This is a genomic window from Thermosynechococcus sp. QS41 (assembly GCF_031583515.1).
Taxonomy (GTDB): domain Bacteria; phylum Cyanobacteriota; class Cyanobacteriia; order Thermosynechococcales; family Thermosynechococcaceae; genus Thermosynechococcus.
In genome coordinates, this window is the sequence record NZ_CP134181.1 from 1,765,151 (window position 1) to 1,877,677 (window position 112,527).

Annotated in this window: 116 protein-coding genes, 3 tRNA genes, 4 pseudogenes and 1 CRISPR repeat array (2 of these 124 only partly in view); of the genes and pseudogenes, 67 read left to right on the forward strand and 56 right to left on the reverse strand. The window is 54.0% G+C overall.

The features are described from left to right. The 3 genes from ruvB to RHJ80_RS08690 all read right to left on the reverse strand — a co-directional run. Positions 1-460 carry the start of a Holliday junction branch migration DNA helicase RuvB gene (ruvB, locus tag RHJ80_RS08680; RefSeq protein ID WP_310744462.1) on the reverse strand. Its footprint begins 629 nt before the window's first position, so the window shows 460 of its 1,089 coding nt (coding positions 1-460); it begins with the start codon at positions 458-460; its stop codon lies beyond the left edge, outside the window. 21 nt (positions 461-481) lie between these two features. Further along, positions 482-1,477 (reverse strand): ketol-acid reductoisomerase, encoded by a 996-nt coding sequence (gene ilvC, locus RHJ80_RS08685; RefSeq protein WP_149818542.1) that lies wholly within the window; start codon positions 1,475-1,477, stop codon positions 482-484. A gap of 102 nt (positions 1,478-1,579) precedes the next feature. Further along, positions 1,580-1,864, reverse strand: coding sequence for an RNA-binding protein (locus RHJ80_RS08690; protein WP_181494467.1), 285 nt, complete (start codon positions 1,862-1,864; stop codon positions 1,580-1,582). Between the two features lie 234 nt (positions 1,865-2,098). On the opposite strand from RHJ80_RS08690, the gene mnmA reads away from it, so the two are divergent. From mnmA to RHJ80_RS08730, 8 genes are all read left to right on the forward strand, one after another. Further along, positions 2,099-3,208, forward strand: a complete 1,110-nt coding sequence (gene mnmA / locus RHJ80_RS08695; protein ID WP_310800794.1) for a tRNA 2-thiouridine(34) synthase MnmA — start codon at positions 2,099-2,101, stop codon at positions 3,206-3,208. A gap of 14 nt (positions 3,209-3,222) precedes the next feature. Then, positions 3,223-3,453 carry a DNA-directed RNA polymerase subunit omega gene (locus RHJ80_RS08700; protein ID WP_206199840.1) on the forward strand — a complete coding sequence of 77 codons (231 nt, stop codon included), beginning with the start codon at positions 3,223-3,225 and terminating at the stop codon, positions 3,451-3,453. A gap of 5 nt (positions 3,454-3,458) precedes the next feature. Further along, the gene (locus RHJ80_RS08705; RefSeq protein ID WP_302676150.1) at positions 3,459-4,139 is read left to right on the forward strand and encodes a hypothetical protein; all 681 of its coding nucleotides are present in this window, start codon (positions 3,459-3,461) and stop codon (positions 4,137-4,139) included. A gap of 25 nt (positions 4,140-4,164) precedes the next feature. Continuing rightward, positions 4,165-6,756 carry a TIGR03960 family B12-binding radical SAM protein gene (locus RHJ80_RS08710; protein WP_310800795.1) on the forward strand — a complete coding sequence of 864 codons (2,592 nt, stop codon included), beginning with the start codon at positions 4,165-4,167 and terminating at the stop codon, positions 6,754-6,756. Then, entirely contained in the window at positions 6,753-7,448 is a 696-nt protein-coding gene (locus RHJ80_RS08715; RefSeq protein WP_310800796.1) for an N-acetylmannosamine-6-phosphate 2-epimerase, read from the forward strand. The genes RHJ80_RS08710 and RHJ80_RS08715 overlap by 4 nt, the downstream gene beginning before the upstream one ends. A gap of 119 nt (positions 7,449-7,567) precedes the next feature. Next, on the forward strand, positions 7,568-8,203 hold the full coding sequence (locus tag RHJ80_RS08720; RefSeq protein ID WP_310800797.1) for a peroxiredoxin: 636 nt from the start codon (positions 7,568-7,570) through the stop codon (positions 8,201-8,203). Positions 8,204-8,397: 194 nt separating this feature from the next. Beyond that, complete coding sequence (locus RHJ80_RS08725) at positions 8,398-9,024, forward strand: DUF3153 domain-containing protein (protein ID WP_310800798.1); 627 nt, start codon at positions 8,398-8,400, stop codon at positions 9,022-9,024. Between the two features lie 6 nt (positions 9,025-9,030). After that, entirely contained in the window at positions 9,031-10,065 is a 1,035-nt protein-coding gene (locus RHJ80_RS08730) for an AI-2E family transporter (protein ID WP_310800799.1), read from the forward strand. Here the strand turns inward: RHJ80_RS08730 and RHJ80_RS08735 are convergent. The 8 genes and pseudogenes from RHJ80_RS08735 to RHJ80_RS08765 form a co-directional block, all read right to left on the reverse strand. Next, positions 10,062-10,682, reverse strand: a complete 621-nt coding sequence (locus tag RHJ80_RS08735) for an EcsC family protein (protein ID WP_310800800.1) — start codon at positions 10,680-10,682, stop codon at positions 10,062-10,064. The genes RHJ80_RS08730 and RHJ80_RS08735 overlap by 4 nt on opposite strands. A gap of 298 nt (positions 10,683-10,980) precedes the next feature. Beyond that, a pseudogene (locus tag RHJ80_RS13205) lies at positions 10,981-11,145 on the reverse strand (DNA methyltransferase); the annotation flags it as partial. A gap of 212 nt (positions 11,146-11,357) precedes the next feature. Continuing rightward, positions 11,358-12,233: a DNA adenine methylase gene (locus RHJ80_RS08740; protein WP_310800801.1), complete on the reverse strand. Its 876-nt coding sequence runs from the start codon at positions 12,231-12,233 to the stop codon at positions 11,358-11,360. Positions 12,234-12,246: 13 nt separating this feature from the next. After that, positions 12,247-12,536 (reverse strand): annotated as a pseudogene (locus RHJ80_RS08745) (N-6 DNA methylase); the annotation flags it as partial. A gap of 47 nt (positions 12,537-12,583) precedes the next feature. Beyond that, positions 12,584-13,891: an aminopeptidase P N-terminal domain-containing protein gene (locus tag RHJ80_RS08750; protein WP_310800803.1), complete on the reverse strand. Its 1,308-nt coding sequence runs from the start codon at positions 13,889-13,891 to the stop codon at positions 12,584-12,586. 424 nt (positions 13,892-14,315) lie between these two features. Beyond that, the gene (gene cobD / locus RHJ80_RS08755) at positions 14,316-15,380 is read right to left on the reverse strand and encodes a threonine-phosphate decarboxylase CobD (protein ID WP_310800804.1); all 1,065 of its coding nucleotides are present in this window, start codon (positions 15,378-15,380) and stop codon (positions 14,316-14,318) included. 5 nt (positions 15,381-15,385) lie between these two features. Then, positions 15,386-15,712, reverse strand: a complete 327-nt coding sequence (locus RHJ80_RS08760; protein ID WP_310800805.1) for an HU family DNA-binding protein — start codon at positions 15,710-15,712, stop codon at positions 15,386-15,388. Positions 15,713-16,121: 409 nt separating this feature from the next. Beyond that, on the reverse strand, positions 16,122-17,324 hold the full coding sequence (locus RHJ80_RS08765; RefSeq protein WP_310743688.1) for a phosphoglycerate kinase: 1,203 nt from the start codon (positions 17,322-17,324) through the stop codon (positions 16,122-16,124). Positions 17,325-17,478: 154 nt separating this feature from the next. Here RHJ80_RS08765 and RHJ80_RS08770 point away from each other — a divergent pair, with 154 nt between their 5' ends. Both RHJ80_RS08770 and RHJ80_RS08775 read left to right on the forward strand, forming a co-directional pair. After that, positions 17,479-17,868, forward strand: coding sequence for a universal stress protein (locus tag RHJ80_RS08770; RefSeq protein ID WP_206199852.1), 390 nt, complete (start codon positions 17,479-17,481; stop codon positions 17,866-17,868). A gap of 107 nt (positions 17,869-17,975) precedes the next feature. After that, complete coding sequence (locus RHJ80_RS08775) at positions 17,976-20,534, forward strand: DUF3536 domain-containing protein (RefSeq protein ID WP_310800806.1); 2,559 nt, start codon at positions 17,976-17,978, stop codon at positions 20,532-20,534. Here the strand turns inward: RHJ80_RS08775 and RHJ80_RS08780 are convergent. After that, complete coding sequence (locus tag RHJ80_RS08780; protein WP_310800807.1) at positions 20,531-21,121, reverse strand: Uma2 family endonuclease; 591 nt, start codon at positions 21,119-21,121, stop codon at positions 20,531-20,533. The two genes, RHJ80_RS08775 and RHJ80_RS08780, sit on opposite strands and share 4 nt — an antisense overlap. A 141-nt stretch (positions 21,122-21,262) precedes the next feature. Here RHJ80_RS08780 and RHJ80_RS08785 point away from each other — a divergent pair, with 141 nt between their 5' ends. Continuing rightward, positions 21,263-21,997, forward strand: coding sequence for a DUF2993 domain-containing protein (locus tag RHJ80_RS08785; protein WP_310800808.1), 735 nt, complete (start codon positions 21,263-21,265; stop codon positions 21,995-21,997). Here RHJ80_RS08785 and RHJ80_RS08790 read toward each other — a convergent pair. Continuing rightward, positions 21,947-22,639 carry a phosphoribosylanthranilate isomerase gene (locus RHJ80_RS08790; protein WP_310800809.1) on the reverse strand — a complete coding sequence of 231 codons (693 nt, stop codon included), beginning with the start codon at positions 22,637-22,639 and terminating at the stop codon, positions 21,947-21,949. The genes RHJ80_RS08785 and RHJ80_RS08790 overlap by 51 nt on opposite strands. Positions 22,640-22,734: 95 nt before the next feature. Between RHJ80_RS08790 and psaK the strand changes: the two genes are divergently transcribed. Further along, complete coding sequence (psaK, locus tag RHJ80_RS08795; RefSeq protein WP_225901542.1) at positions 22,735-22,986, forward strand: photosystem I reaction center subunit PsaK; 252 nt, start codon at positions 22,735-22,737, stop codon at positions 22,984-22,986. Here the strand turns inward: psaK and RHJ80_RS08800 are convergent. Together RHJ80_RS08800 and pyk are read right to left on the reverse strand one after the other, a co-directional pair. Next, positions 22,963-23,916, reverse strand: a complete 954-nt coding sequence (locus tag RHJ80_RS08800) for a serine hydrolase (RefSeq protein WP_310743692.1) — start codon at positions 23,914-23,916, stop codon at positions 22,963-22,965. The genes psaK and RHJ80_RS08800 overlap by 24 nt on opposite strands. 14 nt (positions 23,917-23,930) lie before the next feature. Further along, the gene (gene pyk, locus RHJ80_RS08805) at positions 23,931-25,715 is read right to left on the reverse strand and encodes a pyruvate kinase (protein WP_302676097.1); all 1,785 of its coding nucleotides are present in this window, start codon (positions 25,713-25,715) and stop codon (positions 23,931-23,933) included. A gap of 208 nt (positions 25,716-25,923) precedes the next feature. Between pyk and RHJ80_RS08810 the strand changes: the two genes are divergently transcribed. The 5 genes from RHJ80_RS08810 to RHJ80_RS08830 all read left to right on the forward strand — a co-directional run bounded on the left by RHJ80_RS08810 (position 25,924) and on the right by RHJ80_RS08830 (position 29,020). Further along, positions 25,924-27,009, forward strand: a complete 1,086-nt coding sequence (locus RHJ80_RS08810; RefSeq protein ID WP_206199859.1) for a GTP-binding protein — start codon at positions 25,924-25,926, stop codon at positions 27,007-27,009. A 9-nt stretch (positions 27,010-27,018) separates the two neighbouring features. After that, positions 27,019-27,174, forward strand: a complete 156-nt coding sequence (locus tag RHJ80_RS08815) for a DUF2256 domain-containing protein (protein ID WP_310800810.1) — start codon at positions 27,019-27,021, stop codon at positions 27,172-27,174. A 36-nt stretch (positions 27,175-27,210) separates the two neighbouring features. Further along, entirely contained in the window at positions 27,211-27,588 is a 378-nt protein-coding gene (locus RHJ80_RS08820) for a SaoD/DsrE family protein (RefSeq protein ID WP_149818687.1), read from the forward strand. A gap of 16 nt (positions 27,589-27,604) precedes the next feature. Next, the gene (locus RHJ80_RS08825; RefSeq protein ID WP_206199861.1) at positions 27,605-27,823 is read left to right on the forward strand and encodes a GDCCVxC domain-containing (seleno)protein; all 219 of its coding nucleotides are present in this window, start codon (positions 27,605-27,607) and stop codon (positions 27,821-27,823) included. 69 nt (positions 27,824-27,892) lie between these two features. Next, positions 27,893-29,020 (forward strand): geranylgeranyl reductase family protein, encoded by a 1,128-nt coding sequence (locus tag RHJ80_RS08830; protein ID WP_315863376.1) that lies wholly within the window; start codon positions 27,893-27,895, stop codon positions 29,018-29,020. Here the strand turns inward: RHJ80_RS08830 and RHJ80_RS08835 are convergent. Further along, complete coding sequence (locus RHJ80_RS08835; protein WP_310800812.1) at positions 29,017-30,981, reverse strand: adenylate/guanylate cyclase domain-containing protein; 1,965 nt, start codon at positions 30,979-30,981, stop codon at positions 29,017-29,019. The two genes, RHJ80_RS08830 and RHJ80_RS08835, sit on opposite strands and share 4 nt — an antisense overlap. Positions 30,982-31,022: 41 nt before the next feature. On the opposite strand from RHJ80_RS08835, the gene RHJ80_RS08840 reads away from it, so the two are divergent. The 3 genes from RHJ80_RS08840 (at position 31,023) to RHJ80_RS08850 (ending at position 32,370) form a co-directional block, all read left to right on the forward strand. Further along, on the forward strand, positions 31,023-31,535 hold the full coding sequence (locus RHJ80_RS08840; protein WP_206199863.1) for a hypothetical protein: 513 nt from the start codon (positions 31,023-31,025) through the stop codon (positions 31,533-31,535). Between the two features lie 71 nt (positions 31,536-31,606). Then, a tRNA-Tyr gene (locus RHJ80_RS08845) sits at positions 31,607-31,688 on the forward strand. A 193-nt stretch (positions 31,689-31,881) separates the two neighbouring features. Further along, positions 31,882-32,370 carry a hypothetical protein gene (locus RHJ80_RS08850; RefSeq protein WP_310800813.1) on the forward strand — a complete coding sequence of 163 codons (489 nt, stop codon included), beginning with the start codon at positions 31,882-31,884 and terminating at the stop codon, positions 32,368-32,370. A gap of 28 nt (positions 32,371-32,398) precedes the next feature. Here the strand turns inward: RHJ80_RS08850 and RHJ80_RS08855 are convergent, their stop codons facing one another. Continuing rightward, the gene (locus RHJ80_RS08855) at positions 32,399-34,867 is read right to left on the reverse strand and encodes a cyclic nucleotide-binding domain-containing protein (RefSeq protein WP_310800814.1); all 2,469 of its coding nucleotides are present in this window, start codon (positions 34,865-34,867) and stop codon (positions 32,399-32,401) included. Positions 34,868-35,004: 137 nt separating this feature from the next. Between RHJ80_RS08855 and typA the strand changes: the two genes are divergently transcribed. Both typA and RHJ80_RS08865 read left to right on the forward strand, forming a co-directional pair. Beyond that, positions 35,005-36,795 carry a translational GTPase TypA gene (typA, locus tag RHJ80_RS08860; protein ID WP_302676090.1) on the forward strand — a complete coding sequence of 597 codons (1,791 nt, stop codon included), beginning with the start codon at positions 35,005-35,007 and terminating at the stop codon, positions 36,793-36,795. Further along, positions 36,795-37,076 (forward strand): DUF3593 domain-containing protein, encoded by a 282-nt coding sequence (locus RHJ80_RS08865; RefSeq protein ID WP_149818699.1) that lies wholly within the window; start codon positions 36,795-36,797, stop codon positions 37,074-37,076. Before typA ends, RHJ80_RS08865 begins: the two co-directional genes overlap by 1 nt. 4 nt (positions 37,077-37,080) lie before the next feature. Here RHJ80_RS08865 and RHJ80_RS08870 read toward each other — a convergent pair whose 3' ends face one another. Then, positions 37,081-38,727 (reverse strand): AarF/ABC1/UbiB kinase family protein, encoded by a 1,647-nt coding sequence (locus RHJ80_RS08870; RefSeq protein ID WP_310800815.1) that lies wholly within the window; start codon positions 38,725-38,727, stop codon positions 37,081-37,083. A 128-nt stretch (positions 38,728-38,855) separates the two neighbouring features. Here RHJ80_RS08870 and trxA point away from each other — a divergent pair, with 128 nt between their 5' ends. Together trxA and RHJ80_RS08880 are read left to right on the forward strand one after the other, a co-directional pair. Next, on the forward strand, positions 38,856-39,170 hold the full coding sequence (trxA, locus tag RHJ80_RS08875) for a thioredoxin (protein WP_310438191.1): 315 nt from the start codon (positions 38,856-38,858) through the stop codon (positions 39,168-39,170). A 126-nt stretch (positions 39,171-39,296) separates the two neighbouring features. Next, entirely contained in the window at positions 39,297-40,454 is a 1,158-nt protein-coding gene (locus RHJ80_RS08880; RefSeq protein ID WP_310742774.1) for a DUF445 family protein, read from the forward strand. On the opposite strand, the gene RHJ80_RS08885 is transcribed toward RHJ80_RS08880, so the two are convergent. Beyond that, positions 40,451-41,041, reverse strand: coding sequence for a DUF3318 domain-containing protein (locus RHJ80_RS08885; RefSeq protein WP_310800816.1), 591 nt, complete (start codon positions 41,039-41,041; stop codon positions 40,451-40,453). The genes RHJ80_RS08880 and RHJ80_RS08885 overlap by 4 nt on opposite strands. Positions 41,042-41,161: 120 nt before the next feature. On the opposite strand from RHJ80_RS08885, the gene RHJ80_RS08890 reads away from it, so the two are divergent. Then, positions 41,162-42,433: an FAD-dependent hydroxylase gene (locus RHJ80_RS08890; protein ID WP_310800817.1), complete on the forward strand. Its 1,272-nt coding sequence runs from the start codon at positions 41,162-41,164 to the stop codon at positions 42,431-42,433. A gap of 80 nt (positions 42,434-42,513) precedes the next feature. Continuing rightward, positions 42,514-43,833: a class I SAM-dependent methyltransferase gene (locus RHJ80_RS08895; RefSeq protein WP_310800818.1), complete on the forward strand. Its 1,320-nt coding sequence runs from the start codon at positions 42,514-42,516 to the stop codon at positions 43,831-43,833. On the opposite strand, the gene RHJ80_RS08900 is transcribed toward RHJ80_RS08895, so the two are convergent. The 4 genes from RHJ80_RS08900 to dapF are packed head-to-tail and all read right to left on the reverse strand — an operon-like array spanning position 43,825 to position 47,429. After that, entirely contained in the window at positions 43,825-44,937 is a 1,113-nt protein-coding gene (locus tag RHJ80_RS08900; RefSeq protein WP_310800819.1) for a DUF819 family protein, read from the reverse strand. The genes RHJ80_RS08895 and RHJ80_RS08900 overlap by 9 nt on opposite strands. After that, the gene (locus RHJ80_RS08905; RefSeq protein ID WP_206199872.1) at positions 44,930-45,649 is read right to left on the reverse strand and encodes a peptidase; all 720 of its coding nucleotides are present in this window, start codon (positions 45,647-45,649) and stop codon (positions 44,930-44,932) included. Before RHJ80_RS08905 ends, RHJ80_RS08900 begins: the two co-directional genes overlap by 8 nt. Positions 45,650-45,658: 9 nt before the next feature. After that, positions 45,659-46,561 carry a VWA domain-containing protein gene (locus RHJ80_RS08910; RefSeq protein ID WP_310800820.1) on the reverse strand — a complete coding sequence of 301 codons (903 nt, stop codon included), beginning with the start codon at positions 46,559-46,561 and terminating at the stop codon, positions 45,659-45,661. Positions 46,562-46,568: 7 nt separating this feature from the next. Beyond that, positions 46,569-47,429, reverse strand: a complete 861-nt coding sequence (gene dapF, locus RHJ80_RS08915; RefSeq protein WP_310800821.1) for a diaminopimelate epimerase — start codon at positions 47,427-47,429, stop codon at positions 46,569-46,571. 30 nt (positions 47,430-47,459) lie between these two features. Here dapF and RHJ80_RS08920 point away from each other — a divergent pair, with 30 nt between their 5' ends. After that, entirely contained in the window at positions 47,460-47,678 is a 219-nt protein-coding gene (locus RHJ80_RS08920) for an Hfq-related RNA-binding protein (RefSeq protein ID WP_310800822.1), read from the forward strand. Here RHJ80_RS08920 and larC read toward each other — a convergent pair. After that, positions 47,670-48,869, reverse strand: a complete 1,200-nt coding sequence (gene larC / locus RHJ80_RS08925; protein WP_310742928.1) for a nickel pincer cofactor biosynthesis protein LarC — start codon at positions 48,867-48,869, stop codon at positions 47,670-47,672. The genes RHJ80_RS08920 and larC overlap by 9 nt on opposite strands. Before the next feature lie 72 nt (positions 48,870-48,941). Then, on the reverse strand, positions 48,942-49,322 hold the full coding sequence (locus RHJ80_RS08930) for an MGMT family protein (protein ID WP_149818723.1): 381 nt from the start codon (positions 49,320-49,322) through the stop codon (positions 48,942-48,944). A gap of 332 nt (positions 49,323-49,654) precedes the next feature. Between RHJ80_RS08930 and RHJ80_RS08935 the strand changes: the two genes are divergently transcribed. The 9 genes from RHJ80_RS08935 to RHJ80_RS08975 all read left to right on the forward strand — a co-directional run bounded on the left by RHJ80_RS08935 (position 49,655) and on the right by RHJ80_RS08975 (position 56,970). Continuing rightward, positions 49,655-50,392: a V4R domain-containing protein gene (locus tag RHJ80_RS08935; protein WP_310800823.1), complete on the forward strand. Its 738-nt coding sequence runs from the start codon at positions 49,655-49,657 to the stop codon at positions 50,390-50,392. Further along, complete coding sequence (locus RHJ80_RS08940) at positions 50,373-50,948, forward strand: hypothetical protein (protein ID WP_310742930.1); 576 nt, start codon at positions 50,373-50,375, stop codon at positions 50,946-50,948. The genes RHJ80_RS08935 and RHJ80_RS08940 overlap by 20 nt, the downstream gene beginning before the upstream one ends. A 9-nt stretch (positions 50,949-50,957) precedes the next feature. Next, positions 50,958-51,443 (forward strand): phycobilisome protein, encoded by a 486-nt coding sequence (locus RHJ80_RS08945; RefSeq protein ID WP_310742931.1) that lies wholly within the window; start codon positions 50,958-50,960, stop codon positions 51,441-51,443. Between the two features lie 56 nt (positions 51,444-51,499). Next, positions 51,500-52,171 (forward strand): V4R domain-containing protein, encoded by a 672-nt coding sequence (locus RHJ80_RS08950; protein WP_286626872.1) that lies wholly within the window; start codon positions 51,500-51,502, stop codon positions 52,169-52,171. A 50-nt stretch (positions 52,172-52,221) separates the two neighbouring features. After that, complete coding sequence (locus RHJ80_RS08955) at positions 52,222-52,704, forward strand: 2Fe-2S iron-sulfur cluster-binding protein (protein ID WP_206199881.1); 483 nt, start codon at positions 52,222-52,224, stop codon at positions 52,702-52,704. Positions 52,705-52,742: 38 nt separating this feature from the next. Then, positions 52,743-53,543: a tetratricopeptide repeat protein gene (locus RHJ80_RS08960; protein ID WP_310800824.1), complete on the forward strand. Its 801-nt coding sequence runs from the start codon at positions 52,743-52,745 to the stop codon at positions 53,541-53,543. Between the two features lie 94 nt (positions 53,544-53,637). After that, the gene (locus RHJ80_RS08965; RefSeq protein WP_310800825.1) at positions 53,638-55,425 is read left to right on the forward strand and encodes a serine/threonine-protein kinase; all 1,788 of its coding nucleotides are present in this window, start codon (positions 53,638-53,640) and stop codon (positions 55,423-55,425) included. A 43-nt stretch (positions 55,426-55,468) separates the two neighbouring features. Then, positions 55,469-56,437 (forward strand): metal-binding protein, encoded by a 969-nt coding sequence (locus tag RHJ80_RS08970; RefSeq protein WP_310800826.1) that lies wholly within the window; start codon positions 55,469-55,471, stop codon positions 56,435-56,437. Further along, positions 56,434-56,970 carry a hypothetical protein gene (locus tag RHJ80_RS08975; protein ID WP_302678106.1) on the forward strand — a complete coding sequence of 179 codons (537 nt, stop codon included), beginning with the start codon at positions 56,434-56,436 and terminating at the stop codon, positions 56,968-56,970. Before RHJ80_RS08970 ends, RHJ80_RS08975 begins: the two co-directional genes overlap by 4 nt. A 40-nt stretch (positions 56,971-57,010) precedes the next feature. Here the strand turns inward: RHJ80_RS08975 and cobT are convergent, their stop codons facing one another. The 4 genes from cobT to RHJ80_RS08995 form a co-directional block, all read right to left on the reverse strand. Beyond that, the gene (cobT, locus tag RHJ80_RS08980) at positions 57,011-58,099 is read right to left on the reverse strand and encodes a nicotinate mononucleotide-dependent phosphoribosyltransferase CobT (RefSeq protein WP_310800827.1); all 1,089 of its coding nucleotides are present in this window, start codon (positions 58,097-58,099) and stop codon (positions 57,011-57,013) included. Further along, positions 58,096-58,866 (reverse strand): peptidoglycan editing factor PgeF, encoded by a 771-nt coding sequence (pgeF, locus tag RHJ80_RS08985; RefSeq protein WP_310800828.1) that lies wholly within the window; start codon positions 58,864-58,866, stop codon positions 58,096-58,098. The genes cobT and pgeF overlap by 4 nt, the downstream gene beginning before the upstream one ends. Positions 58,867-58,910: 44 nt before the next feature. Then, positions 58,911-59,204 (reverse strand): nucleotidyltransferase family protein, encoded by a 294-nt coding sequence (locus RHJ80_RS08990; RefSeq protein WP_206199887.1) that lies wholly within the window; start codon positions 59,202-59,204, stop codon positions 58,911-58,913. An 85-nt stretch (positions 59,205-59,289) separates the two neighbouring features. After that, positions 59,290-60,003, reverse strand: a complete 714-nt coding sequence (locus RHJ80_RS08995; protein ID WP_310800829.1) for a phycocyanobilin:ferredoxin oxidoreductase — start codon at positions 60,001-60,003, stop codon at positions 59,290-59,292. An 87-nt stretch (positions 60,004-60,090) separates the two neighbouring features. Here RHJ80_RS08995 and shc point away from each other — a divergent pair, with 87 nt between their 5' ends. Continuing rightward, complete coding sequence (shc, locus tag RHJ80_RS09000) at positions 60,091-62,019, forward strand: squalene--hopene cyclase (RefSeq protein ID WP_310800830.1); 1,929 nt, start codon at positions 60,091-60,093, stop codon at positions 62,017-62,019. A gap of 6 nt (positions 62,020-62,025) precedes the next feature. Here the strand turns inward: shc and RHJ80_RS09005 are convergent, their stop codons facing one another. Both RHJ80_RS09005 and RHJ80_RS09010 read right to left on the reverse strand, forming a co-directional pair. Further along, positions 62,026-62,865 (reverse strand): M48 family metallopeptidase, encoded by an 840-nt coding sequence (locus RHJ80_RS09005; protein ID WP_310800831.1) that lies wholly within the window; start codon positions 62,863-62,865, stop codon positions 62,026-62,028. 88 nt (positions 62,866-62,953) lie between these two features. Further along, complete coding sequence (locus RHJ80_RS09010) at positions 62,954-63,943, reverse strand: cysteine synthase A (protein WP_206199891.1); 990 nt, start codon at positions 63,941-63,943, stop codon at positions 62,954-62,956. Positions 63,944-64,080: 137 nt separating this feature from the next. Between RHJ80_RS09010 and RHJ80_RS09015 the strand changes: the two genes are divergently transcribed. After that, positions 64,081-64,167 (forward strand) — tRNA-Ser (locus RHJ80_RS09015). Between the two features lie 113 nt (positions 64,168-64,280). On the opposite strand, the gene RHJ80_RS09020 is transcribed toward RHJ80_RS09015, so the two are convergent. Next, positions 64,281-65,075, reverse strand: coding sequence for a site-specific DNA-methyltransferase (locus RHJ80_RS09020; RefSeq protein ID WP_206199892.1), 795 nt, complete (start codon positions 65,073-65,075; stop codon positions 64,281-64,283). A 15-nt stretch (positions 65,076-65,090) separates the two neighbouring features. Next, positions 65,091-65,633: a bifunctional pyr operon transcriptional regulator/uracil phosphoribosyltransferase PyrR gene (gene pyrR, locus RHJ80_RS09025; RefSeq protein ID WP_302676066.1), complete on the reverse strand. Its 543-nt coding sequence runs from the start codon at positions 65,631-65,633 to the stop codon at positions 65,091-65,093. Positions 65,634-65,993: 360 nt separating this feature from the next. Here pyrR and uvrB point away from each other — a divergent pair, with 360 nt between their 5' ends. The 3 genes from uvrB to ispF all read left to right on the forward strand — a co-directional run bounded on the left by uvrB (position 65,994) and on the right by ispF (position 69,234). Then, positions 65,994-68,003, forward strand: coding sequence for an excinuclease ABC subunit UvrB (gene uvrB / locus RHJ80_RS09030; RefSeq protein WP_206199894.1), 2,010 nt, complete (start codon positions 65,994-65,996; stop codon positions 68,001-68,003). Between the two features lie 158 nt (positions 68,004-68,161). Next, entirely contained in the window at positions 68,162-68,671 is a 510-nt protein-coding gene (gene apcB, locus RHJ80_RS09035) for an allophycocyanin subunit beta (RefSeq protein ID WP_149818761.1), read from the forward strand. Between the two features lie 80 nt (positions 68,672-68,751). After that, positions 68,752-69,234: a 2-C-methyl-D-erythritol 2,4-cyclodiphosphate synthase gene (gene ispF, locus RHJ80_RS09040; RefSeq protein ID WP_302678113.1), complete on the forward strand. Its 483-nt coding sequence runs from the start codon at positions 68,752-68,754 to the stop codon at positions 69,232-69,234. A 9-nt stretch (positions 69,235-69,243) separates the two neighbouring features. Here ispF and RHJ80_RS09045 read toward each other — a convergent pair whose 3' ends face one another. Then, positions 69,244-69,990, reverse strand: coding sequence for a pentapeptide repeat-containing protein (locus tag RHJ80_RS09045; RefSeq protein WP_310800832.1), 747 nt, complete (start codon positions 69,988-69,990; stop codon positions 69,244-69,246). 95 nt (positions 69,991-70,085) lie between these two features. Here RHJ80_RS09045 and RHJ80_RS09050 point away from each other — a divergent pair, with 95 nt between their 5' ends. Together RHJ80_RS09050 and RHJ80_RS09055 are read left to right on the forward strand one after the other, a co-directional pair. Beyond that, positions 70,086-71,042: a LysR family transcriptional regulator gene (locus RHJ80_RS09050; protein ID WP_190278237.1), complete on the forward strand. Its 957-nt coding sequence runs from the start codon at positions 70,086-70,088 to the stop codon at positions 71,040-71,042. A 1-nt stretch (position 71,043) separates the two neighbouring features. Then, positions 71,044-71,688 carry a dienelactone hydrolase family protein gene (locus tag RHJ80_RS09055; RefSeq protein WP_310800833.1) on the forward strand — a complete coding sequence of 215 codons (645 nt, stop codon included), beginning with the start codon at positions 71,044-71,046 and terminating at the stop codon, positions 71,686-71,688. On the opposite strand, the gene RHJ80_RS09060 is transcribed toward RHJ80_RS09055, so the two are convergent. Both RHJ80_RS09060 and wecB read right to left on the reverse strand, forming a co-directional pair. Continuing rightward, positions 71,675-72,325, reverse strand: coding sequence for a diacylglycerol/polyprenol kinase family protein (locus tag RHJ80_RS09060; RefSeq protein WP_190278238.1), 651 nt, complete (start codon positions 72,323-72,325; stop codon positions 71,675-71,677). The two genes, RHJ80_RS09055 and RHJ80_RS09060, sit on opposite strands and share 14 nt — an antisense overlap. Positions 72,326-72,351: 26 nt before the next feature. After that, entirely contained in the window at positions 72,352-73,476 is a 1,125-nt protein-coding gene (wecB, locus tag RHJ80_RS09065; RefSeq protein ID WP_310800834.1) for a non-hydrolyzing UDP-N-acetylglucosamine 2-epimerase, read from the reverse strand. Positions 73,477-73,737: 261 nt separating this feature from the next. Here wecB and RHJ80_RS09070 point away from each other — a divergent pair, with 261 nt between their 5' ends. The 4 genes and pseudogenes from RHJ80_RS09070 to cas5c all read left to right on the forward strand — a co-directional run. Beyond that, entirely contained in the window at positions 73,738-74,253 is a 516-nt protein-coding gene (locus tag RHJ80_RS09070; RefSeq protein ID WP_206201676.1) for a bifunctional nuclease family protein, read from the forward strand. A 1-nt stretch (position 74,254) separates the two neighbouring features. Beyond that, on the forward strand, positions 74,255-75,376 hold the full coding sequence (locus tag RHJ80_RS09075; RefSeq protein WP_310742936.1) for an aldo/keto reductase: 1,122 nt from the start codon (positions 74,255-74,257) through the stop codon (positions 75,374-75,376). A 314-nt stretch (positions 75,377-75,690) separates the two neighbouring features. Beyond that, a complete protein-coding gene (gene cas3 / locus RHJ80_RS09080; protein WP_310800835.1) occupies positions 75,691-77,838 on the forward strand; it encodes a CRISPR-associated helicase Cas3' in 2,148 nt (715 codons plus the stop codon). An 89-nt stretch (positions 77,839-77,927) separates the two neighbouring features. Further along, positions 77,928-78,521 (forward strand): annotated as a pseudogene (gene cas5c / locus RHJ80_RS13125) (type I-C CRISPR-associated protein Cas5c); the annotation flags it as partial. Between the two features lie 64 nt (positions 78,522-78,585). Continuing rightward, positions 78,586-78,768: a CRISPR direct-repeat array (repeat unit 38 nt; unit sequence AGTTGCGATCGCCCTTCGGGGCGATCGAGGATTGAAAC). On the opposite strand, the pseudogene RHJ80_RS13130 reads toward cas5c, so the two are convergent. The 7 genes and pseudogenes from RHJ80_RS13130 to rsmH all read right to left on the reverse strand — a co-directional run. Beyond that, a pseudogene (locus RHJ80_RS13130) lies at positions 78,769-78,966 on the reverse strand (hypothetical protein); the annotation flags it as partial. Then, positions 78,954-79,256, reverse strand: coding sequence for a hypothetical protein (locus tag RHJ80_RS09085; protein ID WP_310800836.1), 303 nt, complete (start codon positions 79,254-79,256; stop codon positions 78,954-78,956). The gene RHJ80_RS09085 and the pseudogene RHJ80_RS13130, both read right to left, overlap by 13 nt. A 176-nt stretch (positions 79,257-79,432) precedes the next feature. Continuing rightward, positions 79,433-79,505: transfer RNA gene (locus tag RHJ80_RS09090), tRNA-Ala, on the reverse strand. Positions 79,506-79,515: 10 nt separating this feature from the next. After that, on the reverse strand, positions 79,516-80,067 hold the full coding sequence (gene psbP, locus RHJ80_RS09095; RefSeq protein WP_310453708.1) for a photosystem II reaction center PsbP: 552 nt from the start codon (positions 80,065-80,067) through the stop codon (positions 79,516-79,518). A gap of 24 nt (positions 80,068-80,091) precedes the next feature. Then, positions 80,092-81,858 carry a penicillin-binding protein 2 gene (locus RHJ80_RS09100; protein ID WP_302678125.1) on the reverse strand — a complete coding sequence of 589 codons (1,767 nt, stop codon included), beginning with the start codon at positions 81,856-81,858 and terminating at the stop codon, positions 80,092-80,094. 9 nt (positions 81,859-81,867) lie between these two features. Next, a complete protein-coding gene (locus RHJ80_RS09105; protein ID WP_310800837.1) occupies positions 81,868-82,308 on the reverse strand; it encodes a hypothetical protein in 441 nt (146 codons plus the stop codon). An 88-nt stretch (positions 82,309-82,396) separates the two neighbouring features. After that, the gene (rsmH, locus tag RHJ80_RS09110) at positions 82,397-83,269 is read right to left on the reverse strand and encodes a 16S rRNA (cytosine(1402)-N(4))-methyltransferase RsmH (protein WP_310800838.1); all 873 of its coding nucleotides are present in this window, start codon (positions 83,267-83,269) and stop codon (positions 82,397-82,399) included. A gap of 59 nt (positions 83,270-83,328) precedes the next feature. Here rsmH and RHJ80_RS09115 point away from each other — a divergent pair, with 59 nt between their 5' ends. From RHJ80_RS09115 to RHJ80_RS09135, 5 genes are read left to right on the forward strand one after another with little or no spacing between them, the layout of a single operon-like run. Then, entirely contained in the window at positions 83,329-83,874 is a 546-nt protein-coding gene (locus tag RHJ80_RS09115; RefSeq protein WP_149818787.1) for an Npun_F5560 family protein, read from the forward strand. Positions 83,875-83,892: 18 nt separating this feature from the next. Beyond that, entirely contained in the window at positions 83,893-84,204 is a 312-nt protein-coding gene (locus RHJ80_RS09120) for a nucleotidyltransferase domain-containing protein (protein ID WP_310438169.1), read from the forward strand. Continuing rightward, a complete protein-coding gene (locus tag RHJ80_RS09125; RefSeq protein ID WP_315862888.1) occupies positions 84,180-84,581 on the forward strand; it encodes an HI0074 family nucleotidyltransferase substrate-binding subunit in 402 nt (133 codons plus the stop codon). Before RHJ80_RS09120 ends, RHJ80_RS09125 begins: the two co-directional genes overlap by 25 nt. After that, the gene (locus tag RHJ80_RS09130) at positions 84,578-85,210 is read left to right on the forward strand and encodes a hypothetical protein (RefSeq protein ID WP_206199907.1); all 633 of its coding nucleotides are present in this window, start codon (positions 84,578-84,580) and stop codon (positions 85,208-85,210) included. The genes RHJ80_RS09125 and RHJ80_RS09130 overlap by 4 nt, the downstream gene beginning before the upstream one ends. Positions 85,211-85,237: 27 nt before the next feature. Beyond that, entirely contained in the window at positions 85,238-86,596 is a 1,359-nt protein-coding gene (locus tag RHJ80_RS09135; protein WP_302678130.1) for an OB-fold nucleic acid binding domain-containing protein, read from the forward strand. Here RHJ80_RS09135 and RHJ80_RS09140 read toward each other — a convergent pair. After that, positions 86,593-87,843 carry a SufS family cysteine desulfurase gene (locus RHJ80_RS09140; protein WP_310743550.1) on the reverse strand — a complete coding sequence of 417 codons (1,251 nt, stop codon included), beginning with the start codon at positions 87,841-87,843 and terminating at the stop codon, positions 86,593-86,595. The genes RHJ80_RS09135 and RHJ80_RS09140 overlap by 4 nt on opposite strands. 317 nt (positions 87,844-88,160) lie before the next feature. Here RHJ80_RS09140 and RHJ80_RS09145 point away from each other — a divergent pair, with 317 nt between their 5' ends. Further along, complete coding sequence (locus RHJ80_RS09145; RefSeq protein ID WP_310800839.1) at positions 88,161-89,399, forward strand: DUF4912 domain-containing protein; 1,239 nt, start codon at positions 88,161-88,163, stop codon at positions 89,397-89,399. Between the two features lie 57 nt (positions 89,400-89,456). On the opposite strand, the gene RHJ80_RS09150 is transcribed toward RHJ80_RS09145, so the two are convergent. Both RHJ80_RS09150 and RHJ80_RS09155 read right to left on the reverse strand, forming a co-directional pair. Next, positions 89,457-90,332 (reverse strand): alpha/beta fold hydrolase, encoded by an 876-nt coding sequence (locus RHJ80_RS09150; protein ID WP_206199911.1) that lies wholly within the window; start codon positions 90,330-90,332, stop codon positions 89,457-89,459. 84 nt (positions 90,333-90,416) lie between these two features. Continuing rightward, a complete protein-coding gene (locus RHJ80_RS09155) occupies positions 90,417-90,737 on the reverse strand; it encodes a DUF1815 family protein (RefSeq protein WP_149818796.1) in 321 nt (106 codons plus the stop codon). A 371-nt stretch (positions 90,738-91,108) separates the two neighbouring features. On the opposite strand from RHJ80_RS09155, the gene RHJ80_RS09160 reads away from it, so the two are divergent. Continuing rightward, complete coding sequence (locus RHJ80_RS09160; protein ID WP_206199912.1) at positions 91,109-91,552, forward strand: NUDIX hydrolase; 444 nt, start codon at positions 91,109-91,111, stop codon at positions 91,550-91,552. Here the strand turns inward: RHJ80_RS09160 and RHJ80_RS09165 are convergent. The 5 genes from RHJ80_RS09165 to RHJ80_RS09185 all read right to left on the reverse strand — a co-directional run bounded on the left by RHJ80_RS09165 (position 91,549) and on the right by RHJ80_RS09185 (position 94,453). Continuing rightward, positions 91,549-92,265: a metal ABC transporter ATP-binding protein gene (locus RHJ80_RS09165; RefSeq protein ID WP_206199913.1), complete on the reverse strand. Its 717-nt coding sequence runs from the start codon at positions 92,263-92,265 to the stop codon at positions 91,549-91,551. The genes RHJ80_RS09160 and RHJ80_RS09165 overlap by 4 nt on opposite strands. After that, positions 92,262-93,335 carry a metal ABC transporter substrate-binding protein gene (locus RHJ80_RS09170; protein WP_310800840.1) on the reverse strand — a complete coding sequence of 358 codons (1,074 nt, stop codon included), beginning with the start codon at positions 93,333-93,335 and terminating at the stop codon, positions 92,262-92,264. The genes RHJ80_RS09165 and RHJ80_RS09170 overlap by 4 nt, the downstream gene beginning before the upstream one ends. Before the next feature lie 122 nt (positions 93,336-93,457). After that, positions 93,458-93,673: a 30S ribosomal protein S18 gene (rpsR, locus tag RHJ80_RS09175; RefSeq protein WP_011057896.1), complete on the reverse strand. Its 216-nt coding sequence runs from the start codon at positions 93,671-93,673 to the stop codon at positions 93,458-93,460. A gap of 13 nt (positions 93,674-93,686) precedes the next feature. Next, positions 93,687-93,881, reverse strand: coding sequence for a 50S ribosomal protein L33 (gene rpmG / locus RHJ80_RS09180; protein ID WP_149818803.1), 195 nt, complete (start codon positions 93,879-93,881; stop codon positions 93,687-93,689). A gap of 35 nt (positions 93,882-93,916) precedes the next feature. Beyond that, on the reverse strand, positions 93,917-94,453 hold the full coding sequence (locus RHJ80_RS09185; RefSeq protein WP_302676047.1) for an RDD family protein: 537 nt from the start codon (positions 94,451-94,453) through the stop codon (positions 93,917-93,919). Between the two features lie 90 nt (positions 94,454-94,543). Between RHJ80_RS09185 and RHJ80_RS09190 the strand changes: the two genes are divergently transcribed. Genes RHJ80_RS09190 through RHJ80_RS09200 form a run of 3 tightly spaced genes read left to right on the forward strand, consistent with a single transcriptional unit; the run spans position 94,544 to position 99,457 of the window. Continuing rightward, a complete protein-coding gene (locus RHJ80_RS09190) occupies positions 94,544-96,304 on the forward strand; it encodes an NFACT RNA binding domain-containing protein (RefSeq protein WP_310800841.1) in 1,761 nt (586 codons plus the stop codon). 39 nt (positions 96,305-96,343) lie between these two features. Further along, complete coding sequence (gene psbQ / locus RHJ80_RS09195) at positions 96,344-96,802, forward strand: photosystem II protein PsbQ (protein ID WP_302678133.1); 459 nt, start codon at positions 96,344-96,346, stop codon at positions 96,800-96,802. A 36-nt stretch (positions 96,803-96,838) separates the two neighbouring features. After that, a complete protein-coding gene (locus RHJ80_RS09200; protein ID WP_310800842.1) occupies positions 96,839-99,457 on the forward strand; it encodes a DNA polymerase III subunit alpha in 2,619 nt (872 codons plus the stop codon). Here the strand turns inward: RHJ80_RS09200 and tmk are convergent. After that, positions 99,383-100,096 (reverse strand): dTMP kinase, encoded by a 714-nt coding sequence (tmk, locus tag RHJ80_RS09205; protein ID WP_310800843.1) that lies wholly within the window; start codon positions 100,094-100,096, stop codon positions 99,383-99,385. The genes RHJ80_RS09200 and tmk overlap by 75 nt on opposite strands. A gap of 192 nt (positions 100,097-100,288) precedes the next feature. Here tmk and RHJ80_RS09210 point away from each other — a divergent pair, with 192 nt between their 5' ends. The 6 genes from RHJ80_RS09210 (at position 100,289) to RHJ80_RS09235 (ending at position 106,187) form a co-directional block, all read left to right on the forward strand. Beyond that, entirely contained in the window at positions 100,289-100,642 is a 354-nt protein-coding gene (locus tag RHJ80_RS09210) for a hypothetical protein (protein ID WP_149818813.1), read from the forward strand. A gap of 23 nt (positions 100,643-100,665) precedes the next feature. After that, on the forward strand, positions 100,666-101,763 hold the full coding sequence (locus RHJ80_RS09215; RefSeq protein WP_310742940.1) for an FAD-dependent oxidoreductase: 1,098 nt from the start codon (positions 100,666-100,668) through the stop codon (positions 101,761-101,763). A gap of 25 nt (positions 101,764-101,788) precedes the next feature. Further along, positions 101,789-101,899, forward strand: coding sequence for a photosystem II reaction center protein PsbM (gene psbM, locus RHJ80_RS09220; protein WP_149818817.1), 111 nt, complete (start codon positions 101,789-101,791; stop codon positions 101,897-101,899). Positions 101,900-101,968: 69 nt separating this feature from the next. Beyond that, positions 101,969-103,099, forward strand: coding sequence for an iron-containing alcohol dehydrogenase family protein (locus tag RHJ80_RS09225; protein ID WP_399384601.1), 1,131 nt, complete (start codon positions 101,969-101,971; stop codon positions 103,097-103,099). Further along, positions 103,100-104,296: an aspartate aminotransferase gene (locus RHJ80_RS09230; protein WP_302678136.1), complete on the forward strand. Its 1,197-nt coding sequence runs from the start codon at positions 103,100-103,102 to the stop codon at positions 104,294-104,296. Between the two features lie 16 nt (positions 104,297-104,312). Continuing rightward, the gene (locus tag RHJ80_RS09235; protein ID WP_310800845.1) at positions 104,313-106,187 is read left to right on the forward strand and encodes a KUP/HAK/KT family potassium transporter; all 1,875 of its coding nucleotides are present in this window, start codon (positions 104,313-104,315) and stop codon (positions 106,185-106,187) included. 13 nt (positions 106,188-106,200) lie between these two features. Here the strand turns inward: RHJ80_RS09235 and RHJ80_RS09240 are convergent, their stop codons facing one another. Then, on the reverse strand, positions 106,201-107,472 hold the full coding sequence (locus RHJ80_RS09240) for a sugar ABC transporter substrate-binding protein (RefSeq protein WP_310800846.1): 1,272 nt from the start codon (positions 107,470-107,472) through the stop codon (positions 106,201-106,203). A gap of 12 nt (positions 107,473-107,484) precedes the next feature. After that, the gene (mscL, locus tag RHJ80_RS09245) at positions 107,485-107,901 is read right to left on the reverse strand and encodes a large conductance mechanosensitive channel protein MscL (RefSeq protein ID WP_255521450.1); all 417 of its coding nucleotides are present in this window, start codon (positions 107,899-107,901) and stop codon (positions 107,485-107,487) included. Positions 107,902-108,124: 223 nt separating this feature from the next. Between mscL and RHJ80_RS09250 the strand changes: the two genes are divergently transcribed. The 4 genes from RHJ80_RS09250 to RHJ80_RS09265 all read left to right on the forward strand — a co-directional run bounded on the left by RHJ80_RS09250 (position 108,125) and on the right by RHJ80_RS09265 (position 111,423). Next, positions 108,125-109,117, forward strand: a complete 993-nt coding sequence (locus RHJ80_RS09250) for a 30S ribosomal protein S1 (protein WP_149818829.1) — start codon at positions 108,125-108,127, stop codon at positions 109,115-109,117. Between the two features lies 1 nt (position 109,118). Beyond that, positions 109,119-110,144 carry a 4-hydroxythreonine-4-phosphate dehydrogenase PdxA gene (gene pdxA / locus RHJ80_RS09255; protein WP_310800847.1) on the forward strand — a complete coding sequence of 342 codons (1,026 nt, stop codon included), beginning with the start codon at positions 109,119-109,121 and terminating at the stop codon, positions 110,142-110,144. 85 nt (positions 110,145-110,229) lie between these two features. After that, positions 110,230-110,553, forward strand: a complete 324-nt coding sequence (locus tag RHJ80_RS09260; RefSeq protein ID WP_206199926.1) for a DUF1825 family protein — start codon at positions 110,230-110,232, stop codon at positions 110,551-110,553. 12 nt (positions 110,554-110,565) lie between these two features. After that, positions 110,566-111,423, forward strand: coding sequence for an aminotransferase class IV (locus tag RHJ80_RS09265; protein ID WP_310800848.1), 858 nt, complete (start codon positions 110,566-110,568; stop codon positions 111,421-111,423). A gap of 11 nt (positions 111,424-111,434) precedes the next feature. On the opposite strand, the gene RHJ80_RS09270 is transcribed toward RHJ80_RS09265, so the two are convergent. Then, the gene (locus tag RHJ80_RS09270) at positions 111,435-112,061 is read right to left on the reverse strand and encodes a hypothetical protein (RefSeq protein ID WP_310800849.1); all 627 of its coding nucleotides are present in this window, start codon (positions 112,059-112,061) and stop codon (positions 111,435-111,437) included. 34 nt (positions 112,062-112,095) lie between these two features. Then, positions 112,096-112,527, reverse strand: partial view of an exopolysaccharide biosynthesis protein gene (locus RHJ80_RS09275; RefSeq protein WP_310800850.1) — the 3' portion only. 219 nt of this gene lie beyond the right edge of the window; only the last 432 of its 651 coding nucleotides appear in the window; its start codon lies beyond the right edge, outside the window; it ends in the stop codon at positions 112,096-112,098.

Sequence of the window (112,527 nt, forward strand, 5' to 3'; positions counted from 1 at the left end):
CCACGGTGAGATCAAGGTAAAAATCCTCCATGGCGGGATAGAGGAGTTCCTCGGTCATGCGGGAGAGGCGGTGAATCTCATCAATAAAGAGAATATCCCCCGCTTGCAGGTTCACCAAGAGACCCACAATGTCGCGGGGGCGTTCCAAAGCTGGGGCACTGGTCACTTTGCAGTTGACCCCCATTTCTGCCGCTAAGATTAAGGCAATGGTGGTTTTCCCTAAGCCCGGCGGGCCATAGAGCAGCAGGTGATCAAGGGGTTCTTGGCGTGCCTTGGCTGCCTCGATCGCAATGTGCAGCACATCCTTGAGTTCCTGCTGGCCAATGTAGTCCTGCAAAAAGCGGGGACGTAGGGACTCTTCAGCCGGCGAGTGCTGTTCCTCTGGGGTGGGTTGATTGGAAAGCAGTAAAGGGGGGCGCGATCGCTCCGGCGGTGAATTTTGCGACGAAATAATCGCCATTGGTGCCCCCTAGGGCAAAGCTTAAGCCCGTTTTAACCAACTAAACATGGAACGCAGTTCTTGACCCACCTGTTCAATGGGGTGTTCTGCCTCCCGTCGCCGCATGGCTGTAAAGCCCGGTTTACCCGCCATATTTTCCAGCACAAACTCACGGGCAAATTGACCCGTTTGAATTTCGTGGAGAATTTTGCGCATTTCCGCGCGGGTCTCCTCGGTAATAATCCGTGGACCACGGGTGAGGTCGCCATATTCTGCGGTGTTGGAGATGCTATCCCGCATTTTGGCAAGCCCCCCTTCCACAATCAAATCCACAATCAGCTTCACTTCATGGAGACACTCAAAGTAGGCCAGCTCTGGCTGATAACCGGCCTGCACCAACGTTTCAAAGCCAGCCTTAATCAGGGCGCTGAGGCCACCACAGAGCACCACTTGCTCACCAAACAGATCGGTTTCTGTTTCTTCGCGGAAGGTGGTTTCCAGAATGCCGGCACGGGTGCCTCCAATTCCTTTGGCATAGGCCATGGCTAGATCACGGGCTTGACCACTGGCATTTTGATAGACCGCAAACAGGCAGGGTACCCCTTCCCCTTGGGCATAGGTGCGGCGCACGAGGTGACCGGGGCCTTTGGGCGCCACCATCACCACATCCACATTGTCGGGGGGCACAATCTGGCCAAAGTGAATGTTAAAGCCGTGGGCAAAGGAAAGGACATTCCCCGCTTGCAGGTGGGGGGCAATCTCCTGCTCATAAACAACCCGCTGAACTTCATCGGGCAGAAGAATCATAATCCAGTCGGCCAGTTTCGCAGCTTCCGCCACGGAGTGCACCGCTAGGCCATCGGCACGGGCGCGCTCTGCAGAACGACTGCCGGCATAGAGACCCACCACAACATTGAGACCGCTATCCCGCAGGTTGAGGGCATGGGCGTGGCCTTGGGAGCCATAGCCAATGATGGCGATCGTTTTGTCCTTGAGGAGTTCTAATTGGGCATCTGCGTCGTAATACATGCGCGCCATAGTGATGATGTTCCTTTCCAATTGCATTCAGCAGGTCGTTATTATTTCTCTACCACATTGGCAGAGCCGATATAGCACCTCCTAGAGGGCTAGTTGCGGGAGTTAGCGATTACGGGAATAACGATTGTTCCCACCGCCCATGGCTTCACGGGGGCGTGCCTTGTTGACCTTGAGTTGCCGTCCCATCCACTCGGCACCGTCGAGATCAGCGATCGCCGCATCTTCTTCAGCATCCGTGGACATTTCCACAAAACCAAAGCCCCGCTTACGGCCTGTTTCCCGATCCACCGGTAAATAGACTTGTTTGACGGAACCGTACTCGGCAAAAACGGCCTCTAGGTCTTCTTGGGTGGCCGTGTAGGAAAGGTTGCCGACATAAATAGACATAATCTGATCTGCTCCAAAGCAAAAATTGAACCATGTGTTGACGCTGACTTCGGAGAGACGACTGTCACGTAACCAACCTTCCCTAAAACCGAACTCAAGAATCGCTCTACTTAAAAAACTCAAGCGGCGATTACTCGCCAACCTTGTCTCCTGATTATAGCCGATTGCGATGGCCTGCGCTGCAAAAGTAGGGATGCTACCCTAAAAGAGGTAGATTTTTTGTGAATCTTAACAATGTCCGATTTACCGGCGGTTGTTGTGGGCCTTTCCGGCGGTGTTGATAGTTCCGTGGCCATTGCTAGCCTCAAAGCTCAAGGGTACCCCGTTGTTGGTCTGACGCTGTGGCTGATGAAGGGTAAGGGGCAGTGCTGCTCTGAGGGGCTAGTGGATGCGGCGCGTCTTTGTGAGGAGCTGGGAGTCCCTCACCATATTGTGGATAGCCGCGAAATTTTCGAGAAATATATTGTGAACTATCTGGTCAGTGGCTACGCCAGTGGGGTGACACCGCTGCCCTGTTCCCAATGCAACCGTTTGGTGAAGTTTGGGCCGATGCTCGCCTATAGCCGTGAGCAACTGGGGATTGACTACATTGCTACCGGGCATTATGCCCAAGTGAAATACAATCCCACGAGCGATCGCTATGAACTGTGGCGGGCGGTGGATCGTCATAAGGATCAAAGCTACTTTCTCTATGACTTGCCCCAAGAGATTCTGGCTCATGTGCTGTTTCCTCTTGGTCAGCAAACCAAGGCGCAGACCCGTGCCCTCGCGGCGCAGTATGGCCTGCACACCGCCAGTAAACCGGAGAGCCAAGATCTCTGCCTGATTGAAGCCCATGGCTCCATGCGCCAATTCTTGGATCAGTATCTGCCCAGACAGCAAGGGGAAATTGTCGATGTCCATGGCCGGGTGCTGGGGTACCATCAGGGGATTCACCACTATACGATTGGCCAGCGCAAAGGCTTGGGAATTGCGGCACCTGAACCGCTTTATGTGGTGGCCTTGGATCGGGAACACAATCGCGTCATTGTCGGCGATCGCGCCACCGCCGGCCGTCGTGAGTGTACAGTGGCCCGGGTGAACTGGGTCTCGATTCCCCCCCCCACAGAACCGATCACAGCCACGGTACAAATTCGCTATCGTACTCCTCCAGTGCCGGTGACTATCATTCCCGCCGCCAACGCTGAGCAGGTACAATTGGAGTTTGCTGAACCGCAATTTGGGGTAACGCCGGGGCAAGCGGCGGTTTGGTATGCGGGCGATCGCCTGCTGGGGGGCGGCATTATCCAGCCCTTTGTGACACCGACACCACAACCCCTACAAGCAATGGCCACCCACGTTTAAGGAAAAGACTGACCATGCAAAAGCGCCTTCATTACTCATCCTTGGAAATTAACCGCCGAGCGGAAGAATTAATCAAGCACTCCGCCAATCGCTATCGGATTACGGTGCAAATTGCCAACCGGGCGAAACAGCGGCGGGGGCTAGAGGCCAGTGAAGATCTCGATGATCTGCCCCTGAAGCCGGTGACCCGTGCCATTATCGAAATGTCCGATGAAATTGCTCAACCGGAGTTACTGGCAGATTAGGCGCCATGGGAAGACGACGCGGCTGGACGTTTTTGGGCTGGGTGACGTGGGGGTGCTTGCTGGCACTTCTGTGGCTGCCCCTGAGCAGTACTTGGAGTGTGGGGCGATCGCAACCTGACCCCAACCTACCCGATGCCCCTGCCCAAATTCTCATTAACCCGCGGCTGGTGGCAGAAACCCTCTATCCGAAGTTGCCCGGTTTGCCGAAGGAAAACCACTATATCCGTCAAGACAACCGTCAGCCGGCACCAGAAAGTACCCTCCTTGAGCGATTCATTGTCTATCACACCACTGTCAAAGGGCGATCGCCCCTCTACCGTTTTGACTGGAAAATTTCCCTTGCTGACTATTTGGGGCTGAATGACTTCCTGCGCAGAGAAACCTATCCGGGACGTTCTTACCTGACAGTCAACCCCATGGAAGGGGATATGGCTGCCATTCGCCAACTCAATCGCCAACAACGGGATGCCTTGGTGAGCACACTGGCCACCTTCTACGCCCAGCAAGCGGGGTTACCCACGACTACACCCCAGCGTCCCCAACCCCAAACAACACTGCCAGAACCGACATGGAGACCCCCCACCGTTCTGCCCCCCGTTCCCCAACCCGGCAGTGCTGGACTTTTGGCGCCCCCCGAACCCCCCCGCCCGCTGCCCACTGGGGAATCCCGTTTTTTACTGCCCTAGATGTTTGCAATTGGGTTCATGAGTCATGGCTGTGCCGATTACTGAGTTGCTCACCCCAGAGATTCTCAAACCTGCTCGCTATTTGGGCAATGAGCGAGGGGCAGTTCATAAGCCGTGGCAGGCCGCAACGGTGCGCTGGGTGCTCAGCTATCCGGAAATCTATGAGGTGGGTGCCTCAAACTTAGGACACATTATTCTCTACAACATTCTCAATGCCGTCCCCGATCAACTGTGCGATCGCGCCTACTTACCCGCAGCGGATTTAGCCGCCAAATTGCGAGTGACCCAAACTCCCCTTTTTGCTGTGGAATCGCGCCGCGCCCTGCGGGAGTTTGACCTCATTGGCTTTAGCCTCAGTTATGAGTTGGGTGCCACGAACATTCTGGAAATGCTCGACTTGGCTGGCTTACCCCTGACTTGGCGAGAACGCCAACAGGCACCCCTAGAAGAGATTCCCCTTATCTTTGCCGGTGGACAGACAGCGACATCAAACCCTGAACCCTACGCTGACTTCTTTGACTTTTTTGCCCTTGGGGATGGCGAGGAACTCTTGCCCGAAATTGGCCTCGTGGTGGCAGAAGGCAAACGAGCCGCCTTGAGTCGGCAGGACTTGCTATTGGATTTGGCACAGGTGCCGGGGGTCTATGTGCCGCAATTTTACGATCGCCAAGGGGATGGCGCCGTCAAACCCAATCGTCCCGATGTGCCCGAGCGCATTTTGCGGCGAGTAGCTACCCCGATGCCCCACTATGCCATTGGCTTGGTGCCCTATGTAGAAACCGTTCACGATCGCCTGACGGTGGAAATTCGCCGGGGCTGTACGCGCGGCTGTCGCTTTTGCCAACCGGGGATGCTCACCCGCCCTGCCCGCGATGTTGCCCCCGATGAGGTGATTGCTGCCATTGAAACGGGGATGCGCGCCACGGGTTACAACGAGTTTTCGCTACTGTCGTTGAGTTGCTCCGACTACTTGGCTTTGCCCGCCGTGGGTGTGGAAATTAAAAATCGCCTGCAAAACGAGAACATCTCCCTCTCACTCCCCAGCCAGCGGGTGGATCGCTTTGATGAAAACATTGCCCACATTGTCGGTGGCACGCGCCAAGGGGGACTGACCTTTGCCCCGGAAGCGGGAACGCAGCGGCTACGGGACATTATCAACAAGGGGCTGACCAATGCGGAATTGCTGCGGGGGGTCAAAACTGCCTACGAACAGGGCTGGGATAAGGTCAAGCTCTACTTTATGATTGGCCTGCCGGGAGAAACCGATGCTGATGTGTTGGGCATTGCTGAAACGATCCGCTGGCTGAAGCGAGAATGCTGGATCAAAGGACGCAAGCCCCTGAGCTTTAACCTGACCATCTCTAACTTTACCCCCAAGCCCCATACGCCCTTTCAGTGGCACGCGGTCTCCACCAGTGAGTTTCTGCGCAAACAGGAGCTACTGAAGGCGGAATTCCGCACGATCAAGGGGCTAAAGGCCAACTTTACCGATGTGCGCATCTCAGCAATGGAAGACTTTGTCGGTCGGGGCGATCGCCAACTGGGGCCAGTGATCCGCCGCGCGTGGGAATTGGGGGCACGGGAAGATTCTTGGTGGGAAAGTCTCGATCGCGCCTATGCCGCTTGGACGCAAGCCATTCAAGAAGCGGGTCTGGACTGGAAATACCGTCAACTGGAAGCGGGTGAGTGGAATGTCTTTAGTAGTGGCAGCCACAACCTCGATGCGCCCCTGCCTTGGGATCACATTGATACGGGCATTAGTAAAACATGGCTGAAGGAAGACTTGCAGCGTGCCCTAGAAGCGGTGGTCGTTCCCGATTGTTCCTTTGAGGGCTGCTCCCATTGTGGCGTCTGTGGCATTGACTTTGGCCATAACGTGGTCGTGCCGCCCCCCCCGATTCCGCCTATTCAAGGTCAGCCCCAAGCCCCCCAAGAACGGGTGCAACGTCTGCGCCTCACCTTTGGGAAAACTGGGGAAATGACGCTTCTCAGCCATTTAGATCTACTGCGCCTCTTTGAGCGAGCAGTACGCCGTGCCCATCTACCCATTGCCTTTACGGGGGGATTTCATCCTTCACCCCGCATCTCCACCGCCAGCGCCTTGCCCCTTGGGGTGACCAGTTATGGCGAAATTGTTGATCTGGAATTTTATCGCGAGGTGGAGCCGTCAACGGTGCTGGAGCAATTGCGGCAACAACTGCCGGCGGAGGTGCCCCTTTACACCTGTGCAGTGGTGCCCTTAAGTGAACCGGCAGCAAGTCAAGCCCTGCGGGCAGCTACTTATGAACTGCTCATCCGTACCCCTGAACCTGTGGAGCGGGACACTTGGCAACAGTGGTTAGAGGATTTGCAAGCCACCCCTGAAATTCTCTATGAGCTAACCACCAAGTCAGGGAAAACCCAAGTGGTGAATTTGCGCGATCGCCTGCTGCAGATCCGCCTCAAGGAGCACCAAGACCACTGGCCTGCCGTCAGCCTCATCTACACGGGAGTCTGTCGCAATGATGGCACGTTCCTGCGGCCAGAGCATTGTCTGTACCTCCTAGAAAAAGTGAGTGGTCTGTCCTTGGAACTGGGGGCGATCGCCCGTCAGAAATTACACCTCGAAACGCCATGAACCTAGCAACGCAAATTCGCGGCGGTCTGATTGTCTCCTGTCAAGCCCCGGCAGATTCCCCTTTGGCGGCGCCAGAAATCATTGCCGCTATGGCAGGGGCAGCGGTTTTGCGGGGGGCAGTGGCCGTGCGCATCAATACCCCGGCCCATATTCAGGCAGTGCGCCAAGCGGTAAAGGTGCCCATTATTGGTCTCTGGAAGCAAGTTTTGCCCGAGTACCCTGTGTATATTACGCCTCGCTTTGCCGATGCGGTGGCCGTTGCGACAGCAGGTGCTGATGTGATTGCCCTCGATGCCACAGCGCGATCGCGCCCTGAACCCCTACAGGACTTGATTCAGCGAATTCACGATGAACTGGGCAAGCCCGTCATGGCCGACATTGACTCCCTTGCAAGTGCTGAAGCGGCGGTTGCTGCCGGTGCTGATTGGGTGGGCACGACCCTCTTGGGTTACACCGAAACCACGGCGCATACCCCACCCCCCAGTTGGGCGCTCCTGAGTCAGCTGGTTGAGCACCTCAACGTGCCTATTCTCTGTGAAGGGGGGATTGCCAGTCCAACAATGGCTGTAAAAGCTTTGACTTTGGGGGCTTGGGCAGTGGTCGTGGGCACGGATATTACAGGTATTGACCTCAAGGTGCAGCAGTATGTCCAGACCCTAAAGGCAACGACGATTGAAAATTCTCAACCCTAAATCCTATCCAATTCTATCGGTTTGTATATTTTCCTCTATATTCCGACCGATAAACGAGAGTTTGTGGCAAGATAGAATCCATAGCTAAAGATACATCGTTAGCCTAGGAGCCACCATCTATGAGCCTAAAACTTGGGGATGTCGTACCCAACTTTACCCAAGCCTCTTCCATGGGGGAAATCAACTTCTATGAGTGGGCAGGGGATAGCTGGGTTGTATTGTTTTCCCACCCAGCGGATTACACCCCCGTTTGTACGACAGAACTGGGCGAAGTGGCGCGGTTACGCTCAGAATTTGAGAAGCGCAATGTCAAAACCTTGGCCTTGAGTGTGGATAGTGTGGAGTCCCACCTCGGCTGGATCAAAGACATTGAAGAAGTCAACAACGTCAAGGTGGATTACCCAATTTTGGCAGATGAAGACCGGAAAGTCTCTACCCTCTATGACATGATCCACCCCAACTCCCTAAATAACCTGACGGTGCGCACGGTTTTTATCATTGACCCCCAAAAACGCCTGCGCTTGACCTTGACCTATCCCGCGAGCACGGGGCGTAACTTTGCTGAGATTCTGCGGGTGATTGATTCGCTGCAACTGACGGACAACTACAGTGTGGCCACCCCCGTCAACTGGCAAGAGGGTCAAGAGTGCGTGATTGTGCCTTCCCTCAGCGATGAAGAGGCGAAGCAGAAGTTTCCCAAGGGCTTCAATGCTGTTAAGCCCTATCTGCGGTTGACACCTCAACCCAACAAATAGCCTAGATTAGCCTAGACAAGTCATGGCGACACCCTGAGCTGTTCGGGGTGTTTTTTTGTGCCTTGGCAGCATCCCAAGATAGGATAATCTTGCACAGCAAAACCAAGGAAAGGAATAGAGGCGGAATGCAGCGCTGGATACTTTGGCTCTTGATACCCCTTGTAGTCTGTTTGAGTGGATGCGTCCAAGCAGATATGGTCATCCAGCATCAGGGACAAACTGGGGGGAGCCTCACCTACACGCTGACGCTGCCCCAACCCGATCTCCCTTTTACCGAACAGGTGATTCAGCAGGCGCGCCGCTTGGGGGGAACGGTCAAGGAACGGGATAAAACGCATCTTCAGGTGACGATTCCCTTTGACACCAGCCAGCAATTGGCCACTGTCCTCAACCGCATCGGTGGTGTGCCCTATCTTCCCCAAGTCACTGCTGAGGCGGATATTTTTGACCAGAACTGGTTGCTCTTTGTGCGGGAGCGCTTTCGCTATGACATTGATCTGCGCCCCTTGGGGATTGAGTCCCGTGATCAAGCTGTTCTTGTGGCACCGCAGTCGCTCCTGAAGTTTCAACTTGCCCTAGAAACCCCTTGGGGGGCACGCCCGATTGAGCGTCCAGCCACTACTGCTGATACCGTGGTCAATCCTCATGTTCAGCGGGGGGGCGATCGCCTGACTTGGACATTGATGCCCGGTTATCTGAATCACCTAGAGGCAGCCTATTGGTATCCAAGTCCCTTGGGTTGGGGCACACTGGCGATCGTGGGCTTGCTGGTGCTGGGCAATTGGTTACGCACTCGCCTGCCTAGGAGTCATTCAACCTAGAGTCCCATGAGATGGTCTGGCCCGCCGCAGAGTTGGCAACGGTATCTTGCCTATTTAATAGCGGGACCTCTAATTGTCCTCAATCTCTGGGTGGCGGAGCAAGTTTACCTCTATTTTGAATATCCGATTAATCTCCTTGTGATTGCCGCCATCTTGGCTTTTTTGCTCAATCAAGTGGTGATTCGCCTCTGTGCTCGTGGTTTGCGGCGGCGGAATGCGATCGCCTTGGTGTTACTGATTACCCTTTTGGTGGTCAGTGTCTTGATGCTGTTGCTGCTCCCCCTTGCTATTCAACAGGCGGAAGAACTCCTAAATCAACTGCCAGAGTTGGCGGATACGAGCAATCAAAATTTGCGCCATCTAGATCAAGTGCTGCGCCGCTACCACTTTCCAGTGGGGGTGAATGACTTGATGGAAGAGCTGACGATCCAGCTCAAAGGGATTGCCGCCATGTTACCGGGTGTGGCGATTACAACCCTAACTAAATTTGTTGATGTGCTCCTCGTGCTGATCCTAACGGTGTATATGCTCTTTTATGGCAGTGAGATTTGGCGCGGACTCATGAAACTGGTACCCAAGTCTTGGCGGCAGATGGTGGATTACTCGCTGCGGCTGAATATTCGCAGTTTTTTCTCGGCACAGCTTTTTTTGGGGCTGTTTATGTTTCTTGCCCTGATTCCCTTTATGATCGCCTTCAAGGTCAATTTTGGCTTTCTCTTTGCCCTGATCATTGGTATTGCCCAGCTCATCCCTGTGGTGGGGGCGACCTTGGGCATTGGTTTAGTAACACTGCTTATCCTTTTTCAGGATGCGTGGCTGGCTTTGAATATTTTCGTGATTGCTGTGGTCTTGCAACAAATTAAGGATAACGTGCTTACCCCGAAGTTACTGGGGGACTTGATGGGCCTGAATCCCCTCTGGCAGTTTATTGCGCTACTCATTGGCGGACGGGTGGCGGGTTTCTTGGGAATTTTGCTGGCCATTCCCCTAGCCGCAACACTGAAAACCGTCCTCGAGTCTGAGCCTGTCGAAGACACCTAACTCGGCGATCGAAACGTTTTGATCACCGTACACACCCCATGACCGCAAATGTTCATCATGACGGCATTTGTAGCCCCGCCAATCACGCCACTCACAAGGGGAACGGCTCGCGCAGGTAGGGTGAGACTTTTACTCGAGACCTTGCCAAAAATCTGCCGCAAAAGGGTACGTGGAAGCTGCCTGAAGACTGCCATCAGCACTTGGGATAAATTTTTTTGCGCCGCCTGCCGGCCAAAGGTCTTGAAGATTTGCCGACAAAATTGGGTACCGAAGTGGTTTGCAAGTTCAGCGGCAGTAACCCCCAAGGCAGTGGGAATCAGCATCATCAGCACATTTTCGTTTTCAGAATCTAGGCCATAGATGGTGAACAGCGCCGCTGCCAGCTTGATTTGGGCATGGTAAAAGTAGGCAATATCGAGGGGCACGCCAGCCCAGCCCATGACGCCAGTGGCGACTCCAGAACCCACTGACCAGAGGGTGGCTTCATAAATTGCATGGTTGGCCATGCGATCGCAATCGCCCCCCCAGCGAGGATCATGGAGAAATTGGTATCCCCACTGCCGCCCCTCTTCGATGGCAAGGAGCATGAGCTTGAGCAGCCAATCGGGTGTAGACACTGACGCTGTGGCCATAGGCTTAAAAAATAATTGTCAACTTAAGGGATGGCGTTGGCATAAATCTACCACAGTCAAAATTGAGCAACAATCTAAAAATGTAAAGTTTTAATAAAAATTATTGGCTAAAGTGTTGGACTGCATGGATGAATGTGAAACTTCAGGGGAGCGATCGCCCCTTGGCAATTTCTCACCGCTACGCGTTTTTTAAGACGGTATCATTCATCGAGGCACTATTGAACACGCCCAGACTGACCAATAATTCGAAATCTTTTTTCTTTTTCAACCCGATCTTAAGGTGTTATTCTCTATCTGCTTCTGCAGCTTGCCTTAATACTAAGAAAGCTTCTTTGAGAGGCTGACTCACTGCACTATCAGGTTCATTCAATACTAGCTTTTGATACGCGTCCAAAAACTTGGCTCGTGACCTGTGGAAAAAATGCAAAAATTGGCGCAAAAAACCTAGTATGGCTTTCGGGGATCAACATCTGGTCGGTCTATTTTGGTTAACAGGCAAGCCATGAGGAGTCTTGTGCACGCCCGATTACTAATCTGTCGGCACACATACTCAACCCGTGAACGAATATCATGGTCTGAAATAGCCGAATTGTTTATATCTTTAGAAGCACGTTTTAGGATGTTTGTAAGAGCCTTATCAGGTGTACTCATTGTTTCTTCCTAAAATAACGTCTTTTGATTGATCGCTTTGGGGGCATAATTTGTCCACAGAATCTCAGTTCGCTCATCTTTGGTCGAATGTATTGTTTTGCTCGGGGCGATATTTTTGTACCAATTCGGAGAAGGATACAACTCGTCCATTAAATCGCAATCGTAACCTGAAATGGCAACAAAACCTTGAACTGAATTCAGCACGGACGCCAGCTCACGATGTTCTTCGTTGCTCATTTCATAAGCGTAAGCGTTATTATCGCCCCGCGTGTCATGGACATAAGGTGGATCACAGTAAAAAAGCGTATCTGGTGAGTCGTACAAACATATGACTTCAATAGCGGGTCTATTTTCTATTTGAACACGCAACAAACGCAGGGCTATATCTGGTAAATCTTCAATTGCACCAAGCCAGCGAGACACAGCTCCTGACATACCTGCTCTACTCGTGTTTTTGCAATTTGCCCAGCGTCCCAGTGTTGCAGATTGAGCTAGACCAGTTCGCACTTGACGGGCGCGTACATAAAACCTTCTTGCACGTTCAACAGGATCTAAAGATGGGTCTATTTCACAGGCGATTGAAAATTCTTCACGTGAAAAAGGGGTGAGACCAATTGCTCTTATCAAACGCTCTGACTCATCTCGTAAGACGCGGAAGAAATTTGCAACCTCACCATCAACGTCATTGTATGTTTCTACAGCTGAAGGTTCTCGGTTCAATAAAACAGCAGCCGAGCCCCCAAATGGCTCACAGTAATGGTGGCAAGAGGGCAATAGAGGCAAAAGCCAATCAAGGTGTGAATATTTTCCACCATACCAACCAAATGCTATTATCCTTTTTCTGCTTCGCTTGACGACTGGGGAAGGTGTGCCGTTTCTCTTCATTACACGATGAGTGCCTTTTGCGATACTTCTCGGTATTGTCCTCTACGATGTCGATACCATAAATTGATGCCACTGCCAGCACCGCGTAGCGCTCATATTCAAGTTGAACCTTGGCATAACGGGCTTCCGCGCGAGGATTTCTACCAAGAAGTTGCCAGTACCGCAGGTGGGTTCCAAGAAACGCGAGTTAATGCGTTCGGTTTCTGGCTGGACTAAATCTAGCATGGCCTGCACGATGTGCTGGGGGGTGAGTACTTCACCATGGTCAGCAACGCGGCGTTTGGATTTGACAGTTTTTTCCACGGGGACTTGCTGTAAAGGACTCAATGAGGAGGACTTCCTGCTCTCTATTATTTGGGCACAGCTGCTGTCAGGACTTCGTGCCCCTCGGTGGTGACCAAGACATCGTCTTCGATGCGCACACCAATGCCACGCCAGCGATCGCTAATCTCGGGCTGACCCTCAGCAGGAGTTGCTTCGGGGTGAATATAGATTCCCGGCTCCACTGTCAGCACTTGACCCGGTTGCAGCGTGACCCATGTTTCCGTGTTGTGCTTGTAGAGACCGACATCATGGACATCGAGACCCAGCCAGTGACCGGTGCCATGCATAAAGAAGGTGCGATATTTCTGGGTATTGTTCTCTTTGCCTTCGTTGATCAGATCGTCAATCGCTCCCCGCAGCAAGCCAAGGTCAACCAGACCCTCAACGATCACCCGCACCGCCGCATCGTGGATTTGGTTGTAGGTATTCCCCGGTTGCACCTGCTCAATGGCGGCTTTTTGGGCAGCGAGGACAATATCATAGATCGCCTGTTGCTCGCCGCTGAACTGGCCACTCACAGGAAAGGTGCGGGTAATATCAGCGTTGTAGTAGCGATAGGCACAGCCAGCATCAATTAAAAGTAAGTCTCCTGCTGCCATTTGCCGTTGGTTCTCAGTGTAGTGAAGCACACAGGCATTCGACCCCGAGGCAACAATCGAGGGATAGGCCGGGCCATCGCCCCCCCGTAGGCGAAAGAGATGCTCTATCTCTGCCTGAATTTCATATTCCCAGCGTCCGGGGGCAGCCACTTCGCGGGCACGCTGATGGGCTTCGACAGTGATGGCGATCGCTTGGCGCATCAAGGCCAATTCTGCTGCTGATTTAATTTGCCGCATCGGTGCCAAGAGAATACTGGGATCGGCGATCGCCCGTGGGCCTGTGCCCCGTTTTGGTAGTGTCGCCAAGAGGCGCTGATAGTGCTTGAGAATCACTTGATTAAAGCGCTCATTGTGACCAAAGTGGTAATACAGCGGGTCCCCCGTCTCCAAATAGCGAGGGAGGTGCTGCTCTAGCTCGCCGATGGGATATACGGCATCGGCACCTAATTGCTCCTTGGCTGCTTCTACCCCAAGGCGTGCCCCTGTCCAGATCTCTTGGCTGAGATCCTTGGGCTGCACAAAGAGAACATAGCGATGCTCACTGTGGTTTGGCGCAAAAACAGCAACGGCCTCTGGCTCATTAAAACCCGTGAGGTAATAAAAGTTGCTTTCTTGGCGAAAGTTGTAGTCCACATCATTGTGCATGATGGCGCGCGGGGCACTACAGAAAACAGCGACACCCGTGCCCAATTTCTCTAAAAACTGCTGCTGTCGTTGCTGGTACTCTGTTTTCATCGCGCCTTGAAAAGTGGGTCAACCCTTGGGAATGATGACCCTGAAGTGGTTTGGTGGGGGCGGAGGGACTTGAACCCTCACGACTTGTTTAAGGTCAACGGATTTTCATCCTCCTGCCGCTTTCGCGACCACCCCTTGGGTGTTGAGGATTGGACTCTCCCTTTACCCGCGTAGAGGATCTACGGTAGGGTAGCTCCCGTCGAGTCTCTGCACCTTCCGTTTCCAGTCTGGGTTTGAGAAACGGCTTGGCTCAGGATTGCCCTATTTGCCCTATGGACAAACGTAGGTTTCCCTGAATTTGAGAGCATTCACTTAATAGATTTCTCTACTAAGGCTCAATTTCTTAAGTCCGCAGCGTCTACCATTCCGCCACGCCCCCTTAAGTACCGCTACTATACCACCTTGGCTTTGGGGGATGCAATTCCTACTGGCGTTGGTAATAAGCCCGCAACCCCTCGAGAAGCCGCTGATTTTCGCTGTCACGGCGCACCGCCACTCGGAAGTAGGAAGCGCCCAATTCGGGAAAGCTGCAACAATCACGAATCAAAATGCGATGCTGCTGGAGGAGGTAGGTTTGCAGGGGCAAAATGGCGTCCGTTGCTTTGATGAGTAGAAAGTTTGCCTTGCTCTCGGTCACCACCTTCAGTTCGGGCATAGTATTTAAGGCCGTTGCAAAGGCATGACGTGCTGGCGGTAACCATGCCCACGTCTGTTCCTGAAAGGGGCGATCGCCCAAAGCCGTCACACCCGCAATGATCGCCAAGCGATTCACACTCCAAGGATCGCGCCACGATCGCCAGCGTTGCCAACGTTCTGGAGAGGACACACCATACCCTAAACGCAGACCCGCCAGACTATAGAACTTCGTTAGCGATCGCAGAACAATCAAGTTCGAGTACTGAGGCACAACCCCCACTAGGGATTCACTAGCCGCCGGCGGCAAAAAGTCCATAAAGGCCTCATCCACGACCACTAAGGCACCCGTCTCTAGCAACGGCTGGAGCTGATTGCGAGACCAGAGCTGTCCACTGGGGTTATGGGGATTGTTAATGAGGATGGCATCTTCAGGGGTTAGGGAGGGCGCGATCGCCCCAAAGTCGCTTTGCACCCGGGCTAGGGGAATCGGCACAATGGGGCAAGCAAAAGACGCCAGTGCCCGCCGGTAGTCAGCAAAGGCAGGAGTAATAAGATAAATCTGCTGGCGATCGCCACACTCGCGACCTACCCAAGTCAATAACTCCGCCGCGCCGTTGCCCACCAAAAAATAATCCCTCGGTAGTTGATGCAGGGTGGCAATAGCATCCACTAAGGGACGGCAATCGGGATCGGGATAGTCGCGAATCGTGGGCAAAGCAGTCTGTAGGGCGGCAATCACTGAATCAGGGGGCCCCCAAGGGTTGAGACTGGCCGAAAAATCCAAAATCTCATCGGGAGCACAGCCAGCGATCGCTGCCGCCCAAGCTAAATTGCCACCGTGGCGGGGGGGCATTCAGACTATTTTTTCTTGCCCTTGGCCACCGGTTCGGGAGCTGCAGGCGGTGCAACTTTTTCTTTGAAGAGTTTCCCTGCTGAAAAGGCGGGAACGGTAGTTGCTGGGATTTGCATTTTTTCTTTCGTTTTCGGGTTGCGTCCCTCACGGGCCTTGCGCTCCCGCGGTTCAAAGGCACCAAAGCCCACTAGTGTCACTTTTTCTCCCTTGGCCACGGCCTCCATGATTTCCTCGACGGTGGCTGAGATAATCGCCTCAACTTGCTTTTTGGTGACGTTGTTGGTGCTATGGGCACGACTAAACACAGCATCCACGAGTTCAGCTTTATTCATGGGGATAACTCCACAGAAACATTAAAGGTTGTTAATTGAGGAACAAATGGGTGAAAGGCACGAAACCCTTGCCTCTGCTTGCTTTCAAGCCTCATTCTAGAATAGCCAGACCCCAACTGGAACCCTGAAACCTTTAAGATATGTGGTTTTCAGCCACTTTTATCCATTAGAAATTTCTCAAACCCTTGATTCATCAGTCTTTTAGTCTATTCCATCCTCTTTGCAGGGATAGTTTGGGGCAGTGACAGTTGTTAGAAAAATTAACAAATCACGGTGTCCCAAGGTCTGAATATCGCCCCAGAGAACAAAAAAGCCCCATAGCTGAGACGATGGGGCATTCACAAATTTCATGAATTTAATGCTTGGATTCGGAGGATTTGATCACAGCGTATTGGCGATGATCTATCCCCTAGGCATCATCCAAGGCGGCAATACCAGGAAGTTCTTTGCCTTCGAGGAGTTCAAGGCTCGCCCCCCCGCCCGTGGAGATGTGACTCATGCGATCGGCAACGCCCACTTTTTCAACCGCTGCCACAGAATCGCCACCACCAATAATCGTCGAGACGCCCTCACTGGTGAGGTCAGCCAAACAGCGGGCGATCGCCTCCGTGCCCTTGGCAAATTGATCAAACTCAAACACCCCCATTGGGCCATTCCAGATCACTGTTTTGCAATCCTTGAGCGCCTCTTGGAAGAGTTTGACCGAAGCAGGCCCAATATCCAGACCCATCCAGCCATCGGGAATCGCCTCGATACTGACCACTTGACTATTGGCATCGGCGGCAAAGTTATCCGCCACCACCACATCTGTGGGCAAGAGCAACTCCACCCCTTTTTCTTGAGCTTTGGCTTCGAGGTGTTTGGCTAGCTCCAACTTGTCTTCTTCCACCAAGGATTTGCCCACATTGAGACCCCGTGCTTTGTAGAAGGTGAAGATCATGCCACCGCCAATCAGCAGTTTATCCACTTTTTCTAAAAGGGCTTCAATCACGCCAATTTTAGAAGAGACTTTCGATCCCCCCACAATCGCAGCCAAGGGACGGCGGGGATGCTCAATGGCGTTTTGGAGATATTCCAGTTCTTTCTCAATCAAAAAGCCCGCCACGCAGGGACTGAGGTATTGGGTCACCCCAGCAGTTGAGGCATGGGCGCGGTGCGCAGTGCCAAAGGCATCATTGACATAGACTTCTGCACAGGCCGCCAGTTGCTTGGCAAATTCAGGATCATTTTTTTCTTCCCCCGGATGGAAGCGCACATTCTCGAGGAGACAGACATCCCCATTGGCCATTGCTTGGGTATGGGCCACCACGGCATCACCAATGCAGTCATCGAGCTTGGCCACGGGTTTGTGGAGCAGTTCCGAGAGCCGCTGAGCCACAGGGGTGAGGCGCAGTTTATCATCCACACCCTTGGGACGGCCAAAGTGGCTGACAAGAATCACCTTGGCACCTTTGCTGATCAGGTCTTGAATCGTCGGCAGTGCGGCGCGGATGCGGGTATCATCGGTGATGACACCATTCTCATCGACAGGAACGTTAAAATCCACCCGCACGAGGACACGCTTTCCTTCTAGGTCGGCAGCCGATAACTGCGCTACAGATTTTTTAGACACGCTAGAGCCTCCTAAATGCGTTAAAACATGGATGATAGTACTAGGGGCATAACAATCCCAGCCAGCGATGGAGTGACCCGTTACAGAACCCTCACCTGACCCTCATTCTACCCAAGGGCGTGCCCTTCCACTTGACTCCAATGAGGTGAACTCTATGTTCAAAACCATTCTTTTTCCCATTGACCGTAGCCGTGATACCCAAGAAGCCATGCCCACTGTGGTTGAGATGGTGAAACTGTTTCAGAGTCAGTTGTTTCTGCTCTCGGTGGAGGAAACCCCAGAACCCGATGCGGAGCTAGAGGCGGCGATCGCGGAATTTTTGAATCGAGTGAAGGAAGCCTTTGCCCAACACGCGATTGTGGCGGAAACACTGCTGCGGCGCGGCAAACCTGCCTTTGTGATCTGTGATGTGGCCGATGAGATCAATGCCAGTTTGATTATTATGGGTTGCCGGGGAACGGGTCTGACCCCAGAGGGGTTTCAAGAAAGTGTCAGCAACCGCGTGATTAATTTGGCGCCCTGTCCGGTCTTGGTGGTACCCTAGCGTAACTGAATCTTGCGGAGCTTAAAGTTTCGTCACAGGCGGCCTAGCCCTTGGGGCGATCGCCGATGATCAAGGAAAGTGAATGTGTTGTCTTGTGGTTGATCTGCATGCTGAATCCAACAGATGTAACGCCGACCGTATTTTCCCCTGCTGCTGATCAACTGCAAGCCCTTGGGGTGTACATCACCATCCATGGCCATTTCTATCAGCCCCCCCGCGAAAATCCCTATCTCAATGCCATTGAACACCAACCTAGTGCCCAGCCGTTCCACGATTGGAATGAGCGTATTTACTACGAGTGCTATCGCCCCAATGCCTTTGCGCGGATTCTCAACGATCGCGGTGAGGTCATTGGTATTGTCAATAACTTTGAATACCTCAGCTTTAATATCGGCCCGACGCTCTTTAGTTGGCTCGAACGCTACGATCTTGAGGTCTATCAGCGCATTATTGAGGCTGATCGCCACAGTTGTCAGCGCTTCAATGGCCACGGCAACGCGATCGCCCAAGTGTATAACCACATGATTTTGCCCTTGGCCAACTACCGCGATAAACTCACGCAAATTCGGTGGGGCAAGGCGGACTTTCGGCGGCGGTTTGGCCGCGAACCGGAGGGGATGTGGCTCGCAGAAACGGCCATTGACTATGAAACCGTAGCCGCCCTGATTCAAGAGGGGATTCGCTTTACGATTTTGGCGCCTTCCCAAGCCCAACGCTGTCGTCCCATTCTTGTCGACGGTGAAAGCGAGTGGATTGAAGTCAGTGGCAGCCAAATTGATCCGACCCGTCCCTATCGCTGCTATTTGCCGGGGGGCGATCGCCAGCGGGATTACTTGGATATCTTCTTCTACGACGGCCCCATTTCCCGGGACATGGGCTTTAGTGATCTGCTCACTAGCTCGCAATTTCTAGCGGGACGGTTGGGACAGGCCGTGCGCGGTGATCATCGCCCCAGTCAAATCATTGCCGTTGCCACTGATGGGGAAACCTTTGGCCATCACAAGTATGGCGGTGAAAAAGCCCTCGCCTATGCCTTTAAAGTGGAATTTCCACAGCGGGGCTGGCAGATCACTAACTTTGCCTACTACCTCAGCCTGTTTCCGCCCACATGGGAGGTGGAACTCAAACCCGTCACGGCGTGGAGCTGTGCCCATGGTGTGGATCGCTGGCAGGACAATTGTGGTTGCGGTGGGGGTGGTGAGTGGCATCAGCGGTGGCGACGCCCCTTGCGGGAGGCACTGAACTGGTTGCGGGATGAGCTAATTGAAATTTATGAAACCTTGGGCAGTGAGCTATTTCAGGATGTTTGGGCAGCCCGCGATGCCTATATTCAGGTGCTGGGCGATCGCTCGCCGGAGACTCTGCATCGTTTTTTGGCACAACACCAACGCCGCCCCCTGAGTCAAAGCGAGCAAATTGATGCCCTGCGCTTGCTGGAGATGCAGCACCATGCCCTGCTCATGTTTACCAGTTGTGGCTGGTTTTTTGATGAACTCTCGCGGCCTGAGGGGGTACAAATTCTCCGCTATGCGGCACGGGCGATCGAACTGGCAGGGGATGTTGCCGGCGTACAGTTGGAACCCGAGTTTATTGAGCGTCTGGCCGCTGCCCCCAGTAATGTGCCGCAGTTTGGCGATGGGGCAACGGTCTATCACCAGTTGGTGAAAACGGCTCAAATTAGCTTGCAGCAGGTGGCCGCCCACTATGCCATGAGTTCCCTCTTTAATAGCTACCCCCGCCAACATCAACTGTACTGCTATGAGATTGAGCAGGGGGATTATCATCTCCAACGCATGGGCAGCCTGACCTTGGCGATCGGCCAGATTCAACTCACCTCGACGATGACAACCGAGTCCCAACTGCTGATCTTTGCTGTCTTGCACTTGGGGGGCTGGGATTTCCACTGTGCGATTCAACCCTTCCAAGGGCGGCGGGAATATGGCCAGATCAAGACCCATCTCCTGCAAGCCTTCCAACAGGGGAGTGCAGCACGGGTGGTGATGGCAATTACGGAACGCTTTGGGGGGGTAGCCTACAGCTTGGATGATCTTTTTGCTGAGGAACGACACCGTCTCATGGGGGTGCTGGCGCGGGAAACCCTTACGCGCTTGGATCAGCTTTATACCCAAGTTTATCGCGATAACTACGGCATCCTGATGGGGTTTCAGCGGGATGGCCTGAATGTGCCCCAAGAATTGCAAGTCGCGGCAGCGGTGGCGTTGACCCATCGTGCCATTAGCCATTTGCGGAGTTTAGAGCAAGACCTGAGCGATCTCAGTGATTTGCCCTTGGCGGATCTGCAAAACCATCTGGCAGAATTGGCGGCGATCGCCCGTGAAGCACGGTTGTTGGGTTGTCACCTTAGCCTTCAAGAGCAACAGCGACTCCTTGAGCAGCAAATTAGCACTGGATTGCGTTATCTTGCCCACCACCTCGACAGTGACACCCTTAGCCAGTTGAGTCCCCTGCTGCAGGACTTGATCACCATTGGCGATGCCTTAGGTTTGAACCTGAATCTGGATCGGGCACAGGAGCAGCTTTATACCCTGATGGGTGAACTGCGGCAGAAGGGCACGCACCTCAGCGAGGGCGATCGGCGGCACCTACAAACCTTAGCTATCCGCCTCAAGGTTGATCCCCAACTATTGGTTGCCCTCTCTTCCTAGGGAAGAATCTCCGTTAAATCCAGCACGAATCCGGGGAGCAGGTCTTCCCCAAAGAGGTGCCGAGGGGCGATCGCGACTTCAGGGGGCATTTGAGAACGGTAGATTTCTACCCGTTGATTTTGCGGGTCAATCAGCCAGCCTAGGTGCAGACCATTGTCCAGATATTCGCGCATTTTGGCTTCGAGTGGCCGCAGATCATCACTGGCAGCGCGCAGCTCAATCACAAAATCGGGACAAAGCGGTACAAATCCTTGCCGTTGTTCGGGGGTCAAGGCGTGCCAGCGATCGCCTCGAATCCAAGCAACATCGGGACTGCGAATGGCGCCGTTGGGCAGCTTAAATCCCGTCGAGGAGTCAAAGGCAACGCCCAATCGGGATTGCTGATTCCAGAGGTACAGTTGAACAGCTATTTGAAGATGACGCCTGCCAGTTTCTCCACCTGTGGGGGGCATGATGATTAGTTCTCCACGGGGCGATCGCTCCAGCCGCAGATCAGGGTTTTGGCGGCAAATTGCGGCAAACTGCTCATCGGTTAGTTCCAGCACCGGTTGTAGGGCGATCGTCAGCATGGCTGAGCAGCCTCTCATCGCATTTCCACTACCCCAGTTCTAGCAAATTAGGAAAGTTGCCTCTGACCAGACCCAACCTACGTCCAGTTTCGTTAAAATCAGCGAACTAGCCCCATAGGTTGGCCTAGGTATCACCCAAAAAGTGTGTGAGGAGTACGTATGTCGTTAACGTCCCCAGAAATGGCTGAGGCGTTTGGTGCCGCTTCTGAACGCGGACTAATTCCCCGGGTCTTGCAACCGGCGTTGCACTGGTGGTTATCTGCGCAGTTGGAGCAGGCAACAGGCTTGGAAATTCAAATTCAAGGGGGCGATCGCCAGATTTTGCGGGGATACTTACCCCACGTGCGCGTTGCCGCAGCTAGCGCCAGTTATCGCGGTATTCGATTGCGCCAAGCAGCCGTCCAAGCGGAACAGATTCAGATTAATCTAGGGCAAGTGTTGCGAGGCAAACCCCTAAAACTCTTGGCACCAGTGCCGGTGCGCGGGGAACTAATTCTCAGCCAAGCCGATCTCGACGCCTCTTTGGGGGCGCCGCTCCTGCAATCCAGCCTACGGGAACTGCTGAAATTGCTCGATCAGCGCGGCTTGGGCAAAGCAGGGGTCAATCTGCAAGAGTGGCAATTGCGGCGTACGCAGGCAGAATTGGGTGCTGGGTGCCTCAAACTGGTGTTCTCGATGGTGAATGCCCAAGGGGAGCAGGCGGATTGGCATTTGATGACCCAAGTGCGCTTGCAGGATGAGCGAACCCTCTGCTTAGAAAAGGTGCATTGGCAAGGGGAAGGTGACCCTCACCCCACGGTGGCCATTGATTTGGGTGAGGGGGTGGCCATCCAAGAGTTGCGCCTAGAAACGGGTGCCCTCAGGGTGCAGGGAATGATTTGCATTTATCCCTAGGTTGCTCAGCAATGCTGCTACGCGCCCTAAATCCTTGATCCCCGGTTGGCTTTCCACACCACTGGCTAGGTCAATCCCTTGGGGTTGGGTTTGGACGATCGCTTGACGGCAATTTTCCGGCGTGATGCCCCCCGCCAGCCACCAAGGGCAAGGAATGGCTAAGTCTTTCAGCAATGTCCAGTCAAAGGGCTGCCCCGTGCCCCCCAACTGCTGCGGGTGATAGGCGTCTAGGAGAATGCGATCCACAATCGGGGCGTAGGCGGGAATCTCGGCGAGGCTGGCTGCCGATCGCACCCGCAGGGCTTTGATCAACACAATATTAGGGAAGGCATGGCGCACCTGTTGGCAAAACTCGGGCGATTCGCTGCCATGAAGCTGCAGTGCCTGTACCCCTGTGGTTGTGACTAAATGGGCTAATGCTGCTAAATCGAGATTGGCAACCACGGCAACAGTCAGTACTGAGGGGGGCAACTGGCGACAGATCTTGGCAATGGTTGCTGCCGGGACATAGCGGGGGGAATGGGGCACGGTAATAAACCCCAAAGCACTGACGCCCATTTGGGCGATCGCGATCGCCTGTTCGGGTAGAGTCAAGCCACAAATTTTGACAGCAATTTTGACAGGGACAGTTGAGTTAAGCATTTGTAACGAGATGCACCATTTTGTAAAGAACTAGCGGTGGGCGATCAGGCCGTTCCGTATAATTCATGGGCAATTGTACCCATTTAGGAGGAACCATGGTGTTAGCCACGCTCCCCGATACCACTTGGACGCCGTCTGTGGGTTTGGTGGTGATCCTCTGCAACCTGTTTGCGATCGCCATTGGCCGCTATGCCATTCAATCACGGGGAAAAGGCCCCGGTTTACCCGTTTCCTTGCCCGCCCTCTTTGAAGGCTTTGGTCTGCCCGAATTGCTGGCTACCACCAGCTTTGGTCACCTTTTGGCGGCCGGGGTTGTCAGTGGCCTACAGTACTCCGGTGCCCTCTAGGGTCGGAATACCACTGGCAATTTGACGGGAAATAAAGGGCAAAACCTCTGTATTCATACTGGCAGTGCGATTCTCAATAAAGACCACCAAGGTATAGGGGCAATGATTGGGGAGTTCAATATAGGCCGCATCGTGGCGCACCCAACTGGTGAGTCCCGCCTTTGACCACAACTTTGCCCCCGGAGGTAGCCCTTCCCCCAAAAAGCCCTGTACTTGGTTTTCTGGATCCTCGGCCAAAAGCTCTGGATCGAGGGAACGCTCCATCAGTTCCATCATCGCTTGACTGGCGCTAGCAGACACGGCAACACCGCCCACAATACTGTGGATTAACTTGGCCGTGGCATCAGTGGTCAGACGATTAGAATTCTGGCGATCGCGCCCGACAAATTCCTGCTCTCGTCCATAGGGGCCATCACACCACGTTTTTTGATTCACGTTGATATTAGTTAGCTCTGGCCACCCTAAGGATTGAAAATAGCGATTGACGATATTGCGCTGGTATTGCCATGTGCGAAAAGGTTCCGGTGGCAGCACCGGGCCACTAGTCGTCCCCGTGAGCATATCCACCACGAGGCTCGTGGCATCATTGCTGGAGTCCACAATCATATCCCGCAGGGCGCGTGCTAATTCCGCATCCGGCTGAAGCATACCGCTGTGGAGCCACTCATGACAGGCCACCAGATAAAACAACTTCACCACACTGGCCGGGTACATCGGCACATCGCCGCGATAATGGGCGCCGGGAATCGAATACTGCCAAAATTCTGCTGCGGTCAGCGCTCCGCCCGTATTCACGGGAATGGGGGGTGGATACACCAATAAGGTCAGGGCAATGTCCTCTTGTCCCAGCCAAGGAAAGTGTTGCCATGTCGCTTGGAGCGTCCGCGTCACCAAATCCGTGAGATAGGTGTTGGCCTGAAAAAAAATCATTGCCTGTTCCACTCCTACTCGGGCGATCGCTCGACGCCATTGCGAGCACCGGAATAGACCAAGCCCCGCTCCACATCCATAGTGAGAATCGTGCCCTCGCGGATCAGGCGGGTGGCATTTTTGACCCCGACAATCACTGGAATTCCCAAGCGCAACCCCAAGACCGCCGCGTGGCTCGTCAGGCTATCCTCTTCGGTAATAATGCCTGCCGCTTTGCGAATGGCTTCCACCAATTCAGCACTGGTGCGCTCGGCCACCAAAATTTCGCCACTATTAAACGTGCGAACTGGCATTCCTTCGTGCACCACCCGCGCCGGGCCACTCACCGACCCATGACCAATGCCACAGCCGCGTCCCATCACCGAGGTGACGAGTTCCACCTTGATCATATCCGTGGAGCCAGAGACTCCTTGCAGCGTGCCAGCGGTCATCACCACTAGATCCCCTTCCTCTAGGAAGCCCCGCTCCTGTGCCGCATTAATGGCTGCCTGAAACGACTGCCGCATCGAGGGATGATCCAGAGTCAGCAGTGGTTCGACCCCCCAGACTAACTGCAAGCGCCGTGCCACCTCGATATGGGGCGTTGCCGCCAAAATCGGAATTTGGGGACGAAACTTGGAGACATTGCGGGCTGTAGCGCCGCTCTTGGTTTGGGTAATGATGGCCTTGGCATGAAGCTGTGCTGCCACCTGTCCCACCGCTTGACTAATGGCATTGGGAATGGAACGCACCGCTATGGACTCAGCCACGGGCGGTTGCCGCAGTTGGGGTTGGTTGTCGATGCGGGCGGCAATCGTGGCCATCATCTTCACTGCCTCGACGGGGTATTCCCCCATGGCCGTTTCATTGGAGAGCATCACGGCATCGGTGCCATCGAGAATAGCATTGGCAACATCGGAAATCTCGGCACGGGTAGGGCGGGGGCTTTTCACCATGCTGTCCAGCATTTGTGTGGCCGTAATCACGGGAATGCCCAAGCGGTTGGCGGCAGCAATCAGCCGTTTTTGCAGAATCGGCACCTCTTCGGCGGGCAGTTCCACCCCCAAATCTCCCCGTGCCACCATGACACCATCGCAGAGGGAGAGGATGGCATCCATTTGTTCGATCGCCTCGTGCTTTTCGATTTTGGCAATCACCGGCACCTGCTTCCCAGCGTTGGCAATCAGTTCTTTGATCTCCAGTACATCTTGGGGATTGCGAACAAAGCTGAGGGCCACCCAATCTACCCCTTGATTGAGGCCAAACATCAGATCTTCACGATCTTTCTCTGTCAGAGCCTTAATGGAGAGGTAAACCCCTGGAAAGTTCACGCCCTTGGCATTCGAGAGCGTGCCGCCAACAACCACTCGGCAGTGGAGTTCACCCGCCTCCTTATCCACTTCTTCAACGACCATTTCCACGCGGCCATCATCCAGCAAAATCGTGGCGCCGGCGGGAACCTCCTGAGCCAAGGGGGGATAGGTAATCGAGCTAATGTGCTGGTTGCCCATGACGGAGCGACTGGTGAGGGTAAAGCGATCGCCCCGTTTGAGGGAAATGGCGCCCTGTTCAAACCGCCCGAGGCGAATTTTGGGGCCTTGCAAGTCCTGCAAAATGCCCACGGGTTGCCCCAACTCATAGGAAATTTGGCGAATCAGGCGAATGCTGCGCTGGTGATCGTCGTGGGTACCATGGGAAAAATTCAGGCGCAGGGTAGTCGCTCCCGCTTGGATAATGGCGCGCAGTTTATCGGGATGGCTAACCGCTGGACCAATGGTGGCGACAATTTTAGTGCGGCGTTGCAACGGCTGGTTCGACATATTCAACTTAATCGTTAGGCCTCAACAGGTTACCCTATTTTGCTTGACATGGGGAGACATGCAGGAGCGTTTTGGACATTGTCCTACCCACGGTAACGGCTGTTGGTGGCAATCGGGTCTTGTTTCTAGCCTACAGCGATCGCTCACCCCTTGAGCGAGGTGCAGCGGCTATAATTTGAGAATAATTCTCGCTCTTAACATCCTGCCTATGACGACTTCTTCCCTGCCTACAACTGCCAAAATGGAGGCAATGAAGCACGGCCTACCGGTAACTATCATTACAGGGTTTCTCGGTAGTGGTAAAACCACACTCCTCAATCATATTCTGACCAATCAACAGGGACTGAAGACCGCCGTCCTTGTCAATGAATTTGGGGAAATTGGTATTGATAATGAGCTATTGGTGACCCAAGATGAGGGCATGGTGGAGCTCACCAATGGCTGTATCTGCTGCACGATTAACAATGACTTGGTGAATGCAGTTTATCGGGTTCTCGAACGTCCTGACAAGGTGGACTATTTAGTCGTGGAAACAACGGGCTTGGCGGATCCACTGCCGGTGGCTCTGACCTTTTTGGGAACTGAGCTGCGGGATCTCACCCGTTTGGATTCAATTATTACGGTGGTGGATGCGGAGAATTTTAGTCTTGATCTTTTCAATAGCAGCGCTGCCCAAAGCCAAATTGCCTACGGTGACATTATTCTCCTCAACAAAGCAGATCTCGTGACTGAGGAACGCTTGCAGGAGTTAGAACGGCGAATTCACGAAATGCGGGAGGGAGCGCGGATCATTCGTACGGTGAAGGCGCAAGTGCCCCTGCCCTTGATTTTGAGTGTGGGGCTGTTTGAGAGCGATCGCTACTTCCAGCCTGAGGCAGCGCCCCAGCATTCAGAACACGACCATGAGCACCACCATCACGACCACGGTCACCACCATCATCATGAGTGTGATGACCATTGCGATCATGATCATCCTCACCCCCATCAGACCTCCAACCACCTTGAAGAGGATGGCTTTACCTCCGTTTCCTTCCAGAGCGATCGCCCCTTTGAACTGCGCAAATTCCAGTATTTTCTAGATCACCAGCTACCGGAATCCGTCTTTCGTGCCAAGGGCATCCTTTGGTTTAAGGAAAGTCCCCGCCGCCACGTCTTTCACCTCAGTGGTAAACGCTTTAGCCTCGATGATGAGGAATGGAAAGGCGATCGCAAAAATCAACTGGTTCTCATTGGCCAAAATTTGGATCATCCAACCCTGCTGACCCAGTTGGCCGCCTGTGTCACTGACGCATAACCCCCAATCATGGCCAAGCAACAGCGCAAAGAAAACCTTCCCAGCAAAATTTGTCTGGTCTGTGGGCGGCCCTTCCAATGGCGCAAAAAATGGGCGAATTGCTGGGAGGAGGTGAAGTACTGTTCTGAGCGCTGTCGGCGGCGGCGCTCCCAAGCCCAAAGTTAATGTGCTTTTGCTGGCTGAATCAAAAGGAATGGTTCTATGAAAGTTGCCTATATTTTTGCCACTGACATGGCCAGCACCTTTAAGCTGGCAACGATGGTTTTACCGCAGCTGGAGCGGGGCGATCATGGCGCTGAAGTGGTGGGTATGATGTTTTTTGATGATAACCTCTTTTGTTTGCGTTTAGGGGATCCCGTTGGTGAGCGCTTAGCCCGCATTGCCAAGGAACAGGGGATTTTACTCATGGCCTGTGATCAGTGTGCGGTGCGCCGTGGTTTGGCCGAAGGAACATTTGACGAATGTGGCACCGGTTCTGTCAAAGCCAAGGGGATGGTTGAAGGGGTAGTGTGTGGCTGCTTTCCGCAGTTTTATGCTAGCCTTGCAGGCAGCGGACTCGATCAAGTCATTACCCTTTGAGTCTCTGCTGAGGAAGATGAGTCAACCGTCAGTTGTGTTTTCCAGCACCCTAGTCTGTCCCCATTGTCACACGGAGCAAGCGGAATGGATGCCCAGCGATGCCTGTGTCGTGTTCTGGGAGTGTCCCCAATGTCATGCCCACCTCAAACCCAAGGCGGGGGACTGTTGTGTCTTCTGTAGCTACGGCACGGTTCCTTGCCCATCGCGGCAGCTGGAACACACTGGCGATCGCTAGAATTGGGGGTTGCTATCCCCTGAGGAAACCGCTATCGTGGGGGCGCTTTTGCCTCCCGTGAGTAACCGTATGCAGGCAATCTACGACTGTATTGTGGTGGGTGGGGGTGCTGCTGGCGGGTCAGCCGCCTATCATCTCGCTTGCCGCGGACGTCAGGTTTTAGTTCTAGAAAAATTGGCCTTGCCCCGCTCAAAGCCCTGCACTGGAGGGGTTTCACCCGCCATTGCCCAGTGGTTTGATTTTGATTTTCAGCCCGCCATTGCCGATACCACCCGCACTGTGCGCTACAGTTGGCAGCTCAGTGATGCCATTGAAGCCGAGTTAAGCATTCCCGAACCCATCTGGATTGTTGATCGCACGGTGTTTGATCAGTACCTGTTGCAGCAGGCACAACAAAGGGGTGCGGTTGTTACAGATCAGACCGAGGTTACTGGGATTACGTTCCAAGCAGATCGCTGGCAGATCCACACGGCAACCACGACCTATGGTGGGCGGTATCTCATTGCTGCCGATGGTGCCAATAGTCAAGTGGCTCAGTGGCTGGGGTTTAAGCCCAAAGTGGTGCGCACTGCGGCGGTGATGACCATCCCCAATCTAGGGGGGGATCGCGCGGCGCATTTTGAATTTGGCCTCGTGAAAAATGGTTACCTCTGGAGTTTTCCGAAGGGGAACCAGCGAACCGTTGGGGTTGCCGTTGTGCGGGGCAGCGATCGCCCCAATTGGGAACCGATTTTGCGACAGTATTGCGCTGCCCATGGGCTGCAGTTGGCCGACGATGCCATTCAATACCATCCCCTGCGGGTATGGGAGGGTCAGCAACCACTCCATACCCACCATGCCCTCCTTGCGGGTGAAGCGGCTGGTCTTGTGGATCCCTTTTCGGCTGAGGGAGTTCGTCCCGCTCTCTACAGTGGCATGCGGGCTGCTGAAGCCATTGACGCGGCTCTTGCTGGCGAAGTGGATGCCTTGGCCACCTACAGCAAAAGATTGCAGGAGGAATGGGGAGCGGATTTAGTGTGGGCGCAACGCCTCGCAGCACTCTTCCATCGCATGCCGAAGGTCGGCTACCACCTTGCCATGAAACGCCCCTCCGCTACCCAGCGGCTCGGTCAAGTCCTCTGTGGTGAGTTGCGCTATCGCGATATTGCTGGCCGTGCCATCCAACGGCTGAGCAGTGCGCTCATTCCCGGTCGCTAGATCTCCAGTTCAATCGCCGTGGGCTGATTGGGGGCGATCGCCAGCCCTTCGCGGACGCCGAGAATGCGAAAGACCTGAATTTTGCGCTCTTTGCCCTTGAGTTCCAACGGTCCCCATGCCTCGACCTCGTAGCGATCGCCGAGATACTCCAGCGTTTCCTGTGCCACTAAAATCCGACAGGGGCTAGGCTGGCGGTGCTTGTCCACACTCTCAAGGCGCGAGGCGGTATTCACACTGTCGCCAATCACACCGTACTCGAGGCGATTTTTACTACCGAGACTGCCGACCACAATCGGACCTGTGTAGATCCCCGCCCGCATCATCACCTGCGGTAGCCCTTGAGCCGCCCATTCACGATTCAGTTCCTCTAGCAGTTGTCCCAAGGCCAAGGCACAATCCACGGCATTGCGGGCATCAATGGCAATTCCTTCGCGGCTGGTTCGTTTAATGGGCACGCCAAACACGGCCATAATGCCGTCACCGGTGAACTTATTAATCACGCCGTGGTAGCTTTGTACCACATCCGCCACTTTTTCTAGATAGGCATTGAGCCAGTTAAAGAGTTCCTCCGGTTCCATACCTTCAGAAATGGTGCTAAACCCCTTCAAGTCAGTAAAAAGCAGTGTGGCAATCAGGCGTTGGCCGGGCAACTTACCATCCTTGAGGAGTTCATCCCGCCGTTCCCACATGGCAGCGGCAATTTCCGGCGAGATATTTTGGCCAAGGAGGCGCATCACCATTTGCCGTTGCTGTTGGGCTTGTTGTGCAGTGTAGGTGACGACTCCGCCACTGCCAAGGAGGAGGGTCAATGCTGGCGGTACAAGGGGCACCCAGCCCAATTTCAAAAACAAGCCATAACAGGCCAGCAGTAGGATGAGGAGAGCCGTGCCCACTGCCGTTGCTAGAGCCAAGGGATGGCGCACGCGCCAAGCAAGGATGGCACCAATCAATGCCCAAAGAACAATCCAAACGTTCTCCACACTGTTGGGCCAAAACCATATAACCGCGCGATCGCCCAAACCCGCATCAATGAATTGCCCCACCATTTGGGCGTGGATAAACACCCCTGCCATGCGCTGATTGTCCCGCAGGCCGGAACTAAAGGGGGTATAGAAAAAGTCTTTGCCACTTTCGGCAATGTTGCCAATGAGAACCACGCGATCGCGAATCAATGCAGGAGCAACCCGCCCATTGAGCACATCCTCCAAAGGTACCCAGGTCACTGCCCGCTGATCACCGCGATAGTTGAGCATAATTTGATAGCCCGCTGTATCTGCCCCCACATAGCCACCGTCATTGGGTTGCAGGGGTGTGAAAATACTTTGCCCCAACTGCATTACATTGGGATCGGCATCACTGCCCCGTGGCTCAATCCCCTCATCGGCTAAGTGTCGCAGCGCCAGCCGCAAGGAGAAAGAGTACAGCGTATTCCCCTGATCGTCCGGCAAAAAGAGTAAACTGCGACGGACAATGCCACCGGCATCCACAGTGACATCATTAAATCCCACCTGATCGGCACTGAGGGCCGCCGGCGGACGAATGGTTGGGTGAGTGGCATCCCCTAGTTTCGTGACCGCAAACAGGCGATCGGAACTTAACCAAAGGCGGTTTAATTCCTCATGTCCCGGCGGTACAGCAAAATCGCGGTAAATATCAAGACCAATGGCACGGGGCTGATGTTTGAGGAGTTGTTTTAGAGCTTGGGCGTAGATCTGATCCGGCAGCGATAGGGAGCGGTAACGTTGAATATCGGCTTCGGTGACTGCCACCACCAAGAGTCGCGGATCGGGGCCGGGCATAGGGCGCAATTGCATCAGGCGATCGTAGGCACCCAATTCCAGTGGTTGGAGCCAACCCATTTCGCGAATCCCAATCACCACCGTGCTGGCGATGGCACTGGCTACGACAATCAGGCCCAGATCAGCAAAGGTGCGGCGAAAGTGGGACAATAGGGGCAGCATAGCTTTGCAAGCAAGCAAGAGATTTTCTTCATCCTATCGCTATGAAAAATTACTTGGTAGCGACATTGGGCGATCGCCTCCAAGCCGAGGCCGTTTATACCCAGCTGGAAAAGGACGGCTTCCCCATGGCAAAGGTCGCCCTTTTGGGTCGAGGCTACAAACAGTGGTCAGAGTTGGGACTCACCGATCCCTTTCAAGTGGCACGCCAGCAAATGCAACGGATGTTGATCTGGCTTGTTCCCTTTGGCTTCTTTGCCGGTTTTACCTTTAACCAAGCGACTCAAATTGACATTCTGCCGATGCTGGATCGCCTCAACAATAGTCTTTTGGGGGGCATCTTTGGGGCGATCGCTGGCGCTCTCGGTAGTCTCACCGTAGGTGGTGGTCTGCAAGTGGTGATTACGGGTAAGTCGGGCATCCCCTTTGAAAAGCGATTGCAGCGGGGCAAATACCTGATCCTAATTCAAGGTAGCGACAGCGAGATTCGCCGCGCCGAACGTCTCCTCAAAGTGCAACCCCTAGAAAACCTGCAAAGCTACACCCTCGACGAGTAGGGAATGGTTTTCTCAAAACGGGAAGCTCAAGTCTCCCCCCTGATGTGGTATATTAAAAAATCGCGATGAAAGGGTCGGTGCCCGAGTGGTTAATGGGGGCGGACTGTAAATCCGTTGGCTACGCCTACGCTGGTTCGAATCCAGCCCGGCCCATAGAGATAAAAAAGCCTGAAGCCAAGGAATATCAGGGGTTTCAGGTTTACTATGTTTTTCGTAAGTGAACTATTTGTTGCTGTTGCTTGCTTAATAAAGGGGCAGAACTGGTCATGTTTTGGTCCAAAGTTTTCAAAGGCGGGCGATGGTCGCTTAGGACGTTCAGGAAAGGAATTGATGCAAAGGGGCAATCATGAGTGAACCTGTAACGCGATCTGAATGGAGTCAAGTGTTGGATGCCATCCAAGGGATGCAGGCCAGTCTTCAGGCCATAGAGAAAAAGCTAGATATTCACATTGCCACCAGTGGCGAGAGGTTCCAACGACTTGAGGACAAAATTGATGCCGTCGAGGCGAAGCTAGAGCAGCGTATCAATGCTGTTGAGGCCAAGCTAGAGCAGCGTATCAATGCTGTTGAGGCCAAGCTAGAGCAGCGTATCAATGCTGTTGAGGCCAAGCTGGAACAGCGCATCAATGCCGTAGAGGCGCAATTGTCGCAGCGTATTAGTGCCGTAGAGACACAATTGGGGCAGCGCATTGACACAGTAGAGACCACATTGCAGCAAATTGTCAAACGGCAGGATGGAACCGATGCTCGTTTGTGGGGATTCTTGGTGACGCTGCTAGTGCTGGCTGCTGGCTTAATCACTAAGCTGCTGTTCTTTGACACGCCACGCCTTTGATGAAGTTTTGCGAATCCAGCCCAGCCCATCAAAGTAAATAGGCAATTCCCCAAGCGAGAGCGAGAATGCCTAGCCAAGGGTGCCACATCTGTCGTAGGGGCGATCGCGCAATCTTTTGACTGAGGAGCAAACTGGCAAGGGTACTGACGACAAGTGTGGTCGTTTGCAGGAACCCGATCACTGCTGGATGGGCTTGCCAACTGGGCAAACTCGTGCCATCGAGGCCAAAGGTTGCAAAGGTTACGGGCAACAACTGACCCGCCTCCCCTAGACCAAGGGGCAAATAATAGGCCAAATTGGCACCCAGCACCAAAGGCAGATACCCATAGGCCAAGCGCACAAAGGGAACCGAGCCTTGTCGGTGTATCTGATGCCAACCCCATGCCAAGAGTCCCGGCAGAGCTAGCGCCACCACCGCAATCATCGCCTGCACGCCCAAATTGGCCTCTGCAAGTCCCAGCCATGCCAGAAGCAGCGGTAAACGGTGCAATACCACCGCCCCCAAGAGCAAAAACAGCAGGCAAACTTCAGCCGCCGTGGCCTCATGACTGGTCCAGAGATCAATAGCCGGCGGACGCAGATTCACTTCCACCGAGCGATGTGGGCAAGCCTTGAGACAGGTCATACACAAAACGCAATTGCGGTTATCCGTTAGTTGAGCCGGATGGGAATAGACGGGACAGCCCCCCGTTTCTTGACCTTCCCCAAGGGCGGGACCCCCTTTGTAGCATTGGTAGGTCTGGCAACTGGCAGCGCACACCCCCTGCTGTGCCCGCAATTCAAGAATGGAGAGTTTGCCAAAGAGGCCATTCATGCCACCAATGGGGCAGAGATAGCGACACCAAAAGCGACGTTCATAGAGCTGAGAAAAAATCACGGCTCCCGCTGTAATCAAGATCAGTAGCCAACTGGAGAGATAGGCCGTATTGGGTAAATCCCACAATTCTTCCCACAGGAGAATCACGGCAAAGAGACCAAAGAGCACCCAGCCCCCCCAGCGTTCCGCCAGTTGACGCGGCCAAGGGCGCAGCTTGCGCGGCCAAATCTTAAGGGATAGCCTTTGCAGGACTTCGCCGTAGATCATAAAGGGGCAGACCGCACACCAAATGCGCCCCAAGAAGGGAAAGATCAGCAATGAGACCGGCCACCACCACGCCCAGAAGAGGTTCAGGGTAAAGTTGTCTGGGCGATCTTGGGGTCCCCAGAGGCCAATGGCGACAATCAGCGGAAAAAGCCAAAGGGTCAGGCCATAGTTGAGGCGATCGGGCCACCACGGACTGCGTAGAAAAGCACGCAATTGGGGATAGGCATTGAGTAGGTTCCAACGAAATCGCCGTTGGCGCGATCGCTCCGGCCAAAAGACTTCTTCAGTGAGTAACTCCGCCCCGTCTGCTTGCACAAGGGCACGCTCCACCAGACTCGCCAACTCCCGCAAATTGCCGGGAAAATCATAACTTTGCAGCCGGCGTAGGGCTTCGGGGGTAATCTGAGGCTTAGGAATGCCCCGTTGCCGGCAGTAGAGGGCAATATAGTAATTCACCAAGGCTTCAATATCTGCTTTTGTCACCCGCAGTGGGGGTACTTTAATTTGGTGGTGCACCAGATTTTGGCAACCGCAGCCTTTCTTTTCGGCAATCAAGATCAATCGCCCCGGAAAGCGGCGGGAGGGTACGGGGGGGTCGGCGACGGGTTCATAGGTCTGTTCGGCCACAAGGCGGCGCAGTTGCGGATAGAGCTGGGCAGGCCATTCATGGACATTGTTGAGGATCAGGGTGCCCTCTGCGACCCAGTCAAGGAGACCTAGTTTCGTGGCTTTGCCAAAGAGTTCTGCCCCATTGGCGGATAGGGTGCCACAGTTAAAACGAATCAGGGGTTGGCGACGATCGCGCGAGCCATAATGAATTAGCGCAGCAATATTGTCCTTTTCCAGACCCGGTTCACCAAAAATCAATACCGGCTGGCGATCGCTCGCGGCCTCTTTAATCCCTTGGCGTAAGCGCACGGCATAGCGACTACTCCCCACAATTCCCTGTTTTACGCGCGGTACAAGATAGGGGCGCAAGACTGCCTGCCGCTCCTGCTCGTGGGCAAGATCACTGAGGGTACTTTGCAACTGCTGCGACACCTGTTGGCGGAGTTCGGGAAATTGATCAGCCAATGTGGCAAACACCTCGCGGGGCAATGTCCACAATTCACAGTCCGTGAGGGTAATCACTGTTTGCGGTGCCCGTTGCTCCAGTACCAGTTCTGGCCAGTGCAAAACCGTTCCCGGTGGCAGGGTCGTTATAGTGGCGGGGCGATCGCGGGTGGTGTGGTAGGCTTCCAGCTCTCCTGATCGCAGGATCATCAGATGAGTAACGGGTGTGTCTTCAAGGACAATGCGACGATTGGCCGCAATGGATTCTGTGCGCAGGGCGGCAGCGATCGCCTCTAATGCTGCCAAAGAAAGCGATCTAAGAGGAGTATGGGTTTGCAGCCAACTCAGGCGATCGGTCATCGAGGGCACCCCCCAACAATTAGTGATGAGGAAACACCTCACTACCTATGGCTCAGTTCCTCTACCAAACTACGCTAGGATTGTAAAGGTTTCTTACGCTCCTCAACGCTCTATTACAAAACCCGCAGGAAGTCGCTATGAGTCTGCCGATTCGTAATGTTGCCATTATCGCCCACGTTGACCACGGTAAAACCACTCTGGTGGATGCCCTACTGCGTCAGTCGGGTACCTTTCGTGAAGGGGAAGACATTCCTGAGTGCGTCATGGACTCCAATGATCTGGAGCGCGAGCGTGGCATTACGATTCTGGCCAAGAATACAGCGGTTCGCTACAAAGACTTGACGATTAACATTGTGGATACCCCCGGCCACGCCGATTTTGGCGGTGAAGTGGAGCGCGTCCTTGGCATGGTGGAGGGTTGTCTGCTGATTGTCGATGCCAACGAAGGGCCAATGCCCCAAACCCGCTTTGTCCTGAAAAAAGCCCTGGAAAAAGGTCTGCGCCCCATTGTGGTTGTGAATAAAATTGACCGGCCGCAGGCAGAACCCTACAAAGCCATTGATAAGGTGTTGGACTTATTTATTGAACTGGGGGCGGATGATGATCAGTGCGAGTTTCCCTATCTTTTTGCTTCGGGCTTGGCGGGCTACGCAAAAACAGATCTAGACGAAGAGGGCAAGGATATGCAGCCCCTCTTTGAGGCCATTGTCCGCCATATTCCACCGCCTGTGGGCAATCCTGATGCGCCGCTGCAACTTCAAGTGACCACCTTGGATTACTCGGAGTACCTAGGGCGAATTGTCATTGGCAAAATTCACAACGGCACCGTGCAGGTGGGACAGCAGGCGGCCTTGGTCAAGGATAACGGCCAAATTGTCAAGGCAAAGATGACCAAACTCTTGGGCTTTGAGGGACTGAAGCGGATTGAATTGGACATGGCCAGTGCCGGCAATATTGTGGCGATCGCTGGCTTTAGTGATGCCAACATTGGCGAAACCATCACCGACCCCAACAACCCCCAAGCCCTACCCCTGATCAAGGTGGATGAACCGACCCTGCAAATGACCTTTGCGGTCAATGACTCCCCCTTTGCCGGTCAGGAGGGAACCTTTGTGACCTCGCGGCAATTGCGCGATCGCCTGTTTCGGGAACTGGAAACCAACGTGGCACTGCGGGTCGAAGAAACCGACTCCCCCGATCGCTTTGCCGTTTCTGGTCGGGGTGAATTGCACCTTGGCATTCTCATTGAAACGATGCGCCGCGAAGGCTATGAATTCCAAGTGTCCCAGCCACAGGTGATCTATCGTGAAGTCAATGGTCAGCCCTGCGAACCCTACGAATGCTTAGTGCTCGACGTTCCCGATGAAGCCGTTGGCGGCTGTATTGAGCGCCTCGGCCAGCGACGCGGCGAAATGCAGGATATGCAGGTGGGGGGCAATGGTCGGACGCAACTGGAGTTTGTGATTCCGGCGCGGGGTCTCATTGGTTTCCGGGGCGAATTTATGCGCCTAACGCGCGGCGAAGGGATTATGAACCACAGCTTTTTGGACTATCGTCCCTTGGCAGGCGAGATCAGCACCCGTCGCAATGGCGTCTTAATTGCCTTTGAGGAGGGCACGGCCACCTTCTATGCCCTGAAAAACGCCGAAGATCGTGGTGTCTTTTTCATTACCCCCGGCACCAAAGTCTATAAGGGTATGATTGTCGGTGAGCACAACCGTCCCCAAGACCTCGAAATCAACGTCTGCAAAGCCAAACAACTCACCAACTTCCGCTCCTCAACGGGGGATGAACTAGTGCAACTGCAAGCACCTGTGGAAATGAGCCTAGAGCGGGCACTGGAGTACATTGGCCCCGATGAACTGGTGGAGGTAACGCCCCAATCCATCCGACTGCGGAAAATGAGCAAGAAGCTGGCACGCCGCTAATGCTGACGAATGCCTTTTTTGCCCTCTCGCTGTTTCCCTATTTGGGGTTCTTGTACTTCATGACCCGCAACCCCAACACCCCCCGTTTAGCCCTCATTGGCTTCTATGGGACACTGGTGTTTGTTGCTGTCACCATTCCAGCGGGACTCTATGCCCAACAGGTCTATGGCACAACCTTGGCCAATGTGGATGGGTTGCACGGGGGGGCAGAATTTTTTCTAACCTTGGCCAATATCCTGATTGCCTTGGGCTTTCGCCGCGCCCTCAGGGAATCCTCCTAACCGCCTATTGCCAGCGGCATAACCAAAGAAAGCGCAGCCAACTACGCAGGAGTGCCAAACCCGCTAGTGCTGCTACTGTAAAAAGAGCGATCGCACCCCCCAAAGCTTTGGCTGACCACAACATCGCCCCCGCCAAAAGGGTAAAACCAGCCAATCCCAAATAGACTAAACAAATTAACAAACTCTCAATGCGCCGCAGTTGCCGCTCCATGGTGGGATTGCGCACCGACAGTTGCAGTTCGCCACAAGCCAAGCGATCCTCTAACTGTTGCAGCCGCACTTCAAGGCGACTGGGCTGCTGTAATCGCTGGTTGATTAGGGTTTGGGTTTGGTGAATCAGTTCTCGCCAGCCCCCCCGCGAGCGACGCATGAATTCCTTGACAAAGGGTTGGGCCGCCGCACTCAGGTTGTACTCAGGGTCTAAACTGCGGGCAATCCCATCGAGGGTTGTGAGGGACTTGAGAATATAGGTCATCTTTGCGGGTAGGCGAAAGGGCTGCTGCTCAAAAAGGGCATACACATCCTGTTGCAACTCCCGAAAGGCGGTTAAATCCACAGGCCGTTCGGTAAATCGATCTAAAATCAATTGCATAATCCGTTGTAGGGGGACTCTATCGGTAACAGGCATCAATAGCCCCAGTTCAATTAAGGCAGCAATCACGCGATCGCTATCCTTTTGCAGCACCGCAAAAAATGTTTGTACCATCTGCTGCTGATTCAGGGCTGGTACTTCCGTCATCATGCCGTAGTCATAGAAGATCAGATCACCTTCCTTGGTCACGGCCAAGTTCCCCGGATGCGGATCGGCATGGAAAAAGCCATCAACTAATAACTGCTTGAGATAGCAACAAATTCCCCGCTGGTTAATCATCTGGGGATTCAAGCCAAAGGCTTCGATGGCGGCGCGATTGTCAATGCGAATGCCGGGGAGATACTCCATCGTCAGGACATAGCGGCAAGTATGCGTCCAATAGACCTTGGGGACGCGAATATGGGGGTCTTGGGCAAAGTTGGCACGAAAGCGATCGGCATTTTGCCCCTCTTGAACGTAATCAATTTCCCGCAGCAGAATACTAAAAAACTCCTCATAAATCTCTTGGAGGGCATAGGGACGGAGAAAGGGCAGCCAGCGATCGCCCCAGCGAATGAGTTCACCAATGGCCAGATAGTCCAGATACAATTTCGCCTCTAGATGGGGGCGTTGTACCTTGATAACAACTTGTTCACCACTGTGGAGCGTTGCGCGATGGACTTGACCGAGACTGGCGGCTGCAAGGGGTTTGGGATCAAAGGTGGCGTAGAGATCGGCAAGGGGTTGCCCCAAGTGCTGCTCAATCAGGGCGATCGCCTGTCGCGAGTCAAAGGCAGGCACCTGATCCTGTAGCTTTCTTAGCGCTTCAATGTATGCCGGGGGCAAAAGATCAAAACGAGTGGAGAGAAACTGACCAATTTTAATAAAGGTCGGTCCCAAGACCAATAATTGCTGTACGAGCCAACGCGCACGTTGAGATTGGGCGCGATCGCTCCGCCGCCGCCAAGTATAGTCCCACAGCAGTTGACTCCCAAAGCGCCCCAACACCCCCACAATTTGGCTCACACGGCGAAACAGGAGCCAGCAACTCGGACGATAGGTAGAGGCAGTAACCAGCATTCAGCAGCAATCACAAAAAGTGCCCAACCTCAACAATACTCCCTTTTTCACGGGCATTCAGACTTGCTCGCCCCGATTCTCTTCTGCCGTGTCTATGATGAGAACTAGAGTCCTGATCGGAATTTGCTATGTCGACCACACGTCAATTTAGTAGCTTCAGCGATCTCCTAGCCACCACAGACAAACCCCTCTTGGTTGACTTTTATGCCGACTGGTGTGGTCCTTGCCGCATGATGGCGCCGATTTTAGAGCAGGTCAAGCAAGTTTTGAAATCGGCTGTTGAGGTCGTCAAAATTGACTCCGAGCGCTATCCCCAACTGTCGAGTCAATACCACGTTCATGCTCTGCCAACCTTGATTCTTTTCCACCGAGGCCGTGAGGTTCAGCGCTGGGAAGGGGTTCAGCCGCCAGAAGTTCTCATTGACGCCATTCGCCGCCTGTAAAATTCTTCAAAAGAAAGGTGTTTGAGGAATCAATCAGGATTGGCCAATATCAGCTATTGGACATTGCTCGTACCACCGTTGGCGGGGGGCGTCATCGGCTACTTTACGAATGATTTAGCCATTACCATGCTCTTTCGCCCCTACAAGCCTATTTATGTCGGCGGCAAGCCACTCCCCTTTACCCCCGGTCTGATTCCCCGCAATCAGGAGCGGCTGGCTCGTCGCATTGCTGATGCCATTCTGGGTTCTCTCCTGACGCCAGAGGAGCTGCAAAACTTAGCGCGGCGTCTGTTGCAAGTGGAACGAGTGAAGGCGGTCATCCATTGGCTCCTACAAACAAGTCTGAGCCAAATTCAGGCTCAAAGTGAACAGCGATCGGCCCAAGTTTTGGCCAATATTCTACGGGATTTTTTTGGCAGTGCCCTACCCCGTTTGATTAAAGTGTGGTCGCGGCGGGAAGATTTTCTGGAACCACAACTGAATCAACTCTTTGATCAGGTATTAGTGGAGCTGCAACTGAGTGATGAGCAGGCGGAAAAACTGGCAGATTGGCTGCTGTCGGTCATGTTGCCCCCCGATCGCCTGCGACTGGCGATTATTGACTTTCTCACCGATCGCACGATTAATGTCCTCGATCAAGAACTACGCCAAAATACCAGTGGCACCTACTGGGTGGTGGCTAATCTGGTGGGGGTGCGCAATACGTTAATTCGCCTGCGGGAGTATTGTCTCAATGAACGCGAAGCTTGTAACCGCCGCCTTGGAGAATTAATCACGGCATTGGCACTGCGGCAACGCTTGGTGGAAGCGCTGCAAAATATCACCCTACAAAGTTTGCCCCTCGGTACGGTGCGGGAGCTACGGCAACTGTTTCGGCAGACAGTGCGCAGCTATATCCAGGAGCAGGGCTTTAGTGTCGTTGAAACGCTCAGTCAAACGGTGGAGTGGGAAACGATTTCCCTGAGTATTTTGCGGCGACTGCGGGATTCAGCCAGTCTGGGTGCCTCGCTGGAAGTGGTCAGCGATGAATTGGCTCTAGTGCTCGATCGCTATCTGGAACGGGATATGGAACTGATTATTGAGCGGGCGATTCCGATTTTGGATTTGGATCGGGTGATTGTGGATCGGGTCAAGGCCACCTCGCCAGAAAATCTGGAACTAGCCATTCAGGGCATTGTTCGCAGTGAGTTGCAAGCCATTGTCCGCTTGGGGGGCATTCTTGGCTTTTTGATTGGGGTGGCACAGGCCGGCTTTTTGTACTGGCAAAGTCTGCAAGCCCCCTAAACAGGAACTTTGATCTCGGACTCACCCGCCAACTGGCGTAGATTTTGGCAGCGAATGAGTTCAGTGACCGTGAGGACAGGACGCCGCTCTAACTCTGCTACCTGAGCAATGCCTGAAAGAAGGGCTTTGGCAGCCTCTTGTTCACTGTAGCCACGCCGTTGAGCCAATTGCAGGGCTTGGCGATCGGCCGCCACTTCCACGGGAATGCCCCGCGTATTTTGCCACACTTGAAGGCCAGCAAAGGTGGTTAGCCCCCCGGCTACCAAAATGCCTACGGGGTCTGCTTGGATAACTTGTAAGACTGTACCCAGCAAGCCTGCCACCGTGAGTCCTTGGTAGAGGTCAAGTTTGATCAAACCCGTGGTGTTAAACCACGCCACTGCCCGCAGCAATAAAAGATCGCGCTCTGGGGTATCGAGATGCTGCCACAGGCGAAAGTTAATTTCAATCGGGCGATCGCCCCAAGGAAGAGCGGGCTGATAGCGCAACACTTTGCTTTGCTGTGGTCGAGAAACCAACTTACAGCGCATCCGTGCCGACGCGGGCATCAGATCACGCAAGCGCGGAATCTCAGCCTCTGGGGTCATAGGGAAACTCATACACTCATTGCTCTGCCTTTAGTCTGCCATTACCATCCCTTTTCTGCAATCTTTTAAATTCCTTAGAATGAGGGAGCATGTGTTTTTTGTGCCTGAATCAAAATGGTGATGACATCGGCTTTTGCCCCCGCAGAACAATCGCTGGTCGCTTCTGGCCAAGAATTGCCCGCCGTGGATGTGGCGATTGTCGGTGCGGGGATTGTGGGTCTGAGTTTGGCCTGTGCGCTGCGAAACAGTGGTCTAGCGATCGCCCTCATCGAAGCAACACCCTACGCGCGGGAAAACACCAAAGGCCAAGCCTATGCCCTGCACCAAGTGTCTCGTTGTTTCTTTGAGGGGATAGGGGTGTGGGATCAGCTGATGCCCCATGTGCAGCCCTTTGAGGTGGTGCAACTCTCCGATGGCCATTGCTCCTTGACCGTTCGCTTTTCCCCCGCCGATTTGGGCACAGAAGCCATTGGTTATGTGGCTGAGCACGCCGCGATCGCCGAGACCCTTCAGAGCGTTCTACAGTCTGTTGGCAATGTGACGTTCTATTGTCCGTGGCGGGTGGTGGCCAATGAAGTGAAGGGCGATCGCGCTCAGTTGACGCTCATTTCTGGTGACCCGGCCGCACCCAAGGTGGCTCACTTGGCAGCGCGTTTAGTGGTGGCAGCAGATGGTGGCAAGTCTCCCCTGCGGCAGCAGATGGGTATTGAACCCAAGGGATGGCAATATGGTCAGTCCTGTGTGGTTGCTACCCTCGATGTTGCCCATCCCCGACCCGTGATCGCCTATGAACGCTTTTGGCCAACAGGCCCCATGGGGGTGCTCCCCCTAGCGGGGAATCGCTATCGAGTGGTTTGGACACTGCCCCACCCAGAGGCGGAAGCCGTTGCTGCCCTCGACGATCGCGCCTTTCTAGCGAAACTTCAGCCCTATCTTGACCCGCAGATGGCGGAGATTACCGCTGTGAGCGATCGCTTTGTCTTTCCAACCCAATTAATGCAAGTGAATTCCTATGTGGCCGATCGCTTTGTGGTTATTGGCGATGCCGCCCATCGCTGTCATCCAGTGGGAGGGCAAGGGCTAAATTTAGGCCTGCGGGATGTGTGGGCACTGGCGCAACAAATTCTCGCTACACCTTGTGAGAGACTGGGCGATCGCCCGTCCTTAATCCAATTTCACCGTCAACGCTGGTGGCAAAATGCCCTAACCCTTGGATTTACCGACCTACTCAATCGGCTTTTTTCCAATGCGTGGTGGCCTTTGGTGGGGGTGCGCCGCTGGGGCTTGTGGCTGTTGCGAACTGTTGCCCCCTTCAAACGTCTGGTGCTGCGGTTTATGGCCGGTCTCCTGCTACCCCTACCGAGCGATCGTCAATTCCCCAGAGGGCGTTAAAACTTTCTGCGCAATTATCTCCAGCGCCGTCATTCTGTAGGATGAATTTGACAGAGAAACGAACCACTTGGGAGAAATAGATGGCTGCTACGGGTGATCTAGAGAAAATTCGCCGCCAGTTTGACTATGGTCCCTATCCCCGTGTTGCCATTGACAAAACTCCCAAGGATGAGCCGAATGTTCTCTTTGTCCACGATTTGGTGACCGCCTTTTATGTGCGGGATCATCGGGTGCCAGAGACCAAGGGCAAGCGGATTCTCGATGCCGGGTGTGGCACTGGCTATAAGTCCTTAGTGCTGGCGATCGCCAACCCCGGCGCGGAAATTGTCGGTATTGACCTGTCCCCTGAGTCTGTGAAGTTAGCGGCAGAGCGGCTTAAGTTTCATCAGTTTGACAACGTTTACTTTGAGGCGCGCTCCATTTTGGATTTGCCCAGTTGGGGCGAGCAGTTTGACTACATCAATTGCGATGAGGTGTTGTATCTGCTGCCTGACCCCGTCGCAGGCCTCAATGCCCTCAAAAGTGTCCTTAAGCCCGATGGTATCTTGCGCGCCAATCTCCACAGTGCGCTGCAACGCTTCCCCTACTTTCGTGCCCAAAACCTCTTTAAGCTGATGGGCTTGATGGACGACAACCCCGAAGAAATGGAAATGGACATTGTCCGCGAGATCATGAAAGAACTCAAGGATGGTGTCGATCTGAAGGTTCGCGCTTGGAACCCGCACTATGAGAAGGAGGAGAGTAATGAGACCCTCTTGGCGAATCATTTACTGGTGGGCGATAAGGGCAGCACGATTCCCCAACTCTTTCAATACCTAGAAGCAGCGGGTCTGGAATTCATTTCCATGGTTAACTGGCGCCACTGGAATCTGGTGGATCTCTTCAAAGACCCAGAGAACCTGCCCACCTTTTTAGCGCTGAGCTTGCCCGATGTGCCCCAGGCAGTGCAATTGGAGATGTATGAACTTTTGCATCCCGTGCATCGCCTCTTGGATTTTTGGTGTACTCCGCAACCCCGTGCCGCGGTACCCGACTTAGGGGAATGGTCTGAGGAGCAGTGGGATCAAAGTACGATTTATCTGCATCCGCAACTGCGCACTGAGGCAATCAAGGAAAAATGGCTAGGGTATCTCAATGACCGCATGATTGTAGACTTGGGCACATTTATGTCCTTTTCTAGTCCCACGTCGGTCTATGTGGATCCGCTGGGATTGGCAACACTGCTGCCCTTGTTTGATCAGCCCCTTCCCTTTCCAGAGCTGTGCGATCGCTATCAACGCTTGGCTCCCCTCGACCCCCTCACCCTAGAACCCATTGAACCAAGGGTGGCACGGCAACAACTGCAAGCCCTTTTGACCCGCTTGGAATTGAGTTTATTTGTTCTGGTTAGTTTACCCTAAACCCATCCAGCCAAGAACTTGGGCAAGCGCCAGTCCCAAATAGCTGGCGATCGCATAGCCAAGCAGTCCCAAGGTAATCCCGACCCCCATTAACTGGGGTTGATGCCGACCCGTGGCTTGGGCAACGGCTGTGGTTGGTCCGCCAACAGCTGCCTGGGAGGCAAGGGCAAGCAGTTCCACATCCAACTTCAGGAGTGCCCCAAGGCCGAAGGTGACAAGACCGTGGGTAAACACAATCACGGTGGTAAAGAGAATCATTTCCAGTCCCACCGGAATCAGGGAGGGCACATGGGTACCGGCACCAATCACCGTAAAAAAAAGATTCAGGCCAAACATTCCCAAAGCGCCCGTGCCCCGCAGGTAGCGCATCCATTTGAATTGCGCCAGCGCCAAGCTGAGGGTGGTGAGCCAGACAATGGTGGGAATCAGCGGCCAAAACTGATGCAGTGCCGTTGACAAGACCAAGATAGCTATGGCCAAGCTGAGGAGAATGGCCAAATCCACAGGAGCGATCGCTGAGGTCGTCGGTAGCGGCATCACTCTAACAGTTGCCTCTGCATCCCGTGAAGGATAAAAACGGGCTAATAGCGAGGGTAGAGTAAGGGTTATCGCCAGCCAAACTGCCGTGAGCAGGTTATCCGCCGTCGTGGCCGCACTAAAGAGCAAATCCGAAAGGTTGAGGGCACGCCCAACCCCCACAAAGTTAATGCTGCCGCCAATATAACTAGCCGCCAAACTGCCCGCCAAGCGGGGGGTATCCCCCAAAAACCGACGATGGAACAGCACACCCGCAAGGAGAGCGCCCACCAAGGTTCCACAACTGGCAAGACCAAAGGCCAACAGCGCCGATCGCCCCAAGCGCCGCACATCCTGTAAATTCACCAGCAGTAGTAGCCAGACGATCGCCAACGAGGTGATGGTGCCGTAGATCGTGTCATAGACCGGCGATTGTTGGGGAATAAGACCCAAATTTGCACAAATGGCCGCCAGAATCAAAACAATCAGCGCAGACCCCAAGCGTGCTGCCCAAGGAAAACGCTGCTCTAGCCATAGCCCCAGCGCCGTTAGGGTTAATAGGATGCCCCAAAGGATCAAGTCATCCATGGGGGGTCAACTCCGCTAGCCGCTGTCCCAACCGTGTCGGCTGCTCATAGACCCGCCGCAGGGTATTCACATCCCGCTGTGAAATGGGGGGCGGATCCGCCACTTGGGCAAAATAGAGGGCATCAGTGGGTAGGGGGCTATGTCCCCAAATGCCGAGGGCATGACCCAGTTCGTGGCGCAGCGCTGCAAGGACAAACTTGGCAGCTTGAGTCGGACGCACCACGACACGGCAGCGATGGCGCAGCACCCCTTGGCTATCCACAAAGAGTTCGTAGCTGGTTTCAGCAAAGCGGGCGCGGCGGTTATTTTGATCCGTGGGTCGCTGCGAGAGCAAGCGAATATTCGCCGCTAGGCTGGCATCCACAATTTTTAGGGGCAAATAGGCGGACCACTCCTTTACGGCCTGTTCTGCCGCTGCTTGCCACACATGGTTCGGATCCCACGGCGGCGGTTCAATGGCAACGGTGACCGGGAACTCTGTCCACAGTAGATAGCCCACTTCCACCGCTTGGACTTCATCAAAATAGTCCTCACCTTTCCTAGGAATCTCAGCGAGGGAGGGGGGCAACGGATAATGCACTGCTGCTGGCAGTTGGATATTCTGGCGCGTCAGGTTTGCGGTGCCTGCCAAGGACTCCCAATTCCCTTGGGTACCGCCCAGCATCAATCCTAGGGCAACCATGCACACCAAGAACCACCAGCGACGCTTCATCCTTGCTCCTCAACAGGTCTGTACAAAGGGCCAGCCCGGAAATCGCCAGAGAATGATGGGAATTGCCACTGTCCAGAAAAAGGCATTGAGCAAGGCAATTTGACCCGCCAGATTCATCGGCAAATGCAACCATCCCTGCAACACCCAGCGATCCAAGGGCAAGACCAAGAGCCACATAAAACAAATGACGGCCATTCCGCCCCAAAAGATTGGCCAGCGGGCGTTGCTATTGAAGCCCTCAAAAAAGGTTTGACCCACCAGTTCTTCGAGAATGGCGACGGGGGCAGAGCGGTATTGCCCACCTGTGACTTGGGTAGCGGCGGCCAGTTGCGGAGCATGATCACCGACAACAATGGCGTTGATTTTGACTCGTTGTTGGCGGGCATTGGCCACCACGCCTGCATCTACTGGGGCTTCCCCATCGGTAATGAGGAGCAGTTGGCGGCAGCGATTCGAGATCTGTTGCAGTTGTTGGGTGGCCATGGCGATCGCCCCCGAAAGATTGGTGGCACTGGGATCCACTTGGGCAAGCAAGTCACTGCGATTGAGGGCTTGATCCAATTGGGTGAGGAGCAGATCACTATTGGTCTCAAACCGCGGCGTCAGAAACACCACATTGCGGCCAAAGCCGTGGATCATGACTTCGTTGGGGGTGGTGAGTTCCCGTTGGTTGCGTTGCAAGTAGAGCTTGGCAGCGAGCACCTGCTGCGCCATTACAGTTTGGGGTTGATTAAATTGCAACGGATTATTGCCAAACGTACTGCCGCTGAGATCAAGGGAGAGGACAACGGCGACACTAGGGCGTCCCCAATTCAACAGTGAGAAGAGCAGCGCCAGCAGGACACAGCCTATGAAAAGAATGAGGGGAATCTGAAAAAGAGGGTAATACCACAGTTGTCGCCGACGGGTCATAACTCACCTAAGGCAAGGTACCGCTAAAGACTGCGAGGGCAGGCCCGGTCATATACAAATGTTGGCTAGGCAAATCCCAGCGAATATGGAGATCTCCCCCCGGCAGTTCAACCGTGGCTTGGGCTTGATCGCCCACAGGACTCAGGCGATGGGTCAAGACGGCAGCGACGAGAGTGGCACAGGCTCCCGTTCCACAGGCAAGGGTCATGCCCGCTCCCCGTTCCCAGACGCGCACCCGCAGGCGATCGCTCCCTAGGACTTGCACAAACTCAGTATTGGTACGCTGGGGAAAAACGGGGTGATGTTCAAACTGTGGGCCAAGGGTTGCCAGATCAACCGCAGTAACATCCTCGACAAACGTGACACAGTGGGGATTTCCCATACTCACACACGTCACCAACCACGGGCGATCGCCCACCATTAGGGGCACATCAATCACCTTTTGATCTGCGGCTGCCAAGGTGGTGGGAATCTGCTGCGCCAAGAGTTGGGGTTTGCCCATATCCACCGTTACCTGACCATCCGCTTGTACCTCTGGCACAATGAGACCGGCAAGGGTGTCAATGCGGTAGCGCACGATTTCGCCGGCGGAGCGACCCTCAAGGGCAAAAATAAACTTGGCCAAACAGCGAATGCCATTACCGCACATTTCGGCCACTGAGCCATCGGCATTGTACATCCGCATGCGGTAGTCGGTATCCCCCGTGCCTGTCAGCAAAAAAATGACGCCATCGGCGCCCACGCCAAAGTGGCGATCGCACCAGTGTTGCGCTTGTTCTGGGGTTAAGAGCAGCTCTTCCTGATGGCGGTTGTCAATGAGGAGGAAGTCGTTTCCTAACCCTTGATACTTCTGAAAAGATACGCTCATAGAATTAAAAAGGTACGAGAGGGGAAACCAATGACCGATGAATTTGACACGGCACTGCCCAGCATTCACCAGTTGCAGACCTTCATTAAAGATAGCACCGAGGTTGAAGTCAAGCTCAGCACCAGTGATCTCGTGGTTGGTAAGGTGCGCTGGCAGGACGCCAATTGCCTGTGCGTTGTCGATCACTACGATCAACCCACCATTATTTGGAAACAGGCCATTGTCTTTATTAAACCCAAGCTAGCCTAGGAGCCACAGTGGCAGCGCCACAGCCAAGGCCTCTTGATAGACCACCTGCCAAGGTTGCTGATGCTGACGGGCAAGGGCGGCACAGTCTTCGTATTCGGGCTGGACATTGAGCCGCTGTCCTTGGTGTTCGGCTACTTTCACCCGTACTTCACCAAATGATGTTGTGATGGTTTTGATTTGGCGTTCAAGGATATAGCGCTCCTGTACCTGCCGCCGCAGCCCCAGCGTCGTTGTTTCGCGAAAGAGGGTCTGGACACACGCGGCCTCTGCACTGGGGGGACACAACACCGTGAGCAACACCCCCAAGCGTGACTTTTTCATCGTAATGGGTTGGTAAAAGACCTCAATCGCACCAGCAGCATAAAGTTGTTCAAGAGTATAGCTGAGGGCTTGGGGTGTCATGTCATCCAGTTGGGTTTGCAGTTCGACAATGGTTTTTGCCGTAGTTGTTTCTGCTGAGTTCGACAGGGTTCCCAACCAGAGACGCAAGAGGTTCGGTAGGGGCAACTCTTGACTCCCAGCGCCTAAGCCCACCCGTTTCAATGTCATCGCTGGCGGTGCCCCAAAGCCCTCACTCAGGGCACAAACCAAGGCAGCTCCCGTAGGCGTGACCAGTTCTTTTGCAATGCCATTGCTATAGAGGGGCACTTGGTAGGTTTGGCACAGTTGTAAGACCGCAGGAACAGGGACTGGTAGTTGACCATGGGCCGCTTTGACCGTTCCGCCCCCAGTGGGTAGCGCCGAGCAGTAAATGTGACTAACATCGAGGTAATCCAACCCCAAGCAGGTGCCGACAATATCCACGAGGGCATCTACCGCTCCCACTTCATGGAAATGTACTTTTTCTGGCTCAATGCCATGCACGGCGCCCTCAGCAATGGCCAAGGCTTCAAAAACCTTGAGGCTCCAGTCACGGGCGCGATCGCTGAGGTGGGCGGCACGGATTTGCTCTGCAATGTCTGGCCAATGGCGATGGTGATGGGAGTGGCGATCGCGCAGATGCACCTGTGCTTTTAATCCCCGCTGTCCCTTGCGCTGCACCGTTTCTGTGGTCAACTCAAACGCATCGGCAATCCCGAGCTTGGCCAGTTGGCTTTGCAGATAGTCGAGGGGAACCCCCAGATCAAGGAGGGCACCCAGACACATATCCCCTGCCACCCCAGCAGGGCAGTCAAAATAGGCAACCGTCATAGCAAACTCACAGGTGCAGCGGCACTAAGGACTATGATACCGGGTTTATAGTGAGCGAAACTGCAAGGAGACTTACCCTACCGCTGAGGTTTCTGTGGCGATCAACAGCTCATCAACTATAACCGACGGTTGCCACTGGTAGCGCCTCAAGTTAATGCGATCGCCCGCCTCAAAAATAATCCCCTCTGCCTCTAGGCGCCAGCGCTGTAACTCATCCGTCCCTTGGCGTTGGGGCGCGTAGGAGATTTTGCCTTGGGCATTAACCACCCGATGCCATGGAATGTCAGAATTCGGTGCCACTTGATAAAGGGCATAGCCCACATAGCGTGCATGACGCGGCCAACCACACAGGGCGGCAATTTGGCCATAGGTGGCCACACGTCCTACGGGGATTTGCTTCACTAACCAATAAATTTTTTGTTGAAACGTCAGTGCCTGCGTGTCTGTCTTCATAAGATTTCACATTTTAAGGCACATTCAACTCCTCTAAATCCGTATTCCTACGGAGGAAAGCATCAAAATGAACCCCCTAGATTAAACATTAAGGGTGGTAACAGGATTACTAAATTCAATTAAGAACACCTGCCCCCGAAAAGATAGATCGGTCATGATTTAAGCAGCAGCAATGCTGAGGCAGGGGAGGGTGGAATTCGTTGTTTTGTGTTGAACCATGATGTGTTTCTCATCGAATTGCTTTTTGCTGAATGATGGCTTCTATGCTTTTTTGACTTGAGTTCCCAATTGTCTTTGTCGATATTCTTGACGCTATTTGATGGAGTCACCCTATGACCATGACCCGTTCCCGACCCCAAGCCGCCACTGGCGATCGCTACGGTGTTAACCATCTCCTGCGCAAAAAATACCCGAAACGCCACCATCACTATGCCTTTTGGGACTTCTTTCAATTCGATAGCGATCGCGGTACCTACACCGATTGGAACAATGCCCGCAACCTCCTCGTCACCGAAGACTTCATCATTGGCCTCATTGAAGGCCTTGAAGAGGAAGTTGGCCCTGCCTCCAGCGTCGTCATGTACAAAATTGGTGAAGAATGGGGACGCCGCGATGCCCGCTTCTTCCAAGAGTGGTTTCCCACGGAATATGGCTATGAGCAGGGGATCAAGCAAATGCGGCTTCCCTATGTCCTCGAAGCTTGGTGGTGGCCCTGCACAACCCAAGGCTGGGGCAACTGGGAAGTGGATCTCAGTGAGCAAAAACACGGCTTCATGTTTATCAACATCTTTGATTCGGTTGTGGCGCGTACCTTGGGGGATGTTGGCCGACCCGTGTGCCACCTTTACGCAGGTCTCTTTGCCGGTTTCTTTAGCGGCCTGATTCAAAAAGAACTCAGTTGTATTGAAATCCAGTGCTACGCTATGGGAGAAACCTACTGCAAGTTCCTGCTCGGCAAGCAGGATCGCATTGATGCCGCTGCCTTCTGGCAAAACGAAGGAGCCTCCGCCAAAGATATTGAAAAACGGCTCCGCAGTGGAGAACTGGTCTATGAAAAACCGAAACGGTAATTGGCAACAGCAAGCCGTTGCTGAATTCTTTGAGGAACTGAACTGGCTGGGCTTGGTGCGCCAGCAGCCGGTCGCAGAAACCTTGGTTCTCAACTGGCAATCCCTGAAAGTAGGAGAATTTTGGCAGCGGGTCAATTGGCTGGGGCTTGAGGTCAAAGGGGCGATCGCTCCCACGAGTCCCACAGAATGGCCCAGCTACCGCGTCAAGGACTTCTTTGGTCACATCAACTGGGAAGGGATTGGGGTCATCTTGCCTGCGATCTCACCCCCCCTAGAGGAGGAAATGGCGGCTCCCCCCGTTGCTGCCCCTACCCTCCCTTGGGCTGCATGGTCGGTAGAAACCTTCTTCCGCCAACTCAACTGGGAAGGCCGTCCGGATCAAGCCATCTCCCTCGAGCCAAGTCTGTGCCTCTGGCGCCTGTCGGTCAAAGACTTCTGTGCCAGTATTCCTTGGGCAGGCCAACCCGTGATTGCCCAAGTGAGGAAAGTGGAACCCCCGCCCCCTGCCCCCGTGGAACCCGAAGTCACCCTCTCAGACTTATCAAACCTGTTTTAGGAGATCCCTATGCACACGGAGTTAATGAATCTCTACTACAAAGCCGAAGAAAACTACCTCAGCAATGTGGACATCAAAGTCTTCCGCCACCACATCGAGTCTCTGCAACAGCGGTTGAGTACCTATGAATTTCTGCGGGATCATGAAATTGAAATCTTCCAGCCTGTGGCCGACACTCTGCAAAAGAAATACCCCACCGAAAATCCCCAAACCCTTGAGCAAGTGTTGCGTCAAGCGATCGCCCTACTGCGCTATGCCGCCATGGCCATGCTCCTGAATAACCCCGAGTTTTTGCAGCATCGGCTCCTCGAGTGGCTCACGGAAGTGGTCAACGCCCACCAAACCCAAACCCTATGGAGCAGTTGCCACGAGCTTCTTAGTGCCCGCCTCAAGGAAATGCTCACCGAGGCTGAACAGGACTTGATTTTGCCGCTGTTGGATCACGCCCAAGCGACCCTTGTGGGTCTGCCAGCGGTGGTCTCTGTCCACGCCTAGATTAGGGTTGGAAGTCTGCTGAAAGTGCTTGTTATGCCTACGAATGAGGATGTCCTATGATCTCTGTTGCTGATTTGGTCAAAGACCCCATCATCCCCGGCAACTACTACGCTGCCGATGCCTATGTACAGGGGGATTTTGAAACAGGTCTGATTGAAAACCGCAAAGGTGCCCGTCTCATTGCCCTACCGGATATTTTGCTCCAAGCCATCTATGCCGGCCTCGATCAGGAAGTGGGACAGGCCAGTGGGGTGGTTCTCTTTAACTGTGGTCGCTGGTGGGGCAAGAACTTTTATCGCCGCTTTGTCGAGGAGGTCAGCGAGTACTATCGCCGTCCCCTTGCGGAAATGGAAATGGTGGAGTTTCTCCAGTGTCTCAAGGAATGCTGGAAGACCCACGGTTGGGGCACGATTGATCTCGATGTGAGCTTCTACCAGCAGGGCTTTTTGGTGGTGAAAACGTGGGACTCCCCCTTTGCGGCGGCGGCTCCCAAAAATACGGGTCAGCCCCAATGCGCTGCCGAGGCGGGGATTTTAGAGTCCTTCTTTAGCCAATTGACCGGTCGCGATCTCCACTGTGTGCAAACTGCCTGTGAAACCCTAGGGGCAACCAATAACCTCTTTGTCTTGGGCTTGCGGGAGCGGGTCGAACCGGCTAAGGCTTGGCTGCAAGAGGGACAGGATCATGACACGATTATGGAGCGGCTATGTCGCACTCAAGCCGCTTGAGTATGATCCTAAAGTAACTCTCGATGCGTCATTAAAAGGAGAAAAGAGCAGTGGCCAAAGTTGTCAAACTTGAACCCATCTCGCGGGAAACCACGATTAATACCAATGACAATTTGCTGTCTGCTCTATTGGACTCTGAACTCCATGTGCTCAAGGAGTGTGGCGGGCGCGGGATGTGTGCCACCTGCCATGTCTATATCAAAGAGGGGATGGAGAGCCTCTCCCCGATCAGTAAGCGCGAGCAACGCACCCTTGAAGTGATTACAACGGCAAATGCCACCTCTCGCTTGGCCTGTCAGGCACGGGTACTGGGGCCGGGGGTAGTGGTGGAGCTACCCTCAGGGATGTATGTCAGCGCGGTTGAAGATATTGAGTCTTTGATTGGGCGGCGGGCTGAGCAGGATATTTTGCACCCCCTCGATGGCCGCGTCTTGGTGGAAGCGGGCAAGCTCATTACCCGCACGATGATTACCCAGCTGAAAGATACCCAAGTGCAGGTGGGGCAATATCTCGCCAATACGTCGGATGCCTAACCAACCACTTCATTTTCATCCTCAGGGAGGCACCATTTATGGAAGACCGTAGTTTGAATTCCCATGACACGCCATCGGGCAGGGGGCTAGCACCCCTAGAATGGGGCGCAACAGGGCTAACGGTTGTGTTGTCGGTGGCGGCGGCTGCGACCCAACAGGCCATTTTGACAGCGATCGCCCCTTTGCCCCTTTCGCTGGCGGTGGGCTTAAACTTAGTGAGCCGCAAAAAACTGGATGACCAGTTCCAAGCCTTTGTGCAGCAACAGGAGGCCAAAATTGCTGAATTGGTGGCGTCCCAAGGGCAGCAGCAGTCAGAGGTCGGCGGCCTTACCTTGGCCCTTAGTCAGGTGCGCGATCGCCTTGAGGATGTGCAGAAACAGGTCATGCAACTCAACCAAGGGGCACGGGATCTCCACGACTACACCCGCATTCTTGACACCGAGCAAAAACAAATTGAGGAAGTGCTGGATTGCTTGCGGGAAATCGAGAAAAATACCCAAGTGATCCAAGTGGATCCCAGCCATGCCAAGGCTTACTACAATCGCGGTCTGACCCATCAGCGTCTAGGGGATGCCGAAGCAGCAATTCTCGATTACACAGAAGCGATTCGAATTAACGATAGCTATGCCAAGGCCTATCACAATCGCGGTGTAGCGCGCTCAACTTTGGGCGATCGCAAGGGAGCAGTAGAGGATTTGCGCACAGCGGCGAAGCTCTTCTTTGAACAAGGGGACATTAGCAGTTATCAGCGGGCACGGGATCTGGCCAAGCGTATCCATGAAGTGGGGAGTATTGAACAGGAAGACAAGGAAGTCCCCTTAGAAATTCTTTTCTCCTAAGAACCGATTGGCTGTGCGGCTCAATCTGCATGGACAGGGGCGAGATTGCGAATCATTCTGAGAAATGTTTTTCGTTGATGGTTGAGGCTCGTTGTTGGCCACGGCTCGTACTGCCCAAACCTCCCGTTACCGACTGGTGGATCTAGCCGGTCAAGGCCAGTACGGAAAAGTTTATCTAGCGGTCAATCGTGAGTCCGGTGACCTCGTGGCGATTAAGGTGCTCAGCGAGCAGCAGTTGCTGACCCGCGGCTTTTTGCGGGAGTTGAACTTTTTGCTGACGCTACAGCATCCCCATGTGGTGGGTTGTCAGGCGATTGACTATATTCGCGTGCGCCATAGCCCCCAAGTAAGCCGCAGTTTGGTAATGGATTATTGTGCCGGGGGGACCTTGCGATCGCTCCTAGAGCAAGAACAGGCCTTACCCCTGACCACCGCTTTGCGCCTTACGCTGGATGTGCTGGCAGCTTTGACCTATGCCCATCATCGCGGCATTCTCCACTGCGATCTCAAACCGGAAAATATCCTGCTGGAGGTGACTGCTACGGGCTGGCAGGCAAAGGTGTCCGATTTTGGTGTCGCACGCCTCATTGAGGATGTCAAGGGCAGCGGTCAAACGGGATCCCCTGCCTATATGGCGCCGGAGCGTTTCTATGGTCAGACGATGCCCGCTTCGGATCTCTATGCAGTGGGGATTCTCATGTACGAGATGATCGTTGGCGATCGCCCCTTCCACGGCACACCTGCTGAACTCATGACTGCCCACCTTAGCCGTCCCTATACCCTTCCTGAAGGCTTGCCCTTTCTGGTGCGGAGCATTATTACTAAAGCGTTGGATAAATTACCGCAGCGCCGCTATAAAAGTGCAGCGGAAATGACGATGGCGGTGCAATTAGCCCTAGAGGTGATCGCGGCAGAGCGTCATGAGCAGCCGTTGTTGTTCTCTAGGTCACCGGCGGCGGTTTGGCTGGGGGAACCCCAAGGCTATTCTTTAGCGATACCGCCCCAACAGGTTGCTAGTACGGCCACAAGGTTCTATGGGGTGGTGGGCGATCGCCTGTGGGCCTGGCAAGCCAAGGAATCTCACCCTGAAGTGATTGGCCAATGGCCGCTCCCACCGTTGCCGATTCAACTCTATGGCGGTAAAGTGAGTGCTTGGCTGCGAATCAATGTGCTACCCCCCCAGCTTTTCTGCATCCATGACCAGCTTATCCCCCTAGACTGTCGTCCTCACTCTAGCCTCAACCAATTAGCCATTGACGCCACTGGTTATTGGTGTGCAGAAACGCAGATTGATGATGCAGGAGAATTAACACTTCATGTCCAACTGCTCAATGGTCAAGGACAGCGCACTCTCCGCTGTGGATGGCAGGGACGAGCTTTTGTGGATACACTCCTCCTCAATCGTCGTTATGGCTTGGTCATCAGTCGTTCCCAACATCCTGAGACGGAGCATGCCACCACCCATTTTCAACTCTTTGACCGCCGAGGACACTGGCGGCTATACACCCAACTGCCTGCCCACCTGACATTGTTTACCCCGGCCCATCACCAGCCATGGCAACTAGCAGCGTTTGAAGATCATCCGCAGCAACCTCTATTGATGCTCCTCCATTTGCGGCCTTGGCGGATTCAACGCTTGGGGCTGCGGTTTCGTCCCCAATTTCTCTGTGCTACGCCTTGGGGCTATGTGGTGGCGGGTCGCCATCGTTTGAACTTAGTGACCCACAGCGGCGAAATTGTCGGCACGGCTGAAAGTGAGCAGGAGATTTGTGGCCTCGGCTTTACGGGCGATCGCCACCTTTGGCTGATTCGGCAGCATCAGGGCAAGTATATTTTGCAAACGTGGGATATTACGGCCTGGGAAATTGACCTCATCCTCTAGGCCAGCCGCCTATGATAGAAAGAATAGCCGTGGGATATGCCCCATGAAACAGCCCCAGATTCTCAAAATTACCCGCAAAGCGGCCAGTCTGAAACAAAAGCAAAAGCAGCAGTCATCTCCCACCACCCTTGATGTTACAGCGACAACGGTAGCCTCTGAACCCGTCGTTGAGGTAGCAGCGGGCGATCGCGACAGTGCTCAAGGGCGTCAACATTGGTGGAGTGAACGCTGGATTGGTGTGCTAGAGTCCTTTGGCTGGCGCCGACGCCTAGAGCGGGCACGCAATTATGTCCGTGAAGGACGGGTGCTCACCTTGGAATTCAAGGGCAACCAAGTCCATGCCCAAGTTCAAGGCACGGCTCCCGAACCCTATCGCGTCAAACTGCATTTGGATGCCTTTAGTGAAGAGCAGTGGCAATATGCCATTGACGGCATGGCACAAAAAGCCTTCTATGCCGCGAAGCTCCTAGCGGGAGAACTGCCCCCCAGTATTGAAGAAGTCTTTACCCAAGCTGGACTGAGTTTATTTCCCTTTACTAAGTTCGACATCCATAGCCGCTGCAATTGCCCTGACCCCGTCAATCCCTGCAAACATATTGGCGCGGTTTATTACTTGCTGGGGCAATACTTCAACGAAGACCCCTTTTTACTCTTTCAGTTGCGGGGCAAAACCAAAGAGGAGATTCTCCAACGCCTGCGCCACTATCGGGCAACGGCGACTACCCCCTCTATGGTGCCCACCCCCCCACCCCTCTATGAGCCACCGAAAACCGATGCTCCCTTTTGCCAATATCGCCAGCCCCTACCCCCAGAGTTAGTGGTGCTTGTCCCCAGTGGTCAACCCCATGCCGTGCTATCCGTGTTACCCCCCTTTCCCCATCAGGTTCCCAGTGAAGTGGCGCAGTTAATGGCCACCCTAGAGCAGATGTACAGCAGTGCCAGTCTTGCGGCCTGTCAGTTGGCGATGGGTGAACCGCTGAGAGGAGATGAGGGAACCGAAAGTGAGCCATGAAACCCAACCAGTATGACGGTCAGGGCGAAAATCTCAAACGTGGTCTCAAAGCAGAGGACGCCTTCTTAGAGCTTGCCCGCAAGCAGGGATTCCAAGTTCACCACGCGAGCGAAGCTGCTGATATTCATGAGCACTGGGATTGTTTGTTGATTAAGGGGTATGCGTCCCTGAAAGTGGACATCAAGGCAGTCAAGAAAATTCAACGCCAAGACCCGCAGCCCCAAGATCAATACACTTGGATAGAATTGCAGGGGGTACGTGATCAAGGCTGGTTGTTTGGCGGTCACTCAGACTATATTGCCTTTCAAACGTTGAACTCATTTATTTTGGTGCAGCGCACAGCACTGATAGCGTTTGTGCAAAAGAATGTCGATCTCGCCGTTCAAGTGACCCAACCTACAGAGGCTCTAAAAAAACATCAAGGCAAATATCCTGTGTACCGTCGCTCAGGGCGGAGCGATCGCCTCATCTTAGTCGAAACCGATATTCTAAGACAGCTTCCGGGCAGTATCGAGTGGCTGAATCCCCAGTAACTTCCCCCTTTTCCCCAATGAAAGTCGCTCTCAAAGAAGATCACATCTCTTTAGACCAGCGATCGCCCAACCTGTCAATAATATGCACCATGTCTGAATTGCTCCAGCCCGCCAGCAGATGGGCAGCAATGGCACACCCCCCCGCACCAACCCCTTCCTTGACAAACCCCTGTTCATAGGCACGCAGGGCAGGATGACGGGATGCGCTGAAATCAAGTTGCGTGTAAATGAGTGGACACTGAACACGCTCTGCCAAGCGGTGAATCTGAGCCGTTTGATCTTCAATCAGCCAGCGGGTTGTGCCCACCACGATTTGTGCGGGACACCAAGGAAGCTGACGCCACTGGGCGATCGCTCGCGCAAAGGCATAGACCGCCATCATTTGTGACCCCCCCGCCAGCAACACACCACAGGTTTGACTTGCCCGCAGGGCCATAGCCGCCACCACCACCTGCATTGGATCGCCAATCGCCGCTACACAAGTGAAAGGATCCGCATTAGCAGGGAGATGGGCAAGCCCCTGTTGCACGAGTGACCACTTTTGGGCATGGTTACTCTGGCGATGACTACTGCCTACACAATCGCGAGCGGGGATGCCCAAACTTTCACAGAGGGCAAGGGCAGTGGTTGTGCCGCCCACGACACATTCAGCAATGATCAGCCACGGATATTGGCTGCTGAGCTTGGCTCCCCAAGACCATCCCTGTTCCCAGAGGTGTGCTACGGTTTGGGCTGTCATCGCTTCAGCCGTGGTTAGGCAGCGCGCCGGAGCGCCCCCCAAGTCAATCATCTCGGGCAGACGCGGCAAAGGTAAACCCGCATCAAAGACGTAGAGGGGCAACGCCAAAGCCTCAATGAGGGCACGACTAATTAGAGCAGGGGAGGCACCCGCCGTCAGCGGTGGCAGGGGATAGTGGTAGCGGGGTTGAATGCCTCGCAGCAGAAACTCGCCATCCGCTAGGGCTGTGATCCGGCGATCGCTGGGGGTTTGACCCGCTGCCGAGATTCCGGGAATCAATGCCGTTTCCGTAAAGCCAAGAACACAGACTAGGGCAGGAAAGTCGGGGTGCTGGCAGTGGCGATCGCCCCAAGCGCGGGCAATGGATTCTCCCGTGGCAACGCCAATCATACTAATCGACTAATAATTCCCGACCACTGCACCTGCTTGAGGTGTTCACGGCGATAGGAGAAAAAGCATTCAGCATCGCGAAACGTACAGTGGGGAGACAGGGCAATTTGCTCGTCCCTTAGCCCCAATTGCAGCAATTGCAAACGATTGATCCGTGCCACATCCAGCCGCAGCCGCTCAGGGTCAGGATCGCGAAAAACTACGGCTGGATCTAGGGCGGCTAAACGGTCGTAAAGCTCCTCACAGTCAGTGGTTTCCGTCACCCCCTCAAGAATGGTCTGCGCCAAGGCACGGGCAACATTCAGCCCCACTTGATAGACCTCACCGCGAATCGCAGGCCCCATGGCAATCCGTAAATTAGCAAGATCACTGCCGAATGCTTGCATCTGCTGGAGCGTGGCCTTAGAGATTTGGATCGCTGTCCCCCGCCATCCCGCATGAATCGCCGCAACCCGTCCACTCGCCACATCGGCAATTAGTAAGGGGACACAGTCAGCACTACACACCCAGAGGGCTTGATCAGACCCTGTGGCCACAAGGGCATCCGCTGCCAATCGTTCATCACGGGCTAAAACTTCTGCTGCCAAAGCCACGCGATCGCCATGCACCTGTTGGGTTCGTAGCGGTGTTGCTGTCGTGCCTAGGGCTGCGGTGAGGGTGCTGAGGTCTTGTCCTTGCCAATCGCGAGTAAAGAAGCCATGCTGAAACCCCTGCAAAAGATCGCAGGTAAGAAAGCGCCCGAGGTCAGTGGTTTGCCAGTGCCACATTGTCAGATCCAATGACAGCTAAACTATGGCGTTCTCGTAGCTCCCTAGAAGGCACGAATCGCCTCCTTTAATACCTCCTCCCTAAGCGTTGACCGTAAAGATTGGGGTGTGCCCAAATCAACAGAACAGTTTAAGATTTCCTCCAGATATTCTTTTAACTCAATGAAGGTAAATAATCCAACAGGCCTTTCAAACTCTACTAACAAATCAACATCACTTTCAGCGTGAGCTTCATCCCGTGCCACTGAACCAAACAGCTGCAGGGTCTTTACTGCAAATTTTTTAAGGGATTCTCGACGGTTTTCTAAGGTATTGATCACTAACTGACAAGTCACCATTCCAATGTTTCCTTATTCTTTTAATCTGAATCTGACCGATCCACTGGCTGATGCGGTTCATCGGGGAGAGAGTCCTTAAGGGGTTCTAGGCAGCAGGGGGCAAGTCAAAGAGAACGGTGGTCATATAGCGTTCTGCCCAAGCGCTGCCAAAGGCTTTTTCCAGAACACGGCGGGTTTTATCGTTCTGCTGTTGCTGATGGCAGTACTGCCGTTGCCCGGCCATAACCGCTTCCGGGTGATCCGTGGGCACAGCTTGCTGGCTAAGTTGACAGTGGAGCGTGAGGTACTCACCAATGCGATCGAGAAATTGCTGTTCCTCAGTGTCTCCCTGTGGCCGAATAAAAATGCAAAAGGACGAGAAGATATGTCCCCAAGGGGGCAACTCACGGGGTTGACTAAAGGTGAGTTTTGGCAAAGCACTTAAAGCCGATGTATAGGCAGCGGGCAACTCACCCGTCACCGGCGAGAGATCCACAATTGCGGCACTAATTTGCCCTCGGCCACCCACGAGGTCACAGCCAAACATTGGCAGATCGTAGCGCGGCTCTGGAAACATGACACAGTGTAAAATATCCAGACTCTCCCCCACCCGTGCCAGTTCAAGGTGAAGTTTGCGAAAGGGCGGCGCTTGGTAGCAGTGGTTCTCAATCGTTAGCCGCTCCCCTTCCAGTTTGCCCTCGACATAACCGAGATCCTCAGGCAGGGTATAGGGGGCTAAGGGCAAAGTGCTCTGCCAAATCTGCTCAATGCGATCGGCGAGCCGCTGAATTAGGGGATGCTGGTGTTGACGGAGAGACATAGCCTTGATCCTAACCCAAGTCTGTGCCGCTTGCGAGGGAGCGATCGCCCCCGCTAAACTAACCAAGAGTCTAACAGCCGAGGAATCATGCAAACTCAAATTGCCGCTGCCATTGACCCAAAGCAACTCCAACAGGCGATTCGTGCCAGCCAAGACTTTCTCTTTTCACAGCAATATGCCGAGGGCTACTGGTGGGCAGAATTAGAGTCCAATGTGACCATGACCGCAGAGGTGATCCTGCTCCACAAAATCTGGGGCACTGAACAGCGGCTACCCTTGGCCAAAGCGGAACAGTATTTGCGCAACCATCAGCGGGATCACGGCGGTTGGGAGCTATTTTATGGCGATGGCGGCGATCTCAGCACCAGTGTTGAGGCTTACATGGGACTGCGACTGTTGGGCGTGCCCGCCGATGATCCTGCCTTGGTGAAGGCACGGCAATTTATCCTTGCCCGCGGTGGCATTAGCAAAACTCGCATCTTTACCAAACTGCACCTTGCCCTCATTGGCTGCTACGACTGGCGTGGGATTCCCTCCCTCCCCCCTTGGATCATGCTCCTGCCGGAGGGTAGTCCCTTCACTATTTATGAGATGTCTAGTTGGGCACGCAGCAGCACCGTGCCGCTGTTGATTGTCATGGATCGCAAGCCCGTTTATGCCATGGATCCGCCCATTACCCTCGATGAACTCTATGCCGAAGGGCGGGCAAATGTGATCTGGGAACTGCCCCGCCAAGGCGACTGGAGTGATGTCTTTATTGGTCTCGATCGCGTTTTCAAGCTCTTTGAAACCCTGAACATTAATCCCCTCAGAGAACAGGCGCTAAAGGCTGCCGAAGAATGGGTGCTCGAGCGTCAAGAAGCTAGTGGCGACTGGGGCGGCATTATTCCGGCGATGCTCAACTCCCTATTGGCATTGCGTGCCCTTGACTATGCTGTGGATGACCCCATTGTGCAGCGGGGGATGGCAGCAGTGGATCGCTTTGCGATTGAAACCGAGACCGAGTATCGCGTCCAGCCCTGTGTCTCCCCAGTTTGGGATACTGCCTTGGTCATGCGCGCCATGGTGGATTCAGGCGTCGCCCCCGATCATCCCGCTCTGGTCAAAGCTGGCGAATGGCTGCTGTCCAAGCAAATCCTTGACTATGGGGACTGGCACGTAAAAAACAAAAAAGGTCAGCCGGGGGGATGGGCCTTTGAATTTGAGAATCGCTTCTACCCCGATGTGGATGATACAGCGGTGGTGGTGATGGCGCTTTATGCTGTGACCTTGCCTGATGAAAACCTCAAACGGCGAGCCATTGAGCGGGCAGTCGCTTGGATTGCCTCAATGCAGTGTCGGCCGGGGGGCTGGGCAGCCTTTGATGTGGACAATGACCAAGATTGGCTCAATGCCATTCCCTACGGCGATCTCAAGGCAATGATTGACCCGAATACTGCTGATGTCACGGCACGGGTGCTGGAGATGGTGGGGCGGTGTCAGTTGGCCTTTGACAGTGGTGCCCTCGATCGCGCCCTTGCTTACTTGCGCAATGAGCAGGAACCGGCAGGCTGTTGGTTTGGCCGCTGGGGGGTGAACTACCTCTATGGCACGAGTGGGGTGTTGGCAGCCCTCTCCCTTGTTGCCCCTCGCTACGATCGCTGGCGCATTCGCCGTGCCGCTGAGTGGTTGGTGCAGTGTCAAAATGCCGATGGTGGTTGGGGTGAAACCTGCTGGAGCTACAACGACCCTTCCCTCAAGGGCAAAGGCGATAGCACCGCTTCCCAAACTGCTTGGGCCATTATTGGCCTTTTGGCCGCTGGCGATGCCACAGGAGACTACGCCACAAAAGCTATTGAAAAGGGGATTGCCTACCTGCTGCAGACCCAGCGCGCCGATGGCACATGGCACGAGGATTACTTCACTGGCACGGGCTTTCCCTGCCACTTTTACCTGAAGTACCACTACTACCAGCAGCACTTTCCGCTGACGGCCTTGGGGCGCTATGCTCGCTGGCGCAATCTGTTGGCTAGTTAGGTGAGATTAGAAGGAGCGCAGTTGTTGTTGATAGGCCACCGAATCGGTGCCACACAGGGGTTGGGGGGCAACCACACAGTCATTGCTCAAACCAGAGCGAATTAAATTTTCAGCAAGCAACTGGCGATCGCGCGGCGCAGGGTGGGTACTCAAAATCGTTGGCGGTGCCCCTCCCTCCCGTTGCAATTTCTGCAGAAATGTCACCATCGCCCGTGGATCATAGTTGCTGCGAGCCAATAGCCCCAACCCATAGCGATCGGCCTCTAGTTCCTGCTCACGACTGCGAGGACGCCGAAAGGCAAGTTCCATGGCCATTTGTAGCCCGCGATCGCGATCCAAGCCCGCAGCCGTCATTAAGCCTTGGGCGATCGCCATTTGTTGCAGTTGACGAATCACATGGCGCTGATCAATGTGGCCAATTTCGTGGGCAATGACGCTGGCTAGTTCCGCCTCGTTTTCCGCCCGCAGCATTAGCCCTGTAGTGACATAGACAAAGCCCCCCATTGTGGCATAGGCATTCACTTGGCGGTCTTGGATGATGTGAAACTGGTAGGGCACACCTCGACGTTCGCCGACATTAACCAAGCGGTCACCAATGCTATGCACATAGTTTTGCGCAGCGGGATTGCGAACAAGGCGCATCCCTTGCCGCAGCATCTGCTCATGGATCTGTTGCCCCAAGGCCACCTCTTGGCGGGGCGAGATATTCGATAGTTGGATGACCTGAATCCCCTGCAACAGTAACCGCTGCCAGAGATTTTGGGCCTGTGCAGCCACAGGATGGAGAGCGATCGCCACCCCACAGACCAAGCTGGCAAAGAGGAGAAACCAACGTTGTTTTTTCACGGCTAATATTTCGCGTAAAGTCCACACCCACGCCTAGCGGCTACTTGCCCCCTTCTGACCCCTCTATTTCAGACATTGTTCCCAAGGCTTAACGTTTTTTAATCTCTGGCACCCGTAGCCCTTTACTGGCCAGCCACTCTGGATTAAAGAGCCGCGATTGATAGCGGGAACCCCCATCGCACAACACAGTAACAATTGTGTGACCGGGTCCGAGTTCCTTGGCGAGGCGTACCGCTGCCCCCACATTAATCCCGACGGAGCCACCCATAAAGAGGCCATCGTAGTGCAGCAGTTGATAAATGATCTCAAGGCACTCTTGATCCTCAATTTGAATCGCATCATCAATGGGAGCGCCTGCTAAGTTGGCGGTAATGCGGCTATTGCCAATGCCTTCGGTAATGGAACTGCCACTGCTACTGAGGGTGCCCGTTTTCGCATAGCTATAGATGGCACTGCCCATGGGATCGGCAATCACAGTGCGAATCGCGGGATTTTTTTCCTTGAGGTACATCGCCACCCCCGCATAGGTGCCTCCCGTGCCAGTAGCTGCTACCCACGCATCAATGCGGCCATCGGTCTGCTGCCAAATTTCAGGGCCAGTGGTTTCGTAGTGGGCTTGGCGATTGGCCAAGTTATCGAACTGGTTTGCCCAGATGGCATTCTCCATTTCCGCAGCAATCCGGCCAGAGAGCTTCACATAGTTATTGGGATCTTTGTAGGGCACAGCGGGAACGGGGCGCACCTCGGCACCTAGGGTACGCAACAGATCAATTTTTTCTTGAGATTGGGTATTGGGAATCACAATCAGGCACTTGTAGCCTTTGGCATTACAAATGTGGGCTAGGCCAATGCCCGTATTGCCTGCTGTGCCTTCGACCACCGTACCACCGGGTTTGAGAAGGCCCTTTTTTTCAGCATCTTCAATAATGTAGAGGGCAGCCCGATCCTTAACAGAGCCACCGGGGTTGAGGAACTCTGCCTTACCGAGAATTTCACAGCCTGTGAGGTCACTAAAGTAGTTGAGGCGAATCAGCGGCGTCTGCCCGACGGTGCCGACAAAACCCTGTTTAATATCCATGCCGTCGTTGTTTTAAGTTAACTGAATACTTTTATCGTAAAGGGGTTTGCCGCCAGAATTGCCTTGAGGGGGAGCGTGACGGAGTCAATCGCGAAGTGTGCCTTTGGCATTCACCTTTGCTATGATTGGAGATCCTTGGAGAGGTGGCAGAGTGGTTGAATGCGCTTGACTCGAAATCAAGTTTAGGGTAACACCTAACGGGGGTTCGAATCCCCCCCTCTCCGCTGATGTCCCCGATAGTTTAGAAAAACGGGTACCTCGCTTTAGCTAGCGATAGATGTAGTGGCACGACTGACCTAGAAGCTTGGCTAATAGAACCCGTCAAGCTCGAAAAGTCCTATAAATTGATCACATCAAAAAGTGTAATCTCATTCAGGAGTCTCTCCTTTGCCAGTTCTGCATATCGAGGATCAATTTCAACGCCGACGCCTTTTCGTTTGTTGGCAAAAGCTTCCACCAGTGTTGTGCCGCTGCCACAAAAGGGATCGAAGACGATATCGCCCGGAAAACTAAAGAGCTTGATACATCGTCTCGGCAGTTCCCTTGGAAACGGTGCAGGGTGACCAATCTTTTTTTTGCTTTCGCCGCTGAATGTCCATAGCCCGTTTGTCCATTCCATAAATTCTTCCCGAGTAATATCGGCCTTTTCATCGGACTTGCGCCGCCACTCCTCTTTGTACAACACCACAATTAACTCCACAGGCGCAATCACATAGGGTGCTGAGGGCGACATCCACGATCCCCAAGCCGTCCGCCGCGAAATATTACCCTCATTCCAGACAATGGTGGACTGATATTTCCAGCCAACCTCTTGAGCCAAAACCGTCAAATCCGCGCCAACACTGCGCTGTCCCCCTTTGTTTTTATCGAGGGGAATGTTAAGGCAAAACCGCCCGCCCGTTTTTGTCCAGTGAAAACAGTTGGACAGCCAAGCGCGACTAAATTCTAGATAATCGCTGTAGGGGACATCATCTTTGACTGAGCGATATTCAAGACCCACATTGTAGGGCGGGGAAGTCACAATCAGGTCAATAAAAGGCTCAGTAAATAAATCAGCATCAAGGCTATTGGCATTGAATAGCCATGTATCTTTCATTTGAAAGAAGGCTTCTTTTTTTGAGATGAATGGCATTGAGTTTTCCCAAGATTAAGAGGGTTTCCATAGCTCTACCCCATCCCGCTGATCAATCCCCTGCAAGAGTACCTTGACCACTTCATCGCGAGCCGTGGGCAGTACTTTACCCGTAAAGTCGGGGTGAATCGGCAATTCGCGGTGCCCGCGATCGATGAGTACCAATAACCAAATGGCACTGGGGCGACCGTAATCATGGACGGCATTGAGGGCAGAGCGAATCGTGCGGCCACTAAAAATCACATCATCCACCAAGACCACAATCCGCCCAGAGAGATCCACGGGAATCAGGGTCTGACGCGGTGTGCGCGGGCCAATGCGATCCAAGTCATCGCGATAAAATGTAATATCCAACTCACCAATGGGGAGGTTCACTCCTTCCAGTTGTTCAACTTGTTGCCCCAACAGCTTGGCAAGGGGAACCCCACGGGTATGAATCCCCAACAACACTAATTTGTCGAGGGCATCGCGAGCCTTCTCCACCACTTGGGAGGCTAAGCGCGTGACAGTGCGCCGTAGATCATCGGCACTGAGAATTTCAACGACTTCACCAGCCATAGCCGTCACGGTAGGGAATTCACAGATTTTAGCGAAATTCCCGCAAAAAGAGACCCTACGCCAAGCGGGTAGGGCCAAAGACGCAGTTAGGAGGTATCTTGCTTCCCTACGATACTGCCGATATTTTGGGGGAGCGAAAGCTTTTACCAATTCTTTAGATTTGGCGCAATTAACTGTTACAATACACGAGAAACTGTTATTTAGAATACCAAATCTTAGGGCTGCTTTCTCAAATAGGCGAGGACGTGGTTTTGACCGTTTCAAGCGCCTTCAATCCTTCTGAACAAGATTTTGGGTGGCTCGCTCCTCCGTTGCTCGACTACCCTAAAAGCTAGGTAAGAATTCGTTAGAAATTGGGCAATGACCAGTACTCCCTTTCGTATTCACGCTCCCTTTGAACCGACGGGAGATCAACCCCAAGCCATTCAAAAACTGGTTGCAGGGGTACAGGCGGGATATCGCTTCCAAACATTGCTGGGGGCAACGGGCACCGGCAAAACCCACACGATCGCCCGCGTTATCGAGGCCCTTGGCCGCCCGACCCTTGTGCTGGCCCACAACAAAACCCTTGCGGCGCAACTGTGCAATGAACTGCGCTCATTCTTTCCAGAAAATGCCGTCGAGTACTTTATCTCCTACTACGACTACTATCAGCCCGAGGCCTACATTCCCGTTACCGATACCTACATCGAAAAAAGTGCCTCTATCAATGAAGAAATTGATATGTTGCGACACTCGGCCACCCGCTCCCTCTTTGAACGGCGGGATGTAATTGTCGTTGCCTCCATTAGCTGCATCTACGGCTTGGGTATTCCAGCAGAGTACCTCAAAGCGGCGATTTCCTTGGAGGTGGGCAGTGAAACGGATCTGCGACAACTGCTGCGGCAACTGGCCACCATTCAATACACGCGCAACGATGTGGAACTGGGGCGGGGGCGCTTCCGTGTCAAGGGAGATGTTTTAGAAATCGGCCCAGCCTATGAGGATCGCATCATTCGGGTTGAGTTTTTTGGGGATGACATTGAAGCGATTCGCTATGTCGATCCCCTGACGGGGGAAACATTGCAGAGTGTCGAACGCCTGAATATCTATCCCGCGAAGCACTTTGTCACCCCTGCCGAACGCCTGGAAGCGGCTTGTGCTGCCATTGAAGCGGAACTGCAAGCCCAAGTGGCTTACTTGGAAGCCCAAAATAAACTCCTTGAAGCACAGCGCCTGAGTCAACGTACCCGCTATGACTTGGAAATGCTGCGACAGGTGGGCTATTGCAACGGTGTGGAAAACTACTCACGCCATCTCGCCGGCCGGGCAGCGGGGGAACCGCCGGAGTGTTTGATTGATTATTTTCCTGACGACTGGCTGTTGGTGGTGGATGAGTCCCATGTAACAGTGCCGCAAATTCGCGGGATGTTTAATGGTGACCAAGCCCGCAAAAAAGTGCTGATTGATCACGGCTTTCGGCTGCCCAGTGCGGCGGATAATCGCCCCCTGAAGGCGGAGGAATTTTGGCAAAAGGTGAAGCAATGTATTTTTGTCTCGGCAACCCCCGGCGATTGGGAATTGGCGGTGTCTGAAGGGCAAGTTGTCGAGCAAATTATTCGGCCGACGGGGGTCGTGGATCCAGAAATTTTTGTCCGTCCCACCCAAGGACAGGTGGATGATCTCTATGGGGAGATTCGCCTGCGGTGCGATCGCCAAGAGCGGGTACTGGTGACTACTCTCACGAAACGCATGGCCGAGGATCTCACGGAATACTTCCAAGAACGGGGGGTACGAGTGCGCTATTTGCACTCAGAAATCAATGCCATTGAGCGCATTGAGATTCTTGAAGCCCTGCGCCAAGGGGACTTTGATGTGTTGATTGGTGTCAACCTGTTGCGGGAGGGACTGGATTTACCTGAAGTGTCCTTGGTGGCCATCCTTGATGCAGATAAAGAGGGCTTCCTGCGGGCGGAGCGATCGCTGATTCAAACCATTGGCCGTGCTGCCCGGCACGTCCGTGGACAGGCGATTCTCTATGCCGACACCCTCACCGACAGTATGCAAAAAGCCATCCAAGAAACAGAGCGCCGCCGCGCCATTCAACTGGCCTACAACCAAGCCCACGGCATCACCCCTCAACCCATTGTCAAGAAAACCAGCAATGCCATCTTGGCCTTTTTGGATGTGTCTCGCCGCCTCAATGCCGAGTCGGTGCCTGTCTTATCTTCCCAAGCCTTACAGGAACTGAGCCTAGAGGATATCCCCCAACTGATCCAAGACCTTGAGGCGAAAATGAAGGCGGCTGCCCAAGAATTGGCCTTTGAGGAGGCTGCCCGCTACCGCGATCAAATTAAGCGTTTGCGCGATCGCCTCGTGGGGCACCCCTAGAATTATGAACTTTTGTAATAGTTCGCAACAGTCCGTAAACGGGAGCGAAGGGGGAGAAACCCTACCGTGATAAGCTAAGTACGATTTTAGATCCGCGCAATTTCGGCTGGCGTTCGGGTTGACGCTAGTTTTACCAGTTCTAGGAGTAAGAAAAACCTATGCGTGATGCCGTCACCACACTGATTAAAAACTATGACTCCACCGGTCGCTACCTCGATCGCGATGCTGTTGACAGTTTGCGCTCCTACTTTAATTCCGGTGCGGTACGGGTTAAAGCGGCAGCAGTGATCAATGGCGATGCCGCAGCCATTGTGAAGGAAGCGGGTTCTGCCCTCTTCACAGAGCAGCCGGAACTGATTCAACCCGGCGGCAATGCCTACACCACACGCCGCTATGCCACCTGCCTGCGGGATATGGACTACTACCTGCGCTATGCCACCTACGCCATTGTGGCCGGGGATGTGGATGTCCTCAATGAGCGCGTCCTCGAAGGTCTGCGGGAAACCTACAACTCCCTAGGGGTACCCATTGGACCAACGGTGCGCGGCATTCAAATCATGAAGGAGATTGTGCGCGATCGCGTGGCAGCGGCGGGCATCGAGGACACGAGTATTGTCGAACAACCCTTTGACTACATGTGTCGGCAACTGAGTGAAGTGAATATCTAGGTTGGCCAAGATAGAAGACTCTGCAACAATAGAGGGCGGTGGCATTGGCGATCGCCCCTTCGTTGTCCTGTGCAGCAAGTATGAAAATTCGCATTGGTAATGGCTACGACATCCATCAATTGGTGCCCGAGCGGCCTCTGATTTTAGGCGGTATCAAACTAGAACACACCTTGGGACTCTTGGGACACAGTGATGCCGATGTCCTCACCCACGCAATTATGGACGCCCTCTTGGGTGCCCTCAGCCTTGGCGATATTGGCCATTACTTTCCCCCCAGTGATCCCAAATGGGCAGGGGCAGATAGCCAAGTCTTGCTGGCGAAAGTAGCGGCACTGATTGCAGAACGGGGTTGGCAAGTGGGCAACATTGATGCCGTAGTGGTGGCAGAGCGTCCGAAGCTGAAACCCTACCTCGACCAGATGCGCGATCGCCTTGCAACCACCCTAGGGATTGATCGCGACCAGATTAGTATCAAAGCCACCACCAATGAAAAACTGGGGCCAGTGGGGCGTGAAGAGGGCATTGCCGCCTATGCCGTGGCGCTGCTCCAGTCAGAAGCTTAAGATGAACTACTAGCGAACATACAGGCTGTAGTGAAAATCCGTTTGCTCGCACTGGCTTTGCTGGAGATTGGCATGGCGAAAATTGGCCCAGCGACAGATGGCATGACTAAGGTTGGCGCGCACAAAAAGGGCATGGGAAAAATAGCCGCGCGTCAGTCCTGCATAGGCTAAATTGGCCGCATAGAAGTTACAGCGATAGGCTTGAACCCCCTCCAAGGACGCCTGTACCAAATGAGCAAACCGCAGCGTGGCTTCATTGAGGCTAGCCCCCATCAGCAGCGCAAAGGAAAAATCACTAGAAGCAGCACGGGCATGGCTGAGATCTGCTTGACACCAATTGCTGTGGCGACAATCCGCCTGTTCAAGAGTGACCCAAGAGAAATCGGCATAGGTCAACCGAGCGTACTGCAAGTTGGCCAGTTGAAAATTTGCCCGCTGGGCAGTGGCGCGATCGCCCACCACTTTTAAGAACAACGCCCCTCGGCAATCGGCATCATCGAGGTTCGCCGCTGTCAGATCCGCCTCATAGAGGTTAGCAAAGCGCAAATCCCCGTGGGCAAGGTTCACCTCTCGCAGACAGGCACGGCTGAGATTGCAGCCCCGCAGGTCATAGCCCCGCAGATCCATGCCCGTAAGATTCATTTCACTCAAATCTACAGTAAGCTGAGGATAAGCTCGCCGCCATTCGTTCCAGAGGTCTTTTCCCCCCCGCAGGCGATCGCTCATTACCTGATTTAAGTGCCCTTTGATCATCATTCTTGCCTTGAGATTCTTCACATTTCGTTATCGTGGCGCGAAATTTGATAGAATTTCGTCTATGTAGCCCTATCGCTGACGAAAGGAGAATGGGTTTGAAACAAGCAACCCTACATCAGCTTAAGGTTTTTGAGGTCACTGCTCGCCACGGAAGTTTTACCCGCGCTGCCGAGGAACTCTTTCTGACGCAGCCCACCGTTTCGATTCAAATGAAGCAGTTGACCCGTGCCGTTGGTATGCCCCTCTTTGAGCAAGTGGGCAAGCGGCTCTATCTCACAGAAGCCGGCAAGGAACTGCTGGCCACCTGCCAAGACATCTTTGAGCGCCTTGAGCGGTTTGAAATGGCCGTTGCCAATCTCAAGGGGCTCAAGCAGGGACACTTGCGGCTGTGTGTCATTACCACGGCCAAATATGTGATTCCGCGGCTGCTGGGGCCATTTTGCCAGCGCTATCCGGGGATTGATGTCGCCCTGACGGTTACCAACCATGAACAGGTGGTAGAGCGCATTCGAGGCAATATGGACGATCTCTATATTCCCAGTTGCCCACCGGAGAATGTGGATGTGGAGTGCCACCGCTTTTTGGATAATCCCTTAGTGGTGGTTGCCCCCAGTCACCATCGCCTCAGTGGCCGCAGTAAAATCCCGATCCAAGAACTGGCGGGAGAACCCTTTATTATGCGGGAGCAGGGATCGGGCACCCGCCAAGCGGTGGAGAAGCTCTTTGCGGAGCACGGTGTGCCGATCAATATCCGCCTTGAGCTGGGAAGTAACGAGTCCATTAAGCAGGCGATCGCCGGCGGCCTAGGGATTTCTGTCCTGTCTCACCACTGCTTAGCCCTTGATCGCGAGTCCAGCCAGTTGACGATTCTCGATGTCGAACATTTCCCGATTCAGCGGCACTGGCATTTGGTCTATCCTGCGGGCAAACAACTGTCGGTCGTGGCTCAGGCCTTCTTTGACTATGTGTCCACCGAGGGTCGGGAAATGATTGAATCGAGCCTCACCTATCCCAGTGTGGCGGCGCCGGCCAAGGAACTCAACCCCGTCTAGCATGACAACCCTCCAATTTCTCACCTTTCCCGATCCGCCGATCGCGGCAGATCACAGCCTTCTATTGCTCCACGGCTGGGGTGCCAATGCCGCAGATCTGATTTCCCTTGGATCGTTGCTGGCTCCCCAAGCCCAAACCTATGCAGCGGAAGCCCCCTTTCCCCATCCTTACGTCCCCCAAGGGCGGATGTGGTACGACCTGAATCAGCACGATGTCCTCAGTGGTTCATTACTGCTCGATGAGCGGGCAATGGATCTAGCCACCAGTGAAGCGGCACTGCGGGAGTGGATTGCCAGCTTGCCCATTGATCTCAGCCGCACAATTTTAGGGGGGTTTTCCCAAGGGGGAGCACTGACATTGGCTGTGGGGTTAACGTTGCCCTTGGCGGGATTATTGGTCTTTAGTGGCTATTTGGTGCGCCCGCCAGTGGTGACAGCTGCCTCGCCACCCGTGTTGATGATTCATGGCACAGTGGATCCTGTGGTGCCCTTTGCCAGTGCCCAAGCCAGTTGGCAAGCCCTGCAAGCCGCAGGAGTGAAGGGAGCGTTTCATGCCCTACCCATGGCTCATGAAATTAATGGAGACGCGATCGCGATCGCCTGCCAGTTTATTGAGAAGACCCTGCCTAACATCAACTCAAATTGAGTAACCCATAGGCAAGCAAAGCGCTACCGATCGGAACTGTGAGATTATCAACCCCTCGCCAAGCAATCAGTTCCAAAAGGGTCGCACCCAGACCTACTAAGGGGGCAATCCAGAGCAACTCTAAGGCCGCAATGGGGGTGAGGGATAGAGCCGCCACCACGGTACTCACACAGAACATGGTCAGGGTTCCTTCCCAGCTTTTACTGGTTCGCGGCAGGGGATGGCGTCCCCAGTTAATCCCCACAAGGGCAGCCAAGCCATCTCCCCAAGCCATCACTAAAATTCCCAGAACCGCCAGTTCCGGCAGCGTGTTCCAAAAGAGCGCCATTAATGTGCCAATACTCACCGCATAAAAAAAGGTGCCCCAGCTTTGGCGCCCCACGCCACTAATACTGGGAAAAATCGGTATGCGGTAAGAAAGCAGTGTGACGACGCCAGCGATCGCTGCGGCCACAATTCCCCAACTCGTGGGTACCCCCAAGGCATAGGCAATGAGAATCACTTGACCGGCACCAATGTGAACCACTTTCCGTGACCATTCCTTGGCATTGGGAAACCAAGCGTGAATCAGTTCTGCGGTTAACAGCACCAAGCCCAGCCAACTGGTGACCAAAATTCCTGCCCAGAACATTGTCATTGCTATCCTCAGATGGCCGTGGCTCCTTACTGTGTCTGCTGGACAAAAAACTGGGTCACAATCTCAAGGATGCGATCGCTGGCATGACCATCGCCAAAGGGATTAATCGCCGTCGCCATGCGGTTGTAGGTCACTGGCTCCGTGAGCAGTTCAATGGCTGCCGCGGCAATCCTATCCGCAAACGTGCCCACCAGTTTAGCAGTGCCAGCGGTGACCGCTTCCGGCCGCTCAGTGGTTTCCCGTAACACCAGTACCGGTTTACCAAGGCTAGGGGCTTCCTCTTGGAGACCACCGGAATCCGTCAGCAGGAGCGTTGCTCCCTTAATCGCTGCCACAAGAGCAGGATAGTCCAGTGGCTCCGTCAGAAAAACGCGGGGATGATGCCCCAAATAGGCTTTGAGGGGTTCACGCACAGTGGGATTGCGGTGCAGGGGCAAGAGCAAAGCGGTATCGGGAATCGTGTTTAAGATTTTCAGGAAGCCATTGGCAATGTCTTCTAGGGGGGCACCCCAGTTTTCCCGTCGGTGAACGGTGGCGAGGATCACGCGATACTGTTGCCAGTCAAGGCCGGGGACATGGCACACTGGCTGGCGATCGGCCACTTGCAGCAGGGCATCAATCACGGTATTGCCCGTCAAGTGAATACTACCCGTGACCCCGGCCGCCTGAAGATTCTTGACGGCTTGCTCCGTAGGGGCAAAATGCAACTGCGCTAATTGGGAAATAAGGCGGCGGTTGGCTTCTTCTGGATAGGGGTTGTAGAGATCGTCGGTGCGCAAGCCCGCTTCCACATGGCCGACAGGAATCTGCTGATAAAAGGCGGCAAGGGTAGCGGCAAAGGCGGTTGTTGTATCCCCCTGAACCAAAACAAGACGGGGCAGGAGTTCTTGATAGAGTTGCTCAAGGCCTTGGAGAGCACGACAGGTGATTTCGGTCAGGGTTTGCTTGGGCTGCATAATGGCCAAGTCCCGATCTGCCCGCAGGTCAAACAGTGCCATCACTTGATCCACCATTTCGCGGTGCTGTCCCGTGAGGACAACGTAGGGTTCAAACAGGGGCGATCGCTGGAAGGCTTGAATGACCGGTGCCAATTTGATTGCCTCCGGGCGCGTACCCAACGTAATGCAGATCGGGATCGGGGAAGCAATCATAGCCGTCTAAATACCAAAAATAATAACTTTAGTGTACCGAGAAGCGAGCGTCAAAAAAGTGTCTAGTTGCCACTGCCCATGATTCCGTCGTTCGCCAGTCTTTTTCTAAAGCATGGAGTCCCAAGGAATGCCTGCGCGTCGCCCCTCCGTTACTTCCCCCATAGGGAGTCTTACAGTGGTAGGGGTGTGCCATCTTGGTGGGAAGGACTGTATGTTAATAATAGAAGGGAATGCACCGCCATTGCGCTCGCTGAGGTGGCCATGATTGAAATGACCGTTGCTGGGATTGCCCTCGATGCCACTAACCGTCGCACGCCAATTGTCTTACTCAAAGACGGTGCTGGACGGCGAGCACTGCCCATCTGGATTGGTGATAATGAGGCGCGGGCAATTTTAATGGCCTTGGAAAATCAACGAGCACCGCGACCGATGACCCATGATCTGATGGTCAACATTCTCAACGAATGGAATATGACCCTAGAACGGGTGGTGATCCATTCCTTGGAAGACAACACCTACTATGCAGTGCTCACCCTGCGCCAAGGAGAAACTCGTAAAGAGATTGATGCTCGTCCCAGCGATGCCATTGCCCTTGCCCTGCGCTGTGATTGCCCGATTTGGGTGATGGAAGCGGTTGTTGCCGATGCCTCGATTCCCGTCGATCGCGATGCTGACGAGGAAGAACGCCAAGCCTTTCGCCGCTTTTTAGATTCGATTCGCCCTGAAGATTTTATTCAGCAGGGCCGGGGAATGGAAGAGGATTCCTCCGCAGGCTAGAATGCGCTACCGCCGCTTTGGTCGCACGGGGCTGAACCTCTCGGTTTTTTCCCTTGGAACGATGCGTGCCTTGGGCAGTCCAGAGGTGATGCAGGCGGTCATTGAGGGGGCGATCGCCCACGGCATGAACCACATTGAAACTGCCGCTGCCTACGGTGCCAGTGAAGCCTATATTGGTCGTGCCCTTAAGGCACTGGGGCAGCCCCCCGTTTTTATCACCACTAAACTCTTGCCCCAAGGGGATGCGGATCACGTCCAGCGGCAAATTGCTCAATCCCTTGAGCGTCTTCAAGTCTCACGGTTAGATGGTGTCGCCCTCCATGGCCTCAACACCCCTGAGCATCTCGCATGGCTGAGCACTGAGGGGATGATAAGGCTGCAGCAATTGCAAGCAAAGGGGGTAATTGGTGCTTTAGGCTTTTCCAGTCATGGATCGTTATCTGTGATTTTGCGGGCGATCGCTAGCAACCAATTTGACTTTGTGAATCTCCATTACACCTACTTTCAGCAACGCAATGCCCCAGCGATCGCCGCTGCCGCCGAGCGGGATATGGGGATTTTTATCATTTCGCCAGCCGATAAAGGAGGACAACTCTACCGGCCTTCCCAACGGCTCCAAGACCTCTGTGCGCCCTTTCACCCTCTCCATTGGAGCTATCGCTGGTTGCTGAGTCAGCCGGCCATCACCACCTTGAGTATTGGACCGGCCACCGTTGCCGAGTTGGCCTTTCCCTTGGCCGTGGCTGATCAGGTGGCACCCCTGAGCGCTGAAGAGCAAGCGGTGGGCGATCGCCTGCAAGCAGTGATGCAGGAAACCTTGGGCACCGATTTGTGTCAACAATGTTATGCTTGTTTGCCCTGCCCTGAGGAAATTCACATCCCCGAAGTGCTGCGGCTTCACAACTTAGCCGTCGCCTACGACATGACAGAATTTGGCAAGTATCGCTATGGGATGTTTGGTCGTGCCGGGCATTGGTTTCCCGGTCAACCCGCCAACCGCTGTACTGAATGTGGCGATTGTTTGCCCCGCTGTCCCAGTGGCTTGGAGATTCCTCGGCTATTGCGCGAAACCCATGAGCAGTTGCAGGGCAGCTCGCGAACCCGCCTTTGGCAGAACATTTAATCAAATAATCAAAAATCGAAAAAACTTCCTATTTTCCCACCCAGTACCGAACTCAACTGTCAAGTATGGGTCAATCCCAATATTCCCGTCCTGTTCCCAACTCAGGGACTTCGCTAAAATCTAAAGTGAAGATAGCTTGTCATCCCGCCACAATGTTGCGCAGTATTGTCAAGGTTGGGTCAAAATTCTTTCTCTCAATCTCAATGTGAAGTATATAAGCTGAGAAAGAATTATGTGAAATGATGTCAAATTACTATGCTCATACTCCAAACCAAGATGGTCAATGGCATTCCCTGTCAGCGCATCTTTCTAAAGTGGCTGGTAGAGCGTCGAAGCTGGCTGGAAAGTTAGGTACACCTCAACTGGGCAACTATGGTGGCCTTTGGCACGACTTAGGCAAATACAACCCTGATTTTCAGGCTTATCTCCAAGCCTGTGCCCAAAATCAAGCTGTTAAAGAGAAAGTCCCTCACGCTAAGTATGGTGCGCTCCTCGCTTTTCAGAAGTGTCAGCCTCTTGCACCAATGATCTATGGCCACCACAGCGGCCTGCCTAATATGGCAGATTTGCAGAATCGGTTGGCGGAGGTTGATCGGGTAACCTACGAGCATATTAAAGGCCTAGCCAAGGCGGATGGGATTGATTTAGACCCGTCAGCAGATTTTCAAAAAGAGTTAACTTCCATTGCTAGCCCTGAGCTAGACATTGCAACTTGTAAATTAAATACTGAACTGTTCCTGCGCTTGCTGTTTTCCTGCTTAGTGGATGCGGACTACCTTGATACGGAATCCCATTTTGATCCAACCGCCGCAGCCCAACGGGGACAGTACCCCTGCCTACAACAGCTATGGTCAGCGTTTGCAGCGAATCAGACTCAATTGATGGCCAATAGCCTAAACACCCCTGTTAATACGGTTCGTAAGGATGTTTATCAGCATTGCTTGACCGCAGCCAAGGAGCCGCAGGGAGTCTTTCGCTTGGCAGTCCCCACTGGCGGTGGTAAAACCCGCAGCAGTCTAGCCTTTGCCCTTCAGCATGCTTTAACACATGGGTTAGATCGCGTCATTGTTGCGGTGCCCTACACCAGCATTATTGAGCAAACAGTCGCCGTCTATCGGGAAATTCTGGGTGAAGACACTGTTCTGGAGCACCACAGCGCAGTGCAAACAGATTTTCAGAATGAAGATGATGCGCGATCGCTCCAAGCCTGTGCCCGCCTAGCAGCTCAAAACTGGGATGCACCGCTGATTGTCACCACGACGGTGCAACTATTTGAAAGCCTATTTGCCAATCGCCCCAGCCGTTGCCGCAAACTTCACAACATTGTCAACAGTGTAATTATTTTAGATGAGGTACAGACCCTGCCGCTGAAACTGTTAGCTCCTATTCTGAGTGTTCTGAAGACACTAGTAGCGCGGTATCGAGTCACGGTTGTGCTCTGTACGGCAACGCAGCCCGCCTTAGCTGGGACAACGCCCTACCTAGAGGGATTTGACAATGTCAGGGATATCATTCCGCCTGAAGAAGCTCAACAACAATTCTGCACCCTGAAGCGGGTCAATTATGAGCAGCCGCCAACCCCGTGGTCATGGCAAGACCTTGTGGCGGATTTGAAGCAGCAACATCAAGCCCTCGTCGTGGTGAATACCCGCAAAGATGCGCTTGCTATTCTGGATGCCCTGGGTGAGGAGGAGCGCGATCGCCAGTTTCATCTTTCAACATTGCTCTACGGTGCCCATCGGCAAGCCGTCCTACAGGAGGTGCGCGATCGCCTGCGAAACAATCAACCCTGCTGGCTTATTTCTACTCAAGTGGTCGAAGCGGGTGTAGATTTAGATTTTCCGGTCGTTTATCGCGCCATGGGGCCACTGGATCGCATTGTGCAGGCGGCAGGTCGCTGTAACCGTGAAGGGCAACGTTCATCCTTGGGACGAGTCGTGATTTTTGACCCCCAAGAGGGTCGCACGCCTCAAGGGGAGTATTGCACCGCTGTTGAAACTACTCGCACTTTACTCAGGCAAGCCATGGTTGACCTAAATGACCCTACAGTTTTTCAGAGGTATTTCCAGCAGCTTTACCAAGTTCATGATCTTGATACCGAAAAAATTCAGCAGTATCGTCAGGCATTCAACTTTCCCGAAGTTGCGCAACGCTTTCGTCTCATCGAGGATCACACGTATCCAGTTGTCATTGTGCCCGATCAAGCAAAAAATAAAGATGAACACAATCAAGTAAAACAGTTAATTCGCCGTATTCAGCAACGCGGCTTAAGGGCAAAAGAAATCCGCGCATTGCAGCCTTACCTTGTCAACCTACGCACCAAGGAATTTCATGACACTGAGCACCTGCGGGAACTGATTGCTGCTGGCCTCTGGGCTTGGCAGGGTGACTATGACCCTCTCAAAGGGATTGCGATCGCAACAAGCCCCATCGTCGCAGATCCCAGCGATCTTATTTTTTAGGTCAGTCAGAGTTAAACTAGAGGAACGGCATCATCGGCTTTCCTAAGCCAATCAAAAGTAAGCTGGCGATAACAATTAAAATCAAATCAATGCTCAGTGTTAAAGTTTGGGGGGATTATGCTTGCTTCACCAATCCTGCCTTTAAGGTGGAGCGGGTGAGCTATCCAGTGATGACACCTAGTGCCGCGCGGGGGGTGTTGGAGGCGATTTTTTGGAAACCTGAGTTTATTTGGCAAGTGGAAGAAATTCACGTTCTGAAGCCGATTCGTCATTTTTCAATTACCCGCAATGAGGTCAACTCTCTGCAAAGCGATCGCGCCGCCCGTCAAGAGAGCTACCGCTATTTTGCTGATGAAGATCGTGCCCAGCGCCATACCCTAGCACTGCGGGATGTGGCCTATGTGATCAAGGCTCAGATTGTTCTACGTCCCCATGTCAATGCTGACATTGCCAAGTACTGTGAGCAGTTTCGCCGTCGGGTCAGGAAGGGGCAATGCCACCACCAGCCTTACCTAGGTACTCGTGAATTTAGTGCCTTCTTTGAGGAACCTACGCCAGCGGATCAGCCGATTGCCCACAGTGATGATTTGGGGTGGATGTTGCTGGATGTCGTCTATGAGCAGGATACCAAGGTAAAGACCCTCAGCTACTGGCGCCACGATGGCAATGGCGCCCATTTAACTACTGGGAAAGCAGAGCCAAAGTTTTTCCATGCGCGATTGATTAATGGTGTCTCAAGGGTGTCCCAAGTTGCGATCGCCCTTCGGGGCGATCGAGGATTGAAACCCCTTATTTGGCGGCACAAACGGAGGTAAAGGCAGTTGCGATCGCCCTTCGGGGCGATCGAGGATTGAAACAATGAATTACAAATAGTTGACCAATCTAGCGCTAAAGTTGCGATCGCCCTTCGGGGCGATCGAGGATTGAAACGACACTCACAGCATCAAAGCGATCGTCCCCGGGACGATATGACAGGATTTCTAAACCAATTGGCTCCCCAGTCACCCCATCCTTGAACAAAATCACCCCATCTCCAAGTTCTGTCGCAACTTGGTTTCTTCGTGGAACTTGCCAGAATACACTTAACAGCTCTGTTTCTGGCTCATAAAATACTCTTATTTGAGCCACACTGTCTCCCCTTCTTTAATGGCGCCAGTTTGATAAGCAGTGATTAAAAAACCATCTCCATTTAAGCGTCGTGCCACTGCAACAACCCAACGTTTTTCTCGCTGTACCCGATAAAACAATAATACTCCTGAATCTCGGCTACTGCGACGAACCTCATCTGGTGTAGAAAGAGCCAACCGCACACAATCTTCCAACTCCTCAATATCAGGGTGCTTGATGAGCAGCCGTTGCCAATACTCCTCAGAGGTTCTAACCGTAAATCCAAGCGGTGTAGAAATTTCAAATTTCATGAAGCTACTGTGGTAGCAAGGGGTGTCTATCGGAGTTGCGATCCCCCTTCGAGGCGATCGAGGATTGAAACTATTCAATACGAATGACTTGCCCCATTGAATGGGGTTGCGATCGTCCTTCGGAGCGATCAAGGATTGAAACGAGGTGATCGAGGATTGAAAAGGGGGCAAAAATATGGAGAGTAGGGAACTCGAATCCCTGACCTTCGCGGTGCGATCGCGACGCTCTACCAACTGAGCTAACTCCCCGATTCTTTCTTTAATATACGGTAAACGAGGACACGATGGTCTTAAATTGGTCTTCTACCTTTGGCCATCGCTCCTCTGGAGCTGAAACACTCAGAGTATAGACCTTGCCTCGGCTCACAGCAATACTCGACAAATTGTGTCGCTGCTGAGCATTGTCCCCATCCCCCGGCAGAGTGACGGCATACTCCAGAATGTAATAAGTTTTGTCATCTGCCTTTTGGGAGGTCGCGGAGATCAAGGCAGAACTGCGCCCGCTTTCAGTTGGGGCAATGATATTTCGCAGCAGGCGATCGCCCACCTCCTCAGGGGATCCCAATTCCTCAAGAGACTTTGTGCTGGAAACCGTATTCACAACCACACTGACGTTTTCTGTCGTCTCGATAATGTCGTGAAAGACCACATCCACGGGGTCATCCACCTGTACTTGTACCCAACCGCGGGGGTAGAGAAACTCATAGCCATCGTAGCTATCCACATAGGCCTGTAGCCCACTGGTGGCCGAACACCCCCCCAGCAACATCACAAGAATCGCCAACGCTGTGGCAAAAAACCGTTGAATCATACCGTCCTTTTGCGCTGTTCTCCCCTATTGTGACACTGAAGCTGGCGTAGCGGGGCGGCGCAATTCCTCTGGATGTGAGGGGGGAATGCCCTCAATCGTAATCAGGGACTCCGTTACCGCTCGCACAATCGGAATCGCCACCGTTGAACCGTAGGCATCATCCCCCTTGGGTTCATCCACTACCGCCAAAATCACATACTGCGGCTGATCAAGGGGAAAAATAGCCGCAAAGCTCGTGATGCGCAGATTGCTGTAGGTACCGCCAATTGCTTTTTGTGCTGTGCCGGTTTTACCCCCCAAGCGGTAGCCGAGAATATGGGCGGGTTTCCCTGTACCGAAGCGCACCACTTCTCCCAGCATTCTGACCACTGCTTGACTGGTGCGCTGCGAGAAGACCCGTCGAGGGGGGCGTTGCTCAAGGCGTTTTTGCAGTTGGCCATTTTCATCGTAGAGGCCATCAATGACATGGGGAGTGACCATCTCTCCCCCGTTGGCGATCGCCCCCAATAGTTGAGCCAAATGCAGCGGCGTCAGGGAAAAGCCTTGGCCAAAGGCCGTTGTTGCCGGTTCAATGGGGTAGTTAATAAATTGCTCCGGGGGCTTTAACTGGGCGGCGGTTTCAAAGGGGAGATCACTGCCCACCTTCTCGGTCAGCCCCAAGCGATGCAGATAGCGATAGTAGTGGCGGGCGGGAATGCGGTTCATCATGTGCACCATGGCCACATTGCTGGAGTAGGCGAGAATTTGGGCAATATTGAGGGCACCGCGGCCGCCGCGTTGGCTAAAATCACTGTTTTGAATTGGCCAGCCCCCCACCGTAATCCGCCCCTCATCGGGCAGCACTGTATCGGGAGTAATGGCATTGAGTTCAAGGGCGATCGCGGTGTTGATCGGCTTAAAGGTTGATCCCGGCTCATAGAGATCCGAGACCGCCCAGTTGCGAAAAAGGGCTGGATCAGCCCGGTAGTAATGATTAGGATCGTAGGAAGGCTCTGAGACCAGTGCCCGCAGTGCACCAGTTTTCACTTCTAGGACAATGACCGTGCCCCGCTTAGCGTTGAATTTGCGTAACTGCTGTTGCAGGGCTTGGCGTGCTGTTTGTTGCAAACGAGTATCAATCGTCAGGCGCACATGGTACCCCTGACTCAAAGCACGCGGATCCGCAGGGGCAAGGGCAGGTAACCATTGACCCAAAGCATTGGTTGATAGGAGCTGGCGGTTATGGGAAACCTGTAAAAACTGGTTTTGGCTAAACTCAATCCCCGCTTGACCTTGGTGGTCACGATCCACATAGCCGACAACGCCCGCCATGAGTTCCTGCTGCGGATAAATGCGCTGCCACGCTTGGTTGAGTTCTAGCCCATCGTAGTTCAAAGCGCGAATTTTAGCAGCAGTTTCCTCATCAATGTCGTAGGCAATGGGTACCCCCGTTGGGTAGGTACTGAACTTGGCCAACAGTTGCTCTGGAGATTGCTTGAGTAAAGGAGCCAGATCGCGGGCGATCGCCCGCCGCTCCACTTTGAACTGAATTGGATGGGCAAAGAGGGTAAACACAGGCCGATCGAGGGCAACAACCGTCTCTCGGCGATCGGTAATTGGGTAGCGTGCCAAGGTTGGCGGAGTATAGCGCCGTTGTTGTTGCTGTGCCCGTGCCGCTAAGGTTTTCCCCTGAACCACTTGCAAATAAACTAGGCGAGCAACCACACCCCCCATCACCATCAGCAAAAAGCCAAAGATCAAGCCAACTCGCAAGGGTGGCAGGGATTGGTTTTGGGGGCGGGCCGTTGTCATGGATAGCGATCAGTAATTGACAGTGCGCTGCGGTGGTAGTGTCACGGGGGGGCGTTCAAAATGAGTTTTGGCAGCAATCTTGCCCTCATTGGGCACAAAAAGAACGTGTTGCGGCGTTTGGGGCACGAGACCTTGGGGCGCGCGCTGGACTTGCTGCGTCACCCGATAGCGGAGGGTTTCATTGCTGACGAGTAGCTCCCGCTCCTGCCGTTTGAGGGTTTCTAAGCGGTCATAGGCTTGACTCCACTGCTGCTCAGAGAGGGCTGCCCAACCATAGAGAGGCAGCACAGCCACAAGGGCACCGGTGGCTGCCACCCCAGAAACCCACTGAATGCTCAGTAATGCCTTTTGCCAGAGGGGGACTTGTCGCTTGGGGAGAGGCCGAATTTCCGTCAGTGTTGGCGACGATTGGGGAATAAATCGGGATTTGAATTTAGGGGCAGCAACCATAGACTCCAGCACTCCTCAGCAATTTATTACCCTAAAAGATTATGACGCACTGTAAAGATACCCATAAATAAACCATCATTCGGGCAATTCATGCAAAAGTACGCGCTGCAATTCGTAGCTTTGCCGATCGCGATCGCGGGTTGAAAGTAACTTCCGCTGCATCCGCCACAATCGGTTTACGAGTCACAACTGCCAAGAGGGGATTGCCACGCCACGCCTGCTTCACCCGCCGATCTTCCAAGCTATGGAAGCTAATGACGGCAATGCGCCCTGCGGGCTTTAACCATTGGGGCGATCGCGCCAAAAATTGGTCGAGCACCGCTAGCTCTTGGTTCACATAGATACGCAAGGCCTGAAAAACCCGTGTGGCTGGATGAATGCGTTGCCGCGGAGAAGCTTTGAGGCAGTGGGCAACCAACTGCGCCAGTTCTTGGGTGGTGGCAAGGGGACGACGGGCAACAATGTGGCGAGCAATGCGGCGGGCAAAGCGTTCTTCGCCATATTCGTAGAAAATATCCGCCAGTTCTCGCTCGCTGTAGTGATTAATCACCGTTGCCGCTGTCAAAGGGTTAGCGGGATTCATGCGCATATCGAGGGGGGCATCAAAGCGAAAACTAAAGCCCCGCTCTGGACGATCCAACTGGGCGGAACTCACTCCTAAATCTGCGAGAATGCCATCAAACATCGGCTCAGCCACAGGCAGATCAGCAAAGTTGCCGTGCCAAAACTGGACGCGATCGCCAAAGGGGGCGAGGAATTCCTGAGCCGCCGCTAGAGCCATCGGGTCTTGATCGATCGCCAGCACCCGACAGGTAGGTTCACTGCGCAATAGCAGTGCCGTGTGGCCGCCACCTCCCACCGTTGCATCCAAATAGAGTCCCCCGGCCTTGGGTTGCAATGCCTCCAGAACTGCGCTTGCCAGTACCGGTTGATGGTAGGTGGAAAATTCCAAATCTTGCATGAGCGGATCAGAACCAGCGTAAAATTTGCCACAGCACAGTCCCTTGGAGAGCAGCCGCCGTGAACGATACTTCCCTCAACTTAGCCGATGAACTGCTGATACGGGATCAACTCGTGCAGCAACTCTCAGAGGAACTCTATCAACTCATGGTGCAGCATCCTGAGTTATTTGTGCGCTTTTACCAAGCCCGCAAGACCGAGGCAGCCAATGCCGCAGCCCTGAAGTTGCTGCAAGCCCAAGTGCAACAGGTGGAAGCACAAATTGCTGCCTATCAAGAACAGATCCTTGCCTACCAGCAGCAGAGCCAAAGTCGTGAAGCGGAAATGAATGAATTGAAAGCTCAAGTCATTGAATTGAGCGATCGCAATGAGATGCTAGAGCGCGTCATCCAGGAAATGCCCGAAGTCTATCGGCAAAAATTTAGTGAGCGGCTGAGTCAGGTGAAACTCAAAATTGAAAGCCTCGAAAAAGAAAACGCACAACTGCGTGCCGAACTGCGGAATCTGCAAACCCTCTTGGCCGCTCAAGCCCGCCAGCAACAACAGCAGGGATTCCCCTCATTGCAACCTGCGCGCGTTGGCTTGATTCCCAGCTTTAATACCTAGGTGGACAGGAATCAAAGCGTGACCCCTGCCAACGAAGATCTGCGGGAACTCAAAAAAATACTAGAAGACTTTTTTACAGGGTTTCCCGTCAAGGTCTATCTATTCGGCTCGGCTGCCCGTGGTGCTCTCCGCCAAAGCTCTGACTTAGATGTCGGGATTTTGCCCCTTGCACCACTGCCCGTGGGGCTGTTGAGTGAGTTGCGGGAGCACCTAGAGATGTCCAATTTGATCTATCCAGTCGATGTCGTGGATTTATCAGAAGTGTCCGCCGACTTTCGATCGCGAGTGATTGCAGAGGGAATTGAGTGGATCGGCTCAGGGAACGATTAGTGGTTGCCCAAAGAGCGCTAGCTGCTTTGCAAGAATTGCCCTTGGGTAAGCGCACAGATACGATTATTCGTGATGCTGCAATTCAGCGATTTGAATACACCCTAGAAGCCGTCTGGAAAGCAGCACAACTATATCTACGGGAACGCGAAGGATTAGACATCGCCTCACCGAAGGGCGTGATCCGTGCTTGCTTGGCTGTTGGCCTACTTACTCCAGAGGAAGGCCGTTTAGCGCTAAAAATGGTGGATGATCGCAACTTAACCGTCCACACCTACAATGAGACCTTGGCAGATGCAATTTTCTCGCGGTTAGCACAGCACGCCATGCTCATGGATCGCTGGTTAGCTGCCCTCGCAGCAGGAGGATTAGAGGATTGAAAATACGGATTTGGTGTGCGGCACAGCCAAGGGAAGCCGAACTGTCTGCGGATCAAGTCGCGACCCAAGTGGTACCCCTGCTGCAACAGTGCCAAGACAGTGCCGAGATTGCCATCTGTCCTCTCGATGCCCCGATCGCGATCGCTCCCCAACCGCAGGTGCTAGACTATAGCCTCACCCATTGGGCATCATCCGAGCTTTGGCAGCAGTGTCAAGCGTTGCGTGCCTTGGTTACCCAGTGGGGGATACGAACCAGCACAGGGGGTCTCTATCAGTTGCCACTAGCGCAAACGGCAAAGGGGACGCTCTTTGGCGAAATCATTGGCTGCCTTGAAGGGACATGGCAGTTACCTATCCATGCCAGCGATCGCCAGCGACAAACCCTCTATGCCCTCGGACGGCGACTCCTAGATCACTTACAGGCACCGGTAGGCTGCTATTTTCTGCAATTTGGCTGGCAGGGGGAAGTGATCTTTGAGCGACTGTGGCCTTTTCCAACCGTGGCGGCCCTAGCCAGTATTGGTGTGCAAACGCCTGATTGGTTCACAGCTCACTACCAGTGTTTAAGCGCCATGCCCCTGCGGGATCTGCGGATTCCCGCTCGCGAGACAGTGCGGCGATTAGAATAGAGAGCGCAGCGTTTGGAAAGGTGAAGCGTGAAGATTGTCCGCCGGCGGCTAGTGGGTTGGCAAGCGGTCTATGACATTGGTTTAGCTGGGGATCACAATTTTCTCTTGGCCAATGGAGCGATCGCCGCCAATTGCTTTAACAAGTCCCACTCCACGGCCTACGGCTATGTGACCTATCAAACCGCCTTTCTCAAGGCCAACTTTCCCGTCGAGTACATGGCCGCCTTGCTCACGGCGAATAGTGGCGACCAAGACAAGGTACAGCGCTATATTGCCACCTGCCTCAGCATGGGGATTGAGGTTCTTCCCCCCGATGTGAATCGCTCGGATATTGACTTTACGCCCGTGGGGGACAAAATTCTTTTTGGTCTGTCGGCCGTACGCAATGTTGGTCAGGGAGTGATTGAGGCCATTTTGCAGGCACGGGCAGAGGGGGGTGCCTTTCAAAGTTTGGCGGATTTTTGCGAACGGGTTCCGCGTGCGGGGGGCGATAGTCGCATTCTCAACCGTCGTGCCCTTGAATCCCTGATTGCCTGTGGTGCCATGGATAGTCTGCATCCGCAGCGCAACCGCAACCAACTGATGCAGGATCTCCCCCTCGTGCTGGAGTGGGCACAGGCGCGCGCCAAGGATCGGGCGGTGGGGCAAGTCAACCTCTTTGATATGTTGGCGGGTGGCTCCAGCAATGAATCCGGCGGTAGCTATGACCCAGCCCCCAGTGCGCCCCCAGTGGACGACCTACCGGATGCCGAAAAGCTCCGCCAAGAAAAAGACCTACTGGGATTTTATGTGTCGAACCATCCCCTCAAGGATATTCATCGGCCAGCGGCCATGATTGCCCCTATTAGCTTGGCGGATCTCGAGCAGTACACAGGTCAAGGGATAGTGAGTGTCATTGCCCTGCTGACAGGACTCAAGCCCATTACCACCAAGCGCGGCGAGCGGATGGCCATTGTGCAGTTGGAAGACCTCACGGGTCAAGCGGAAGCTGTCGTCTTTCCCAAAGCCTACGAGCGCATTCATGGGCAGTTACAGCTTGATCATCGGCTACTGCTGTGGGGCACCCTAGAGATGCGCGACGATCGCCCCCAACTCCTGATTGAAGATGCCGAACCCCTTGAAGCGGTGAAGCTGGTGCTTGTGGATTTGCCTGTTGAGCAAGCGGGGGACATTCAAGCCCAAAGTCGCCTCTCGGAAGTGCTCAAACAACAGGTGGGCGACATGCCCAAGGTGCCGGTAGTGGTCAAAGTGACCGATGGCTACCATGCCCAGTACGTACGCCTAGGACCACAGTTTCGCGTTGAAGATGCCGATCGCGCCCGCCATGCCCTTGCTAGTGCCGGTTTTCAGGCTGAAGCGAGTGAACTGTTGAGTCTCAAGCTCTAGGCAAAGACATCCCTAAAGAAGGCAATGGCTTCCCCAAGGGCAGCAATAAACTGATCAATTTCAGCGCGGGTGTTGTAGAAATAGAGGCTGGCCCGTGCCGTGGACTGAACCCCTAAATGGCGGTGCAAAGGCTGTGTGCAGTGGTGTCCTGCGCGGATGGCAATCCCCGACTGATCAAGGATGGTCGAGAGATCGTGGGGATGCACCTCACCAACGGTAAAGCTGGCCAAGGCAGCGCGATCGCCGGACTTCGGGCCATAGAGGGTGACACCGGGCAGTTCTTGGAGGCGTTCAAAGAGATAGGCGGTGAGTTCCTGTTCGTAGGCATGGATGCGCTCCATCCCCCACTGGCTCAGATAATCCACCGCTGCCCCAAGGGCGATCGCCTCCGCAATCGCTGGCGTTCCCGCCTCAAACTTATGGGGAATATCGGCATAGGTGGCATGGTCGAGAAAGACATCGGCAATCATTTCGCCACCGCCCAAGAAGGGGGGCATTTGCCGCAGGAGTTCCGCGCGTCCCCAGAGGAAACCAATGCCCGTGGGTGCACACATTTTATGACCGGAGGCCACCAGCCAATCGCAGCCCAACTGCTGCACATCAATGGGGAGGTGAGGCACACTTTGGCAGGCATCCACCAGTACCCGCGCCCCCTTGGCATGGGCAAGACGCACAATCTCGGGAATCGGGTTCAGGCACCCCAGCGTGTTGGATACATGGGCGACGGCCACTAACCGCGTGCGATCGCTCAAAAGACTTTCGTAGTGGTTGAGATCAAACGTTTGCTCTGGCGTCAGTTCGACAAACTTGAGGCGAGCACCGGTTTTCTGAGCCACAAACTGCCACGGAATCAAATTACTGTGGTGCTCCATCACCGTCAGGATCATTTCATCCCCTGCCTGCAGCGTATTCATGCCCCAACTATAGGCCACGAGGTTAATCGCCTCACTGGCATTGCGGGTATAGATAATCTCCTCGGCATGGGGGGCATTGACAAAACGCGCCACTTTTTCCCGTGCCCCTTCGTAGGCCGTGGTCGCCTCAGCACTCAGGGTATGTACGCCCCGATGGACGTTGGAGTTGTAGCGACGATAGTAGTCCTCAAGGGTATTGAGAACTGCCAAGGGCTTTTGGGAGGTGGCTGCATTGTCAAAGTAAATCAAGGGGCGATCGTGCACCTGTCGCGCCAAAATCGGAAAGTCAGCACGGCAAAGGTCAGCGAGGGAGCGGCTCGGGGCGATCGTCATAGTGGTTGTGGTGGCATCAGTAACATTCAGGAATTTCCTTGCAAGTCCCCACAGCATTTGCAGGGATACATTTCTCACTATACTCCCTTCCCCCTCGCAGAAGGTGGTTTGAGGCTGAACAGGAATAGCAAACCGCTATCTTGATCCCCGTGCAGAATAAATGTTATGAAATCCTGACATTTGATCCCTGCAAAAGAGTAAACTGCGTATAAATTCCTAGAAGTGTGCCCGAATTCCCTTGACGCCCCAAGACTTTTTTGCCAAAGATCAAGGGCAAAGGATAGCTCTGTCTATCAACCCACGATAAGGAGGCACCCATGCCGAAAGATCGCCCCCCTTTAGAAGAAATGACCTTGCGGCAGTTGCGGCGCATTGCCAGTGAACTGCAAGTGTCCCGTTATAGCCGTATGCGCAAAGATCAACTCCTCGCTGCCATCCGTGAAAAGCAGGCGCAAGCCAACGGATCCACCACTACCATTTCTGTCCAACCTGTCCCCTCTAATCTGGAGTCGCAAGAAAAAGTGGAAGCAGCAAAATTTGACCTCGGTCCTGCTCAAGAGGATGTTCTCTTGGCCTCTGTAGATGAAGGTCTTGGGGATTTGCCGGGGGGCTATGGTGAAAGCCGCATTGTCCTCATGCCCCGGGATCCGCAGTGGGCCTACGCCTATTGGGATGTGCCCAACGAGCACCGCGAAGAATTGCGGCGGCAAGGGGGTCAGCAACTGGCTCTCCGGCTCTACGATGCCACGAATATCAACCTCGATAGCCAAATTCCCCACAGTGTTCAGGAGTACCCCTGCGATGAGTTGGCGCGGGAGTGGTATCTGCCCATCCCCGTGAGCGATCGCGACTATGTGGTGGAAATTGGTTACCGCTGTGCCGATGGCCGCTGGTTGGTTCTAGCCCGTTCTGCCCCTGTGCATATTCCCCCCACCTACCCCTCAGATTGGGTCTGGGATCAATTCATTACAGTGGATTGGGATATGGATCTGCGGGGCAAAACCCTCTTTGATCTGGGGGCACCCTTGGCGGGCACTGCCGAACCCCATCCCATTTACGAAGGCATCTTTGCCATGGCCGAAGGGGCCGAAGCGCAGCGGGTGGCAGGTTCTCTCTTTGGCTCCATGCACCAAGTCCCCGGCTCCATCTCCCAGTTGCCCGAAATGGCCATCAGTTCCTACGTCTTCCCCTCTGGGGTTGGCCTATGGGCTGTGCCGACGGTGTCGGGTCTGACGATGTCGGGCGTTGGCTTCTCAGCTTCGGCGGCTCCGATTCGTCCCCGCAAATTCTGGTTGGTGGCGGATGCTGAACTCATTGTCTATGGGGCTACGGAGCCAGATGCCACCGTCACCATTGGTGGGCGCCCGATCAAACTCAATCCCGATGGTACATTCCGCTTCCAAATGTCCTTCCAAGATGGCCTCATTGACTTCCCGATCTTGGCAGTGGCGGCAGATGGGGAACAAAACCGCGCCATTCACATGAAGTTCACCCGCGAAACCCCCGAACGTCGCACCAATACCAAGGAAGAAGCGGTGCTGGAGTGGCTGGCCTAAGCGAGTTGGTTGGCTCAATCCATGCCTTTCCCTCTGCCGAGTGGTGGGGGGATTTTTTTAGGCACGCAAAAAGGCAAGCAGTTCACGATTGACTAGCCCCGGCACTTCCTGTTGTGCCCAATGGCCACAGTCGGGCAGATATTTCAGCCGCCACGGTGCATGGATCCACGCTTCGATACCGTTGGCAAGGCTGGGTTGGGCGAGGGGATCATCGGCGCCCCAGAGAATCAGGGTGGGGCTGGTAATGGCTTCCGTGTGCTGTTGCAGTAGGTGCCACCACTGTTGGGGTGAAAAAAGATGGCGATAACTTTTGAGCACCGCAGCGATCGCCCCCGCTTTTTCGAGAGCCGCTTGATAGAGTTGCACGGTTTCTGCCGAGAAGGCAGCCTTGCGGATGGAGTAGCGTTGAAAGAGATCCTGCAAAAAACTCCGCAGATTATGCCCTAGCCAGTATTCCGCCAAGCCGGGGATGTGGCAAGCCAACAGTGGCCAGTTGCGCCAAAAATGCTCTACCTGTTGCCAGAGTTCCAGTCCCACACGGTAGGGGTGGGGGGTATTCAAGACGGCTAAATGCTGCACCCTCTGCGGAAAACGTGCCGCCACGTGCCAAGCAATCAGGCCACCGCAATCATGGCCGACAATGTGGGCGCGTTCATAGCCCAGTTCTTGGATCAGCGCCGTGACATCTTGGCTGAGGGTATCGAGATCATAGCCGTGGGCAGGCTTCTCGGAGTCATTGTAGCCCCGTAGATCTGGCACTACAACCTTGAAATGACGAGCCAGTACGGGAATTTGAAATCGCCAAGAGTACCAAAACTCTGGAAAGCCATGCAACAGAATCACAAGATCACCGCTGCCTTGGGTGACATAGTGCAGGCGTACTTGGTTAACGCTGAGGTACTGGTGTTGCCAACTAAGGGACGCTTCAGTCATTGAGGGTGGGGATCAAAGTAGAAGGAAAGTCCAGCTACTTTTAAGCTAGCACCGACAAAAGATCGAGGGATAGCCCCGACAGGATTAAACCGCAGTGGGGATACGGACTTCCTTGAGGAGATTGGCCAGTTCTTGCAGTTGATTGATCGCCTCTGCCCCTTCGAGTTTCATGAGTTCGCGGTCATCGCGCATTTCAGTCCAAGTGATCCCATAGTCAGAGACCAAAAAGCGAATCAGGTGGTTGTCGGCCAAGCTGACCATGAAAGAGGCACTGTTGAGTTCACCGCCACAGGTGTAGCAGGAGGCCATGTAGCCTCGGTTTTCTAGGGCAATTGCCAGAGCTTGCAGGTTCAACACTAAATCGCGAATAAACTGGCGGTGTTGTTCGGCTAAACGGTAAAACATAGGACGATTCACTCCAAGCAATGAACAAAGTTATAGCACAGCTGCTAGGGAAATATTAAGACAATCTTAAGAAAGGGCAAGGCCGTACCAACGTTGTTAAATTCCTGCAGCCATTTGTAAAATTTGATAGAAAAATAAGGGAAGCTCAAATTTGTTATCGAAACCATCTTATGAAAGAGGGGACTTAACAGCTGCCCGCTGGGGATAGCCCTCCAAAGCGCGACGTTTACCTCTGGCTACCCTTTGCTCAACGTTTTAGCGGTTGTTGATTTGTTCTTGCTACTATACTCTTCATTTTAGCTTTAATCTACTTTAGGATTGGCTTTACGTTTCTAGGGTAGAGTAGCCCTAACGACATATCTTGCAAGACAATGCCAGCAACCACGATTGTTCCCGTTGCCCTTGCGGTTCTTTACCAAGGCGATCGCGTCCTTATGCAGCTGCGCGATGACAGTCCCCATATTTTGTATGCCGGCCACTGGGGACTTTTTGGCGGTCATCTTGAACCCGAAGAAGCACCGCTCGCGGGCGTCCAGCGGGAAGTCTATGAGGAGATTGGCTACTGCCCACCTCACCTCACCTTTTTTGGAGAGTACGGCGATCCCCAAGTACATCGCTATATTTTCACAGGCCCTTTGACGTGTGCACTGGAAAACTTGGTACTCAACGAAGGACAGGGCATGGACTTGGTACCCTACGATTCGGTGGTGGCTGGGGTTCACTATGCCCAAACCCTCGGCGAAGATCGCCCCTTAGGCGCCATCCACCAGCGCATTCTGCTGGATTTCTTTGCTAGGAGAGAATCCCCCGTTTAAGCAGCAAACTGTTGCAGCACCCGTTCGGGGGTTCCCAGTCCTTGGACAGAGCGATCGAGATACAGCACCTGATCACAGGTTGCCCTTACCCGCTCCAAGTGATGGGAAATTTGTAAAATTGCCCAGCCCTCACTCACCTTGAGGGTCTCCAGTAGGTCATAAAATTGTTGCTCACCTCGGAGATCTAAGCCAGCGGGAGCTTCATCCAAAATCAGGAGACGACGGGGTTGCACCAAGCAATAGGCCAAGAGGGCGCGCTTTGTTTCGCCCCCGGAAAGGGAACTCATGGGTTGTGTCGCAAGATGCTCGAGGTGCAGGCGTTGGAGACTTTCCAAGATGGCGCGATCGCGCTGCTGTCGGTGCTGCCAAGGCCACTGCCACGTAGGTTGCCCCCAGCCCAAACCCACAAATTCAGCCACGGTGATCGGAATGCGTGGATCGCACTGAAAATTTTGCGGCAAGTAGGCTACCTGTTGGCGGACATAGGGGAGCGTGCGGCGATAGCCCATACCATAGCCCAAGAGGGTCACCCGTCCCTGCTGGTAGGGAATAATGCCCAAAATGGCTTGAATCAGGCTACTTTTGCCCGCCCCATTGGGACCAATAATGGCCATATTCGTATCGGCGGCGAGGGTAAAGGAGACATTTTCCACCACCCAGCGATCGCCCCGCCGCACCGAGAGGTTTTCCACCTCTAGCAGGTATTCGTTCACAGTGCTGCCCCTAACGGTCTATTCACCTGCATCCACCATGTCCCTACCACCGCGATCGCATCGGGACGACGATAGGCTTGCTGTTGCGCCCCAAAAGCCTCAGCCAGATTGCGAATGTTTTGCTCCATTCTTTGCAGGAAGTAGGTCGGCGTGAGATCAGCGGCAGTGGGAGCACGCTCTAGGGGATCAAACACACTCACTTTTACGCCCAAATCCTGCGCTAAACTTTCAAAGACCTGTTCTTGCCCCGGTTCCGTCAGGAGCGTTTTCAGATCACTTTGTTGCACCGCCTGCATCACCCGCTGCACATCCGCAGGTGAGGGATTAACCGACGGAATGCCCACGAGATAGATCGCTTTCAGGTTATAACTCTCGGCAAAGTAGGGTGCGACATCGTGATAAACCACAAATGTTTTGCCCGCAAAGGGAGTGAGTTTTTCCCGGGCGAGGGCATCTAGGGCTTCTAACTCCTGAATAAAGGCAGCGCTATTTTGCGCGTAGATGGCAGCCCCTTCGGGATCCACAGCAATCAGACCATCGCGAATGTTTTTCACTTGCTGCATGGCACGCTGGGGATCTAGCCAAATGTGGGGATTGAATTCACCGTGGCTGTGACCGTGGTCATCATGAGCGTGGTCGTGGTGGTGATCGTGGTGGTGCTCGTGATTATCCTTTTCGCTGGCAAGGGTGGCCACCCCCGCGCTGGTATCAATGATCTTGAGATTGGGATTGGCGGCGTTTTCAATCAGTTTGTCTAAAAAGGTTTCCATCTCAAGGCCATTTTTGACCAAAACCCTTGCTGTGGCCAGCAGCCGCACATCCTCAGGCCGCGCTTGAAAGTCATGGGGGTCAATATTGGCCGGCAAGAGTTGCTCAACAGTGGCGCGATCGCCTGCGACCGCTTTTGTAAAAGCAGTGATGGGTAAGAAAGTCGTCACAATGGTGAATTGGGCTTCTGCCTGTGAGGTCTCTTGCTCCTGTGGCGACTGGGCTTGGGGGGCACAACTGCCCAAAAATACCCCCAGAGTTACCAGCAGCCCCCAGCGTTTAAGGTGAGCTTGGATAGCCATAGAGAAATAGATGAATGATAACCATTCTCATATTTGCACACTTAGGCAGGGAGAGCAAGCAAAAATAAAGGGGCAAGTCTAAACCTCCCCCTTCGCAAAAACCAATTAGCGATCGCGAGTTTTTAGCCTTCGAGATTCAAGAACGGCAAGAGTGCCATGATCCGTGCCCGCTTAATCGCCACTGCCAGTTGTCGCTGTTGCTTGGCCGTGAGACCGGTCACCCGCCGCGGCAAGATTTTCCCCCGTTCAGTGATAAAGCGCCGTAGTAAATCAACATCCTTGTAATCAATGGGCTGTCCAGGGGGAATGGGAGAAATGCGTCGCCGATAAAATGCCATAGCTGTCCTCTAATTACTTGATTTCTTTGTGAATGGTGTGCTTGTTGCAGTGGGGGCAAAATTTCTTCAGTTCTAACCGCCCTGTGGTGGTGCGACGATTTTTGGTGGTGGTGTAGCGAGATACGCCAGGCGATCGCTTGGCCGGATTAGTGCGACACTCTGTGCACTCTAGGGTGATAATGATTCTGGCGCCTTTTGCTTTAGCCATGGTCTTGCCTATCTATCCAGTGAGCCGATCTCTAATTATGGCAGATCTTTGCGGATTTTGCTCACCAATTCAATGAGCTTGCGATCAAGGGCAAAGCCCCGCCGACAGCGATATACCTTTGTGCCGCCAAGGCGATCGTGGAGCGTGCGGTGCTCTTCATCAATCCACGCCAAGCTACAGTCAACGGCCAAGGGCAGTGCCAAAATAATCAGCGCCATACTCGGGCCATAGGACTCCAAGCCTGCCAATGTCAACAGCGCCCCGACACCAATCACCAGTTCTCGCTTGCTGAGGGACAGGAGATCCGGTGTCCGCTGCCGCTGATCCAACAGGCGCACATTCATCAGCCAATGGCCGGGGCTTTGACCCTTATTGCGGTTCACCATCGCCACCCGCAGCAACCACCAAACGATGGCAAAAACAAACAGTTGCCCCCACTGAATGGCTGCCCCCGGCGTGATACCGACAACACTCGTCAACCAGATGAGGATAAAGTCAATGCTGGTGGCGATCGCCCGTCGCCAAGGCTGAGCCAGTGGTAAGGGGGGTGGATATTGACGGGAAAGTGCCATAGCAAACACGCGGTGGCAAAAGGCCAGAGAGTGGCTAGACTAGTATAGCTTGAGGCCGATTCCCTCAAAAAATTCTGCGGAGTTTGGACGGTGCAACCCGTTGATTTGACGACCCTGCGTGCTGTTTGTGCCGATCTCCAACATTGGCTACCGGCACGGCTCGAAACGGTTTACCAGCGCGATCGCCACACGATTGCCTTGGCGCTGCGCACGCTGAAAAAACAGGATTGGCTGACCCTCAGTTGGCATCCCCAAGCGGCACGCATTGCCTTTGAACCACCGCCCCCCCGCCAACCCGACACCTTTACCTTTAGTCAGCAACTCCATGCCCAACTCAATCGCCTTGCCCTTGTGCGGGTGGGGTTAGTCAACCCTTGGGAGCGCGTCTTGGTCTTGGAATTTGCCCCTCGTCCGCAGGCAGCAACGCAGTGGCGTCTCTATGCCGAGATCATGGGCAAGTACAGCAACGTGATTCTGGTTAACGCTGCCGGGGAAATTGTTACTGCTGCCCACCAAGTCAATGCCCAACAGTCCCGCTTGCGCCCAATTCTGACCGGTCAACCCTATGTGCCCCCACCCCCCCTAACGGCCGCGTTGCCCAGTTGCGAGATTCCCTTTGAGCAGTGGCAACAACAGGTAAGCGTGATTCCCGGACTGCTGCGGCAGCAACTTCTGAAGGCCTATCGGGGACTGAGTCCAGCCTTGGTACAGCAACTACTGGCGGATGCCGCATTGTCCCTAGAAAGTCACACCACAGAGCTAACCGCTGAAGAATGGCGACGGCTATTTGACCATTGGCAGCACTGGCTGGCGTGTTTAGAGAGCGGGCATTTTGTCCCCCAATTGACATCAACGGGCTATCGCGTCATTCCCCCCCTTGGGACTCAGAGCCAGCCAACGGCCACTATCCATGAGCTGCTTGCCACCTACTACCAAGACCAACTGCGGCAACAGCAAACGCAGCAACTCCGTCAACAGTTGCACCAGAGCCTACAGGCACAGCGGCAAAAACTGATTGCCAAAATTGAGGGCTTTCGGGAACGCTTAGCGGCGGCGGCTGGGGGCGATCGCCAGCGGTATTTGGCCGACCTACTGATGGCCCATGCCCACCTGTGGCAACCGGGGATGACGAAACTGATCGTGACGGACTTTGCCACCCAAGAACCCCTTGCCATTCCCCTCTCGCCAGAGAAGAGCGCCATCCAAACGGCGCAGGAGCTGTACAAACAACAGCAGAAACTCAAACGTGCCCAGCAGCACATTACGCCGCTCCTCGCCGCCGCTGAAGGGGAACTGGCCTATCTCGATCAGGTGGCGGCCACCCTCACTACGGCCACATCCTTAGATGTCCTTGAGGAGATTCGCGCTGAATTGATTCAACAGGGATACCTGACGGCGCCCGATTACTATCGTCCCCCTACCACGCCCAGTCCCTACCTACGCTATACGACACCAAGTGGCTTCACGGTTCTCGTGGGGCGCAACAACCGTCAGAATGACGATCTCACCTTTCGCGTTGCCAGTCCCTACGATTGGTGGTTTCACACCCAAGAGATTCCCGGTAGCCATGTGATTCTCCGCCTCGCAGCGGGGGAGGTGCCCAGTGAGAAAGATATTCAATACGTGGCGAATTTGGCGGCCTACCATAGTCAAGCCCGTGCCAGTGCCCAAGTACCCGTGGTCTATACTCGCCGCAAGTATGTGCAAAAACCGAAGGGCGCCAATCCGGGGATGGTGATCTACGATCAGGCGACAGTGGTGTGGGGGTGCCCTCTGAGTGTCAGTGATGGCTCTTCCGATCTGCCCCAAGGGGGTGCTGGCGGCGATCGCCACGGGATCATGGCAGAATAGAACCGTGTTTTTTACGACACCATTGACTGCTGAGGTTCTATGCTGCGCCTAAATCGAAAATCCCTAATTTCAATCCTATTAAGCGTTGTTGCCATTATTTTAGTCGGCTGTGGCAGCCCCAGTGCCACGACCACCCCTCCGCCCACCTATAGTGAGTTGCAAATTACTCGCATTCAAGACTACCTGAGTGACATTGAGAAAAATGCTGAACGCTTTGCCGACCTAGAGGTCAGTGTGGCCAAAGGGGATTGGCAGGAAGCCCGCAACATTATGCGCGGCCCTCTCGGTGAAATGCTGATGGATATGCGTGCCCTCAACCGCAATCTCTTGGCCAAGGATCAACCCACCCCCACAGCTTTGACCCGTGCCCTGACGGATGACTTCCTGAAAATTGATCAGGGGGCGGATCTGAATAGTGTCACCGTGGCTCAAGAGGGCTTCCGTGATGCTGAAGCGGACTTCAAGGCCTATCTCAATAGCTTGCCTGAGTTGTCCTAGTCCCCTGCGTTTCTCCTAGGTTGATAGCCGTTGCCCATGTCCTTCGTCGGTCTGCATATTCACAGTGATTACAGTCTCCTCGATGGAGCTAGCCAGCTTCCCGACCTAGTGGCACGGGCAATGGAATTGGGGATGCCCGCGATCGCCCTCACGGATCACGGGGTGATGTATGGCGCCGTTGAACTGTTAAAGTTGTGTCGCGGCAAACCCCTGAAGCCAATCATTGGCAATGAGATGTACGTCATCAATGGCGACATCACCAAACAGGAGCGCAAACCCCGCTTTCACCAAGTGGTGCTGGCCAAAAATAAACAGGGCTACCACAACCTCTGCAAACTCACCACCATCTCCCACCTGCAGGGCTTCCAAGGCAAGGGCATTTTTGCTCGCCCCTGCATCAATAAAGAACTGTTGGCGCAATACCGCGACGGACTCATTGTCACCAGTGCTTGCCTCGGTGGTGAGATTCCCCAAGCCATTTTGCAGGGCAAGCCGGATTTGGCACGCAGTGTTGCTGCCTGGTATCAAGAGACCTTTGGTGAGGATTTTTACCTTGAGATCCAAGACCACGGCAGTCAAGAGGATCGGGTAGTCAACGTTGAACTGGTGCGCATTGGCCGCGAGTTGGGGATCAAAATTATTGCCACCAATGACTCCCACTTTATCTCCTGCAATGACGTTGAAGCCCACGACGCCCTGCTTTGTATCCAGACCAACAAGCTGCTCACCGATGACAAGCGGATGCGCTATAGCGGCACGGAGTACCTGAAATCCGCTGCTGAAATGGCTCGGCTGTTTCGGGATCACTTGCCCGCTGAGGTCATTGAAGAGGCTTTGGCGAATACCCTTGAAGTGGCCGAAAAGATTGAACCCTATGACATCTTTCGTGAACCCCAAAGTCCAGAGTTTCCAGTGCCTGCTGGCCATACAGCCGATACCTACCTAGAGCAAGTGGCGTGGCAAGGACTGTTGGAGCGATTTCACCTCAGCGATCGCCAGCAGTTGGATCCCACCTACCGGCAGCGCTTGGAATACGAACTCAAAATACTCCAGCAGATGGGGTTTTCGAACTATTTCCTTGTGGTTTGGGACTACATCAAATATGCCCGCGACCACAACATTCCCGTCGGGCCAGGGCGGGGATCGGCAGCGGGTTCCCTTGTAGCCTATGCCCTGCGCATTACCAACATTGATCCCGTACACCACGGCTTGCTCTTTGAGCGGTTTTTGAACCCTGAGCGCAAGTCCATGCCCGATATTGATACGGACTTCTGCATTGACCGCCGCGAGGAGGTGATCCAGTACGTCACCGAAAAATACGGCAGCGATCGCGTCGCCCAGATCATCACCTTCAACCGCATGACCTCAAAGGCGGTGCTCAAGGATGTGGCACGGGTGCTGGATATTCCCTATAGCCAAGCGGATCAAATGGCAAAGCTGATTCCGGTGGTGCGGGGCAAACCAGTTAAATTGGCGGTGATGATCTCCGATGACACCCCCTCGCCAGAATTCAAGGAAAAGTACGACAGTGATCCGCTGGTGCGCCGCTGGATTGATATGGCGATGCGCATTGAGGGCACCAACAAAACCTATGGCGTCCATGCAGCCGGCGTTGTCATTGCCTCAGAACCCTTGGATCAACTGGTGCCGCTGCAACGCAATAACGATGGGGCGGTGATTACCCAGTATTTCATGGAGGATCTGGAATCCCTTGGCCTTTTGAAGATGGACTTTTTGGGTCTCAAGAACCTGACAATGATCCAAAAGACGCGGGAGCTGATCCAGAAAAACCACGGTCAAACCCTTGATTTGGATGCATTGCCCCTAGATGATGCCAAGACGTACCAAATTCTGGCGGAAGGTAAACTGGAGGGGATCTTCCAACTAGAATCTTCGGGGATGCGCCAAATTGTCCGAGATCTCAAGCCCTCAAATCTGGAAGACATTTCCTCGGTGCTGGCGCTCTATCGACCGGGACCGTTGGATGCAGGCCTGATTCCCAAATTCATTAACCGCAAGCATGGTCGGGAACCCATTCAATATCAACATGAGCTTTTGAAACCCATTTTGCAGGAAACCTACGGCGTTCTTTGTTATCAGGAGCAAATCATGCGGATGGCGCAGGACTTGGCAGGCTATTCTCTGGGTCAAGCGGATCTGCTCCGCCGCGCGATGGGCAAGAAGAAAAAAGAGGAAATGGAAAAACATGAAGCCCTCTTTATTGAGGGAGCGGCGAAAAATGGGGTGCCCAGCGCAGTCGCCCAAGAACTCTTTAAGCAGATGCTGGATTTTGCTGAATACTGTCTGAGTGGCGAGACGGCGGTGATGACGGTGGAATATGGGGCTGTCCCGATTCGCCGCTTGGTGCAGGAAAAATTGGCCTGTCAGGTGTACAGCCTTGATTCCCAAGGGCATCTTTATACCCAGCCCATTGCCCAATGGCACTTTCAGGGCTTCCGTCCCGTGTATGAGTATGAACTTGAGGATGGCTCAACGATTTGTGCGACACCTGATCACCGCTTTATGACCACCCGTGGCCAGATGCTGCCCATTGAGCAAATTTTTCAGGAAGGACGAGAGCTATTCCAATTCGCGATCGCCCCCAGTACGGCGCTGGCTCAAGGTCTCAAACCAGCGGCGCAGATGAGCCGCTAGACAATCTTGAATAGCTTCACTCACCTGATCAGTGGGTTGATCCGCCGCAATTCGCTGCCAGCGATCGCCCCCTGCCTCAGCCAAGGCCATAAATCCTTGACGAACTCGCTCATGAAAGGCCACCGCATGCTGCTCTAGGCGATCCGCTATGCCCCGCCGTTGGGTGCGGGCAAGGCCAACCTGAACCGGCAGATCCAGCCAGAGAACTAAATCCGGCATCAGTCCAGCGGTGGCAATCTGGTTGATGTGCTCGATGAGGCTCAAGTCCAGTCCCCGCCCATAGCCTTGGTAGGCAATGGTGGAAGCCGTGTAGCGATCGCACAGGACAATGCCCCCCCGTTGCAGTTGGGGGCGGATACTCGTCGCCACGTGCTGGGCGCGATCGGCGGCATAGAGAAGGAGTTCTGCCATGGGATCAATCTCTAAATCACTATGGAGCAGCAGTTGCCGCAGGCCTTGGCCAAGGGGCGTTCCCCCCGGTTCACGGGTCAGCAGCAGGGGCGGATCAATGTCAGCGGATCGTAATTTTGCCAGCCAGCCACTTTCCTCTAGCCATGTGGCGATCGCCCCCATTTGGGTCGTTTTGCCGGCACCCTCTCCCCCCTCTAGGACAATAAACAAACCAGTGTAGGGATGCATGAATTCAGCGATTTTGAAGAAAGGTTTGATATAATCGCGGCATCCTGCCATACAATGCAGGTCACCTTACAATGGGGGTAATGCTCAATTCCCTGTGATTTCCTAGGAACACCCGCAGTGACAGCGCCCCGTCTGTTCCGTGATTACACTAGAACCATTGTTCGCGAATTATTAGTTTACCACTTGGCGGTTATGGCTCGATATGCTCGTGTTGTTACTATTGCACTCCCTCGGGCACGGCTAAAGGAAGAGCTGGTGCAAACCCTAGAAGCCTGCGATTTGACGGTAACCCATGTGGGGGATGATTACGTCGTGGCACGGGAGAGCGCGCTCGATGCCATTTCAATGTCCCAACTGGTCACGGTTGAAGTCCTGATTGATAAAACCACGCCCCAAAAGGATGTCACCAAGTTTGATCTGGTGCTCAAGAATAAGGAACTGACCCTCAAGAAAAATAATCACTGCTTTGAATGGTTTGACCGTGTGAGTCGCGCCATTGCCGAAAATGAAAATTGGGAATTAGTTAATACAGTTGCCACACTGTGACGGTGCTGCCAGCAAATGCAACAGTGACCATTGTGGGCGCTGGGGTGGTTGGCTCGGCGATCGCCTACGAACTGAGTCGTGTGCTTGATCCAGCGGAAACGCCGATTCTTGTCCTTGAAGCACAACGGGAGGAAGATTGGCAAGCGACCGGTGCGGCTCTTGGTGTTCTCATTGTCCACCTCAGTCGGCGGCGACGTGGACGCAACTTTCAACTACGGCAGGCCAGTTTGGCACGTTATGAAACCCTCATTCCGGAGTTGGCGGCAGAAACGGGGGTTCAGATTCCCTACCAGCGCCGAGGCATTATCGAAATCTGTACCACTAAGGACGAGGCGATCGCCACCCAAGCATGGTTGCAGGAACAGGCTCCCCAAGGCGTGCAGTGGCTCTCGCCAAAAGAAGTCCAAGATCAATGTCCCCTTGTGGATATCCACCACATTCACGGTGCACTTTGGGCAACGGGCGATCGCCAAGTCACCCCTAAACCCTTGACTCAAGCCCTGCGCCAAGCGGCTCATCAACGGGGCGTCAAGTTCTTGTATCAAAGCCCTGTCCGGCAGCTCCAGCGATCGCCCCAAGGGGGATGGATTTTACAGCTCAATCAAGCAGCCATCGAGACCGAATACCTGATCTTAGCGGCAGGTCTAGGGACAACGCCCCTTACGCAAGCCCTCGATCGCTCTGTCACTGTGGAACCGGTTTTGGGACAAGCCCTAGAGTTTGCCTGTCATATTGATGCAAATACACCAGTGATGACGGCTGAAGGCATTCATTTTGTCCCCTTGCCTTGGGGGCGGGTGTGGGTGGGCGCCACCGTGGAGTTCAACACCCTCACCGCGAATCCGCAAACCCTTGATCAACTGCATGGACGGGCGATCGAACTTTGGCCAGTTCTGAAAACGGCTCCTGTGACCCAACAGTGGCAGGGACTGCGACCCCGCCCGAGCGATCGTCCGGCACCCATCATCGAAAAAATAGACGACCACACTTGGCTGACCACTGGCCATTACCGCAACGGTATTTTGCTGGCTCCCATCACCGCCCAAAAAATTGCCCAATCCCTGAGGCTGACCTTGGCCAAGGGCGATCGCCCCAAGGGGGACACAGCATTGATAAAATAAAAGCCAGCGTTGTGGGGTACATACCATGGAAGTGAATCCTTTTGGCTTGGTGGCAACAGCCATGTTTGTCTTGGTGCCAACAGTGTTCTTGATTATTTTGTACGTGCAAACGGAAAGTCAGAAGAAGAGCAGCTAAGATAGATCTCTACGGCTAGAGCGAAAACGACTCTATTTTTGCCGCAGATGTTCTAAATAGTCCTTATTTATACGGCCTGTGACTGCTGCTTCGTTTTCACCCCTTTGTATTGCACCTACCCACGTCTATCGCGGTTGGTCAATTCTCTCCCAAGCGGGGGAAGCCATTGCTCAATTGGGGCATCATCCCCTTTTAGTGGTTTCACCGCAGCGGTATCAGCAGCTTGAGCAGGAGTGGCAGGCGATCGCCCGCTCCCATGATCTCACCTTCAGCGTAGGGACATTCCATGGTGAGTGCAGTGAATCCACCCTTGCCCAGCTCCGCCAAGAGGCGCAAGGCAGCGATCTCATCATTGGCATTGGCGGTGGCAAAGCCCTAGATACCGCTAAACTTTTGGGGCATCAATTACACTTGCCCGTAGTGACGATCCCCACGTCCGCAGCCACCTGTGCCGCTTGGACAGCCCTCTCCAACATCTATACGGAGGCCGGTGCCTTTGCCTATGATGTGGCACTCCACCGTTGCCCGGATCTGCTGCTCTTGGACTATGCCCTGATTCAAACGGCGCCGAAGCGAACCCTGCTTGCCGGCATTGGCGATGCCCTTGCCAAGTGGTATGAGGCCTCGGTGAGTAGTGGTCACCGCCAAGAAACCCTGATTGTGGCGGCGGTACAGCAAGCCCGAGTATTGCGCGATATTCTCTTGCAGCAATCCGCTGAGGCCCTGGCCAATGTGGGCAGTACCGCTTGGGAAAATGTCGTCGATGCCAGTGTCCTCATGGCAGGGATGATTGGGGGCTTGGGGGGTGCCCAATGCCGCACGGTGGCAGCCCATGCGGTGCACAACGGTCTGACCCAACTGCCCCAAAGTAGGGGCACCCTCCATGGAGAAAAAGTGGCCTACGGTATTCTGGTGCAACTACGCTTGGAAGAGCTAGTTCAAGGCAGTCAACTAGCTGCTAGCGCTCGCCATCAGCTGTGCCAGTTCTATGAACAGGTGGGTTTGCCCCTGAGTTTAGAGGACTTGGGTTTCCAAGAGGCCAGCTTAGCCCAGCTCCAGCATGCTGCTACGGTTGCTTGTGCCCCCCACTCCGATATTCACCATTTGCCGTTTCCGGTGACGCCTGATCTGGTGCTAGAAGCAATGGTGTCCACCGTGGTCGGCTACAGTGCCACAGTCTTGGATGGGAGTGCCCGTTAGATGGGGTTAGAGTGGATTCAGCCGGCCGATCGCTTGGGGGCATTGCCGCCCTACGTCTTTGCGCGTCTCGATGAACTGAAGCTGAAAGCCCGCCAGCAGGGACTGGACTTAATTGACTTGGGGATGGGCAATCCCGATGGCTCCGCCCCGCGTCCAGTGATTGAAGCGGCCATTGCCGCCTTTGAGGAACCCAGCTACCACGGTTATCCCCCCTTTGAAGGCACAGCGGTTTTCCGTCAAGCCATTACCCGTTGGTATCAGCGCCGCTACAATGTCTCCCTTGATCCCGATGGTGAAGCCCTCCCCCTGTTGGGATCAAAAGAGGGACTGACGCACCTTGCCCTTGCCTATGTCAATCCGGGAGATGTCGTCCTCGTGCCCAGCCCGGCCTATCCTGCCCATTTTCGTGGACCTGCGATCGCCGGTGCCAACATCTATCCCCTCATTCTCAAACGGGAAAAGGGCTGGCTCATTGATCTCAGTGAGATTCCCAGTGACATTGCCCGCCAAGCCAAGGTTTTGTACTTCAACTATCCCAGCAACCCTACGGCGGCGATCGCCCCCCGCTCTTTCTTTGAAGAAATCGTTGCCTTTGCCCGCGAATATCAAATCCTTCTAGTGCATGACCTTTGCTACGCTGAACTGGCCTTTGATGGCTATCAACCCACCAGCTTACTGGAAATTCCCGGTGCCAAGGAAATCGGCGTTGAGTTCCATACCCTCTCAAAAACCTACAATATGGCCGGTTGGCGGGTGGGGTTTGTGGTGGGCAACCGCCACATTATTCAGGGCTTGCGTACGCTGAAAACGAACTTAGATTATGGGGTTTTTTCCGTCTTACAGAAAGCGGCAGAGGTGGCCTTGAGCCTGCCCGATAGCTACATTGCCTCTGTGTGCGATCGCTATCGCCAACGGCGGGATTTTCTGATTCAAGGCTTGAATGAACTGGGCTGGCAACTCACCCCAACCCAAGCAACCATGTACCTGTGGGTGCCCGTACCGCTGGGCATGAGTTCGACAGATTTTGCCCTCAAACTGCTTCAGGAGACAGGCGTTGTTGTGACCCCCGGCAATGCTTTTGGCGAAGGGGGTGAAGGATACGTGCGCATTAGCCTCATTGCCGATCGCGATCGCTTGGGTGAAGCTCTTAAACGCATGGCTCAAGCCAATATTCGCTTCGATAGCTTAAGTCAGTAACATACTCCATCCGGCCATGACAAAAACGAATGCCGCCCACCAGCCCTCAAGGCTCCTTATTCTGGGTGCCCTCGGTGTCGTCTATGGTGACCTAGGGACCAGTCCCCTCTATGCCTTTGAAGAAACCTTCAATCCCCTTCATCTCCTAACGGTTACTCCGGACAATATCTACGGCATTCTCTCTTTGATCCTCTGGTCGCTTGTCCTCATTCCAACATTCAAGTATGCAACCTTTGCCCTGCGTGCTGACAATGGCGGTGAAGGCGGCATCTTTCCCCTGATGGCACTTGTTCTCTCCCGAATTCGCCTCAATCCTCACTGGCGGCGCTGGGTGATCATTTTCGGTCTGGTGGGGGCGGCCCTGTTCTATGGCGATAGCACCATTACCCCTGCGATTAGTGTTCTCTCTGCCGTTGAGGGGCTAGAGGTGCTCAGTCCCCAGTTTGCGGATTGGACAGTGCCCCTGACAGTGGTCATTCTGGTGGCATTGTTTTGGTTTCAACATCGCGGTACCACCCAAGTGGGGCAGGTCTTTGGCCCGATCATGTTCCTCTGGTTTATGACCTTGGGCATTCTTGGCGCAATTCACATCTTCGAGCACCCCACAATTCTGAACGCCCTCAATCCTTGGTGGGGAGTAGAACTCTTTCGCACCCATCCTAGCCAAGTTCTTGTCCTATTGGGAGTGGTTATTCTGGCACTGACGGGTGCCGAGGCGATGTATGCCGATATGGGACACTTTGGCGTCCAGCCGATTCGCTTGGCGTGGTATCGTCTAGTCTTTCCTGCCCTTGCCTTGAATTATCTGGGGCAGGGTGCTTTCATTCTCAAGCATCCAACGGCTACCCATAATCTCTTTTTCCAACTTGTACCTGCGTGGAGCGTTTTGCCCTTAGTCATTCTCAGTACATTGGCCACCGTCATTGCATCTCAAGCGGTAATTTCGGGGGCTTTTTCAATGACTGCTGCGGCTATTAAGTTGGGCTATCTGCCCCGGCTGCGCATTGATGTCACGGATGATCATCACCGTGGCCAGATTTATATTCCTGTAATCAACTGGTTGCTATTGGTTACGGTTCTGCTCTTGGTCATCACCTTTAGAAGCTCATCAGAACTCGCGGGTGCCTATGGTTTGGCAGTTAACTTAACCATGGTAGTTACGACTCTCTGCCTGATTTTGGTGGCGCGGTACTTGTGGCGGTGGTCTATTCTGCAAATTAGCCTTGTTTGGGTCAGTATTTTAGTAATTGAAATTGCTTTCCTGATAGGAAATGCCCTCAAGATTCCCCACGGTGGTTGGTATCCCCTCGTTTTCGGCGGGATTATTTATATGCTCTTAGTGACGTGGCGACAAGGTCAGGTTCTGCTGCGTCAGCAACTGCTGCAAGCAAATACTCACTTCTCCCTCAAGGAACTGCTCAGTCAAGGGGTTGCGCGTGTGCCGGGGATTGCTGTTTTCTTCTCACCACTTCCCCACACCATTCCACCGACCTTTATTCAAAACCTTCAGCACAATCATGTGTTGCATGAGCAGATGATCTTTATCCATTTAGCAACTGCGAATTTACCCCATGTGCCCTTGTCAGAACAATTGGCCTATACAGTCACGGATGTCGGTATTAATGAAATCATCCTTACCTCGGGGTTTCGCGATCGCCCTGATGTCCTACTCGCCCTTGAAACCTGCCAACGTGTCCTCAATCTCCCCCTCAACGAACCCATGAGTTTCTTCCTAGGCCGTCGCACAATCATCCCCACCCACGCCCCCGGCATGACCTACTGGCAAAAGGTTGTCTTTGCTTGGCTATATCGCAATGCTGAGGATGCCATGACCTACTTTCATCTGCCCCCTGAACAAGTGGTGGAGCTTGGCATACAGGTAGAGATTTGATACGTGGGAGCATTTATCCCAAACGGCTATTCCATGCGGTTTCTGCATCCTTGAGTGCCTGATCAATTGTCTTTTGTCCCAAGAGAACTGCCTGTAAATTCTCGTAGAGGAGTCGTTGTAGCTCCTTAATATCCCGCAGGGGGGGAATGAGAACCTCTGCTTGGCTCATTTGAGCAGCGCTGACGGATCGGGCAATGTCCACAGGGGTGGCATTTTCACCAATGGTGCGGAAGTAGGAATCCGCTAAGGCCGCTTGTGTAGAAGGCAGAACATTGGCTTCCTTGGCAAAGGTCAGTTGATTTTCATCATTGGTGACAAAGAGGGCAAATTCTACGGCAAGTTCGGGATGGCGGCTCTGGCGGGGCACCAGTAAATTCATCACAGCAACATTTTTCTTGCCAGTGTCTCCGGTCAACTGGGGGGCAGGGGCTGAAACGGCTGCAATAGTGGGGGCATTGGTGGCGATCGCGTTCAAAAATTCCGGACTGGTCATCACTAGCGCCGTTTGTCCCGCTTGATAGAGTTCGATACCTTGGCGGTGGCCTTCAGTCAGCACCTGTGGCGGCAAGAGTCCCTGACGATAGAGATCCAGCCAATACTGGAAAACGGCTTTACCCACAGGGGAATTAAAGGCAGCACGGCCTTGATCATCCACCAGTTGGACGCCCATTTGCACCATGGCCTGCATCAGTTCGGCAGAGTCCTCGGGCACCATCGTGATAAAGAAGGCGTATTTACCGGTTTTCTCTTTCACTGCCTTGGCTACACTGGCTAGCTCGGCAAAGGTTTGCGGGGGGCGATCGACCCCAGCGGCGGCAAGAATCGCCTTGTTATAAATCGTTACCCGCGAGGTGAGGTACCAAGGCACGGCAAAACTCTTGCCCTCTAACGTCGTTGCCTGCCAGATATTCGGTAAATAACGCTCGCGCACGGCTGGCGGCACATAGTCATTGAGATTGAGCCACGCATTGCGTCCTGCCAACAACGCCGCAAAGTCGGGGTTCAGGTTCACCACATCAGGCGCAGTGCCCGCTAACACCGCCATGAGAATTTTGGTCTGCATTGCCGTCCAAGGAATATCCACCCAGCGCACATGGACATCGGGATGTTGGGCTTCAAATGCCGCAATCAGGCGATGGAAGTAGTCAGTAAATTTCGGTTGCAGTTGCATGGTCCAGAATTCAATCTGGGTGCCTTGGGTAGGCGGCGTTGTTCCACAACTGGTGAGGATGGCCAGCCATAGCCCCACCAACAGCCCAGAGATCCAGCGTTGCCACGATCGCATTGCTGAGGACTCCTACAGGGGGGGGAGTTCAGAGGTACAGGCACGGCAGCGACTTGCCTTGAGGGGCACAGACTCCAAGCAGTAGGGGCACTCCCGTTGTTCGGGGGCAGGCGGTTTCTTGGGCAGCAAGGGCAAAATCAGTTTCAGGAGAATAAATAGGCTGAGGGCAATCACCCCAAAGTCGAGTAAACTGCCCAAAAATTTGCCAATTCGAATGCCTGAGCCGACGGTCAGTTCGCGCCAGTCGCCCCCGGGAATCAGAGGATTGACCAAGGGCATGATGAGGTCTTCAACAACGGAAGTAACAATGCGGCCAAAGGCACCCCCCACCACGACAGCGATCGCTAGATCAATCACATTCCCCTTTAAGGCAAATTCGCGGAACTCCTGCCAAAATTGCTTGACCTGTCGGCGGTTCAATCGCCCCATGCCCATTCCTCAGTAGTACACAAAAATTAACATTTATCTTCATCAATGACCAAAATTTTATCGATGCTGCTAGCCAACGGGCAAACTCTAGGCTAACATTGTAGATCCAGTCAGAAAGTGTTCGAGCGATCGCTGGTATGATTGCGTATGGCACCCACTTCTGCCCGCTTGATAACTCACTATACACCCCCATTTTCGTTAAAGGAGCTAGGAAAACACTCGCATGGTCAATCAGGAAAAAACGTTAGACGTGGGCTTTACGCATGCTGATTTTGCAGCCTTACTGGACCGGTACGATTACCATTTCAACCCCGGCGACATTGTTGCTGGCACCGTCTTTAGCATCGAACCGAAGGGTGCCCTGATTGACATCGGTGCGAAAACCGCTGCCTACATCCCTATCCAAGAAATGTCTATCAACCGGATTGACAGTCCGGAAGAAGTCCTGCAACCGAACGAAACCCGTGAGTTCTTTATCTTGGCGGATGAAAATGAGGAAGGGCAGCTTACCCTCTCGATTCGTCGTATTGAGTACATGCGGGCTTGGGAGCGCGTTCGCCAACTGCAAGCGGAAGATGCCACCGTTCGTTCTCAGGTCTTTGCCACCAACCGTGGGGGTGCCCTTGTGCGCATTGAAGGGCTGCGCGGCTTTATCCCCGGTTCCCACATCAGCACCCGTGTCAACAAAGAAGAATTGGTGGGTGAAGAGCTACCCCTGAAGTTTTTAGAAGTGGATGAAGAGCGCAACCGCCTCGTCCTCAGCCACCGCCGTGCCCTTGTCGAACGCAAGATGAACAAACTGGAAGTGGGCGAAGTGGTGGTTGGAACCGTGCGTGGGATTAAGCCCTACGGTGCCTTCATTGACATTGGTGGGGTTAGCGGTCTGCTGCACATTTCCGAGATTTCCCACGATCACATTGATACGCCCCACAGTGTTTTCAATGTCAATGACCAAGTCAAGGTGATGATTATTGACCTTGATGCTGAGCGGGGTCGGATTTCCCTGTCCACCAAGCAACTGGAGCCAGAACCCGGTGACATGGTGAAAAATCCGCAGTTGGTCTATGAAAAGGCTGAAGAGATGGCAGAGCGCTATCGTCAGCAACTCCTGCAACAACAGCAGCAGGCCACCGCAGAGACCACTGAGGAAGTCATTGAAGACATTCCCGAAGCCACTGAAGACGATACGGCTGAGCCGATTCTTCAGGAAGCCTAGGATGTCCCTTGCCCTCACCCTTGGGGATCCAGCGGGCATTGGCCCAGAAATTCTCCTGAAAGCCCTAGCTCACCTGCCCTCAGAAATGTTAGGGCAGTTTTTTATTGCTGGTACAGGCCAAGTATTAGAGGAAACGTACGCTCGCCTCTGCCAGCAGGGACAGGTGGCCATTGATCCTGCCCAGCTTCGGATTTGGGAGCATCCCCTCGATGCGGTGATTGTGCCGGGGCAACCGAGTGTGGTGAGTGGGGCGGCGAGCTTTGCCTACTTAGAAACAGCCATTCAGCGGACGATCGCTGGCGAGGTGGCAGGCATTGTGACGGCACCGATTTCTAAGGCCAGTTGGCAGGCGGCAGGCTATACTTTTCCCGGTCAAACAGAAGTGCTGGCTCACTTTACTGGAACCGCCCACGTGGGCATGGTGTTCTTGGGGCGATCGCCCGTAACCAACTGGGTGCTGACCACTTTACTCGCGACGACCCACATCCCCTTGCAAGAGGTGCCCAAAGCACTGACCCCCGAGCGCCTCAATGAAAAACTCGCGCTCCTTGTGCAGTTTCTGAGGGAGCGGCGGCATCTGGAGCGACCTCGCATTGCCATTGCTGGCTTGAATCCCCACAGTGGTGAGCAGGGACACTTAGGCCAAGAGGAAGTGACTTGGCTGATTCCATGGCTCGCAGCAGCCCAGCAGCAGTATCCCCAAGTTGAACTGATTGGTCCTGTGCCCCCCGATACCCTCTGGATTGGAGCGGCCGATGCGTGGTGGGGACGCCCTGCCCCGGCAACTGCCTACGATGCCTACCTCGCGCTTTACCATGATCAGGGGTTGATTCCCGTGAAGATGCTCGCTTTTCGGGAAGCGGTGAATACGACGATTGGCTTGCCCTTTATTCGCACCTCCCCCGATCACGGCACCGCCTTTGATATTGCCGGTAAAGGGGTAGCAGACCCCCAGAGTTTTCTGGCGGCGATCGCTTGGGCGCAAACCCTGAGTCAAGGATCGGTTTTCCCTCTTACCCCCGCCTAAAGTGCCTTTGATAGAATGCAACTAGATAACAAACCAAACGGTCAATCGTTGGCATTTGGGTTGTTGCTGTATCGGGCAGAGTCATATGGGATTCTTTGATTCAGAAATTGTTCAACAGGAAGCACAACGCCTGTTTCAGGACTACCAGCAGTTGATGCAGCTTGGCTCCGAGTACGGCAAGTTTGACCGCGAAGGGAAGAAAATTTATATCGCAAAAATGGAAGAACTCATGGAGCGCTACCGTATTTTTATGAAGCGCTTTGAGTTGTCCGATGACTTCATGGCGCAGATGACCATCAAACAATTGGAGACCCAACTCAGCCAGTTTGGTATGTCTGCCCAAACCATGTTTGATCAAATGCATCAAACCCTTGAGCGCATGAAAGCCGAAGTGGAACGCCAACCCTAGGGGAGAGGGCGAGTGTTGCTCTGCAATTTGGATGGGGTGATTACGCCAGAGGCCTCGATTTCTGTTTTTGATCGCGGGTTTCTCTACGGTGATAGTGTTTATGAAGTGATGCGTACCTACCGCGGGATTCCCTTTGCCCTACCAGAGCACCTCGCACGGTTGCGCGCTTCAGCCGCCTATCTCTACATGAGCGTGCCGTGGTCTGATGAGCACATTACCCAAGAAGTGCAACGTACCTTAGCGGCTGCCCCAGCGGGAGAATATTACATTCGGATTGTCGTGACCCGTGGCGCCGACCAGCGGATTGGGTTACTGCCAGAACCAACGACCCAACCAAGGTTATTGATTGTGTTGATGGCGATCGCCCCCGAACCAACATTGAGCGAACAGGGAATTTGCCTGACCATTGCCAAGCGGCAACGCACGAGCACTGCTGCCCTTGATCCAGCTGCCAAAACGGGCAATTACCTCAACAATATCTTGGCGCTATTGGAAGCGCAGCAAGCTGGGTTTGACGACGCCCTGTTGCTCAATGCCCAAGGGCAGATGACCGAGGCCACGACCAGTAACCTCTGGATTGTCCGTGAGGGTGTGGTCGAGACACCCCCCACTGCTGTTGGGATGCTCCACGGAATTACGCGAGCGACGCTGTTGCAGATCGTTGCAAACTTGGGCATGCCCCATCGGGAAGTGATTCTCACCCCACAGGATCTGGCGAGAGCCAGTGAGGGCTTTCTGAGTTCATCGGTGCGCCTGCTAATGCCGATTCGCCAAGTGGATGAGGTGATCTTTCCCGCCTGTCCGGGACCTGTGACCCAAAAGCTATGGCAGGAATTATTAACAGTGATGGAAAAGGCGACTCTGGCCTAGATACAGTCCTTTTAGCGAAGTTCTTGAGTTGGGAACATGACGGGAATATTGGGATTCACCCATACTTGACAGTCGAGTTCGGTACTGGGTGGGAAAAAAGGAATCGGGTTGCCTGCGGCATCGGTGACTTCTGGCAGGTATTCAAGGGGTAGGGCATCAAATTGACAGGTGTAGGCACCATAAATGACCTGCCGGCGATCGCCCAAAGGGCGCGCTGCGCGATCGCGCAGGATCAACTGATAACCAAAGCTGCGACTGGCATTCCCCAACTGATTGATCAGGGCAAAACGCCGTAAATAGGGCAGGCGTCCCCAAGCAGACGGCAACACAAAGGCTTCAACTCTACCCCCCGGCGCTGTGATGGCCGGAAAAGCCTGCCAGCGCTGAATCACCCCATCCCCAAACTGCTGAACTGCCCACCAGAGACTCGGTACGGTCAAGCCCACTGCCGAGGGTTGCTCGCTAACCACAACTTGCTTTTCATTGACCGGCAGCGCGATCGCCTCGGCAACCGCTGGCGGTAGGTCTTCTGTACTGGGATTGGCGGTAGTTCTAACGGGGTGCAATGCCACTAAAGCAATTGCCCCAACTGTGCTGAGCCAGCGACCGCAAGACTTCAGTATGGATAGGCTTTTCATTGATCCTTAGGCGTGAGGGAGATTACCTCCTATATTACGGATGCAGCCAAGCCTTCAATACATCGAGGAGGCTATTTCCCCCCCATGCAAGGGCAACCAGAATGGAGGTGGTCACCGCTAAGCCAATCAGAGAAATAACCACCCCTGCCAGACTAATCAAACCATCGTCATCCAAAAGACCAAAGCCAATCGTAAAAATGCCCATCGCTGGAATGGTGTTGGTGCCGGGAATGGGCAAAATCATCGAGATTGCCATCAGTGACACGGCAACTCCCAAGCCCAAACGTCCGCCTCGGGTCGTGCAAATGGGGCGCAAGCGGGGACGGGAGATCAATTCAACCCGCTGCAGCCAAGGCAAAGCTGTGCGCACAATCTTTTGAATCTGGGATCGCGGCATCGTGCGCTTCAGCAGCCGCGGGGGCAACCAAGGGGTTGAGGCACCCACGAGCAATTGCCAGCCCAACAG

Coding starts and splice junctions, on each gene's coding strand:
- dapF (WP_310800821.1), bottom strand. CDS start 47,429: ATGAGCGTATCTTTTCAGAAGTATCAAGGGTTAGGAAACGACTTCCTC.
- RHJ80_RS08895 (WP_310800818.1), top strand. CDS start 42,514: ATGGCTGCTACGGGTGATCTAGAGAAAATTCGCCGCCAGTTTGACTAT.
- RHJ80_RS08975 (WP_302678106.1), top strand. CDS start 56,434: ATGAAACCCAACCAGTATGACGGTCAGGGCGAAAATCTCAAACGTGGT.
- wecB (WP_310800834.1), bottom strand. CDS start 73,476: ATGATTGCTTCCCCGATCCCGATCTGCATTACGTTGGGTACGCGCCCG.
- RHJ80_RS08750 (WP_310800803.1), bottom strand. CDS start 13,891: ATGAAAACAGAGTACCAGCAACGACAGCAGCAGTTTTTAGAGAAATTG.
- RHJ80_RS09200 (WP_310800842.1), top strand. CDS start 96,839: ATGTCCTTCGTCGGTCTGCATATTCACAGTGATTACAGTCTCCTCGAT.
- shc (WP_310800830.1), top strand. CDS start 60,091: ATGCAAACTCAAATTGCCGCTGCCATTGACCCAAAGCAACTCCAACAG.
- psbM (WP_149818817.1), top strand. CDS start 101,789: ATGGAAGTGAATCCTTTTGGCTTGGTGGCAACAGCCATGTTTGTCTTG.
- RHJ80_RS09140 (WP_310743550.1), bottom strand. CDS start 87,843: ATGACGATCGCCCCGAGCCGCTCCCTCGCTGACCTTTGCCGTGCTGAC.
- RHJ80_RS08840 (WP_206199863.1), top strand. CDS start 31,023: ATGAAAAATTACTTGGTAGCGACATTGGGCGATCGCCTCCAAGCCGAG.
- RHJ80_RS09250 (WP_149818829.1), top strand. CDS start 108,125: ATGGTCAATCAGGAAAAAACGTTAGACGTGGGCTTTACGCATGCTGAT.
- RHJ80_RS09210 (WP_149818813.1), top strand. CDS start 100,289: ATGGCTCGATATGCTCGTGTTGTTACTATTGCACTCCCTCGGGCACGG.
- RHJ80_RS09070 (WP_206201676.1), top strand. CDS start 73,738: ATGATTGAAATGACCGTTGCTGGGATTGCCCTCGATGCCACTAACCGT.
- trxA (WP_310438191.1), top strand. CDS start 38,856: ATGTCGACCACACGTCAATTTAGTAGCTTCAGCGATCTCCTAGCCACC.
- RHJ80_RS09155 (WP_149818796.1), bottom strand. CDS start 90,737: ATGTTTTACCGTTTAGCCGAACAACACCGCCAGTTTATTCGCGATTTA.
- RHJ80_RS08855 (WP_310800814.1), bottom strand. CDS start 34,867: ATGACCGATCGCCTGAGTTGGCTGCAAACCCATACTCCTCTTAGATCG.
- RHJ80_RS08760 (WP_310800805.1), bottom strand. CDS start 15,712: ATGAATAAAGCTGAACTCGTGGATGCTGTGTTTAGTCGTGCCCATAGC.
- RHJ80_RS08850 (WP_310800813.1), top strand. CDS start 31,882: ATGAGTGAACCTGTAACGCGATCTGAATGGAGTCAAGTGTTGGATGCC.
- typA (WP_302676090.1), top strand. CDS start 35,005: ATGAGTCTGCCGATTCGTAATGTTGCCATTATCGCCCACGTTGACCAC.
- RHJ80_RS08785 (WP_310800808.1), top strand. CDS start 21,263: ATGTCGTTAACGTCCCCAGAAATGGCTGAGGCGTTTGGTGCCGCTTCT.
- RHJ80_RS08830 (WP_315863376.1), top strand. CDS start 27,893: ATGCAGGCAATCTACGACTGTATTGTGGTGGGTGGGGGTGCTGCTGGC.
- RHJ80_RS08730 (WP_310800799.1), top strand. CDS start 9,031: ATGAGATGGTCTGGCCCGCCGCAGAGTTGGCAACGGTATCTTGCCTAT.
- RHJ80_RS08930 (WP_149818723.1), bottom strand. CDS start 49,322: ATGAAGACAGACACGCAGGCACTGACGTTTCAACAAAAAATTTATTGG.
- RHJ80_RS08885 (WP_310800816.1), bottom strand. CDS start 41,041: ATGACCCCAGAGGCTGAGATTCCGCGCTTGCGTGATCTGATGCCCGCG.
- RHJ80_RS08990 (WP_206199887.1), bottom strand. CDS start 59,204: ATGGTGACTTGTCAGTTAGTGATCAATACCTTAGAAAACCGTCGAGAA.
- RHJ80_RS09160 (WP_206199912.1), top strand. CDS start 91,109: ATGCCAGCAACCACGATTGTTCCCGTTGCCCTTGCGGTTCTTTACCAA.
- RHJ80_RS09075 (WP_310742936.1), top strand. CDS start 74,255: ATGCGCTACCGCCGCTTTGGTCGCACGGGGCTGAACCTCTCGGTTTTT.
- RHJ80_RS08820 (WP_149818687.1), top strand. CDS start 27,211: ATGAAAGTTGCCTATATTTTTGCCACTGACATGGCCAGCACCTTTAAG.
- RHJ80_RS09240 (WP_310800846.1), bottom strand. CDS start 107,472: ATGCGATCGTGGCAACGCTGGATCTCTGGGCTGTTGGTGGGGCTATGG.
- RHJ80_RS08790 (WP_310800809.1), bottom strand. CDS start 22,639: ATGCTTAACTCAACTGTCCCTGTCAAAATTGCTGTCAAAATTTGTGGC.
- RHJ80_RS09185 (WP_302676047.1), bottom strand. CDS start 94,453: ATGGCACTTTCCCGTCAATATCCACCCCCCTTACCACTGGCTCAGCCT.
- pgeF (WP_310800828.1), bottom strand. CDS start 58,866: ATGTGGCACTGGCAAACCACTGACCTCGGGCGCTTTCTTACCTGCGAT.
- psaK (WP_225901542.1), top strand. CDS start 22,735: ATGGTGTTAGCCACGCTCCCCGATACCACTTGGACGCCGTCTGTGGGT.
- cobT (WP_310800827.1), bottom strand. CDS start 58,099: ATGATTGGCGTTGCCACGGGAGAATCCATTGCCCGCGCTTGGGGCGAT.
- RHJ80_RS08700 (WP_206199840.1), top strand. CDS start 3,223: ATGCAAAAGCGCCTTCATTACTCATCCTTGGAAATTAACCGCCGAGCG.
- RHJ80_RS08880 (WP_310742774.1), top strand. CDS start 39,297: ATGCTCTTTCGCCCCTACAAGCCTATTTATGTCGGCGGCAAGCCACTC.
- RHJ80_RS08725 (WP_310800798.1), top strand. CDS start 8,398: ATGGTCATCCAGCATCAGGGACAAACTGGGGGGAGCCTCACCTACACG.
- ilvC (WP_149818542.1), bottom strand. CDS start 1,477: ATGGCGCGCATGTATTACGACGCAGATGCCCAATTAGAACTCCTCAAG.
- RHJ80_RS09105 (WP_310800837.1), bottom strand. CDS start 82,308: ATGGTTGCTGCCCCTAAATTCAAATCCCGATTTATTCCCCAATCGTCG.
- RHJ80_RS09085 (WP_310800836.1), bottom strand. CDS start 79,256: ATGAAATTTGAAATTTCTACACCGCTTGGATTTACGGTTAGAACCTCT.
- RHJ80_RS08740 (WP_310800801.1), bottom strand. CDS start 12,233: ATGAAGAGAAACGGCACACCTTCCCCAGTCGTCAAGCGAAGCAGAAAA.
- pdxA (WP_310800847.1), top strand. CDS start 109,119: ATGTCCCTTGCCCTCACCCTTGGGGATCCAGCGGGCATTGGCCCAGAA.
- RHJ80_RS09055 (WP_310800833.1), top strand. CDS start 71,044: ATGACAACCCTCCAATTTCTCACCTTTCCCGATCCGCCGATCGCGGCA.
- RHJ80_RS08945 (WP_310742931.1), top strand. CDS start 50,958: ATGCACACGGAGTTAATGAATCTCTACTACAAAGCCGAAGAAAACTAC.
- pyrR (WP_302676066.1), bottom strand. CDS start 65,633: ATGGCTGGTGAAGTCGTTGAAATTCTCAGTGCCGATGATCTACGGCGC.
- apcB (WP_149818761.1), top strand. CDS start 68,162: ATGCGTGATGCCGTCACCACACTGATTAAAAACTATGACTCCACCGGT.
- RHJ80_RS08835 (WP_310800812.1), bottom strand. CDS start 30,981: ATGCTGCCCCTATTGTCCCACTTTCGCCGCACCTTTGCTGATCTGGGC.
- RHJ80_RS08950 (WP_286626872.1), top strand. CDS start 51,500: ATGATCTCTGTTGCTGATTTGGTCAAAGACCCCATCATCCCCGGCAAC.
- RHJ80_RS09270 (WP_310800849.1), bottom strand. CDS start 112,061: ATGAAAAGCCTATCCATACTGAAGTCTTGCGGTCGCTGGCTCAGCACA.
- rsmH (WP_310800838.1), bottom strand. CDS start 83,269: ATGCAAGATTTGGAATTTTCCACCTACCATCAACCGGTACTGGCAAGC.
- RHJ80_RS08705 (WP_302676150.1), top strand. CDS start 3,459: ATGGGAAGACGACGCGGCTGGACGTTTTTGGGCTGGGTGACGTGGGGG.
- RHJ80_RS09045 (WP_310800832.1), bottom strand. CDS start 69,990: ATGATGATCAAAGGGCACTTAAATCAGGTAATGAGCGATCGCCTGCGG.
- RHJ80_RS09230 (WP_302678136.1), top strand. CDS start 103,100: ATGGGGTTAGAGTGGATTCAGCCGGCCGATCGCTTGGGGGCATTGCCG.
- RHJ80_RS09020 (WP_206199892.1), bottom strand. CDS start 65,075: ATGCCATTCATCTCAAAAAAAGAAGCCTTCTTTCAAATGAAAGATACA.
- mscL (WP_255521450.1), bottom strand. CDS start 107,901: ATGGGGCGATTGAACCGCCGACAGGTCAAGCAATTTTGGCAGGAGTTC.
- RHJ80_RS08710 (WP_310800795.1), top strand. CDS start 4,165: ATGGCTGTGCCGATTACTGAGTTGCTCACCCCAGAGATTCTCAAACCT.
- RHJ80_RS09060 (WP_190278238.1), bottom strand. CDS start 72,325: ATGACAATGTTCTGGGCAGGAATTTTGGTCACCAGTTGGCTGGGCTTG.
- rpmG (WP_149818803.1), bottom strand. CDS start 93,881: ATGGCTAAAGCAAAAGGCGCCAGAATCATTATCACCCTAGAGTGCACA.
- RHJ80_RS09150 (WP_206199911.1), bottom strand. CDS start 90,332: ATGACTGAAGCGTCCCTTAGTTGGCAACACCAGTACCTCAGCGTTAAC.
- RHJ80_RS09145 (WP_310800839.1), top strand. CDS start 88,161: ATGCCGAAAGATCGCCCCCCTTTAGAAGAAATGACCTTGCGGCAGTTG.
- larC (WP_310742928.1), bottom strand. CDS start 48,869: ATGACGGTTGCCTATTTTGACTGCCCTGCTGGGGTGGCAGGGGATATG.
- RHJ80_RS08935 (WP_310800823.1), top strand. CDS start 49,655: ATGACCATGACCCGTTCCCGACCCCAAGCCGCCACTGGCGATCGCTAC.
- RHJ80_RS08960 (WP_310800824.1), top strand. CDS start 52,743: ATGGAAGACCGTAGTTTGAATTCCCATGACACGCCATCGGGCAGGGGG.
- rpsR (WP_011057896.1), bottom strand. CDS start 93,673: ATGGCATTTTATCGGCGACGCATTTCTCCCATTCCCCCTGGACAGCCC.
- RHJ80_RS08910 (WP_310800820.1), bottom strand. CDS start 46,561: ATGACCCGTCGGCGACAACTGTGGTATTACCCTCTTTTTCAGATTCCC.
- cobD (WP_310800804.1), bottom strand. CDS start 15,380: ATGCCCCCCCGCCACGGTGGCAATTTAGCTTGGGCGGCAGCGATCGCT.
- RHJ80_RS08720 (WP_310800797.1), top strand. CDS start 7,568: ATGAGCCTAAAACTTGGGGATGTCGTACCCAACTTTACCCAAGCCTCT.
- RHJ80_RS08865 (WP_149818699.1), top strand. CDS start 36,795: ATGCTGACGAATGCCTTTTTTGCCCTCTCGCTGTTTCCCTATTTGGGG.
- pyk (WP_302676097.1), bottom strand. CDS start 25,715: ATGTCGAACCAGCCGTTGCAACGCCGCACTAAAATTGTCGCCACCATT.
- RHJ80_RS09235 (WP_310800845.1), top strand. CDS start 104,313: ATGACAAAAACGAATGCCGCCCACCAGCCCTCAAGGCTCCTTATTCTG.
- RHJ80_RS09100 (WP_302678125.1), bottom strand. CDS start 81,858: ATGACAACGGCCCGCCCCCAAAACCAATCCCTGCCACCCTTGCGAGTT.
- psbP (WP_310453708.1), bottom strand. CDS start 80,067: ATGATTCAACGGTTTTTTGCCACAGCGTTGGCGATTCTTGTGATGTTG.
- RHJ80_RS08995 (WP_310800829.1), bottom strand. CDS start 60,003: ATGTCTCTCCGTCAACACCAGCATCCCCTAATTCAGCGGCTCGCCGAT.
- RHJ80_RS08800 (WP_310743692.1), bottom strand. CDS start 23,916: ATGATTTTTTTTCAGGCCAACACCTATCTCACGGATTTGGTGACGCGG.
- RHJ80_RS09170 (WP_310800840.1), bottom strand. CDS start 93,335: ATGGCTATCCAAGCTCACCTTAAACGCTGGGGGCTGCTGGTAACTCTG.
- RHJ80_RS08870 (WP_310800815.1), bottom strand. CDS start 38,727: ATGCTGGTTACTGCCTCTACCTATCGTCCGAGTTGCTGGCTCCTGTTT.
- RHJ80_RS08890 (WP_310800817.1), top strand. CDS start 41,162: ATGACATCGGCTTTTGCCCCCGCAGAACAATCGCTGGTCGCTTCTGGC.
- RHJ80_RS08920 (WP_310800822.1), top strand. CDS start 47,460: ATGACCGATGAATTTGACACGGCACTGCCCAGCATTCACCAGTTGCAG.
- mnmA (WP_310800794.1), top strand. CDS start 2,099: ATGTCCGATTTACCGGCGGTTGTTGTGGGCCTTTCCGGCGGTGTTGAT.
- RHJ80_RS08715 (WP_310800796.1), top strand. CDS start 6,753: ATGAACCTAGCAACGCAAATTCGCGGCGGTCTGATTGTCTCCTGTCAA.
- RHJ80_RS08815 (WP_310800810.1), top strand. CDS start 27,019: ATGGCCAAGCAACAGCGCAAAGAAAACCTTCCCAGCAAAATTTGTCTG.
- RHJ80_RS09010 (WP_206199891.1), bottom strand. CDS start 63,943: ATGGATATTAAACAGGGTTTTGTCGGCACCGTCGGGCAGACGCCGCTG.
- RHJ80_RS09260 (WP_206199926.1), top strand. CDS start 110,230: ATGGGATTCTTTGATTCAGAAATTGTTCAACAGGAAGCACAACGCCTG.
- RHJ80_RS08940 (WP_310742930.1), top strand. CDS start 50,373: ATGAAAAACCGAAACGGTAATTGGCAACAGCAAGCCGTTGCTGAATTC.
- RHJ80_RS08770 (WP_206199852.1), top strand. CDS start 17,479: ATGTTCAAAACCATTCTTTTTCCCATTGACCGTAGCCGTGATACCCAA.
- RHJ80_RS08970 (WP_310800826.1), top strand. CDS start 55,469: ATGAAACAGCCCCAGATTCTCAAAATTACCCGCAAAGCGGCCAGTCTG.
- psbQ (WP_302678133.1), top strand. CDS start 96,344: ATGCTGCGCCTAAATCGAAAATCCCTAATTTCAATCCTATTAAGCGTT.
- uvrB (WP_206199894.1), top strand. CDS start 65,994: ATGACCAGTACTCCCTTTCGTATTCACGCTCCCTTTGAACCGACGGGA.
- ispF (WP_302678113.1), top strand. CDS start 68,752: ATGAAAATTCGCATTGGTAATGGCTACGACATCCATCAATTGGTGCCC.
- tmk (WP_310800843.1), bottom strand. CDS start 100,096: ATGCATCCCTACACTGGTTTGTTTATTGTCCTAGAGGGGGGAGAGGGT.
- RHJ80_RS08810 (WP_206199859.1), top strand. CDS start 25,924: ATGACGACTTCTTCCCTGCCTACAACTGCCAAAATGGAGGCAATGAAG.
- RHJ80_RS08690 (WP_181494467.1), bottom strand. CDS start 1,864: ATGTCTATTTATGTCGGCAACCTTTCCTACACGGCCACCCAAGAAGAC.
- RHJ80_RS08780 (WP_310800807.1), bottom strand. CDS start 21,121: ATGAGAGGCTGCTCAGCCATGCTGACGATCGCCCTACAACCGGTGCTG.
- RHJ80_RS08900 (WP_310800819.1), bottom strand. CDS start 44,937: ATGGATGACTTGATCCTTTGGGGCATCCTATTAACCCTAACGGCGCTG.
- RHJ80_RS08825 (WP_206199861.1), top strand. CDS start 27,605: ATGAGTCAACCGTCAGTTGTGTTTTCCAGCACCCTAGTCTGTCCCCAT.
- RHJ80_RS08905 (WP_206199872.1), bottom strand. CDS start 45,649: ATGAAGCGTCGCTGGTGGTTCTTGGTGTGCATGGTTGCCCTAGGATTG.
- RHJ80_RS08775 (WP_310800806.1), top strand. CDS start 17,976: ATGCTGAATCCAACAGATGTAACGCCGACCGTATTTTCCCCTGCTGCT.